The organism is Halalkalibacter krulwichiae, from assembly GCF_002109385.1.
GTDB lineage: Bacteria > Bacillota > Bacilli > Bacillales > Bacillaceae_D > Halalkalibacter > Halalkalibacter krulwichiae.
Map to the genome: position 1 here is coordinate 3,287,224 of NZ_CP020814.1, position 115,343 is coordinate 3,402,566.

Consider the following 115,343-nt stretch of genomic DNA (forward strand, 5'->3'; position numbering starts at 1 on the left):
AATCAATACTAATGTTCACAACTATCGCTCCAATCTACAACCCGTCTCATTTATTTTCCTTTTCGATTCTTATCTGGTTTGTCATTCGCTCTAAGGGCAAGCCCAATTGCTACACTGCACGAATCGAGCAGCTGTTGGTTTTGCTCGGCTGTTACAATCGAACTATAATCAATTGTGCTAATCTCCATGCGCATTCTCTCAGATAACGGATCAATAAGAAGACTAGCAGACTCTCCCGTTACAATGATTTTACTAAACTCACTATCACGTTCCCCAAGTGAATACCTAAAGAAATTCTGCGCTCTTTGAATCTCGGTAATGACAGAAGAAACATACTCGTCTAGACGTTTCGTTGAACCTTCTCTTGCGGCTGCAACTTGTGTAACAGTCTCTTCTGCAACTTCATCCGAAAAAGCGAGGACGTCTTCATCTTGTCTAGGGCTCCTCTCATCAGGCTCCTCAAGCGCCATCGTTCTCGAGAAAACAATGAGATCGTGTTTGAAAATGTGGATATCGACCGTCTCTTCGGAAACATCGAGAATCATCGCTGTATCTTTTAACCAGCTAGGATGCAAATACATTAACAACCGTTGCAGTGACAACCCTCTTAGCTCAGCTGTAAGCGGCTTATAACCAGCCTCTTCACATGACTCCATTAAATCTTCTGAAATAGAACGCGACGTCGCAAAAAACAAAATCTCACTTCGCGGTCCCTGAATGTCCTTTTCAACATTGTTCGCTAGTTCCTCAAGGGTAAAATCATCATCTGTCCTTACCCCATTTCGTTCTGGGATGACCGACCCAATTTTGACAAAATCATAAATCGGATCCTCAAACGGAATATGAATCGATTCCCCAATCTGAAACCGAATCAGCTTCGCTAAATCTTTTTCCTCCAAATCAGGCAAAGTCGTAATTTTTCGTATGAGCGTATTTTGAGTAGGGATCGACAAATGAACCTTTTTTGAAGCTTTTTTATTCCCCTTTAGATAACTACGAACAGCCGTTGACAACAAGCCTTTCTCGACCACAACCCCATTTGCTACAATGTTTTCTTGGAGTGAATGCTCATAAACCTCCTCTAAAACAGGAGCTTGCTTATCTAGCTTAATCGTCGCAAATGTCACTTTGTTGTCACGAACGTCTATGCCTGTGTATTTGTTGTTGAATAACATGTAAGCACCTCAGTTAATTATTTATTACCGATTGTAGTTTTATAATCTTCAACTTTAATTGTTGAAGTGTTCGTAACATCCTCAGATGACCCTTTTTTGCAAAGCCCTGCGTTGGCAAGACCAATTAATGAACAATCAATTCCTTTTCCCTCTCCAGTAAAATCATTGTTGCCACTTGTTGAGAAGTTTTTAACAATGATACCCGAGTTTATTATTAGCTTTCCAGCACCATTATAGTTGCTTGTTACAACCAAAGCGCCATTTACAGTAATTGGGAAGTTCCCTCCATGGTTTAAATCATTCACAATTAAAACTCCATCCACTACTATATTACTAGTGTTCCCTTGACCAGTAACTTTCATTTCTTTTACCATTACTATTGCGTCTGGTCCAATATACAATTGATTATCGTTTCCACTATAATCTAAAACCTCAAAAAAATGAGTACCTGACATGTAATTTTTGGAACTACTAACTTTTTCATGCCCGAAATTACTAGCATCGTTAGGAATTTCTAAGTGTGCCTTAACAGTATTAAAATCTGTATTAGACATTTTTAATTTATTATCATAAAGTTTAAGCGTATCATGATTATTACTTCCGTTATAATTGAAATTTTCCACAAAGTATAAAGGGGATTTCAGATATCCACTTACAATTGTCTCTTCTTGTATATTTAAAAGTAAATTTCTATTCACTTTGGATTCAGAGGCATAACGTGCTCCAATTTCATAAGTATTCGTTTCCTTATCATATGACTCGAGTGATACTTTAATTGGAATATCGTTTTTAGCTCCAATTGAAAATTGTTTAGGTAATTCTTCTTGTAGATAAGCAATTGCACCTTTTTCATAGATCTCCATCTCTTTTAAAGCTACCTCTATTGCACCTTCCGCACGATAAAACTCCCCTTGAACTTCTGCATTGCTAACAATTGTTTGTTTGCTATAGCTCGTCGAAAACAACATAGCAGAACCAACAGAAGCCAATAAAACAACAACAAATAAAACAAGTATTAATGCGGCACCTGATTCTGATTGAACCAATTTATCTTTCACCACTATCACCGCCTTCTCAAAAACGAGAATACATTATGGTAGATGCTAGTTTAGTATCCCCGATTTCTAGTATTATTCGAACTTCATTAGCATCTTCTTCATTCTCAAAAACAAGAATAGAAGCTGATTCAGAAACAACTTGATTACTTCCATTTATTAAAAGGATGGTGGTCATCTTCTCTTTATAAATCAGGAGAGTTTTATCATTTTTTCTTAGTTCCAATGTTCCCAAATCTTTATTTTCAATCCATCTTGCGCCATCACGCATTTCCCTCGTCATATATTCCATTAGAAAACGAGCTTGCCTTTGTGTATCATTTTTATGAAATACAACTTGTTCAGACTTTAATGAATAACTTACGAGACTTACTGCAACCATCGTAATAACAGTCATTAAGGCAATTACGACTAAAAGTTCTACAAGTGTAACTCCTTTTTGATTATTCATCCGGTCGAAACACCACCGTAACAAGTTCAATTTTATTTTCTTTTTCATGTAATCCAGCTTTCCCACTACTAATAAAACTATTTTTCTCAACCCTAACTGTTATTTGGTAAAAATTATCCACTTCATGCTCATAAGGATCGACTTTAACAAATACAGTTACGGGCTCATCTATCACCAAATTGCTATAAGGAGCAGGGAGGTTAGCATGCGATTCACATTGTTCGTTAATATTACTCCAACAATATGTATCAACACTCAATGTACCTGTTGTTGAGTACCTAACCTTCTCCATCACCTCTTGAGCAATATACGCAATTTGCGTTTCTTTTTCTTGACTAACCGTGCGCGTAAAAGTGCCAGTCATAATCGTCAATAATGGAACAATAATAATCCCGACAATGACAATCGCTACTAACAATTCAACAAGCGTCAGCCCTTTCTCATTTTTCAAACTACTCACCCCTGCCACAAGCTGACATACCAATTCCAAACGTCATATCCGAACAAATAAGCAATCAAAGTTCCGATAAAAATAAACGGCCCAAACGCGATCGGTTGTTTTCTCTTTACTACTCCAGTAACGATTAAGAGTAAGCCAACAACAGCCCCCAAAAAAGAGGCAACCATGAAACTTAAGAGCGTCATCCATGGTCCGAGCACAAGTCCAATTGCTGCATAAAGCTTTATATCACCACCACCCATTCCGCCACGGCTGACGATCGCTATGAGAAGGAGCAATACAAAACCAACAGCCCCGCCAACTACATAAAACCAGAACGGTTCAGAACCAATAAACAGCCGAGTTATTAACAAGATCGCTATTGCTGGAAGCGTAATCACATCCAAAATTAACTTTTCTCGAATGTCTGTCAAAACAGCTAACACAAGAACAGTCGTTAAAATAATCGCTGGAAGCAATTCAAGCTGCACACCAACAACTTTATAGACGAGGAAAAGAGAAGAAGCTGTTACAAGCTCACCAACAGGATAGAGAGGAGAGATCTTCGCCTTGCAATAACGGCACTTCCCCTTTAAGAAGAGATAACTAAAGACAGGCACTAAATCTAGTACCGATAAACGATGATGGCAGTTTGGACAATTTGAAGGAGGGAAGGCGATTGATTCTTTTTTGAGTAGACGGATGGCGACTACGTTGAGAAAGCTTCCTAAAAGTAACCCTATTAACCAAAAATAAGAATCGCAAATCAATATCTTTTTCTCCTTTTAACATTAATTATTTTTTAAAAGCTGTCACTATGAACTAGCGACAGCTTTTTAAAGAAAATAAACACATTAATCAGTAGATGGGGAAGGTAGGGAATTTGGTTCACAGACCTCAGTAATTGATCCCGTATCATTATCTATGGTAAAAGCCGGAGTTGAGTTATCCGCACACTTAGGAGCTTCTCTTAGGTAATCGGCAGCTACTAAAGCAGCTGCGTTGGCAGCATAGCTTCCTGTCATTGCATAATACCTTTCAGATGCATCCTGAACAACCTTATTTACCTGAGCATTCGCATTTGCTTCAGCACTGTCTCTATTCCCCATAACCATGGGTACAACAATCGCCGCAATAATCCCCAAAATAACAATTACCACCAATAACTCAATCAACGTTAAACCTTTTTGATTCTTTAAACGCTTTTGAATAAACTTTCTCATTCTTACTCATCTCCCAATATAAGTTTTTTTATATCTAAGGTGTAACTAAAGTCACAGTCCTTAAGTACTGAAATTAACAAAAATGCCATAAAAAATAGCCTTTCAATTTTTCTACTACAATCTATAAGTAGAACATAAAAGGCCGGTTGCACCAATCGCTCAATACGACTAAGGTGCCCAAATAAAAGTCGTATTTCTATGCTTTCCAAACTATTCTTTTGATACTTTGATTGTATTCTGAGAGATTGCTAAAGTCAATACTTTTTCCTTAGTAATCACCATTTATTCACATAAAAGGACAAATTAAACTAAATTCAACCAGGTCTTTTGATGGGTATCTCATCGAGTCAAAAAGACAAACACCACCACCAATAGACCTAGCAATGTCCTTTATGCATTTATTATATAACCCTTTATCCCTACATGACAGAGATCAAATTTTTCCATTTTTCTCTTACTCTAGCGATAAAATATAAAGAACCACAAATGATTAATACTTCATCCATTTTGGTTTGTTCGATTTCTTCATGCAAAGCTTGCGTCCAGTTCTCGTGATAACGTTTCGTTTGAACAGGAGCTTGTGTCGATAAGCTTTCTGCCTTTGCTGCTCGATCAAAGTCAAAAGTTGTAAACGTAAAGCTTGCTTGAAAATCTAAAAATGGCTGTAGTAAGCTGTTCATGTCTTTTTCTTTCGTTGCAGCTATTAAAAAGCGAACATTTTTATTCGGATAGTGTAGTTTTAATGTTTCAGCCAATGCTTGCATTCCTTCTTTGTTATGTGCACCATCCACTATAACCGTCGGGCTTTCTTGTAACACTTCAAAACGCCCTGGCCATGTTGTCAAAAGGAGTCCTTTTTGAATGTGTGTATCATCAATAACCAACTGATTATTCGTTCTTAATAATTCTAGTGCTTGTATGGCAATAGCAGCATTTTGACGTTGATGAGGTCCAGACATTTGAATTGTGACATCCAAAGGCTCTCTTCCTATTTGAGTATAAGTAAAAACTTGTCTCTCTTCATTAACAGCGACAACCTCTTCATCAAAATGTTTTCCTAACACATAAAGAGGAGATTTGTTTTGATTTGAGACAGCTTGGATCACTCTTTTCGCATCTTCTTGCGACACACCGGATACAATGGGTACGTGTTCTTTAATAATGCCTGCTTTTTCTGAAGCAATTTCTTTTAGCGATTCTCCTAAGATTTGCATATGATCAAAACCAATAGACGTAATAATCGATAGAATCGGCGTAATCACATTTGTCGAATCTAAGCGGCCGCCTAAGCCTACTTCTACTAAAACAATATCTGGCTTGGCGATCGTTCCGAAGTAGTCAAAAGCGATCGTTGTCAGGACTTCAAATTCTGTTGGACTGCCATATTCCGTTTTGCTTAATTGTTCTACTAATGGTTGAATGCGCTTGGCACATGTAAGAAGAGCTTCCTCATTAATGGGTGTGCCGTTTAATGAAATTCGATCTTCAAAACATTCCATTGAAGGAGATGTAAATGTACCAACCGAGTAGCCCGCCTCCACTAATGTGTGACGTAAAAAGCTAACTGTTGAACCTTTTCCATTCGTTCCTCCAATATGAATCGCTTTAAGCATTTGATCAGGACGGTCTAATCGATCAAGCATCCAATTCATCCGTTCAAGTCCGGGCTTTATGCCAAATGAAAGTAACCCTTCAATCCAGTTAATCACATCTGCTCTATTTTTCATCGCACATTCCTCCGATTCTCCCAAGTTGCTAGTTCAAGTTTATCTTAGAATGGTAGGGAATGAAATAGTAGATGTTTGGTATGAGCTGAATAAGAAAGAGCTAATTCTCATCTCCACCGTGTTGCTCATACATTTCCATCCACTCTCTAAACGCCTCGTCATCTCCTTCCTTCTCTGCTTTTTCCATCATCATTTCTGCATAGAAAGGTTTCTCTGTCAACTCAGATAGCTTGGCGATATAGTGATACATTTCCTCTCGTAACAGCGGGGAGTTATCTTTTGTTTGCTGACGGACGATATTTAGGACTTTAACGGCCATTCTAAGAGCGAGATCGTCGTCATTGTTTTCTTTTATTAAGGATCGGTATGCATCAAGTGCTTGTTGATGCTTCCCATCAAGCAATAGTTGGTCAGCTTCAGTTATAGACCGGTTTCTAACCGTGAAAAAAGGAAGTTTCTCTGTGAGTGATTCGTCTAAACGGTAACCATTGCTGCGGCGTAGTTCTTTGTCATTTTCATCATAGGCAACGACCGACCATGAAAACAACCCTTTTGGATGCAAGTAGTCAAAAAGTTGAGCAGGATCGAGTCCGCCTTCATAAACGTCTTGATTACTAATTTCATAGTCTACAAAAAACGGACTGTGATATAGTTCCGTAATTGCCACACTCCATTTATCATCTGTGATTGGACCACTTACTAAACTAGACATTGATCCATTTTCAAAATGATAGGCCGTATATACTTGATAATAAGCTGCATCGGTTTCCTCCCACTGAAACGTAATCGTCTCGCCTTCTATCACTTCGGAATTCACAGGCGATGTAACATTCATAAGTCGACGTAACTCTATGTCATACTGAATATCTTGATCTGTTACACGGAGGATTTCTTCCTGGTCTACTGGCCATGAATACCCATCGATTTGTTCAAAAAATAATCGGATGCCGATTTGATAATCTCCTGGTAAGACAGTGAGAGTGAACTTACCTTGTTCATCTGTTTTCGTTTCATTTTCTTCTCCGATTGGACTAATGGATCGATAGGATTCCTCTTCGTCACGCATTACAACAGCTGCTCCGACAACCGGTGTACCATCCTCTTTTTTCACATAGCCTGTAACGGTTCGAAATTCGATGTCACCCTTCATTTGTTGTAGCTGCTTTTTCAACTGACTGACTCGTTCTGATTCGTCGGCATACCAGTCCTCTTCCATCGTAGCTGCTTTCTTCCTTTGTTGTTCCCATTCCTTAATTGCAGACAGCGCCTCTGAAAGGAGATTTTCTTCTAGTAACAATTTCACTTTTAAAACAATCCATTTCTCTGAAGGAACGTATACAAATGCATGTTGCAGTCGCTTCTCTTCCTGAGCTCGATAAGCCTCAAGAAACTCTAATGCTTCCTCTTTTTTTCCTAACTGCCTTAAATATTCTGGCTGTAAGAGCAGCAATTCTTCATCAACAAATTCACGTTTCGATAAAATGACTTGCTTCTGTTCTTCTATATAAGCAATCGCTTCTTCCTTCGATTTCTCTGTTGCAATCGTCTTTGCTTTTAACGCCTGCGCATAATCAAAGTAAATTCGGTCTGCACTTCCTCGCTCTATATACTCATCAATATAGGATTGAACGTCCTCTGTCTTAAACCCTCTACTGAAACCCCTATCTGACCAAGAAGATGATGTCGGTGTCACATAGACGTCATATCGTTGTCCAAGCTCAGGTTCAAGAATGTATCTCTCGATTAAAGTTAACTTTCTCGATATTGTCCATGATTGATCTATTAAAGCCTTCATCATTTCAAAGGCTTCTGGATCACCAGCCTGAAACGCTGCCTCTACTTGTTTCTCTTTCCATATAGGGATCACTAAAGCTTGAATTGTCAGGAATGACATACTTAAAGCAACAACGACTATAAGCAAATGCTTAATCTTTATTCTCATTGTCCCCTCACCCTTTCCTGAAATAAGTCACTCCAAACAATATTACCTTGGACTTCGATTAACTCATTTGTTTCAATTTGATAAAAGCTTATCAAATCAATTGAGGCTCCAACGAAGAAGCATGCCATAATGGCCATTACCGGAAGCACTGGAAGCGTGATCTCTTTATTTAAAAAGCGCTTAACCTTTTCTTGCTTTGAACGAGAATTCAACTGACGTAATATAGACTCATGTTGTGTAAAAACGATTCCAGTCAATTCTTCATCTAGTTGTTGTTTCATTTGTTTTCGTTCAGTCATTTTGCTCACCTTCTAAACGGTCTTTTAATTGCTTACGTGCCCTGGCCAGCCGACTCTTCACCGTACTTTCTTTTTCATCGATCATCGATACAATCTCCTTCACACTAAACTCCTGAAAATAATACAAGGCAATGATTTCTCGATATTTTTGATCAAGGGTTTGAACTGCTTTTACTAAAGATTGACCATCAAGTAAGCGAAGAATTTCCGTTTCTGGTGTGTCTTCGACGGTCCCCTCTTCTATATGATCATCAGCATGCCTTAAGAAAACATGCTTAAAGCTCCAACGCCTTGTTCTTTTTCGGCACTCATTGATCACAATCGATACGAGCCATTGTTTAAACTTCTTTGAATCCTGTAACTGATGAATCCGATCAAATGCAGCTACAAACGCATCTTGAACGACATCTTCTGCCTCATAGCGATCTTTCAACACTAGAGAAGCTAACCTGAGGCATTCGTTACTGAACAGTTCGAGGCATTGCTTAAATGCCGCTTCATCCTTCTCTTTTAATCGCTGTACTAGCTCCTCCATTTACTATTCTCCTCGGGTAAAATTCGTCTCAATTAAACGTACTTACTTAATAGAGTCATCATAGCAGATTTTGGTTGCAACATTTCAGAATTTTTTTCCTATTACATTCGGATAATGTAATCGATTAGACGGATACTACCTTTGTAGCTTACATATCGGAGGTGCTATGACATATAAAATTTGAGATGGTTGTGATGATGAAAAAGAACTAAAAGGGAAACAAAAAGGAGGATTTTGAAATGGAAAAGAAAAGAATTGGGTTGCTGTTCATTGTCTTTATGCTACTTATCTCGTTTGCAACAGGAGCTTTAGCAGCTGAGAAACCTAGAGCTGATAAAGACATTGTAGATACAGCCGTTGACGCTGGTGATTTTAGTATTTTAGCAGGTGCTTTAGAAAAGGCAAATTTAGTCGAGGCACTTAAAGGGGAAGGACCCTTTACTGTGTTCGCTCCTACTGATCAAGCATTTAAACAGTTGTTAGCTGAATTAGGAATCACTATCGATGAGTTGTTAGCAAGAGAAGACTTAGCAACGATTTTACAATACCATGTCGTCCCTGGAAAAATGATGTCTGGTGATTTAAAAGACGGTATGAAAGTGAAAACATTAGCTGAAAAAGAAGTAATGATATCGTTAGATCCTGTTCGAATAAACGATGCAAAAGTAGCAAAACCAGATATTGAAGCTTCAAATGGAGTCATCCATGTGATTGACAAAGTGTTATTGCCTAACTAAACAATGTTTAAAAAGGGGCTTATCAAAGGTCTGGTTTGACCTTTTGACACGCCCCTTTTTCAAGTCTTTATTAAGCCTTCAATTCAGCAATACGTGCTTGAACCGCTTCACGTTTCGCTTTGTAATCTGCTTGCTTCGCTTTCTCTTCTTCAATAACCTTTTCCGGTGCTTTTCGAATGAAGCCTTCATTCGAAAGCTTCTTGTCAACACGCTCGACTTCTTTCGTAAGCTTCTCAAGCTCTTTTTCAAGGCGAGCAATTTCTGCATCTAAATCGAGTAATCCAGCTAAAGGCAAGTATAGGTCAACACCTGATAATACTTGAGACATCGACTTTTCTGGAGCGGTAACATCTGTACCGATTGTTAATTTGCTTGGGTTACAGAGTTTCTCGATGTAACTTTGACCACGAGTTAGCTGAGCATTTACTTTGTCACTCTTCGCATGAATGAGTAATTCGATTTGTTTGCTCATTGGTACATTTAATTCCGCTCTCGTATTACGAACAGAGCGAATAATGTCCTTTAATAATTCCATATCTTCAACAGCATCTTCAAAGATTAATGCTTCTTCACGCTCAGGCCATGCTGCAACCGTAATCGATTCGCCTTTGTGCGGCAAATGTTGCCAAATTTCCTCGGTAATAAACGGCATCATCGGATGAAGCAATCTCATCGTTTGATCAAGAACATAAGCTAACACCGATCTCGTTGTTTTCTTTGCCGCTTCGTCTTCACCATAAAGTGGAAGTTTCGCCATTTCAATATACCAATCACAGAAATCATCCCAAATGAAGTTATATAACAGGCGACCAACTTCACCAAATTCATATGCATCAATAAGACGAGTGACATCTGTGATCGTCTCTTGTAGACGAGTTAAGATCCACTTATCTGCGATTGTCTTCTCACCAGTTAAATCAATTTCGTCATAAGTTAAACCTTCCATATTCATGAGAGCAAAGCGCGATGCATTCCAAATCTTATTCCCGAAATTCCACGTTGATTCGACTTTCTCCCAATAGAAACGAAGGTCATTTCCCGGGGAACTTCCTGTCGATAAGAAGAAACGTAGCGAATCCGCTCCGTATTTGTCGATTACGTCCATCGGGTCTACACCATTACCTAGTGACTTACTCATCTTACGGCCTTCTGAATCACGTACAAGTCCATGAATAAGTACATCATCAAATGGACGTTTTCCTGTAAACTCAAGCCCTTGGAAGATCATTCGAGATACCCAGAAGAAAATGATATCATAACCAGTTACAAGAACATTCGTTGAATAGAAGCGCTCGTAATCAGGCGACTGTTCATCTGGCCAACCCATCGTTGAAAATGGCCATAAAGCTGAGCTAAACCATGTATCTAGTACGTCATTATCTTGATTCCAGTTTTCCTCATCTTCAGGCGCTTCATGACCTACATACACTTCTCCTGTTTCCTTGTGATACCAAGCAGGAATACGGTGGCCCCACCAAAGTTGTCTTGATATACACCAGTCACGAATGTTTTCCATCCAGCGTAAATACGTTTTCTCAAATCGATCTGGAACGAAATTCACTTTTTCGTCTGACTTTTGTAGGTCAATTGCCTGATCTGCTAATGGCTGCATTTTTACAAACCATTGAGTTGATAAGTATGGTTCTACGACTGCTCCACTACGCTCAGAGTGTCCAACTGAATGCATATGCTCTTCAATTTTGAATAATACTCCGGTTTCTTGTAGATCTTTAACGATTTGTTTGCGGCATTCAAAGCGATCCATTCCTTGATACTTTCCTGCCTTAGCATTCATCGTTCCATCTTCATTCATGACAAGAATTCGCTCAAGATTATGACGATTTCCAATTTCAAAATCATTCGGGTCATGAGCTGGTGTGATTTTCACCGCACCTGAACCAAATTCCATATCAACATAGTCATCGGTAACAATCGGAATTTCTCGTCCCGTAATCGGTAATGTAACTGTTTTTCCAATTAAGTGCTTATAACGGTCATCCTCTGGGTGTACGGCTACCGCTGTATCACCAAGCATCGTTTCTGGGCGAGTTGTTGCAACTTCAATCTGGCCACTACCATCTGAAAGCGGGTAATTCATATGATAGAACGCCCTTGAACATCTTGATAGATAACTTCAATATCTGATAGGGCTGTTTTCGTTTGTGGATCCCAGTTGATTATATATTCGCCGCGATAGATTAACCCTTTTTCATATAGCTTAACGAATACTTCTCTTACCGCTTTTGATAAACCCTCGTCTAATGTAAAACGCTCACGTGAATAGTCAAGAGACAAACCCATTTTTGACCACTGATTACGGATGAAAGATGCATATTCTTCTTTCCATTCCCATGACTTTTCTAAGAACTTTTCACGCCCTAGGTCATAGCGGCTTAATCCTTCTTCTTTTAATTTTGCTTCTACTTTTGCTTGAGTTGCGATACCGGCATGGTCCATTCCTGGAAGCCATAACGTATCATAGCCCTGCATTCGCTTAACACGAGCTAAAATATCTTGAAGAGTTGTATCCCAAGCATGGCCTAGGTGTAGTTTCCCCGTTACATTAGGGGGTGGAATGACAATCGAATACGGCTGTTTAGACTCATCGCTCGTCGCTTCGAAAAATTTCCCTTCTAGCCAGTAGGAATACCATTTTGCTTCGGTTTCCTGCGGGTTGTATTTCGTTGGCATCGTTAGTTGCTCTTTTTCACTCATTAGTTATCCTCCCTTTGCATATAAAAAAACCCCCTCCATCCAAAGGACGAAGAGAGTTACTTTCGCGGTACCACCTTTGTTTGCAACAAAAAGAAATAGACCTTCTCGCTCCTTGTTGCACACTTAAACTGATAACGGCCAGTCTCCGGCTAAGCTTACTTTGATAACAAAATTAATTTTCAGCAAAGCTGCTCCTAGGCGACATTCAAATCGTACATCTTAAGAAATCTCTCAGCAACTGATTTCTCTCTCTGAAAGGTTCCGATCCTACTCTTCCTATTCAACGCAATCATATTATTGTGGTTATATTCTATCCGAATCGAGTTCATTCGTCAATAAGAGCATTACCCATTTTTTTCTTTCTTATACTTCTTTCTTTATTGTACACATTAGACTATGGTTTCGCATACCGTGTAGAAGAATGTTGCAGAGGAGGTACTGTAATGAAGCGTCGTTTTGGTCGTTTTCATCATCACTTTCATCCTAAACGTCCAGGAATCTGGTTTCAAATTAAAGCAATTTGTATCCAAATCTTCTTGCCGCTTATTTGTTTTCAATTGCTGAGAACCTTGCTGTTGCCAACTACTTTTGATATTGTTCTCCTTACGCTCATGATCGCCTTTTATTTATCGTTAAAATTACGCATCATTTAAATCATACAAATCAAAAATAAAAAGCTCTCTTTCAAGTAGAAAGAGAACTTTATTCTGTCGGTGTTTGTTGAGCTGCTTCTATGACAATTAGCTTTTGCGTCAGTCGCTGTACTCTGCGCATTGACGTTAAGCGTTTTTCAAGGCGTTGGACATGCTCGAATTCTCGTTGTCCTTTATTTGCTAAATAGGCATCAACCGCAAAGGCAATCGGTTCTGGGAAGTTTAAATAAGCGCATAGTAAATGCTTCTCTTCTTCTAAAAGTGGCAAGTGCCGCTCATATTGATAGAACCATTGCAAGATTTCTTCTTCAACCCAAAAGGCATGGCGGAAGCTATAACGACAAAAGCTTGCTATATCCCTTGAAGGCGTATCAATGCTTGAACGTTCAAAATTAATAAGGTAAGGTTCATTTTCTCGATTAAAGAAGGCATGAGAACGATTCATTCTCCCGTGACAAAGTACAGTACGATATTTTTCTTTTTCAAGACAAGTTTCATACCATTTTTGTAAATGACCTTTTGCTGCTTCGGCCATTTGATCAAGCATATGGGCATGTGTGAGAAACGTTAATTCAAACGGAGACATATATGTCTTCCGTTCCGCTTCATCAGCAAAACGGTTTAACTCTAGTCTCCTCATTTCCCAGCGTCTTAGAAGCTGTTGATAAGACTCATCAACATTTTCTTTTACAAATGGCTGTGTTTTCACAGTTAAACGATGAATTATACCAAGCTGAGAAGCAAGCTTCTGCTCCTGTGATTCCCTTGCTGTATATTCTAACGGCTCCATCCACGGCATGAGATAATACGTATGAGTTCCGTTAAAAAGTGTGTATTCCCCGTACTTCGTTGGATAAACCGGTACCGCATGGGTATAACCTAGCTTCGTTAGTTTCCGTAAAGCATGGATAAATCCATCCGCTTGTGCAGGGGTCATCGTTGTTTCTTTTAACGCAAAAGTTCCGTGGTTGGTTGTTACTTTTTTAACTTTACCAAAATCCTCGATTGCTTGTGGATATAAGTCATAATAAAAGAGTACAGAATCATAAGGAGATCGTGCTTGCATCATGTTTGAAACACCTTCTTTTTCTGATCAATCAATGTACTTAATACTTCAACAAGTGTCTTTGAATGTTCCCATTCCTTTGTCACGTCATTGATTGTCGATCTAATCTTGCGGTCAGTCGATTGACTCGCTAGTTCCTTCACAAGAAGGTCTAATTCGTAAGGCTTTAAACATTCAGCTAGAAGCAGTATTGCTTGTTCTCTTGTGAAGCTTTCATTTTCCAACATTTCAGCGGTTAATTTGTTCAATGATTCTTTGCCATTCTCTTTCAACCAATTAAGCAGATAACAGCGAATGGAGTAATATCCTCGTTCAGGCTCGATCGTCGATCCAAACCAAATAAAGACATCATAGATCATTTTTGACGACTTCGCTTCTGTCAGTGGATCAATGATTGGCCGTGGTTCTTCCTTCAGGCTGCTCAGCAACATCTCAGCCTTTTTCATTCGGAAAGCTGATTCTTTAAGTAACGACTCAACAACAATACGGTTATCCTCCTGCAAGGTTGCTACGCTTTCTTCAAGCTGTTTAAAAAGCGGCTGCTTCCTGCTTGTTGGAGTAACTTCTGGATTTGCTTCAAGGCCATATTTCACCATTGTGGCAATCATCCGCCCCACTTTTTCTCCCGATTGATGATTTCGAAAACTTACATCAACTTCATCATGAACAGTTAACCATCCATCTTTCCATTCAATAGCCGCCTTTTGATCTTTGTTTCGGATCATTCGGTCTGCCAGCATATAAGGCGAGACACTGCAGGCATCTCGCCACCCAATATGCCAATCAAGGAGCGCTCTGTCGGACCAGTAGCGCAACCTTTTTCGACCATGTTCTGTTTCTATTAATGCTTCATTAACCAGTCTCACCTCTTGCCAGAGGTAGTGCTCCTTGAGCCGATCCAACAATTCCATGAGCGTTCTCCTTTATTTAAATTCTAATAACACAAATGAACGATTCTATACAGTTCGCTGCTCATGTAGCCACGGTCTCAAGTTGTCTTGCAGCGTCTAACAACAATCATTGAGACTCCATTTTAACTGGGATATAGAGAATCTGTCCTTCTTCGACTTGTTCGCCTTGTAGGCGATTTAGTCTCATAAGCTGACTAGTACTGATTTCATATCGATCTGCAATCGTGTCCAACGATTCATTCTCTTGAATAATGCACATTCTCCATTTAGAAAAACGTTCTTCTCCTTTTGAGAGCATCTTCGTTAAATAAAGGGCATTTTCTTCACGAGGCGGAGCCGGCTTTGTCTCTGAATCGCCACTTGCCTCTCCCTCTGCAGAAGATTGTACTTCCGCTAGCGGCTTTGCCATTTCCTTTAAAGGCGCTAAATTTATTTTCGTTTCAGGCTCAGGTTGACGTTCTTCTCTAGCTTCTAATACGTGTTCAACCTCTTCTTCTGCTATTGTATCTACTTCCTCCGTTTCAGCAATCGCTTCGACTTCTTCTACCTCATCTTCTAATTCTACCGCCGCTTCCTCTCTTACAACCTCTTCTTCTAGTTCCAATTGATTATCATCATATTGTGAATCAGTTGCCTTCAAAGTTGGTTCCTCCTCTTCTTGATGTTGTTCTCTAGCAGAAGGAGTTTCCTCGAATTCAACTTGCTTTTCTACCGGCTCGACTTTTGAGTGTTGGAACGCTGGTGGTTGTTGTGGTGAATGATTAGGATTATAGGACTGATAAGTCGGCATAGGTCTTTGATATGGCGTAGACAATGGTGTTGGGTATGGCTTTGGTTGTTCTGGATATTCTAATTCAGGTCTTCTTCTCGCTTCAAATGAAAAAGCTGTAGGAATAGGCTGCGACTGTTCTAGCTCTGGCGTTTCATCAACCGGTTGACTTGGTTCTTCAACCTCTTCTACTCGATCTGGTGATTCAAGCGATTGTGTCATTCCACTTATACTAATGTCAGCTGTTAATTGGATGCAGCTTTTTTCTGGTAAGTCATAGTCAAATGAATCTACTTGAACGTAGACATCATCTAAATTCTGAATACGGGCAATTGGAATGGTTACATCAATTGGAAAGAAATGCTTGATTTCACCTGTACCATTTGATGAGACTGTCACATCTCCTGCAGAGCGGAATGATACTTGATCTGATAATGATGCACTATTAACATCAATCGCATCATCTGAACTTTGCGAACGATATTCGCCAACGAGACGTAAACCACCCTTAATATATACATGATGATCTCTTTCTTCTATCACAATCTCTGGTTCTAACGACATTCCTAAGATTTCTTCTACTTCTTGACCTTTATTTAACCATACCGATTCCTCAATCGAAAATGATAATTTAGATGGGTGTTCAAGTGTCACGCTGCATTCCTCCTCATAATAATCTCATGCTTTTGCTACGGTCATAGTCAGTACAATATCACTCTATGACAAGTTGTTCTTCAATATGCTAGAGAATGTAAGATTGCTTCCAACTATTTTTATGATTATGGACAAGAAGACTATGACACATATTCCTCTAGTCAAAGGAATGACTATAAATCATTTTTTGAAACTCCATCTATCACAAACGAAGAAAAGCCTGCTATGATTTCTTCATAACAGGCATAAGGTCTATTTATTTTAATTTAGAGAAGGCAACTTCAGCTGCTGCAATCGTTTGATCAATGTCTTCTTCTGTATGCTTTGTTGAAAGGAACATTCCTTCAAATTGTGAAGGAGGAAGTGAGATTCCTTGATTTAACATTTCTTTAAAATAACGAGCGAAGAAATCTAGGTTAGACGTTTGAGCTTTTTCGAAATTGGTTACTTTTTCATCTGTGAAGAAAAAGCCAACCATTGAACCAGCACGATTAATGGAATGTGGAATCTCATATTTCTCAGCTGCTTTTGCAAGTCCTGTTGCTAGACGCTCCGCTAACACTTCAAAACGATCATAGTCAGCCGGAGTTAATTGAGACAACGTTTCATATCCAGCCGTCATTGCTAGTGGATTTCCAGACAGTGTCCCAGCTTGATAGATCGGACCAGCCGGAGCGATTTGCTCCATGATTTCACGCTTTCCGCCATAAGCGCCGACAGGTAATCCTCCACCAATTACTTTCCCAAGACATGTAAGATCAGGTGTAACACCTAATTTTCCTTGTGCACAATGATATCCTACACGGAAACCAGTCATGACTTCATCAAAAATTAATAGAGTTCCATTTTCTTCTGTTAACTTTCTTAACTCTTCAAGGAACCCTGGCTCAGGAGGAACGACACCCATATTTCCAGCTACAGGTTCTACAATAACACCGGCAAGGTCATCACCAAAATGTTCAAACACATAGCGAACACTTTCTAGATCATTATAATTCACCGTCAACGTGTTTTGAGCAACCGATTCTGGTACACCAGGGCTATCTGGAAGTCCTAATGTTGCAACACCTGAACCTGCTTTAATAAGAAGTGAATCACCGTGACCGTGATAACAACCGACAAATTTCAAAATTTTATTCCGGCCTGTATAGCCACGTGCTAATCGGAGCGCACTCATTGTCGCTTCCGTTCCTGAATTTACCATACGGACAACTTCAATCGAAGGGACACGCTCAATGACTAATTCCGCTAACTTTGTTTCTAGTTCACTAGGAGCTCCAAAGCTTGTCCCTTTTTCAGCCGCTTCCTTTAAAGCCGCGATGACCTTTTCATCAGCATGACCTAAAATAAGCGGTCCCCAAGAAAGGACATAATCAATATACTCGTTGCCATCAATATCATAGATTTTCACACCTTCTCCACGCTCCATGAAAACAGGGTCCATTTGCACGGATTTAAAAGCACGAACAGGGCTATTTACCCCACCCGGCATAAGTGGCTTAGCTTTTCCAAATGCTTCTTGTGATTTTGTATATGAACGCATTGTATTGCCCCCTTCTTATTCGCTTTCGTTTAACCAACGTACAGCATCTTTGGCATGATACGTTAATATTAAGTCTGCTCCTGCACGCTTCATGCTTGTTAACGTTTCAAGGACAACTTCTTTTTCGTTGATCCATCCGTTTTGACTTGCTGCTTTGACCATTGAGTATTCTCCACTTACATTGTAAGCGACAACCGGGAATCCTGAGAAATCTTTTACTTCACGGATTACATCTAAGTAAGAAAGAGCTGGTTTAACAATTAAGAAATCTGCACCCTCTTCCATATCAGATTCTGCCTCGCGTAAAGCTTCTAAGCGATTAGCCGGATCCATTTGGTACGTTTTACGATCGCCGAATTTCGGTGAACTATGTGCGGCATCGCGAAACGGTCCATAATAAGCAGAAGCAAATTTAACAGCGTAAGACATAATCGGAACATCTGTAAAACCAGCTTCATCCAATCCAAAACGAATTGCAGCAACGAAGCCATCCATCATATTAGAAGGAGCAATAATATCTGCCCCCGCTTCGGCTTGTGATACAGCCGTTTTTGCAAGCAAGTCTAATGTTGGATCATTTAAAATTTTCCCATCTTCAATAACTCCGCAGTGTCCATGGTCTGTAAACTGGCATAGGCATGTATCTGCAATTACAGTTAGTTCTGGGTGCTTCTCTTTAATTTGACGAATCGCTTTTTGAACAATTCCATTCGCATCGTAAGCAGAAGAACCAACGTCGTCCTTTGAATTTGGTACACCAAAGACAATGATCGATGGAATGCCTAGTGAGACGATTTCATCTACTTCAGCATCTAATAAATCTAGTGACAAATGAAAAACATCAGGCATTGATGGGACTTCATTTGTCACGTTTGTTCCTTCTACAACAAAGATTGGATAAATGAAATCCTCTGGGTGCAAGTGTGTTTCTCGAACCATTTTTCGAATACTAGCACTTCCACGTAGTCTGCGATGACGACGAAATTGTAAGTCTTTCATATTTTACACTCCTTTTGCATCATTGATAATTTGTTCTACTAAATGGTCAATCGTATATGTATGTGGGGTAAGATCAACTGTTAAGCCATTTTTCATAGCCGTTCGAGTAGCGATTGGTCCGATGCAAGCAACTTTAAAATCGGTCTTACATTGACTTCCGCGGACAATCTCACTAAAGTGATCGACGGTCGATGAACTTGTAAATGTAACATAATCCACTTGCCTCGTATTAAGCACGCTTATGAGCTCATCTTGTGCATCCTCTGGTACAACGGTTTCGTAGACAGGTAAATCATGGACGTATGCACCCAATTCAGTTAATTGTTCTACTAATATTTTGCGACCGAGATTGCCTCTAGCTATCAGGATTCTATCCCCTCTTTTAATTTGTCCTGCTAGTGCTTGTATTAGCCCTTCTGCGACAAAATCTTCAGGGATCAAATCAGCCTCCAGATGGTAGTGTTTTAGCACTTCGTTCGTCTTTGTTCCCACAACCGCAATTTTTATCGAATGTGGCGGAATCGATTTTTCTAACCGCTTAACTTCTTCCATAAAAAAGCGAACTCCGTTTGCACTAGTAAAAACGAGCCACTGATAATCTTCTAAAGTATGTATTACTGATTTCATCTCATTAGAAGAAACAGGCTTAAAAGCAATAAGCGGAACTTCGATAACCGTTCCGCCTTGCTCTTTTAGCAAATGTGTTAATTGTTGCGCTTGCTCCTTCGCTCGCGTAACAAGAATCGTTTTGCCTTCTAATGGCTTGCTTGTCATCCTTGATCAAGTTCTTTCTTTACTTGATCAAGAATCTCTTTTGCACCGCGATCGAGCAATAACTGTGAAGCCATTTCCCCGATGTCTACCGGATCCTCTCCTGTTACCGTTTCTTTAAGCAATACTTTTCCATCTGGTGATCCTACAAGAGCGGTTAATTCAATTTTATTCTCTTCAGTGATAGTAGCATACCCAGCAATCGGAACTTGGCAACCACCTTCCATGCGGTTTAAGAAAGTACGTTCAGCCGTTACCGCTCGTGCTGTCACATCATCATTTAAGTGTTGTAATAACTCAATTAACTCTTGATCATTAGCACGACATTCTAGACCAAGTGCACCTTGACCTACAGCAGGTACACACATACTAGGGTCTAAATACTCTGTTACGAGATCTTCAGGGAATCCTAAGCGACGAATACCAGCCGTTGCTAAAATGATAGCATCAAAGCCTTCTTCCTTTAGCTTTCTAAGTCTTGTTTCAACGTTTCCACGAATCCACTTCACTTCAAGATCAGGACGTTCTGCAAGAAGCTGAGCCGAACGTCTTAAGCTGCTCGTTCCAACGACAGATCCAGCCGGTAAATCTGCTAGCTTGACATGATTGTTAGAAATAAGGGCATCACGTGGATCTTCACGTTCCGTTACAGCAGCAAGTGTGAAGTTCTCTTGTAAAACCGATGGCACGTCCTTCATACTATGAACCGCAAGATCAATTTCACCATCGATCAATGCTTGCTCAATCTCTTTTACAAACAACCCTTTTCCGCCAACCTTTGACAGGGTAACATCAAGGATTTTATCTCCTTTTGTAACAATTTTCTTCACTTCAAATTCATAAGGAAGTCCTGTTTTCTTTAATTGCTCAATGACCCAATCCGTTTGAACGAGGGCAAGATTACTTTTTCTAGAACCAATGACTATTTTACGCATAACTTCCTCCAATTTAAAATCACTTTTCTTCTTTGCATTTCGTAAACAAATTCATTATACCTTTGACAAATCATTAGTACCAAATATGAAAAGAAGAGTATTGACCTGACAAGAAATAATTAATTAATAGGACAAGAAAGCCTGCAATTCCAAGCAAGGCCATATTATATCCCTAGCAAGTTTAACAACTCTTTGATAAATATAAAACGCATAAATTCCTAATACAACTAATGAACTGATCACTTTCGTATCCAAGATTGGAACAAATGTAAGCTGACTATGGGCCCATATAAAACCGAGTATAAGCCCAATTAATAAGAAAGGCCATGCGACTGTTATTGCTCCAAATGAGAGCGAGTCCAATTTTGCGAGCGCACCGAACCGAAGCAACCTTTTCCCCCACAGTTTCCTTTTTAACATTTGATGCTGAATCACATACATCATTTGACATGCAAACGATAACGTGAAGGCTGCATATGAAAGCATAATAAAGGAAATGTGAATAACGAGGAGCTCAGAAGCAAGCAAGGCAGAGAGCGATTCAGGTATGTCTCCATCAGGTGTGAACAAGCTAAACGCCATCATACTAAAACCAATGACATTTGTAAAAAGAACAAGAAAGTCTACTCGTAAGAACCAGTTTATCGCTAGCGACAACGTAACGACTAGCCACGCATAGAAGAATAACCCTTCAAATGGTGTTAGCAACGGCAAACGATCAAGTTCGGATGCTCGAACAATAAAAAAAACAGTTTGAAGGACCCAAACAATAGAAAGCAACCAGAAAGCCATCCGATTGGCCTTCCGGTTGTTCTGTAAGAAATCAATAAAGTATCCGAGCAAACTCAAACTGTAAAGCACAATTGTAATAGGATAAATCCAATTCATCTTCGCTCGTCCTTCTTTCTAAGAACGGACAACTGCTTCATGCCTTTTCGCTACCGCTACGTATTCTTGCTTCTTCGATTCCCACTGCTTCTCAACCTGTTCAATACGAACTCGCTCTTCTTGAGCTGTCAGCTCATCTTCTAAAGCAAAGATTTTTGTAAATAACTCAAGGGTCGCATCAGCCTCAGACTCACCTGCAAGTTCTTTCACTTTCGTAATCGGATCACGTAGAAGTTGATTTACAATGCTCTTCGTATGCTTATTTAATACTTTTCTCTCGCGTTCCGTTAAATTAGGAAGCTTACGCTCAATGCTTTCCATCGTCTCAGCTTGTACTGCAAGAGCTTTTGTCCGTAAAGCTGTAATAATCGGAACAACTCCAAGAGTATTTAACCACTGCTTAAACTCATCGATTTCAGCTTCAATCATGATTTCGATTTTTTCTGCTTCGCGCTTTCGTTCAGCTAGATTCGCCTCAACAATATTTTGTAAATCATCAATGTCATATAAATAAACATCATCAAATTCAGCTAGAGCTGGATCTAAATCACGTGGCACAGCAATATCCACCATAAATAGCGGACGTCCTTTTCTTTGTTTCATTGTTCCCGTTAGCATGTCTTTTGTAATGACAAAATCACGCGCACCCGTTGAACTAATTAACACATCTGCCTCTCTTAATGTCTGTTGCAAGTCTTCCATCGGTCTTGCTTGTCCTAAGAAGCGTTTTGCTAATTCAGCAGCTTTTGCTTCTGTACGGTTAATGACCGTAATCTGATCAGCACCGTTAGCATGTAGATGCTTTGCTGTTAACTCACTCATTTTTCCTGCGCCTAAAATCACCACATGCTTATTAGAGAAGTCTCCAAAAATATTTTTACCTAACTCAACCGCTGCATAGCTCACAGAAACGGCATTAGCACCAATCTCTGTTCCTGTATGAGCTTTCTTCGCAACTGTCACAGCTTGCTTAAATAGTTGATTAAAAATTGTTCCTGTTGCTTTTTGCTCTTGTGCAAGTAGAAAACTATCTTTTACTTGTCCAAGTATTTGAGTTTCACCTAAGATCATTGAATCTAGTCCACAGGACACACGGAATAAATGCTCAATTGCGTGTTGGTCCTCGCGAATATCTAAGTATCCGATGAATTCTTCTTTCGGAAGATCAAACCATTCTGCTAAGAAAGTTTTTGTAAAGTGACGGCCAGTGTGCAATTGGTCAGCAACTACATAAACTTCTGTGCGGTTACAGGTTGATATGATTGTACACTCCAAGATACTTTTCATATTACGTAATTTATTTAAAGCATTAGGAAGTTCAACTTCTTCAAAGGCAAACTTCTCTCTTAATTCGACAGGAGCTGTTTTATAGTTAAATCCGACAACAAGAATATGCACCTGACGTTCACCCCCAACTTTTATATCCGTTCAAATTTTCTTTATCTATATGCTAAAACATTAACGGTCAACAATAAAATCCTTATACTAGACTGCTTGCTACCAGTATAACATAGCTACATTATAACATGTCTAATCTAGCACACAAAAAAAATTTGTGAACAGATCATGAAGCTATGCTATCATGTTGATATCGCTTTATCAAATTGGTTTTCAAGGCAATTGCTTCCTTGAATGTTATTGTTCCCAACTATTAGTATTTGTATAAAACATTAACAGGAGGATTTGGATGAAATCACAACGAATCTTTCCAGGCGCCTTACTAATCGGTATTGGCATTTATTTCTTTCTACAGCAGTATTCTTTTCCTGTTCTTGATCCCTTTTTAAGTTGGCCATCCCTCCTATTCGTCATTGGAGCGGCAATGATTTTACAAGCATATATCGGAAGAGAGAATTCGATGATTCTCCCAGGTGTAATTTTGACTGGATTATCCATTCATTTCCATCTCGATTCTCTTATTATGTGGTGGCCTAATCACTGGGGTATGTACACATTGATTGCAGGGATTGCCTTTTTGATTGTCTATGTAAAAGTTAGAAAAGAAGGGTTAATCCCCGCAATCGTTTTGCTTACCATTTCGTTCTTCAGCTTTACAGCAACAAACCCATTTTTATGGTTTGAACAAGGATTTTCTTCTTTGTTTTCACTTTGGCCGATTTTATTAATTGGTTTTGGGTTGTTCTTGCTTATAAGGAAGAAATAATACAATTAGAAGGCTTCGTGCACACGAAGCCTTCTAATTGTATAAAAAAACTGGTTAAATCAGCCATCAAGGCTAATTTAACCAGTTTTACTTATTTTGAAATATAATACAAAATGGTTTTCCATATTTGCTCTTTTCCTTGAGCAGTTTCTGAAGAGAAAAGCAACAATGGATCCGATTCGATCTTTTCTAAATCATTCGATATTACTTTTAAGTGTTTCTGCCATTTCCCTTTAGGAATCTTATCACTTTTTGTTGCGACGACGATAACTGGAATTTCAAAATGTTTGAGCCAGTTATACATCATTTTATCGTCGGCTGAAGGTGGATGTCGCAAATCAACAATTAAAACAACCGCTTTTAATTGCTCTCTGTTTTGCAAATACGTTTCAATCATCCTGCCCCATGCTTCACGTTCTGGCTTTGGTACTTTTGCAAAACCATAACCTGGTACATCGACGAAATAAATACTTTCGTTAATTTCATAAAAATTAAGCGTTTGTGTTTTACCAGGTCTTTGGGAAGTTCGTGCGAGCCCTTTCCTGTTAATCATTTTATTAATGAATGAACTCTTTCCAACATTTGAACGACCCGACAAGGCAATTTCTGGTAAACCTGAAGTTGGGTATTGTTCTCGCTTTACAGCGACATGTGCTAAATCGGCTTTTGTTACTTTCATTCTTTACTCTCCTAACGCATTCTTTAGAACTTCATCTAAATGAGATACGAGAATGAATGTCAAGTCGCTTCGCACGCTTTCTGGTACATCCTCTAAATCTTTCTCATTGTCTTTTGGAATGATGATTGTCGTTAAACCAGCTCGATGAGCACTCATCGACTTCTCTTTCAATCCTCCAATAGGAAGAACGCGGCCTCGCAACGTAATCTCCCCTGTCATTCCAACTTCTTTCTTAACTTTACGGCCTGTTAAAGCAGAAACCAACGCTGTCGCCATCGTGATTCCAGCAGAAGGTCCGTCCTTAGGTGTTGCGCCTTCTGGAACATGAATATGAATATCTAACTTCTCATGAAAATCAGGATCAATATTCAATTCTTCTGAACGAGATCTAATGTAACTAAAGGCCGCTTGAGCAGACTCCTTCATTACATCTCCTAATTTTCCAGTCAACGTTAACTTTCCTTTACCAGCAGCGGCAGACACCTCAATTGAAAGTGTATCTCCCCGACCGTTGTGTAGGCAAGTCCCGTCGCAGCACCAATCTGGTCTTCTACTTCAGCTAAGCCGTAACGAAATCTCGGTTTACCTAGCATTTCTTCCACCGTTTTCGCCGTTAAGATCACTTTCTTCTTTTCATTGGAAACAATGATCTTAGCAGCCTTTCGACAGAGTGTAGCCATTTGTCTTTCAAGATTACGTACCCCTGCTTCACGTGTGTAATAGCGAACAACTTTCTGAATCGCTTCATCCTTCATTTGTAGCATACCCTTTGTCAATCCGTGGTCTTTCATTTGTTTTGGTATCAGATAATTTTTGGCGATTTGAATTTTCTCCACTTCCGTATAACCTGCAATGGAGATGATCTCCATTCGGTCTAAAAGTGGCCCTGGAATCGTTCCAATATTATTGGCTGTTGTAACAAACATAACCTTAGAGAGATCATAGGCCTCTTCAATATAATGATCACTAAATGTATTATTTTGCTCTGGATCTAGTACTTCAAGAAGAGCTGCTGATGGATCACCGCGGAAATCATGAGCCATTTTATCAATTTCATCAAGTAAGAAGACTGGGTTAATAGAACCTGCCTTCTTCATCCCTTGGATAATTCGCCCAGGCATTGCACCAACATACGTACGACGATGTCCTCTTATTTCTGCTTCATCTCGTACGCCACCTAATGAGATTCGTACAAATTTCCGGTTCAATGAACGTGCTATTGAGCGAGCAAGAGATGTTTTCCCTACTCCCGGAGGACCTGCTAAGCAAAGAATCGGACCTTTTAATTCACGTGTCAGTTGTTGAACTGCTAAGTATTCCAAAACTCGTTCTTTTACTTTCTCTAGACCATAATGATCTTCATTTAAGATTTCCTCTGCTCTAATAACATCAAGCTGATCTTCTGTTTCAAACGTCCACGGTAATTGAATCAACCAGTCAAGATAATTTCTGAGCACAGAGCTTTCTGCAGAGTTAGCAGGCATCTTTTCATAACGATCAAGCTCTTTTAATGCCTTTTCTTTTACTGCAGGAGGCATATCAGCTTCTTCAATCTTCTCACGTAATGTCGAAACCTCACCAGTTCGGCCTTCTTTATCGCCTAATTCTTTTTGAATCGCCTTCATTTGTTCACGCAAATAATATTCTTTTTGCGTCTTTTCCATTGATTTCTTCACTCGTTGGCCAATTTTTTTCTCAAGGCCTAACACTTCTTGCTCATTGTTCAAGACCTCAATTAATTTTAGAAGGCGTTCTCTTACCGAATAAAGTTCTAGTAGCTCTTGCTTCTGAGTTAGTTTGAGCGGAAGGTTTGCTGCTATAACATCAGCCATTTGCCCAGGTTCAGAAATATCTTTCACACTTGCTAACGTTTCTGCTGAAATCTTTTTTGATACTTTCGTATACTGCTCAAACATCGTTAGAAGATTTCTCATTAGAGCTTGTATTTCTGTCGTCAAAAAGGCATCTTCTTCCTCAATCATAGACGCTTCAACTTCGACAAAATCATCAAACTGAATAAATTGTTCAATACGTGCTCGCTTTAGCCCTTCAACATGAATCCGTACCGTTCCATTTGGAAGCTTTAAGAGACTTTTGACCTTTGCCAATGTCCCAACATGAAAAATCTCTTCCTCGCTTGGATCATCTATTGAAATTTCTTTTTGAGTTGCTAATAAAATCTGATGGTCCGTTTCCATCACCTGTTCTAATGCCTGAACGGATTTAGGTCTTCCTACATCTAGATGAAGCACCATAGCAGGAAAAACCAGCAATCCGCGTAACGGCAGAAGCGGAATTTGTCGTCTTTCATTTGTATCGACCATCCGCACACACCTCCATACATCCATTTTCCGAATCTAGTTCCGATTGACTAAATTCTTTTGGTGACTTTTTCCGAAAGAAACAATCTTTTTCAATTTTATCTTATCACCATATGTTTGTCTAATTTAAACAGGTGCGATGGAGGTATTCAATTCAGTATTTGCAGGAATAATTTCTTCTTCCGCTTGTTCAATGGCAAGGTCAAGAACCTCATCTAAATGTTCAACAGCAACTACGTCCACTCCCGTTACATTTTGTAGAAGGGCTTGCTCATTGTCTTTCGGAATAATGACAGTCTTAGCTCCTGCTAGTTTAGCCGCCTCAACCTTTGCAACTACTCCGCCAATCGGTTTTACTTTCCCATGAATACCTAGTTCCCCTGTCATCGCAATTGTATTCTTTACTTTTTCACCACGGATTGCCGAATAGATCCCTGTTGCGATCGCAATTCCGGCAGAAGGTCCATCAACTGGACCACCCCCAGGGAAATTCACATGAATATCATAGTCTTGTGTTGGAATCCCCATTCGTCTTAACACCGTAACGACATTTTCAACTGAGCCTTTAGCCATACTCTTTCGGCGAATCGAGCGCATCTGATTTCCAGTACTTTCTTCCTCTGCAATTCCAGTAATATTAACAGAACCCTTCCCAGGATTATCAATAACATTTACTTCGATTTCAAGCAAAGCTCCTAAGTTAGGACCATACACAGCTAAACCATTAACCAATCCGATCGCTGAATCGTGATGAATTTTCCTTTCTGGTCTAGGGGCGATTTGACTAGCATGAAGGACCCATTCTACATCGGCTAATGTAATTTGTTCACGTCCTTCTGCCGTAGCAATTCCTGCAGCAATTTGAACGATGTTAACCGCCTCACGTCCGTTCGTTGCATACTTTGCGATTTGTTCAATCGCACCTTCTTCTGTTGCGAAGTTAATTTTCTTCGCTGCTTTTTCAGCAATGGATATAATTTCTTTTGGCTTGAGCGCTCGGAAGTATACTTCCAAACAACGCGAACGAATGGCAGGCGGTAATTCATCCGGTGTTCTCGTCGTTGCCCCTATTAGTCTAAAATCAGCAGGTAACCCCTTTTGAAAAATTTCATGGATGTGTCGTGGAATTTGCTGATTTTCTTCACTATAATAAGCACTTTCTAAGAAAACTTTTCGATCCTCAAGTACTTTCAACAACTTATTTAATTGAATTGAATGCAATTCACCTATTTCATCGATAAACAAAACACCACCATGCGCTTTTGTTACGGCACCATGTTTGGGTTGTGGAATCCCAGCTTGTCCCATTGCTCCTGCTCCTTGATAAATTGGATCATGAACAGAGCCGATTAATGGATCTGCAATGCCTCTTTCATCAAATCGAGCTGTCGTTCCATCTAACTCAACAAAGACAGCATCTTGCGAAAAAGGTGATTGTGCATTTTTCTTTGCTTCTTCTAATACTAGGCGCGCCGCTGCTGTCTTCCCTACACCAGGCGGTCCATAAATAATTACATGTTGCGGGTTCGGACCACAAAGGGCCGCACGTAATGACTTTATCCCTTCTTCCTGTCCTACAATATCTGAAAAGCTAATCGGCCTCACTTTTTCCGAAAGCGGTTCACTTAACGAAATTGACCTCATCTTTCTTAACTCTTCCATTTCTTTTCTTGATTCTCGATCAATTGATACCTTTTGATTTCGTTGACTTTTCAATAAATTCCAAAAGTATACACCAATGATGACTCCAAAAAACAGCTGTACCACTAGTGCAATCCCAGTCCAGTTCATGATGATGAAACCTCCCTGAAGTAGTCGTTTGTTTCTTTTAGTATGACCGGGAAAAACAACACTAATCAAAGAAAGTTTTGAGAATGATTGGAGAAAAAAAGAAGATCGTTCGATGACATTCTATAATACTAAAAAGGGCGTCTGAAATGGTCTGATTTTGACCTTTTCAGACGCCCCAAAACAATGAGCGGTATCACTTCAATAATTCTTGTGAGAAGCTAAAGCGCTTGTTTCTCCTCATAAAATAAGTAACAAACAAAGGCATTACATCACCGATCAGAGACTATTAGTCCGTCTCAAAAGTTGTGCCCTTATGCACTTTCCTTCGGCTCTGTTTTGGTCAATGTCATTTCTTGACCATCAGCTGTTAGCAATGTCGGTGGTTCATTATCCGTTACACACTTCTCATGAATGACACATTTGACAATATCTTCACGTGAAGGCAGGTCAAACATAACATCAAGCATTAGTGTCTCAATAATCGAACGTAAACCACGTGCGCCCGTCTTACGCTCAATAGCTTTATTTGCTATTTCACGAAGAGCTTCTTCTGTAAATTCAAGTTCCACATCATCTAGCTCAAGTAATTTCTTATACTGCTTAACAAGCGCATTTTTTGGAGCAGTTAAAATTTCAACAAGCGCATCAACATCAAGCGGCTCTAAACTTGAAATAACTGGCAAACGACCGATGAACTCAGGAATTAATCCGAAACGAAGTAAATCCTCTGGTAAAACTTTCCCTAAATATTCGCCTGGTTTTAAATCGTCTTGCTTCACTTCCGAACCAAACCCAATTACTTTTTTACCAAGACGACGTTTAATGATTTGCTCAATTCCATCAAATGCTCCACCACAAATAAATAGTACGTTTGTCGTGTCAATTTGAATGAACTCTTGATGAGGGTGTTTACGTCCACCTTGTGGCGGAACACTTGCACTTGTACCTTCTAATATCTTCAGTAAGGCTTGCTGTACCCCTTCACCAGATACATCACGTGTAATAGAAGGATTCTCAGATTTACGAGCAACTTTATCAATCTCATCAATATATATAATTCCTTTTTCCGCTTTTTCTACATCATAATCAGCTGCTTGTATTAGTTTTAGAAGGATATTTTCAACGTCCTCTCCTACATAACCAGCTTCTGTAAGTGATGTTGCATCAGCAATTGCAAATGGAACATTTAAAATTCGAGCTAAAGTCTGAGCAAGTAACGTCTTACCACTACCTGTTGGTCCAATCATACAAATATTACTTTTTGCCAATTCAACTTCGTCAGAACGAGAAAGAGAATTGATTCGTTTGTAATGGTTGTATACCGCTACTGACAATGACTTCTTAGCACGGTCCTGTCCAATTACATAATCATCTAGAATTTGTCTGATTTCATTAGGCTTTGGTACTTCTTGAAACTCAACTTCTTCTTCAGTTCCTAATTCCTCTTCTACAATTTCTGTACAGAGTTCAATACACTCATCACATATATACACACCTGGTCCGGCAACCAGCTTACGAACTTGGTCTTGTGTTTTTCCACAAAAAGAACATTTTAATTGTCCTTTTTCTTCATTAAATTTAAACATTCCATCTTCACCCCTCAGAAAATATTGTATCATCCTCATACGACTTGAATGGACACGACAATACAATCGTAATGAACTTTGACGTTTCCTAAATAAAGATTGAGAAAACAATCATTTGTCCCAATATTGTACCATATAAGCCGGCTGAACCCCTAAAGATAACCCTTTTCAAGAAAAAACAGAATTGGCTATGTTCCAAACGCACACAAGAGAGAACTCCCTCTTGCAAGTATTGCCCCTCCATGCTTTCGAAATAAAACCTTATGTAATGATCGATATACGAACATAGAAGGCGAGCAATCGATGACTGATTACTTCATTTTATGTATGGATTGATTATACATTCAAGATTCATTGAGAAAAATCCTTTTTTCTTCGATAAAATCATTTTCTCAGCTTTATATATGTACGTCCACTCTTCTTAAGCTTGTTCAATATATGCCAAGTCCATACATGGCTGTATTTTTGAGTAAGGAAAAACAAGGCACGGTATTTCGCGCCTTGTTTTTAGTTTCCTCTACAATATCAATCAAATACTTACGCTTTTTTGCTGTTTTCGACAAGGAATTCAACTGCTTTTTGAACCTTAAGATCACCTTTAAGACCTTCAAGACCACCTTGTGCAGCAAAAATATTTTTAATTTCATCTGCTGAACGTTGGTACATTTCAGCCATTTTTTCGATTTCTTTTTCTACATCTTCATCAGAAGCTTCAAGGTTTTCAGCAACAGCGATAGCTTCTAGCGTAAGATTTACGCGTACACGTTTCTCTGCGTCTGTCTTGAATTGCTCGCGCATTGCTTCCTCATCTTGACCAGAGAATTGGAAATATAATTCAAGGTTCATACCTTGAGCTTGTAAACGTTGCTCGAATTCTTGAAGCATACGATCAACTTCTGTGTTTACCATTGCTTCAGGAATATCGATTGTTGCATTTTCAGCAGCTTTTTCAACAAGAGTATCACGAACAGCATGCTCTGCTTGATGCTCTTTGTCTTTTGTAAGCTTATCTTTTAATTGAGTCTTTAACTCATCTAAAGTTTCAACTTCTTCGTTTACATCTTTAGCAAATTCATCATCAAGTGCAGGTAATTCTTTGCGTTTAATGTCGTGAAGTTTCACTTTAAATGTAGCAGCTTTACCAGCTAAATTCTCAGCGTGATACTCTTCTGGGAATGTAACTTCAACTTCTTTTTCTTCGCCAGCTTTTAAACCAACCATTTGCTCTTCAAATCCTGGGATGAATTGACCTGAACCAATTTCAAGTGAATAGTTCTCAGCTTGTCCACCTTCGAAAGCTTCACCATCAACAAAGCCTTCGAAATCAAATACAGCAGTATCACCGTTTTCGATTGTACCCTCTTCAACAACAACTAGTTCAGCTTGACGCTCTTGAAGTGTTTTTAATTCAGCTTCTACATCTTCGTCAGTAACAGTTGTGTCTTGCTCTTCAACTTCAAGACCTTTATAATCGCCAAGTTGTACTTCAGGCTTCACAACTACTTTCGCAGTGAATACAAGATTAGAACCTTTTTCCATTGTTTCGATATCAATTTCAGGGCGATCTACAGGCTCAATTCCTGATTCTGTTACAGCAGCCGCATACGCTTCTGGTAATAGAATATCAAGAGCATCTTGATAAAGAGATTCAACACCGAATTGCTTTTCAAATAATGAACGAGGTACTTTTCCTTTACGGAATCCAGGTACATTTACTTTCTTTGATACTTTCTTGAACGCTTGATCTAAAGCTGCATCCACTTTCTCAGCTTCAACATCAACTGTAAGGACACCTTCGTTCCCTTCTAACTTTTCCCATTTTGTAGTCATTTACTTTCCCTCCAACTATACACATCTTCGTTTCCGAACGATAGATTTCTTCTATGATCTTTGACAACCACTCTAGTATACCATAACGTTGTTTCATTTCAAATAGTCCTACTAGGTTTGTTATAAGTCACTAGTAAATTCTGTTGAATCTACTTGATATGTTGTCGCTTCAATTGTTTTCACTTCATTAATTTTCTCGTTAAAAATCGCTAATTGATCGGCATAATTCTCATTCATTCTTTCTAACTCATCTTCAAGCCCAATCCGCTCAGCCGCGCAAAACTGAAAAACATCGCTCCAAAAATGAACGTTAGAAGGTTCTGGTATAAAAGGATATAAAGCCCATAAGTACGTAGAGCTTAGTTGTTTAGTGATCTCGTATAATAATGGATCAATATGTTCCAACTCATCGCTTACTAAGTCTAGTAATTGTTGATGAAAATGATGTTGATAGGAAGATGCAAGTTCGCTCGGAATCACTTCTGCCGCTCTCCCTAACTTGCTAATATGTATTTTTTCTTTGTAGCCTTTTTCTTGTAATACATGCAAGGCCATGCTTTGTAAAACATAATCTCGCTTTTCGCCTTCAAGAAACTTCACAAGTAATTCAGTTGCTTCGGGATTTTCTATTTCCTTCAATTGTTGTATCGCCTTTGACTGAAGGATCAAAGAATCCGATTGTAGCATCGAAGTCAAATCGGTTGGAATTGGCTCGTCTTTGCTATCATAATGATTCAACCAGTCTTGATCTCCTACCATTTGGCGACTAAAATGCAGAAGTTGATATAACGATTCAGCGTATTGTGATGGAAACTGATTTTCAGATAAAACAGCATCCAGGATGTTCACAACTTCTTGATATCTTCCTAGTTGCACAAGTAGTGATATATGTACTTGCAAATTCTCATAATAATCCCCAATTCCTTCTCGAAGAAGACTATCGGTATGCTCTACCGCTTCATGAAGCCTCCCTAGTTCAACAAGACTCAACATCTTACCGAACAGAACTTGAGGATTTTCCGGTTCATGCTCTTCTGCTGATAAGAAAAACTGATAAGCAGTGTTACCATCTTTATCCTTTAGAGCATCCATTCCTTTTTCAATTAAGCGCTTAACAAGCCCGGGATATAAAATTACTTTATTCTCTTTTTTGTCTCTATGTTTATCCACCAGAACCGCTCCACTCTTTATTGAGTCTTTATGCGTGTTCAAAAAGTGGTGACAGTACGTACCCCAAGATGAGAAACTTTTTGAACATCTTTATCTCATAAGTTTATCAGTTCATTCCTGTCATTACAATGAAGGGATAAACCAAAAAGGGAAAAACCACCCTTTTTGGTTGTAGGTTGCAATGGCTTCTCTCGATGCGCGCCTCTTTGAGAAAACCGCTCAAAGTGGCTTAAAACCTTGCATCGGTTCCACTCATTGCTTCGGGATAAACCAAAAAGGGAAAAACCACCCTTTTTGGTTTATCCCTCGTATGCTTTGATTTTATCTTCATATTTTAGGGTTAGGCCGATTTCGTCCCAGCCGTTTAGGAGCATTTCTTTCCAGTATGGATCGATGGCAAATGAAGCTTCGAATCCCTCTCCGCTGATTGTTTGATTTTCTAAGCTCACACTCAACTCATACGTATCGTTAGCTCCGTTTTGTAGGAGTTGATACACTTTTTTCTCATCTAATCGAATCGGAAGCATGCCATTTTTAACACAGTTATTATAGAAAATGTCCGCAAAGCTTGGTGCAATAATAACTTTAAATCCATAGTCATGCAAAGCCCACGGTGCATGTTCTCGTGAAGATCCACAGCCGAAGTTATGCCCAGCTACTAAAATCGATGCTCCTTGGTTATGTTCTTGGTTTAATTCAAAATTAGGATCTGGAGTTCCGTCTTTTTGAAAACGCCAATCATAAAAAAGGAATTGTCCGAAGCCAGTACGCTCTACTCTCTTTAAAAATTGTTTTGGAATGATTTGATCAGTATCAACATTCACTCGATCTAGTGTTGCAATCTTTCCTGTATGATTTACAATTGGTTCCATTATTCTTCCCTCCTACTGCGTAACCTTTTGAGTCTTCCACTCACGAATATCGACAAAATGTCCAGCAATCGCTGCTGCTGCTGCCATTTGCGGACTAACTAAGTGCGTACGAGCCCCTTTACCTTGACGACCTTCAAAGTTACGATTGGAAGTCGATGCACAACGCTCTCCTTCTGGAACAACATCAGGATTCATACTTAAACACATGCTACAGCCTGAGCTGCGCCATTCAAATCCAGCATCGATAAAGATTTTATCAAGTCCTTCTGCTTCTGCACGTTGTTTAACCTTTTGTGATCCTGGTACAACAAGAGCTCGAACATGATCGGCAACCTTTTGTCCTTGAATCATATTTGCGGCTGCACGCAGATCACTTAAACGAGAATTCGTACAAGATCCGATGAATACGTGTTGAATCTCAATCTCTGAAACAGGAGTACCAGGAGTTAGTTCCATATAATCTAAAGCTTGTTGGATTGCTCGTTGATCTGTGTCTGTTTCACCATCAGCTGCAGAAGGAACTGCTTTTGAAATTCCAACTCCTTGAGATGGGTTTGTTCCCCATGTAACCATCGGCTCAATTTCAACTGCATCTATCGTTACAACGCGGTCATAGCTAGCACCCTCATCTGTAGCTAGTGCTTTCCACTCCTCAACGACTTGATCAAAAGCCTCACCTGACGGGACATATTGTCTTCCCTCTAAGTAATCAAATGTCACTTGGTCTGGACTGATTAAACCAGCTTTTGCTCCAGCTTCAATAGACATATTACAGATCGTCATTCTCTCTTCCATTGTCATGCCACGGATCGCTTCCCCTGTAAATTCAATAACAGAACCAGTTCCAACATCGACTCCAAATTTAGCGATAATTGCTAAAATAACATCTTTTGCAGAAATGCCAGAAGCTAATTTACCTGTTACACGAACTTCAAGCGTTTTAGGACGAGATTGCCAGATTGTTTGAGTTGCTAAAACGTGCTCAACCTCACTCGTTCCAATTCCAAACGCTAATGCTCCAAAAGCTCCATGTGTTGATGTATGACTATCCCCACATACAATTGTTTTGCCTGGCTGTGTTAACCCTAACTCAGGACCAATGACATGAACAATTCCGTTTTCTGGATGTTCTAGATCAGCTAATTCAATTCCAAACTCTTTACAGTTATCTTCTAGAGTATCAATTTGCTTTCTTGCAATTTGATCAGAAATATCGTAACGATTTACGGTAGGTACGTTGTGGTCCATTGTTGCAAAAGTTAAGTCCGGACGACGTACTTTACGATTCGCTAATCTTAATCCTTCAAACGCTTGTGGGGAAGTTACCTCATGTACCATGTGCAAATCAATGTAGAGGAGACTAGGCTTCCCTTCTTCTGCGATTACCTCATGCTTTTCCCAAATTTTCTCAATTATCGTTTTAGGTGCCATTTTCGCTCCTCCTCTTCATTCTTAATCTATTCCTATTATCTACATCTAGTAAATAGATGACTTCACTGAAATCAGTTAAGAAGTCATCTATCTTTCACTTTACGCTGTTACTGTTTTTTCATTAAGAGCTTCAATAACTCTTTGTGTCATTTCATTAGTAGAAAGGGCGTCTGTAGCATCTTTTGTCAAATCTGCTGTACGATAGCCTTTTTCTAACACCGTATTAATCGCTTCTTGCAGTGCCTGAGCTTCGTTTGGCAGTTTAAACGCGAACGTTAGCATCATTGTAAGTGATGATAGTGTTGCTAATGGGTTCGCAATGCCTTTTCCAGCAATATCTGGTGCTGATCCGTGAATCGGCTCAAATAACCCTGGTCCATTCGCACTCATACTCGCAGATGGGAGCATACCTAATGAACCAGTAATCATAGATGCTTCGTCGCTTAGAATATCTCCAAACATATTTTCTGTCACTACAACATCAAACTGTCTTGGATTACGGATCAACTGCATCGCAGCATTATCAACAAGCATATGGCTGTATGTTACTTCAGGATAATCTTTTGCCACTTCGTCAACAATCTCTCTCCAAAGGCGACTTGATTCTAATACATTAGCTTTGTCAACAGACGTTAAATGACCTCGACGTTCTTGCGCAAATTCAAAGCCTTTTCTTACGATTCGCTCAACTTCTTGGCGAGAGTACACCAGTGTGTCGACTGCCGTTTCTTGTTCGCCCTCTCCTCTACGCTCACGCGGCTCTCCAAAATAGATTCCACCAGTTAATTCTCTAACAATTAAAAGGTCTACCCCTTCAATTATTTCATCTTTCAATGGAGAAGCTTCTGCTAGTGAATCATAAATGGTAACAGGGCGTAGATTCGCAAAAAGTTCAAGTTGCTTACGCAAACCTAGAAGTCCTTGTTCAGGTCGCTGATGTCCAGGAAGGGTATCCCATTTTGGACCACCAACAGCACCTAAAAGAACTGCATCACTACTTTTACAAATTGATAATGTTTCTTCCGGTAAAGGTGAACCTGTTTTATCAATCGCTACGCCACCAAGATCTCCATATACAAAATCAAATTCATGATTATACAAGCGGCCAATCTCGTTTAACACTTTAGTTGCTGATTCACAAACTTCTGGTCCAATTCCATCACCTGGGAGAATCGCAATTCGCTTTTTCATCAAATTCCCCTCCCTTACACCTTAGCAGGATTCTTTCGCTGCTCATTAAAGATTTTACGATTAATTGTACGGTTAACAGCATTAATGTAAGCTTTTGCCGAAGCCTCTAAGACGTCATGAGCAGTCCCACGACCAGATGATTCTGCTCCATCATACTTCACAGTTACATAAACTTCAGCTAGTGAGTCACGTCCAGCAGTCGTTGATTGAATGCGATAATCCATTAGCATAATTGGCTCATTAATGACGCGCTCTAATGTATTGTAAATCGCTTCAACACTACCAGAGCCCGTTGCCGCTTCTTGAATTACTTCTCCATCTGGCTTCTTAATCGTGATCGTCGCTGTAGGAATATTAGTCGTTCCATAGTTCACTTGTAATGCTTCTAGTTCATAATGAGCAATAGCCGAACCAACAGTTGCTTCTGTCATCAACGCGAAGAGATCTTCTTCGGTAATATCTTTCTTCTTAGCAGTTAGATCTTTGAATGCTTCAAAAGTCTTTTGCATCTGCTCATCTGTGCCATTGAAACCTAATTCAATTAGTTTCTCTTTAAACGCATGTCGTCCAGAATGCTTTCCTAATACCATTCTGTTAGATGAAACCCCTACTAATTCCGGAGTAATAATTTCGTATGTTTCTTTGTTTTTTAAGACCCCATCTTGGTGAATGCCTGATTCATGAGCAAATGCATTTGCACCAACAACAGCTTTATTACTAGGAATAACCATCCCTGTTAATTTACTTACTAGAGAACTAGTTCGTTTGATTTCTTTTAGTGTTAAATCTGTGTTCGCTTGATAATGATCTTGACGAATTTGAAGAGCTACAGCTATTTCTTCAAGTGAAGCATTTCCTGCACGTTCTCCAATTCCATTTACTGTACATTCCACTTGACCTGCTCCATTTTGAATCGCAGCAAGTGAATTTGCTACCGCCATCCCAAGATCATCATGATTATGAGTTGATAGAATTGCTTTATCAATGTTTGGTACATTTTCTGATACATACCTAAACATTTGACCAATTTCATACGGTGTTGTATATCCAACCGTATCCGGTAAATTAATAACGGTCGCTCCTGCATCTATTACCTCACGGATAATTCTTGCTAAAAACGGTAAATCAGAGCGGCTCGCATCTTCAGCTGACCATTGCACTTGTGGGAATTTAGCAGCTGCATATTTAACTGCAGCTACCGCATTTTCCACAACTTGATCTGGTGTCATTCTAAGCTTATATTCCATATGAATGGGTGAAGTGGCGATAAAAACATGGATTCTCGGTTCTGCACTTGCTTTCAGTGCCTCCCAAGTCGTTTCAATCTCACGCTCGAGCGAACGGGAAAGACCTGTGATTGAACTTCCTTTTACCGTTTCAGCAATTGCTTTAACAGAAGCAAAATCACCTTGAGAAGATGCTGGAAAACCAGCCTCAATAATATCTACACCTAAGCGCTCAAGCTGCTTAGCAATCTCAAGTTTCTCTTGAAAGTTTAAATTCACACCTGCTGACTGTTCGCCGTCTCTTAGCGTGGTATCGAAAACATTAATCTTACGCACTACAACCCACTCCTTAGATTTTTGATTTTGACTTTACAAATGGCATCATTTCACGTAGTTCACGACCAACTACTTCAATTGGGTGTTGGCTCTCCGCTCTTGTAATCGCTGTGAACTCAGGACGGTTAGCTTGGTTCTCAAGGATCCATCCTTTAGCAAATTTACCTGTTTGGATATCTGTTAGAACTTTCTTCATAGCTTTCTTAGTTTCATCTGTAACGATTTGAGGACCTGCTACATAGTCTCCCCATTGTGCTGTATCAGAGATTGAATAACGCATTGTCTCTAATCCACCTTCATACATAAGGTCAACAATTAGCTTTAATTCATGCAAACATTCAAAGTAAGCAACTTCTGGCTGGTAACCAGCTTCAACAAGTGTTTCAAAACCAGCTTTTACAAGAGCTGATGCTCCACCACAAAGAACTGCTTGCTCACCGAATAGATCTGTTTCTGTTTCTTCTTGGAATGTTGTTTCAAGAACACCTGCACGAGCAGAACCAATTTGCTTTGCATAAGCTAAAGCTGTTTCTTTTGCGTTACCTGTAGCATCTTGATATACAGCGATTAATCCAGGTACACCGCCACCTTCTTCAAATACACGACGTACTAAATGACCAGGTCCTTTTGGAGCTGCTAAAAATACATCAACATTACTTGGTGGTACAATTTGGTTGAAGTGAACATTAAAACCGTGGGCAAATGCTAACGTTTTTCCTTCTGTTAATTCAGGCTCAATTTCGTTTTTATATACAGTTGGTTGAAGCTCATCCGGTAAAAGGATCATGATTACATCAGCTTGAGCTGCTGCTTCACGAACTGTAACTACTTCAAATCCATCTTCTACTGCTTTATCCCAAGACTTCCCTGGGCGAAGACCTACGATAACATCTTGGCCGCTTTCACGCATGTTTAATGAGTGTGCGTGTCCTTGTGAACCGTATCCGATTACTGCAACTTTTTTCCCCTTTAAAGTTGCTTCGTTAATGTCTGAATTGTAATAAACCTTTGCCATGATAAAATCTCTCCTCTTAAGTAAAATGTATATTTTTTATATAGGGGTTTCTCAAGTAAATAGTACGTAAGAAACCTTGAAGCAATTAGTACAGCCACTGCTCTAAAAACTAGTACGTTTTGTAAGTAGCAGAACCATTGCATTACCTCTGTTGATCATTTCTAACAACATCCATTGCTAGATTAATTAATTAGTGTTAAACGATAAGGATCTGTTACAGGCTTCTTCGTGCTACGGTTAAAGGCAGTAATACCTGTACGAGCAATTTCCTTAATTCCATAAGGACGAAGCAGGTCAATAAACGCCTCGACTTTTGGATGATCACCTGTAATTTGAATTGTCATTGATTCTCGACCGACATCAATAATGGTCGCTCGGAACGGATTAACAAGTGCAGCTACTTCACCACGTTGTTGCGGGGAAGCTACTATTTTTACGAGAGCTAACTCTCTAGCAACAATAGATTCATCTGTTATATCTTTTACTTTTAATACATCCACTTGCTTATTAAGTTGCTTAATAACTTGTTCTACATTTTGCATACTGTCAACAGCAACCACGAAAGTCATCCTTGAAACAGATGGATTTTCGGTTACCCCAACTGTAATGCTTTCAATGTTGTAATGACGTCTAGCAAATAACCCTGTAATTCGGTTTAGTACACCTGAAGTATTATTAACTAGTGCCGTGATGGTTCGTTTCATTGTGGTTTAACCCCCTCCATTTGATGTTGACCTTTTCCTGGCGAGATCATTGGATACACATTTTCTTCTTTTGCAACGCGAACATCTAGTAAAACCGGACCTGGGTGAGCAATCATCTCTTCCAATGCACCTTTTAACTCTGACACCTTCTCTACCTTCATTCCTTTAATGTCGTAAGCATCTGCTAGTTTGACAAAGTTAGGTTGGATTGGGAATAAAGAGTTTGAATAGCGCTCTCCATGAAATAATTGTTGCCATTGTCTAACCATTCCTAGCGAAGCGTTGTTCACAATGACAATTTTCACCGGTAAATGTAATTCTTGTAAAAGTGATAGCTCTTGAGCCGTCATTTGGAAACCAGCATCCCCAATAACAGCTACAACCGGTGACTTCGGTTCTGCAAATTGTGCTCCAATCGCAGCCGGGAAACCAAATCCCATTGTTCCAAGTCCTCCAGATGTAACCCAACGGTTCGGCTTATTAAATCGGTAGAATTGAGCAGACCACATTTGATGCTGGCCTACATCAGTCGTAACAATCGCCTCACCATTCGTCACTTCATGAATGATCTCAATTAAATGCTGTGGTTTAATCGTTTCACCATCTTCTTGATACCAAAGTGGATATTCCTCTTTTAGTCCTTGTAACTTCTCAACCCATGCTTTCGTATCTCCACTCTCAGATTGCTCATCAAGCAACATTTGAACAGCATGTTTCGCATCCCCAACAACCGGAATTTCTGTTTCAATGATTTTGCCAATTTCTGCAGGATCAATGTCGATATGAACCACTCTTGCATTTGGAGCAAAGTGATCTAAGTTTCCAGTTAATCGGTCATCAAATCTAGCTCCAATATTAATTAACAGATCTGATTCATGGATAGCCATATTCGCTGTATAAGTACCATGCATTCCCGCCATTCCTAAGAACAGTTCATGATCTCCTGGGAAGCTCCCTAATCCTAGTAATGTGTTAACAACTGGGATCTTTGTTTCTTCTACATAAGCTAGTAACTCATCTGTTGCTTTTCCATGTAGCACTCCAGCCCCAGCTAAAATTACAGGCTTTTTCGCTGCCATTACTGCTTCGACAACCTTGCGAACTTGCAGGCGATTTGGAATTGTTGTCGGTTGATAACCTGGTAAGTTAACTTCCTTTGTATAATCAAATAAACCAGTTGCTAAGGATACATCTTTTGGTAAATCAATTAATACAGGACCCGGACGACCGGTTGTAGCAATATGGAATGCTTCTTTTAGGATTCTCGGAAACTCATCTACAGAACGAACCTGATAATTGTGCTTCGTAATCGGCATTGTAATTCCGATGATATCCGCCTCTTGGAACGCATCTGTTCCAATAACCGTCGTTGCAACCTGACCTGTAATAACAACTAGAGGAAGTGAGTCTATCATCGCATCAGCAATTCCCGTAATTACATTTGTTGCACCTGGGCCGGATGTTACGACACAAACCCCCGGTTTCCCTGAAACTCTCGCATAACCTTCTGCCGCGTGAATGGCTCCTTGTTCATGTCTGGCTAACACATGGTGAATACCTGTTTTATAAATTTCATCATATGTCGGTAAGATCGCTCCACCTGGATAACCAAAAATGACTTCAACACCTTCTTTAGCAAGTGCTTCAATTAACATACTTGAACCAGAAAGTTCTTTTGGTTCTTCCACTGTTTCAAGTTCTTTATTTTCCAATTTTGTACTCATTCCCTAGTACCTCCTAACATGGTTTTGATTTATTGAATATTGCGTTTTTTAAAAATAAAAATAACTTTACCTCAATTAATCTTGTCAGCCTCTTATAAGGATCTACTTAATAGTTCCAATAAAAAAAATCCTTCCACCCCATATAAGCCGCTTGCTAGCAGCAGAAGGGGCGAAAAGATTTTCACTTTCCACGGTACCACCCTTATTCATTGAACATAATTGTTCAATCTTAACGGATAAGTTTCCACTTATCACATTTTAATAACGAGTGCTGTGAACACCCGGCCACTCCTACTAAACAAACATCGTTCAGAATGACACTCAGAGGCGAGCTTCATCAAAGTTGACAACACCGCATTTCAGCATCACGGCTCTCTGTAGAAGTCAAACATTGATTACTTTTCCTCTTCTTCGTTTTAACTTATTAAATTTTCATTACTCCACCTGTGTTTGCAGATGTTACTAACTTTGCATATCTAGCGAGATAGCCTTTTTTCACTTTCGGCTCTGGCTCTACCCAACCTTCTTTGCGCGAAGCGTGTACTTCGTCAGAAACGAGCCACTCAATTGTTCTATTTGTTAAATCAATACGGATTTTATCTCCGTTTTCTACAAATGCGATCGGTCCACCATCAGCTGCTTCCGGTGAAATATGCCCTATCGAAATTCCTCTCGATGCACCCGAGAATCTTCCGTCTGTAATCAATGCAACTTTTGTACTTAAGCCACGACCTGCAATGGCTGATGTAGGTGCTAACATTTCAGGCATTCCAGGACCTCCTTTAGGTCCTTCATAACGAATGACTACAACATGACCTTCACGTACAGTTCCTTCGTTGATTGCATCTTGTGCTTCTTCTTGAGAGTTAAAGACAATCGCTTCCCCTTCAAATACCTTTATTGAAGGATCAACAGCTCCTACTTTTATAACTCCCCCATTTGGTGCAATGTTACCGTATAAGATGGACAATCCACCGACAGGACTATATGGGTTATCTTTACGACGGATAACATCATCATTTGTAATTTCAGCGTCTTTTACATTTTCGTATAAGCTTTTTCCAGTGATCGTAATTCGTTCAGGGTGAATAGCTCCTTCAATCGAGCAAAGCTCTTTAATGATGGCACTCACTCCACCTGCATGATGTACATCGTCCATAGAATAATCAGATGCTGGACTAATTTTACTTAAATACGGAACTCTTTCAGCCACTTCATTGATTCTGTTTAAGTCATAATCAATTTCAGCTTCATTTGCAATCGCTAATGTATGGAGAACTGTATTTGTAGAACCACCCATTGCCATATCAAGTGCGAAAGCATCATCGATTGTCTCTTTCGTAACAATATCACGAGGTCTAATGTCTTTTTCAATTAATTTCATGAGATGCTTAGCAGCGTCTTTGATTAATTTGTGACGCTCATTTGATGTTGCAACAATTGTTCCATTCCCTGGTAGAGCAAGACCTAACATCTCCATCAATGAGTTCATTGAATTGGCTGTAAACATCCCTGAGCAAGAACCACACGTCGGACAAGCTGTTTGTTCGATTTCAAGCAATTCTTCCCTTGACATTTTACCTGACGAGAATGCGCCTACCCCTTCAAATACTGAAGTTAAAGAAAGGTTCTTACCATCTTGCGTTTTTCCCGCTTCCATCGGACCACCTGATACAAATACAGCTGGTACATTCGTTCTAACTGCTGCCATTAGCATTCCTGGTGTGATTTTGTCACAGTTTGGAATATAGAACACTCCATCAAACCAGTGAGCATTAATGACTGTTTCTGCAGCGTCACAGATGATTTCACGACTCGGAAGAGAATAACGCATTCCGATATGTCCCATTGCTATTCCATCGTCAACACCGATTGTGTTGAATTCAAATGGAATTCCACCAGCTTCACGAATCGCTTCTTTAGCCACTTCCGCAAATTTATTTAAATGCATATGACCAGGGATAATATCAATATAAGAGTTACAAACACCAATAAATGGCTTATCCATATCCTCATCTTTTACACCAGCTGCTCGAAGCAAGCTACGATGTGGCGCTCGATCAATCCCTTTTTTAATCATGTTACTTCTCATTGCTACCCGCTCCCTATTTCAATGCTTCTCTCTCAACTCTTCTCGTCTCCATTACAAGGCTTTTGTATAAACCTTTTCTCCCTCTTCTACAACTCTTTCTCTAAATGCTTTCAGTAAAGAGTTTGTTTCTTTTCCTGGTTTGCCTTCTCCAATGATCCGGCCATCTACTTTCACTACTGCAATTACTTCTGCAGCTGTACCAGTTAAGAACACCTCATCTGCTGTATAGACATCATGTCTTGTAAAAGGTTCTTCTTTTACTGTATATTTAAGGTCTTTTGCTATTTCAATAATGGCATTTCTAGTAATCCCTTCTAAAGCTCCAATGTAACCTGGAGGAGTAATTACTTGCTTTCCTCTTACGATAAAGACATTATCTGCTGATCCTTCAGCAACATATCCTTGATCATTTAACATTAGCGCTTCACTAACACCTGCAAGACTAGCTTCTATTTTCACTAGAATATTATTCAAATAATTCAGTGATTTCACTTTAGGACTAAGTACATCAGGTCGATTTCTACGTGTTGCCACAGTGATTATTTCTAAACCTGATTCATATAATTCCTTAGGAAAGATAGCTAATTCCTCAGCGATAATGATTACTTGTGGCTTAGGACATGATGCAGGATCTAAGCCAAGGTTTCCTACTCCTCTCGATACAATAAGGCGAATGTACGCATTATTGAGCGCGTTTTTCTGAAGAGTTTGGATTACTAATTCTTTCATTTCATCTTTGGTGTGTGGAATAGTCAGCATGATCGATTTCGCTGAATTGTACAGCCTATCTAAATGCTCTTGTAAACGAAAGACATTTCCATCATATACACGAATTCCTTCAAACACTCCATCACCATATAGGAAACCGTGATCATATACGGAAATTTTCGCGTCCTCTTTTAGGACATATTCTCCACTTAAATAAATCCACTGTTCACTCATGACGTTACTCCCCTCATGTACGATACACTTGTTGTTCCTTCCTGAGGACAACCCCACTAAACATTTATCTTTCTTGAGCGGACATTTGTTTTTTTAAAATACTGTTGTTGAGATTTATCTTACGCTCATTCAGGTGCATGGTCAACCATTTTTTTAAAAATAATGCGACTATTTTGATTAGTCGTTGTAATTGAATGCGCTTACACCCTTGATAGTAATATGATTCAAAAAAATAATTCCACATATTCCTATTTTGTGGATATTCCAAGAACATTCGGACACCCTATAAACGGGTGATAATAAATGTTAAAAAAATACAGAAAATACGTTAAGGTTTCAAAAAGATTTCCATTTATTCATTTCAGCAAAAAAAACCGAGCATCCTTAGTCGTCGTGGAAGATCTTTGGACAAAATGCCAAACAGAAGCTGAGAAAATTCTCTACCTTCAGTTGCGTGAAAATATGTATTATCCTACTCCTCACTATTGGATTGAACATATTCGTGCCAATTTAGCACTAGTACCTTATCGTCTAGCTTTAATTGAGCATAGACCAGGTATGAATGAGAAAAGGATCATTCGTCAATTAAAAAAGCGCCAATGGCGAGTTATCTTCTACGAAAGTGACCAACTGCTTAACAACCACAACAAGTATGTCAATCTTATTTTACAGCAAGCACCAACAAAAAACGTCTCCACCTCATCATAAGGTGAAGACGTTGCTTTTTTATGTAATAATTAAATGGCGTCCCAGGAGAGATTCGAACTCCCGACCGACGGCTTAGAAGGCCGTTGCTCTATCCTGCTGAGCTACTGGGACATAAGAGCGGGTGATGAGAATCGAACTCACGACATCAGCTTGGAAGGCTGAGGTTTTACCACTAAACTACACCCGCATGAATATTATACTAATATCTCTTCAACAAGATTTATAATAACATAATCTCTTATTGATTTCAAACACTTTTTAACTTCGCAAAACATTTAATGTTTCAGCGACATTTATAAATGTATCAGAAGATCGTTTTTGGGTCAACCTTTTCCGGAAACTTTTTTAAAAAATCTCTAGGGAGATGATTAAATTCTAAAAATCCCCCTAGTCTTTTTTATTTCCGCTTAAACGCCACTGTCAATTCAGGAATATTTTCGCCATGAGTATTAAAAAATGTTACCGAAATTTCTTTCTCATCATACTCACAAATACAATAAGTTCCTTGCGGGTGTTGACGAGGTAAACGAATGCTCCCAGGATTAATGTAGAGAACTTCATTTTCCATAAATGCCGTAGCAACATGCGAGTGCCCAAAACAAGTCACATTCGCTTGATGCTCTTCCGCACGATAGCTTAGCGGCACATATGTCATTTTCACATTGTAATGATGACCATGTGCAACAAAAAAGGTGACTCCACCAACTGACTCTATAAGTTCTTCTGGAAAGTCATCACCAAAATCACAATTACCTCTAACTACATTTACACCTTTCAGCGCTTCATCATTTTCTGATAGTTCTGAGTCTCCACAATGAAAAATAACATCAACTTGATTTCGGTGACGATCAATTATCGTTTTTAACTCGTGTGTCCAACCATGGCTATCGCTGATTATTAATGCTTTCATTTTCTCACCTGCCCTAGCGCCACTCGTCTTTGTTATCTAATAAACGGTTTAAGGCATTGCCACGATGACTAATTTTATTTTTTTGTTCAGAGGACAATTGGGCCATTGTTTTTTCAAAAGAAGGTACATAAAAGATCGGGTCATATCCAAAGCCGTTCGTTCCAACAGCTTCTAATGAGATCGTCCCTTCACAAACTCCTTCATAAAACTTTGTTGTCTCGTTTGGTTTCGCAACAGCCATTACACATACAAAACGTGCCGAGCGATCCTCAGCAGGTATATCAACCATTTCCTTTAAGACTTTATCCATATTCGCAACATCACTTTTTTCCTCACCTGCATATCTTGCTGAATAAACACCTGGTCGGCCGTTTAAAGCATCTATGACTAATCCAGAATCATCAGCTATAACCATCTGATTCAAATAGTTAGCTAACGTTTCTGCTTTTTTTGCAGCATTCTCTGCAAACGTTTGTCCATCTTCATTAATCTCTGGTAATTCCGGATAGTCGATTAATGACTTCACCTCAAAACCTTCCACCCCAAACATTTGTTCAAATTCGGCTAACTTCCCTTTGTTTTGTGTGGCGATTACCAATTCTATTTTCATGCTTGCGCCCCTTCTTTTTTTCCTTGAATCCGTTCAGCTATTGATCCTAACGCCTTTTGTTGGATCGAAATTAACGAATCAATACCACCCTCAGCTAAATCAAGTAATGCATTCAGTTGCGCTCGTGAAAAAGTCGCTTCTTCCCCCGTACCTTGAAGTTCAACAAATTGATGTTGACCTGTCATCACAACATTCATATCTACTTCCGCAGCCGCATCTTCAAGATAACAAAGATCCAATAATTCTCCTTTTTCTGAGTCAACCCCTACTGAAACCGCTGCTAAATAGTCGTTAATAGGCCACTCTTTTATTTTGCCAGCCTTTAGTGCTTTCTCCATTGCTAATGTTAATGCGACAAAAGCTCCGGTTATAGCAGCTGTGCGAGTGCCCCCATCAGCTTGAATAACATCACAATCTATCCAAACCGTTTTCTCGCCTATTTTATCTAAATCGATAATTGTACGTAGCGCCCTTCCGATCAGTCTTTGGATTTCCATAGTCCGACCCGAAACTTTTCCCTTTGATGACTCACGAATGTTTCTTTGTTCCGTTGCCCTTGGAAGCATTGAATATTCAGCCGTTATCCATCCTTTTCCTTGCCCTCTCAAAAAAGGCGGCACACGATCTTCTACTGTCGCCGCACAAATTACCTTCGTATCTCCCATAGAGATTAGCACAGATCCTTCAGGATGCTTTATATAATCAGTTTCAATTGTCACTTGTCTGAGTTCAGTAGCAACGCGTCCATCTACTCTCATTTAAATCCCCTTAATTACTTCTTTATGTAAGAGTAAAAAGGAGGAAGCTTTTATGCTCCTCCTTTTTACAGCGATATAATTAGTATAAAGAATTATAAGTCTACAGTCCAATTTAGTGATTAAAATTCTCCAGTATTAACAAGTTCTGGTCTTGAAACAGGCTCAGCTTGTTCCCCAGATTCAGTTAGAACATCCGCCTCTCCATTCACTTCAATCGCAATCTTCTCAATCCCCTCTTGTTCCGTCAGTGTCAAAGCTAACATATCTAATGCTTCTTGAGACACAGCCGTCGCCTGAAGTTGCGTTAAGATTGATTCATTGAAATTCAAAGTGACAAGACCATTTTCATATTTCGGCTCTTCTAGGAGCGCAACCCCTTGTCTAAAGTCTGTTAGCAGTTCCGATTGGTGAGATGGACCTTTTAGCAATTCATTAACGGCTACTGTTAGAGCCTCTTCACCAAGAGGAACACGGCGAGTAACTGGAACATAGTACGTGTTGTCCCCATTTTCAGCGAGGAAGTAAAGGGTAACTCCTTTACTGTTTACAACATCGGTAATGTCGCCTGTTTCAATATTAATCCCGTCAGCTCTACTAACCCCTTCTCCAATCGGAGTTCCACCTACAGGCATCATATCTTGTTTATGTCCATTAATACGAATTTGTACACTATCGACATTCTCAAATTGTGTCAGCGTAAACGTGATCGCTTCTAATATTTGTTTCTCTTGATTAGGATCATAGTTTTTAAACTCATTCGAGAAATCAGCTACAGCAATACCATCTTCTTTTAAATCAACACTAATTTCTGTCCCTGCAGGCAACACTGCACGGAAACCGTTTGGAAGCATCTCTGTAACAGGTCCACCTTCTACTAAATATTCTAGTGATTGCTGTAGAACACTTTGTGTTCTAGGCAACTCTAACGTCTGTGGAACGACTAGTCCATTTGAATCAATTAAGTATAACTCACGCTTTGTTGATTCTTCTACAGCCTCTTCTCCCTCTGACGATTCAACATCTTCTCCTTCTTCTACATCCTCATCCAACTCCAAAGATTCACTTTCTTCAAGATAATTCGTCGGTGGTGTATCCATCTCATTCGTCGCCTCATTCGACCCAAACGAACAAGCTGTCATCGTTAATACTGTAGCCATTGCAAGAACGGGAACACCTTTTCGGAATACTTTACGCATTGTTTTCCCTCCTAAGATAGTTTGTACTACATGTATACGAGCTATCTTAAAGATTAGACCACCTTTTTAGATTTTTTCTTGAAAGGCCGCTCTTGTCTTTCAAGAAAAAATCTACGCAATGAGCGAAGCCGATGCCTTCTTTTAAGTAAATTAGGAGTGCCCTTCTCCTAATTTACGCGCATCGTGCGGAGCCATTGCCTTCTTCGATTAACCCCCATCTCACCTTTCAGACAATATCTACACACCGAGCGAAGCCGATGCCTTCTTTTAAGTAAATTAGGAGAGCCCTTCTCCTAATTTACGCGCATCGTGCGGAGCCATTGCCTTCTTCGATTAACCAACATCTCATCTTTCAAATAATATCTACACACCGAGCGAAGCCGATGCCTTCTTCGATTAAGCTAACACCCATCCAATAAAAGAATATACAAAAAAAGCTCAGATCATAGACTTCCATCCATAATCTGGGCTATCATATCGTATTACGTTCTAACGCAATCGTTTCTACATGTTCTACTTCAATCTCTAGCCAAGCATCAGCCAATGTTTTAAAACGCGCGGCATCACCCGTTGTAAAAAATCGATGACGAGGCTTTCTCTCATCTGTATACAGCAAGTTTTTATGGTATAAAAGACTACTTACCTCGCGAGCTGTTTCATCACCGGAAGAAATGATCTCTATCGAAGGACCAACTCTTTTGGAAATAACATCTTTCAGTAAAGGATAATGTGTACAACCTAAAATAAGGGTATCATATCCAATGCCATCTAACGGTTTTAATACTCGATCAACCGTTCCTTGCGCCTCTTCTCCAGTAAAAAGTCCGTTCTCCACTAATGGAACGAATGGAGGGCAGGCTAAACTTGTCACTTTAACATCACTTTTAATGCTCTTTAATGCTTTTTCATACGCTTTGCTATCTATCGTTCCTGTTGTTCCTATAATCGCAACATGGTCTCTTTTCGTAACTTTAAGAGCACTAATGGCACCAGGATGGACAACTCCCACGACAGGAATCGCTAACTCTTTTTTTACTTCTTCTAGAACAACTGCTGTAGCCGTGTTACAAGCAATTACAAGCATTTTCATGTTCTCATCAAGTAAATAATCAATCATTTCCCAAGTAAACTTTCTAACTTCCTCAGCAGAACGCGGACCATATGGACAACGCGCAGAATCTCCAATATAAACAATTTCCTCTTTCGGCAATTGTCTCATAATTTCCTTCGCTACTGTTAGTCCACCTAATCCGGAATCAATAACTCCAATCGGTCTATCCAACACTTACCCCTCAATTTCTATTACTCTAATCTATTAATTTACACGCGTTGCTTTCATTTCCTCATGAAGGACATGTAAACTTTTCTCAAGAAAATCTACTTCATCTGAAGAAAAGTTCTGTAATATATTCTCTAAATAGTCTTGACGTTCCTTAATTACTTCTTCAATGATCGTCTGACCTTTTTCTAAAAGGTGTATACGAACAACACGTCGGTCATTCTTATCTTTTACTCTTTCAACAAGCTCATTTTTTTCCATTCTATCTACTAGGTCTGTCGTCGTGCTGCATGCTAAGTACATCTTTGTAGATAATTCACCGATCGTCATATCACCATATTCATTCAGCCATTGCAATGCTACAAACTGTGGTGGAGTTATCGGAAATTGCGTCAGGATTTCTCGGCCCTTTTGCTTAACCATTTCAGCCACTCGTCTTAATGAACGTTCAATTTGCTCTATTTGGCGATGATCCACTTTACGCACCTCCTTGACACATATACTGTCTATTTTCATTATTGTCGCTTGTTTCTAAATGAAAAGCAAGCAAAGAATGTGACAATTTCAGCACCTTTACAATCACTTAAAAAAGTTGGCTTTATGATTAAGCAATCATAAAGCCAACTTTTCATTACTCATTCATAAATGTTGCTCTAACACGCTGTTCAACTTCATCAGCCGTGTCTAAGTAGAGCATATCATTTGCAAAAACAGCTAATTCTTCTTTTGAAAGAGAAAGCAATTGACTGCGAGCAGGTAAAATTGAAGTAGCACTCATACTAAACTCGTCTAATCCCAGACCTAATAAAAGTGGGATCGCTACCTCATCTCCAGCCATTTCACCACACATCCCTGCCCATTTGCCTTCCTTATGGGCAGCATCTACTACCATTTTAACTAGACGTAAGATTGCTGGGTGATACGGTTGGTATAAATAAGATACACGCTCGTTCATTCTGTCAGCAGCCATCGTATATTGAATTAAATCATTTGTTCCAATGCTAAAGAAATCAACTTCTTTAGCGAATAAGTCCGCAGCAACAGCTGTCGAAGGAATTTCAACCATCATTCCGATTTCAATTTCATCTGAAACGGTAACACCAGAATCCACAAGCTTGCTCTTTTCTTCTAAAAGAATTGCTTTTGCTTGACGGAATTCATCAAGTGTTGCAATCATCGGGAACATGATTTTAAGATTTCCATATGCACTTGCACGTAATAAAGCACGTAACTGCGTGCGGAAAATCTCTTGTTCCTCTAAACATAATCTAATTGCGCGGAATCCAAGAAATGGATTCATCTCTTTCGGTAAATCTAAATATGGTAATTCTTTATCTCCACCAATATCTAGTGTACGAATAACTACCGGCTTGCCTTCCATACGTTCAACTACTTCTTTATAAGCGTCAAACTGCTCATCTTCTGTAGGAAGTTCTGTTCTACCCATATAAAGAAATTCTGTACGATAAAGTCCAATGCCTTCAGCGCCATTATTAATTACACCTTCAAGATCCTTTGGTGTACCAATGTTTGCAGCAAGCTCAACATGCTGACCATCTTTCGTCGTCGTTTGCTCTCCGACAAGCTTTGCCCACTCAGCTTTTTGCTTCATAAAATCATCACGCTTCTTTGTATACGTAACAATTTCATCTTCTGTAGGTTCAACGATTACGGTTCCATCTAAACCATCAACAATGACAGTCATACCCGTTTTGATTTTAGCAGTGACCTCTTTTGCTCCTACTACTGCCGGAATTTCTAACGATCTTGACATGATCGCCGAATGAGATGTGCGCCCACCAATATCGGTTGCAAACCCTTTGATAAAAACAGGGTTTAATTGCGCCGTGTCAGATGGCGTTAAATCTTCCGCAATAATAACCGTCTCTTCAGAGATCGTTGCTAGCGACTGTACTTCAATGTCTAGTAAGTGACCAAGCACACGCTTTGATACGTCACGAATATCGGCTGCACGTTCTTTCATATATTCATTATCCATGTTTTCAAACATCGTAATAAACATAGAAGAAACTTCATTCATTGCATATTCGGCATTTTGCTTATCGTCTGTGATTTTAGCTTTCACAGCATCAACTAACTCCGGATCGCTTAGAACGAGTAAATGGGCAGCAAAGATCTCTGCCTTATCAGGTCCTAATTCTTTTTCTGTTTTGTCTTTAATAACAGAAAGTTCTTCTTTTGATTTCGTTAATGCATCATCAAGACGTTGTACTTCTGTTGCCGGATCTTGAATTTCTTTTAATTCAATTGTCATATCCGGCTCTTCATGTACAAAGGCCTTTGCAATCGCTACACCAGAAGAAGCAGCGATACCAGTAAGTTTAAGCATTATTCTCCTAATCCTTCCTTAATAACATCTTCAATTGCTTGTAACGCGTCATCTGCATCTGATCCTTCAGCTTTTACCGTTACTTCTGCACCTTTACCTACTCCTAAAGACATTACACCCATAATTGACTTTAAGTTTACAGACTTACCATTGTACTCAAGAGTAATATCAGAAGAGAATTGACCTGCCTTGTTTACTAATTGAGTTGCTGGACGTGCGTGGATACCAGTATCTGCTGTAATTTTGAACGTTTTTTCTGCCATTGTAAATCTACCTCTTTCTTTATTTTAAATATTTTACTTACCATTTTCTTCGCACTACACTTGTATCTAGACATAAATACACCAAAGAGGCACAAGTAAAGAGATGTATACGAAGAACAAACAGGTTGTACTTATAGAGTACCCTATCTTCCTTCCATATACACTTCAATCCTTATGCCTGATCGTATCAGTAACACGTATTTCAGTGTAAATACATATTATATTTTAGAGTGTAGTGACTATGTGTAAATTCAAGAACAGTATAGCATAACAAAAAATATATTTTCAATAGATATGCATAGAAATTATTTCATTTATGCTCTTTTTTATTATAGATTTATGTATTTAACCATTTTCATTTTATTTTCAAGAATACTACACGCAGGCTGCTATTAGCACATATACTATCGAGACTAAAACCCTTCATTTTCTGGGAATCATCCCAACATTCGCTCTCAGCCCGAGCAAGAAGGAGTGAACTCATTGAAAGGAGCAGAATTCGGACCTAAACCCTTACTTACAAAAAGGGAACGCGAAGTATTTGAACTTCTTGTCCAAGACATGACAACGCGCGAAATCGCTCAAGAACTTTTTATAAGTGAGAAAACCGTACGAAATCACATCTCAAATACGATGCAGAAGCTGGGGGTAAAGGGGCGCTCTCAAGCGGTTATCGAATTGATACGACTAGGAGAACTTGAAATCTAGCCTAGCTAAAAATCAAGTGTTAAATCATACTTTTATTCACATTGTTTTAGTCGTCTTTTAGAGTGGAGGGCTTATATTTTAGCCCTCCTACTCTCATTGCAGAAATTTCATAGGCTAAGTTGATGTTTATTTTTTATGCTTGTTTAAAAAGCATCTTGAAGTCATCATCCCAAGCTAAAGAAAGACCAGTTTCTTTATTAATTTGAACTACAGTTCCTCTTCCAATTAAACAAATATCATTCTGAGCATTTAAGGCAACATAGTGTAAATCAAGAGAAGAGCGACCAATGTCATTTACTTTCACTGAAACGGTTAAACGCTCATCAAAGTGCACTTGCTTTATGTAATCACATTGTAAATCCGCTACAACGATCATTGCTTCATATTCAAGGCTTGTCCACTTCTGCATAAAACCAAGATGCTTAAAAAAGTCAGTTCTTACTTCTTCAAAATACACAAATGCATTTGTGTTATTCAAATGACCAAATCCATCCGTTTCAGAAAATCTTACTTTTATCTCGCCCGAAAATTTAAATCCTTCTAACCATTCTTCGACACTCGTCTTAATATAAGCAGGAATCCTCATTACGTACACCTCATTTGTAATTTTCATAAAATTTCATTAACTGAGTTTAATAAAAAGGGCCTAATCTCTCAGGAGAGAGACCAGACCCAGTGGTATTACGCACCAAAGAAGTTCTTAAATGATTGTAATGTTGTTGCACGGTTTAGTGCTGCAATAGATGTTGTTAATGGGATCCCTTTAGGGCAAGACTGAACACAGTTTTGCGAGTTACCACAATTAGCTAGTCCACCTTCACCCATAATCGTTTCTAGACGTTCTTCTTTATTCATTTCACCCGTTGGATGAGCATTAAATAAACGAACTTGAGAAAGTGGTGCTGGCCCGATAAATTCTGATTTACTATTTACATTCGGACAAGACTCTAAACAAACCCCACAAGTCATACATTTTGAAAGCTCATAAGCCCACTGACGCTTCGTTTCAGCCATACGCGGTCCAGGACCAAGGTCGTACGTACCATCAATTGGAATCCAGGCTTTCACTTTTTTAAGTGAATCGAACATACGACTACGGTCAACCATTAAGTCACGTACTACTGGGAATGTCTTCATAGGCTCTAATCGAATTGGTTGTTCCAATTGATCAACTAGCGCTGTACAAGATTGACGTGGCTTTCCATTAATAACCATTGAACATGCTCCACAAACCTCTTCTAGACAGTTCATATCCCAAGCAATCGGCGTAGTTTCTTCCCCTTTAGTGTTAACAGGGTTACGACGAAATTCCATAAGCGCTGAAATAACATTCATATTTGGGCGGTACGGTACCTCAAATTCCTCTTCGTAAGGAGCACTGTTTGGGTCACTTTGTCTTAACACTTTAAATTTGATTGTTTTTTCACTCATGATTTAACAGCTCCTTGCTTTTTTTGTGAATAGTCACGCTTACGTGGCTCAATAAGCGATGTATCTACTTCTTCATACTCAAAGTCAGGACTATTTGTAGTAGGGTTAAACTTCGCTTTCGTTGTTTTTAAGAATTCTTCATCGTTACGCTCTGGGAAATCTGGCTTGTAGTGAGCTCCACGACTTTCGTTACGATTGTAAGCACCAAGAGTGATTACACGAGCTAAACTTAACATTCCATCTAATTGACGTGTAAACGATGCCCCTTGGTTGCTCCATTTAGCTGTATCGTTAATGTTAATGTTTTTATATCGTTCCATTAACTCTTGAATCTTCTCATCCGTTTTTAGCAGCTTATCATTATAACGAACCACTGTTACGTTATCTGTCATCCACTCACCAAGTTCTTTATGAAGGATGTATGCATTCTCTTTTCCATCCATTTTTAAGATACTATCGTATGCATCTTGTTCTTTCTTCACTTCATTTTCATATAAAGAAGATGGCATTGAATCAGCTGATTTTTCTAAGCCATTCATATACTCAACTGCTTTTGGTCCAGCAACCATACCACCGTAAATCGCCGAAAGAAGTGAATTCGCACCAAGTCTGTTTGCACCGTGCTGTGAATAATCACACTCACCAGCTGCAAATAGCCCAGGGATATTTGTCATTTGATCATAATCAATCCACATTCCACCCATAGAATAGTGAACAGCTGGGAAGATCTTCATTGGAACTTTACGAGGATCATCACCCATAAATTTCTCATAGATTTCAATGATTCCACCAAGTTTGATATCAAGCTCTTTTGGATCCTTATGGGAAAGATCAAGATAAACCATGTTCTCGCCATTAATTCCAAGCTTTTGCTCAACACATACATCGAAAATTTCACGTGTTGCAATATCACGAGGTACTAGGTTTCCGTATGCCGGATACTTTTCTTCTAAGAAATACCAAGGCTTTCCGTCCTTATACGTCCATACACGGCCACCCTCTCCACGCGCTGATTCACTCATTAGACGTAATTTGTCGTCTCCAGGGATCGCCGTTGGATGGATTTGAATGAATTCACCATTTGCATAGTAAACTCCTTGTTGATAAAGTTTTGCAGCCGCATATCCAGTATTAATTACAGAGTTCGTTGACTTACCGAAGATAATTCCAGGACCACCAGTTGCCATAATAACAGCATCAGATTGGAAACTACGAATCTCTGAAGATTTTAAATCTTGAGCTGTAACCCCACGACAGACGCCCTCATCATCTACGATAGCAGATAAGAACTCCCACCCTTCATATTTCGTTACTAGTCCACTAACTTCATGGCGACGTACTTGCTCATCAAGCGCGTATAATAACTGTTGACCAGTTGTAGCACCCGCAAATGCAGTACGGTGATGCTGTGTTCCACCAAAACGACGGAAATCTAGTAAACCTTCTGGTGTACGGTTAAACATAACACCCATACGGTCCATTAAGTGGATGATTCCAGGCGCCGCCTCTGTCATCGCTTTAACTGGAGGTTGGTTTGCTAAGAAGTCCCCTCCGTAAACTGTATCATCAAAGTGCTCCCAAGGAGAGTCACCTTCACCTTTTGTGTTAACAGCTCCATTAATCCCACCTTGCGCACATACTGAGTGTGAACGTTTTACTGGAACTAAAGAGAAGAGATCAACAGGTACTCCCTTTTCTGCCGCTTTAATTGTTGCCATCAGACCAGCTAGTCCGCCTCCGACAACAATAATTCTACCTTTACTCATATGATTCACTCCTTAAATGTTTGCTAAGTCTGGATTGATGAATGCTAGAATTGCTCTAATACCGATAAATGTTAATACGAAGAAAACCCCAAGTGTTACATATGTTGCAATTTGTTGCGAACGTGGTGTTACTGTAATCCCCCATGAAACGGCAAATGACCAAAGACCGTTTGCAAAGTGGAATGTAGCTGAAACAACACCCAAAATGTAAAATGCGATCATCCAAGGATTACTAAAGATGTTTGCCATCATATCAAAGTTTACATCAGCACCTAATGCAGCTTGTACTCTCGTTTCCCACACGTGCCAAGTAATCCAGATTACTAGAAACACACCTGTCCAACGTTGGATTTTAAACATCCAGTTACGGAAGAACCCGTATCTTGCAGTGTTGTTTTTCGCTTGAAAAGCAATATATATACCGTAGATTGCATGATAAAGCAAAGGAATAAAAATAACAAAGATTTCAAGTGCATAACGGAAAGGTAGATTTTCCATGAAATGAGATGCTTGGTTAAAAGCACTCGCTCCCCGCGTTGCAAAATGATTGACTACTAAGTGTTGAATTAAGAAAACCCCAACAGGAATAACACCTAGTAATGAATGTAACTTACGATTAAAAAACTCTCGATTACCAGCCATACCTTTTTCCCCCCACAAGTAATTTTAACCCTACCAAACTAGTACTATAATTCCCCTCTCTCTTTATTCGTATAGTATGTACCTCCCTACGAAACACGTAATATTGTATAAACCAGAAAAATGAAATATTATTCAAATTTCTGTGAATAAAATCCGACAAATTTATTGTACTCCCATCTTTTTGACTCGTCAAGAAAACGTATACAACCTTTTTAAAAGAAAATTTAGTAAATTACTATAAAAAAGACTTTGCTACACCTAGATATTCACTAGGATTACAAAGTCTTTCTGCCTATTCAAAGATTTAGCCAATAATAATTCTCTCTGTCGGGTATTTAAAATGCGTTTTCGTCTCTCTTTTTCGAACAGAGAATAAGAAGGCAATAAGTCCAACCCTCCCAACAAACATTAGTGCCATTAAAACAACTTGACTCGGAAAAGATAAATCGGACGTTATTCCCATTGATAGTCCACAGGTTCCGAAGGCCGATGCTGTTTCAAAAATAATCGCAATTAACGGTATATCGTTTCTGCCCTCGAAGGCGACAATTAACGTGACAGCAGCAAACAGCATCACAAGAAACACAGATAGGACAATAAAGGCCTTTTGTCGATCTTCTGGATGAATCTCTCGTCCGAACACCTTCACATCCTCTTTCCCTAAAGCAAAGCTCCGTATCGTTAAGAACATAACCGCAACGGTCGTTGTTCGAATACCGCCACCCACACTTGATGGACTTGCCCCTATAATCATTAAAGCGGAAACAAACAATAAAGTGGCTAAACTTAATTCAGATACGTCCATTGTCGATAACCCGCCACTTCTTGAAGTCGCCGAATTAAAAATAGAATAAAATAATTGCTGATGCCATTCTAATCCTACATAATAGTGACCATATTCCAAGGCCCAAATTCCTATAACTCCAATAATAAAAACAGCAAAATAAGTTGTAGTTGTAATTTTCGTAAATAAACTAAAACGAAAATTAGAATTCTTTCTCAAAAAATACTCTCTTAGCTCCAACAATACAGGAAAACCAATTGCCCCAGCCATAATCAACAAGATTACAACAAATTGCACGTAATAATCGTTCGCGAATGGAATAAGTGACTGTCCTGTTACGTCAAAACCAGCATTGGTGAAAGCACTTAACGAAGCAAAGGCTCCTTGATAATAAGCCTCTCCCACTGTATCAAAATAACGAATAAAGTATGTACCTAATATAAGGGCTCCGATCAACTCAATGATGAGAGCGACAATTAAGATTCCTCGCATTAAGTTAACTAAACCAGAAAATGTATTTTGATTTTGGTCAACCATAATCAACATTCGTTGAGCAAAGTTAATTTTTCGTCCAAATAACATCCATACAAAGGTTCCCATTGTCATTATGCCAATGCCACCTAATTGAATCGCTAATGCCAGGAAGAAGATCCCTAAATAGCTATATGTATCTGGCACATTCACAACGGTCAGCCCAGTTACACTCACCGCACTTACCGAAGTAAACAAAGCATCCTTGTAAGAGACATCAACACCTGGTTGATGAGAGATTGGCAAATACAATAAAAAACTAAATAATACCATTGCCACAACATATGAAATGATAATGATTCGAAATGGAGAAAGAAATTGATTAAGTCCTGATTTCATTCAAATTGTACCTCCAAGTTAGTTCGCGCTTAAGTATATCATTTAAAAAAATGAAAGAAAAGACGGCATTCAGTAAAGGCTGTCACTTGCTTCAAATCCCTTTTATTTATTAACTCAAGCTATTCACTGTCTGATTAGCAAATATTAGTTATTATGATTGTGGAAATGTTACAAAAACTAACTTTGAAATTGACTCTTCTTGCGCAGTTCTTTTTTCGCTTGTACGCCATCCCAACTTCGTTTATGATCAAAAGTAGCTATTTGCCTTCATCTGTAAAAAGAAGGAACGGTTTTACAAGGGAGAGATGTGAGTCCATGGACCAACTTAAAGAAAACTTCGGTTATGAATTGCTGCGAAACGACGTACTCAAAGATATTCTTGGTAAAGAGCATGATTCCATCCTTTATTGGATCGGAAAATCTTTAGCACGAAAATACCCAATAAATACAATAGAAGAACTAATCTTATTTTTCGACCATGCCAATTGGGGAACTTTAGTTAGAGAGAAAGAGAAAAAAAACATTCAAATTTTCCAACTAACTGGACCTTGGATGAACAAGAAAGACAGTCGATGCTACCAGCTAGAGGCTGGCTTCTTAGCCCAACAGCTTGAAAGCTGGCACAATTGCATTACAGGAGCTACATATACATTTAAAAAGGATACAGTAACTATAACGGTTGAACTTGATGTAAAAGACTCTCTAAAATAAAACAAGACTTATCGGCTACTTCAAGTAAGTAGCTCGATAAGTCTTGTTTTGTTTAATTATGAAAGTGTTGCAACCTCTTCTGCCTCTTCAACCTCTTCAGCAAGTTGGAATGCAGCATGAAGCATTTCAACTGCTAATACCATATCTGCTTCGTCCACAACAACCGACACCTTGATCTCAGATGTGCTCACCATCTTAACAAAGACTTCATTTTCCGCTAAAACTTCAAACATTTTCGCTGCTACCCCTGGGTTTGAAACCATCCCCGAACCAACAATAGAAACTTTTGCTAACTCTTCTTCAAAATAAATATCAGTAAACTGCAGTTCTTCTTGAGCTTCTTGGAGAATTGCTAGCGTTTCTTTTAATGAGCTTTGCGTAATAGAAAACGAAATATTAACATGGTCTGCATCATATTGGTTTTGAATAATAATATCTACGTTTACTTTATGCTCTGATAATGTTGAAAATAATCTAGATAATGTATTTAGACGGTTGGGCAAACCTTTAACCGTTACCTTTGTTACATCATTTTCAAAAGCGATACCACGTACAATTAAATTTTGTTCCATCGTTACTTCCTCCTCGATCATTGTTCCTTCTACTTCTTCCATACTAGATGCAACCATTAATGGAACATCATAATTTTTGGCAAATTCAACCGCACGCGGATGTAAGACACCAGCTCCTAAATTAGCCATTTCAAGCATTTCATCATAAGAAATTGAATGTAATTTACGTGCTTGCTTGACATAACGAGGGTCCGTTGTAAATACACCTGTTACATCTGTATAAATATCACAACGCTCCGCCTTCAAAGCAGCTGCTAACGCAACCGCTGTCGTATCAGAACCTCCACGACCTAATGTTGTAATCTCCGTTCCACAAATCCCTTGGAAACCAGCAACAATAACGACCTTTCCTTTTGAAAGCTCTTCTTCGATCCGATCAGTATTAATATGGGAAATTCGTGCATTCCCATGGCTTGCTTCTGTCTCCATTCCAGCTTGCCATCCTGTTAAAGATGTAGCCTCTAATCCTAATTCATGAAGTGCCATTGTTAAAAGAGAAATCGTTACTTGCTCACCTGTTGTTAACAGCATATCCATTTCTCGCTTGCTTGGAGAAGCTGTAATTTCGCCAGCCAATCTAACAAGTCCATCCGTTGATTTCCCCATCGCTGAAACGACGACAACTAATTCATTTCCTTCAACTTGAGCTTTTTGAATTCTACTCGCTACATGCTTAATCCGTTCTACTGAACCTACTGATGTTCCTCCATACTTCTGTACAATTCTTGCCATTATATCTTCATCCTCTCCATACACTCACGGCGATGATGGAACGCAAAAAAGCAACAATAAGGAAAACCCCTCACTGTTGCTTGTCATACCAGTCCGGTACCACACTGCTCCCTGTTTCTCACGTGAGATAGTTCTCCACATACTCCTTGGGTTGAGCATGTGACAGCCCTATGCTTATTCAACATAGGTCCAGCATAAGAAAGATGAGTCTTTCTTCCACTTCGGCGAATTCCCCTTTTCATGAACTTCAACGGTTCTCATTACCCTCAGAACATGTACTAATGGTTTTCGCTCCTCTACCAATCACTTCATTTGAAGTGCGGCATATTTAATTGTTTTCAATTCTAGCAAACGTTCGTGATCATTGCAAGAAAAAAATGATTTTCTTTTTAAACGAATCTAAGAATCACTATTTTTTTGTAACGTTTCAACGATTGCCTCTGCCACTTTAGTCGGGATTGATAATTGTCTCAAGTCTTCAACCGTTGCTTCTTTCATTTTCTTTAAAGAGCCGAAATGTTTGAGCAATTGACGCTTTCGTTTTTCTCCCACTCCTGCTATGTCATCAAGTGCTGATTTAAAAAACGTTTTTGAACGAGTTTGTCGATGAAACGTAATCGCAAAGCGGTGAACTTCATCTTGAATTCTTTGCAGTAGATAAAATTCATGACTATCTCTTTTAAGAGGAACCATTATTGGTGGATCTCCCATTAACAATTGAGATGTTCTATGCTTTTCATCTTTTGCAAGTCCACATACTGGTATTGTTAGTCCAAGTTCATCAACAATGACTTCCTGAGCAACAGCAATTTGACCTTTTCCACCATCAATGACAATTAAATCTGGTAATGGTAGTGATTCTTTTAACAACCTCACATATCTTCTACGAATGACTTCCCGCATGGAGCCATAGTCATCAGGTCCTTCAACCGTTTTGATTTTATATTTCCGATAATCTTTCCTGCTAGGCTTACCATCAACAAACGATACCATAGCCGACACAGGATCCGTTCCTTGAATATTGGAGTTATCAAATGCCTCAATTCGGTATGGCGTTGAAATCCCCATTGCTTCTCCAAGTCGCTCAATTGCTTTTATCGTTCGTTCTTCATCCCGTTCAATTAATGAGAACTTTTCCTTTAGTGCGACTTGTGCATTTTGATTAGCAAGGTCAACTAACTCCTTTTTCTTTCCTCGTTTAGGATGGTGAGTTTTCACTTTGATCAATTGTTCGACTAACTCTTTATCAACCTCTTCAGGCAACAGGATTTCAGCTGGTTTTAAATGTTCTTTCTTCATGTAAAACTGGCCGATAAATGTTAATAAATCTTCAGGTGCTTCTTGATAAAAAGGAAAGATTGATACATCTCTTTCAATCAGTTTACCTTGGCGAATAAAGAAGACTTGTACACACATCCATCCTTTATCATAAGAAAAACCGAAAACATCACGATCGACAAAGTCGCTGATCATCATCTTTTGCTTTTGCATAACGGTATCCATATGCTGCAATGTATCTCTAATTTCTTTTGCTCGTTCAAAGTCCATTTCTTCAGCAGCTTTCATCATTTTCTCTGTTAACTGCTCTTTGATTTCATCTTGACCAGAGCGTAGAAATTTGGTGATTTCCTGAACGAGAGCTTGATTTTCTTCTTTGGTTACTTCCTTCACACAAGGAGCAAGACATTGACCAATATGGTAATAAAGGCACACCTTATCAGGTAAAGTCCTACACTTCCGTAAAGGGTAAATACGATCTAGCAGCTTCTTTGTTTCATTTGCCGCACCCGCATTCGGATATGGACCAAAATATTTTCCACCATCTGTTTTTACTTGCCGTGTTGTAATTAATCTTGGATGTTCTTCATTTGTAATTTTTAAATAAGGATACGACTTATCATCCTTTAACATGACATTGTATTTAGGGTCGTACTTTTTAATTAAATTCATCTCCAATATGAGCGCTTCAATATTAGAAGATGTGACAATATATTCAAAATCAGTAATCTCACTGACGAGACGCTGTGTTTTCCCGTCATGAGAACCTGTAAAATAAGACCGAACACGATTTTTTAACACTTTTGCTTTTCCGACATATATCACTGTCCCTTGACGATCCTTCATCAAGTAACAGCCTGGTTGATCTGGCAGAAACATAAGTTTTTCTTTCAATTGACTCATTTTACTCCACCTCATTTACTATTGTTGGTGAGAACTTAAAGAAATGCAAGTAATAAGGGATTAGTAAAACTTAGAAATGGAGCAACTGACTAAAAAAACGTCCACTCTCATTAGAGAGTAGACGTTTAAACAATTCTTATAGATGCTTATTTAATAATTCTGCTAAAGCTTCTTTTGGTTGAAAACCAACTACTTGATCAACAACATTTCCATCTTTAAATACAAGAAGTGTTGGAATACTCATTACACTGTATTTTCCTGCTGTCTCTTGGTTTTCATCAACATCGATTTTAGCAATTTTTACTTTATCGCCCATCTCAGCGTCAAGTTCTTCAAGAACTGGTGCAATCATTTTACAAGGTCCACACCAAGGTGCCCAAAAGTCTGCTAAAACAACTCCTTCGCTTGTTTCAGAAGCGAATGTTTGATCTGTTACATTTACAATTGCCATGTTAAAAAACCTCCTCGTTTCATTCAAAACTATTTCAAATCGATTATACCAAACACTTCCACTGCTGGCGAACTAATTGCTCGTAAATAGTTTATCCTTTTTTTATAGGGCTACACGAAAAAAACTCGGTCACCAATAAAAAGAGGCCATTCCGAGGTCGTAATGGCTTTTTTTGTATGTTCAATTTAGCGACTCCATAAGCTTTTGGGACGTCCTTCAGTTCAATACCTATGGACGTCCCCATCAAACAAGGAACTAATTAGACACGAGCACATTTCTTAATTCTTCTGTTAAAAGTGGGACAATTTCAAAAAGATCGCCGACAATTCCGTAATCAGCCACTTCAAAAATTGGCGCTTCTGGATCTTTGTTAATGGCAACGATCACTTTAGAATTCGACATCCCTGCTAAGTGCTGAATGGCTCCAGAAATTCCAATTGCAAAATAAAGATCAGGAGTTACCACTTTACCCGTTTGACCGATTTGAAGTCCATAATCGCAATACTCAGCGTCACACGCTCCACGGGAAGCACCTACTGCGCCACCAAGTAAATCAGCAAGGTCTTGTAATGGCTTAAAGCCATCCGCACTTTTCACGCCCCGGCCTCCAGCTACAATTACATTTGCTTCAGAAAGGTCAACTCCACCGGTCGCTTTTTTAACAACATCGCGGATTGTTGTACGTAAGTCTTTGATATCTACCGTAATGGTTGATACATCTCCTGTTCTCTTTGTATCTTGTTCAAATGCTGCAATGTTATTAGGACGAATAGTAGCGAATACTACACCTTCATTAATTTTCTTTTTCTCAAATGCTTTCCCTGAATAAATTGGACGAGTAAAAACCGGTTCTCCCCCGTCCATTTCAACCGCTACTGCATCTGAGACTAGGCCTGCATTTAATTTCATTGCAAGGCGCGGAGAAACATCTTTCCCCATGGCTGTATGACCTAGCACAACACCTTCAGGGCTTTCTACATCAAACACTTGTAACAACGCTTGTTGATAGGCATCTGTTGTATATGTTTTTAAATCAGCGTGGTTGACTGTTACGACTCGATCAGCCCCATATTGGATTAGCGACTCTGCTAAACCGCTTACATTTTCACCTAACAGAACACCCACGACTTCTCCACCATTGGCAACCATTTTACCTGCAGCGACCGCTTCAAATGATACATTTCGTAATTCACCATCTCGTACTTCCCCGATAACTAGAACTTTCTTCGCCATAATATCCCTCCTAATTAAATGACTTTCGCTTCAGATTTTAGTAATGAAACAAGCTCTTTTACTTGCGTAGAGGAATCTCCTTCAAGCACCTTACCCGCTTGCTTCTCAGCTGGCAAGAAAATCTCTACTGTTGTTGTTTTCGCTTCTACATCCTCTTCATCTAAATCAAGGTCATCTAAATCCAGCTTTTCTAATGGCTTTTTCTTTGCTTTCATAATCCCAGGCAAAGACGGATACCTTGGCTCATTTAGGCCTTGTTGCGCCGTAACTAGAACTGGAAGGCTTACTTCAACTGTTTCTTCGTCACCTTCAACATCTCGCACAATCGTCGCTTTGCCATCTTTAACAGTTAGTTTCGTAATCGTTGTTACTTGAGGGATATTTAAAAGTTCTGCAACACGCGGACCGACCTGACCTGATCCTCCATCCACTGCGACATTCCCACCTAAAATGATATCTACCTCCACACCTTTTAAATAGGCAGCAAGCAATGTTGCAGTCGAATACTGGTCTACCTCATCAATGTCTTCACTATCAATCAATACTGCTTTATCAGCTCCCATCGCAAGAGCTGTACGCAGTTCTTTTTCTGCCTCTTCTTCTCCTACTGTTACAACCGTTACTTCACCACCGTGTGTATCACGTAATACAATTGCCTCTTCAATCGCGTATTCATCGTATGGATTAATAATGAACTCAGCCCCACTATCATCAATACGGTCACCACTAATTGAGATTTTTTCTTCTGTATCAAACGTACGTTTCATAATGACAAAAATATTCATCCGGATTCCCTCCTGATTTTGAATTATTATTTATTTTGAAACTTTGGTGATCGCTTCTCAATGAACGCTTGAATGCCTTCTTTTCCATCCGCTGAATCAAACACTTCTCCAAAAAACCTTGCTTCTTTCAGAGATCCTTCTTCCTGTTTAGAAGATCGTGTGTAGCTTAACAGTTCAAGCGTTCTTGTCACTGATACTCTACTTTTTGCGGCAATTTTCAAAGCTAGTTTACGAGATTCTTTTAGCAATTGTTCTTCGGTAGCGAAAGTTGCATTCACAAGTCCTAACGCTTGTGCTTCTTCTCCTGTTATTGGATCACTCGTTAATAACATTTCACATGCTTTGGCTGTCCCAACAAATCTTGGCAACCTTTGACTACCAGCAAATCCAGGAATCAAGCCAAGGGAAAGCTCTGGTAATCCTAATTTAGCATCAGATGTTGCTAATCGGATATGACAAGCCATTGCTAGTTCTAATCCGCCACCTAACGCAGCTCCATGAATGGCTGAAATAACCGGTTTGTTCAAATTCTCAATTCGATTAAACAACCGTTGTCCACTTCTTGCATTTTGCGAAAATTCAGCACCATCTTTCGCTTCAGTGAATTCCTTGATATCAGCACCAGCTGCGAAGAAGCGCCCTTCTCCATGAAGAAGAAGGACATGAACTTCCTCATTGTTTTCAAGCACTGTTAACAATTCATCAAGTTCTGCTAACACTTTTTTTGATAAAGCATTCGCTGGAGGGCGATTCAGAGTAATGGTTGCAACCTTTTCATTAACTGAAACCTTTAAGAACTTCAAAAAGCTCACTCCTTCTCTTAAAACTTAAGCTCGAAATGCACGTAGCAACAATCGATGTACTGGATCTGCAGAAGCTACTAAGTCATATTTACATTCTTTCATGACCCAATTCGTAACCACTTCATCAAGCGTACCAAATACCATCTGCCGAGCTAAACGATTATCTAAGTCAGAAAGAAATTGACCAGCTTCCTTTCCTTCTGTTAACAATTCATCTAGTAAGATTAAATAATTTTTGAAAATGCTATTAATTTTCAAACGCAGCTCTGTATTTGATTGTCTTAATTCTAACTGTGTCACGATTGCTAAATTTTGATCTGCCTGCAATTGTTCGAAGTGCATTTTGACTGCAATTAACAGCTTTTCTGCTGCTGATTTCTCTGAAGCAATTCGCTCACGAATCGTTTCAACAAAACTTCCCATCTTTTCTTCGAACAATGAAATGAGAATATCTTCCTTGTTCTCAAAATAAAGATAGATTGTACCATCGGCCACGCCTGCTTCTTTAGCAATTTTTGAAACTTGTGCTTGATGGTAGCCATGTTTAGCAATTACTCTCACAGCCGCTTCAATAATTTGGTTATACTTTGGTCCTTTTTTCTTTCCCACTATATGTCTCTCCTTCGGTGAATGACCATTCATTCATATTTCTTATTTTAGTGAAAAAGAACAGGTCTGTCAATTTTTTTCGTTATTTCTTTGAATTAACTCGTTTTTTTATCAAGTTGCTTCTGCTTTTCCTTTTCTTCTTCAATTAAAACGCGCTTCAGTATTTTTCCTACGAGCGTTTTTGGAAGTTCTTCACGGAATTCATATTTTTTAGGGACTTTATAAGCAGCTAAATGTTTGCGGCAATAGATATTTAATTCTTCTTCTGTTACTGTTGCTCCTTCTTTTTTGACGACAAATACTTTGACTGTTTCACCTCTATACTCGTCTGGAACCCCTATAGCGACAGCCTCTTGTATTTCTTCATGGTTATAAAGAACTTCCTCTATCTCACGAGGGTATATATTAAAACCTCCAGCAATGATCATATCTTTTTTACGATCAACAATATAGAAATAGCCTTCTTCATCCATGTAACCCATATCACCCGTTAACAACCAATCATCCTTAAGAGTCGCAGCCGTTTCTTCTGGCCGATTCCAGTAACCCTTCATTACTTGTGGACCACGAACCGCCAACTCTCCTACTTCTTTTGGCTTAACAGGTTCTCCTGTTTCCATCGACAAAATCACAGCTTCTGTATCTGGCCACGGTAGGCCAATACTTGCTTTTCTTCTTTCCCCATAAATTAAGTTACAATGTGTAACTGGAGCAGCTTCTGTTAGGCCGAACCCCTCAACTAATCTCCCTCCTGTTAATTTCTCAAAACGCTCTTGAATATCAACTGGTAATGAAGCTGAACCACTTATACAAGCTTCTATGGAAGAAAGATCATACTTCTTTATATCTGGATGATTCACTAAGCCAATATACATTGTAGGGGCGCCTGGAAAGATGGTAATCTTTTTCTTATCAATTATCTTCAATACTTGCTTCACATCAAACTTCGGTAAGATATGCAAAGTATTCCCGGTTAGTAACGTTAAATTCATTGATACTGTCATCCCATATACATGAAAAAACGGTAGGACAGCCAATGTTCTTTCTTCCCCTTCTCTTAGCTTATACATCCAATGACGGCATTGAATGGTATTGGCTACTAAATTTTTATGAGTTAGCATGACACCTTTTGCAAATCCCGTTGTCCCTCCCGTATATTGCAGGAGAGCTACATCCATTTCAGTAGCACCCTTTAATTGAAGTTGTTGATCTGATGCAATTCTTATACAAGAAACAAACTGGTGAGTCCATTTGTTGTAAACAATGTCAACGGATAAGCCGGTATTCTTCTTCTGGATAAATGGATAAATAACATTCTTCGGAAATGGAAGATAATCTTTGATAGCGGTTACAATAATTTGTTCAATAGATGTTGAATGCTTCACTTTCATTACTTTCGGATAAAACAAATCTAGACAGACAATCATCTTAGCCTCTGAATCAACTAACTGATGCTGTAATTCTCTTTCAACGTAAAGTGGATTCGTTTGGACAACTATCCCTCCGGCCATTAAAGTTCCATAATAAGCGATGACACTTTGTGGGCAATTGGGTAGCATAATGGCTACTCGATCTCCTCTTTCAAGACCTAATGTTTGTAAATGATTGGCAAACCTTCTTGCAGATTGAACAAATACCTTATATGTAAGCGACTTCCCTAAAAACTCAAGTGCTACATGATTTGGGTAACGTTCAGCAACTTCTTCGACTAGTTCGTGTAAAGCTTTTTTTGGATAATTAATTGAAGCTGGTATTTCTTTTTCATAACGATCAACCCAATTTTTTGCAGTTTCAGTTACCAAGTAAACAGCCTCCTCTAGTCCTCTCCTTTCAAAGCTTTCATCCTCTCTCTACCTATTGTAATGAATGTTCATTCATTTTTAAATAGTTAATTGAAATTTTTTATAATGTTTTTTGTTTGTTTGCCCTAAGACAAATCGGGCAATAGTAGATTTGAGGTGATTTATGTGAAACGATTGTTATTCTTTTTGTCGATAATATTTTTACTTACAAGTTGTCAAGGAAATGTAGCCCCTAATACAGAAACTGACATTCCTAGTACGGAAACAGGCGAAGATGAAGGAGAAAGCAGTCCATCCGCATTTGCTACTAGTTTAAATTTATACAATCCGTTAACAGATTATGATATGTATCATGAAGGAACTGGGTTAGGAGAAGGAATGAATTTTCTATTTCAATCAGAAGAATTTGTTTTGGCACAGGGGCACCAAGGACAAGCTGTTAGCTTTTATCGAATCTTACAAATAAACGAAGAAGCAGGTACGATTGTGATTACACATGAATTTATGGAAGCAACAGAGGAATTTGAAGCCATTCAAAAGGCGATAGACGAAGGTGATGACCTTCAGTCCTTACTTGAGCAGTATAAACAATTAGAACCAAATAAAGAACAACTCTATTTTACTGCCACAGAAGTAGCTGAAGAAATTACTTTACAGACTGGGGAAGAACTAACTGTTTTACCTGTACACATAAAAGATACTGTTTATTACTTTGCTGAAGAAAGAGGCCTCGTTCGCATTAAATACACAGGTGATAGTGTCATTGAGTTGTTCGGCGAGGAACAGATCGCAGAAGCAAATCCTCATCAATAATTGAATGTGCGTTTTCAAGATGAAAAGGTTGTCTGAGAAGCCCTTTGGCCTTTTACAGACAACCTTGCTTGCTACCACCCCTAACTATTATGAATCATTGCTCACTTTTTCAGCTTCAGCTATTTTTTGCTTTTCTTCTTCTAGCAGCACACGACGCAATATTTTCCCTACAAGTGTCTTAGGCAATTCATCACGAAACTCGTAAAGTCTCGGAACTTTGTAAGCAGCTAAATGTTTACGACAATACTGATCGAGCTCTTTTTCTGTTAAGCTCTTCCCTTCTTTTAAAACGAGAAATGCTTTAACCGTTTCACCGCGATACTCATCAGGCGCACCAATAACTACGGCTTCTTGTATCGCATCGTGCTCATAAAGGACCTCTTCTATTTCCCTTGGATAAATATTAAAACCACCCGCAATAATCAAATCTTTTTTACGATCAACAATATAAAAGTACCCTTCTTCATCCATGTAACCCATGTCCCCTGTTAAAAACCAATCACCGAGAAATACTTTTGCTGTCTCTTCTGGACGATTCCAGTAGCCTTTCATTACTTGAGGACCTCTAATCGCCATTTCTCCAACTTCACCAATTTCAGCTTGTTCTCCTGTCTCAGGAGAAATAATCGCTGCTTCCGTATCAGGCCATGGAACACCAACACTTCCCACTTTACGTTTTCCCCAAATAGGTGTTGCAATCGCAACTGGAGACGTTTCTGTTAAACCATATCCTTCAACGAGCTTTCCTCCTGTTAATTTCTCAAATTTACTTTGCACTTCTTGCGGAAGCGGAGCTGCCCCACTTAAACAAGCTTTAATAGATGACAAATCATGATCCGTTATATTAGGGTCATTGACTAAAGCAACATACATCGTTGGAGCTCCGGGAAAGAGGGTTATTTTATGTTTTTCAATTGTCTTTAATACTTCCTTTGGCTCAAATTTAGGTAGAATTACGGTTGTATAACCATTCATCACACCTAGGTTCATGCTTACCGTCATCCCATACACATGGAAGAAAGGTAGCACTGCCAAACCTTTTTCTTGTCCAGGCGTCGTTTTATATGTCCAATGGATACATTGAGCAGTATTCACAACTAAGTTTTGATGTGTTAGCATAACGCCTTTAGCTGGACCAGTTGTTCCTCCTGTATATTGAAGGAGCGCTAAATCTTCGACCGGATCCATTCCAACCTGTACTTCATCTGTTTTACCAGCTTTTAAGAAAGGTTTAAATGCAAGGGTTCTATCACTGTATACAATATCAATTTTCATTCCAGACGTCTTCTTTTGAACAAAAGGATAGAGCAAATTTTTAGGGAATGGTAGATAGTCTTTAATACTTGTTACAATCACGTGTTCTAAACTGGTTTTTGATCGAACTTTTTCTACTCGTGGAAACACGAGGTCAAGACAAACAATCACCTTTGCACCTGAGTCAACTAATTGATGTTCTAATTCTCTTTCGACGTAAAGTGGGTTTGTTTGGACCACTATTGCCCCTATCATTAATGCACCGTAATAACTAATGACTCCTTGTGGACAGTTAGCTAGCATGATTGCGACTCGATCACCTTTTTTAACACCTAGTGTTTGCAATTGGTTAGCAAATTGTTTCGCTTCTGTGTACAACTCTTTGTATGTGATATCTTTGCCTAGAAAATGAAGCGCGTTGTTATTTGGATATTTATCCGTTGATAGCTTCAAATAATCGTGTAAGCACCTCTCATCATAGTCAATCGAATGTGGTACTTCCTCGGGATAATTGTCTAGCCAAATCTTATCAACAGTTGTCAACACTATCTCCTCCTTGCCAATTTGTCTTACTCCTTTCTCATAATTCAATCTCCTCTCTTCTATTGTATTGTAATCGCTTTCATATTTGAATCTTTTTTTGACTATTTTGTGAACTTTTTTAAAAGGACTTGCTGTTTTCCTAAAAGAAGAGCTGTTCGGCAAGATGCCAAACAGCTCTTTAATCTATATTAAGGCGCATAAAAAAGCATAAAAATGATTCCGGCCAAAACAAACAAACCGCTCGCTACATAAAGGATTTTCATCAATCGTTCCACGTAAGAAGTCACCCCTTCTTTATCTAGCAATAATACTAGCTCCAATAACGTACGATAAACCAACTGAAATAACCATTGAAATAAAGCCGACTGCACGATTGTCTTTTCCAATTTCCTCATCGACCTTAAAACTAGGCGTTAAAAACTCAAAAATAAAGTAACTAGCTAACAATAAACAAAAGCCAAGTACTCCCCATCCTAACATCGTTAATAAAGAATCCGAATGTTCAATGGAATGTCTAAATATATTGGCAACACCAAATATTTTCCCACCAGTTGCAAGGGCAACTGCTATATTACCTTGTTTAATTTCATGCCAATTTCGATAACTTGTTACTAGTTCAAAAATGGTTAAAAATAAAATAAGGGCTAAGAGTGAGACGCTGTAGTAAGCGGCTGTTCGAATCCATTCATATTCTAAAAATGCTTCCATTTCCTTCGCCTCACTTATTTTAATTCTACGACTGTATTCCCAAGTCCACCTTCATTCATGCCACCGTCCCTTTCTGATTTGACATGAGGATGTTTTTTCAATAGTTGTTTAACGCCTTTGCGAAGAGCACCGCTTCCTTTACCATGAATAATTGAGACTTGATGATAACCAGCAAGCAGTGCATCATCAATGTACTTTTCAACAAGAAGCATCGCATCTTCAAAACGTTGTCCACGTAAATCAAGTTCTGATTTAACATGAGACTCATTACCTCTTACCATCGCCAGAGGCTTTGTTTCAACTTGTTTTGGTCGATCTAATAATTCTAAGTCATCTTTTTTCACCTTCATTTTCATTACACCCATTTGCACTTGGAACTCTTTATCGTTGATTTTCTCCACAATAAAGCCTTTCTGGCCAAAACTTAACACTCGAACTTCATCACCTAGCTGTATATTCTGCTTCTTAGCCGCTTCCTTTTTGATTTTTTTCTGCTTCGGTGTTAACTTTGGTGCAGCCTTCTCAAGATGCTTTTTTGCGTCAATGATTTGATGTTCTTTAACAGCAATGCCTTCTTTTTGCATTTCCCTTAATTCTTCAATAATAACTTCAGCTTCTTCTTTCGCTTCTTGAACGGCTTTTTCTGCATGTTCTTCTGCTTCTTTTAAAATTCGTTCTTTTTCCTTTTCAAGAGCCTCAAGCTGATTTTCTAGATCTTTTCGTAAATGCTCTGCTTCATGTCGGATAGCTTCTGCTTTTTCCCATTCTGACTCTGCTGATTTCTGACTCGTTTCTAAGGAGGCAATCATTGATTCAATTTGATTCGTTTCACTATCAATTTGTTCTTTCGCCTTTTCAATAATCCGTTCATCAAGTCCAAGTCTTCTTGAAATCGCAAACGCATTGCTTCGTCCCGGAACACCAATTAACAAGCGATACGTTGGTCGAAGTGTTTCAACATTGAATTCAACACTCGCGTTAATAGCCCCTTCACGGTTGTAGGCGTAGCCTTTTAATTCACTATAATGAGTCGTTGCTACAACACAGGCACCACGATTATATACATCATCAAGAATCGAAATCGCTAAAGCTGCTCCTTCTGTTGGATCAGTACCTGCCCCAAGCTCATCAAATAAAACAAGACTTTGAAAGTCCACTTTATCTAATATATCGACAATATTTGTCATATGAGAAGAGAAGGTACTTAGACTTTGTTCAATTGATTGTTCATCACCAATATCAGCAAAGACTTGCTTAAATACAGCTACTTCAGATTCCTCTTCAACAGGAACATGTAGTCCAGATTGAGCCATCAACGTTAGTAGTCCGACTGTTTTCAATGTGACCGTTTTTCCTCCGGTATTTGGACCGGTAATAATGAGTGAACGATACGAATCTCCTAATTCTACATCAATCGGTACGACCTCACTTTGGTCTAAAAGCGGATGTCGGGCTCTTTTTAAATAGAGAAACCCTTTCTCGTTAAGCTTTGGTTCTGTTGCTTTAATAAGTTTTGCATAGCGAGCTTTGGCAAAAATAAAATCAAGAACAGCCAAAATAGTTAAGTTAGACAGAAGTTCTTCGGCCACTTCAGCCACTTGTGTTGATAAATGGGCAAGAATTCTTTCAATCTCTTTCTTTTCTTTCACCTTTGCTTCTCGTAATTGATTATTTAGTTGCACAATGGCTTGAGGTTCAATGAAAAGTGTCGCACCCGAAGCTGATTGATCGTGAACAATTCCGCCGAATGAGCTTCGATACTCTTGCTTAACAGGAATGACAAAGCGATCATTTCGAATCGTTACAATCGCATCTGAAAGCATTTTCTGTGAGCTTGATGAACGTGTTATACTCTCAAGTTTTGACCTGACAGAGGACTCATAACTTCTTACTTGTGAGCGTATCGTTCTAAGCTCTGGACTTGCTGAATCCATAACATGACCATTATCATCAATACATTGTTTAATTTCTCGTTCGACATCAGTTAATGGCTCTAACTTATTGGCATATTCATATAAAAGAGGCAATTCAATCTCTTCTTCTTCAACCATTGTTATGATGAATTTTCTTAGTCTACGTCCCCCATAGATCGTACTTGCTACTTCCACTAACTCATGCGAAGCAAGTGCTCCACCGATTTGGGCGCGTTTCGCATGAGCTTTAACATCTGAAATGCCACCAAGGGGCGCTTGCCCTTTTAAACGTAATATTTTTGCTCCTTCTGACGTTTCATACTGCCATTTCTGTACCTCTTCTAATTGTGTAGAGGGTTGTAACTCTTCAACCTTTTGTCTACCTAGAGAAGATGACACATGTTCGAGCAATTGCTTTTTCATTTTTTCAAATTCCAACACTCGTAAAACTCGTTGCATATGGTTAAACTCCTTCTCTATCGTCCTTATTCATGACGTTTTAAAAATGATTGCAAACGCTCTAACGTCCATGTATTCATGACCGTATCTGGCTTAAGCAACGCTTTTCTTGCTACACCCGTTCCATAAGACATTAACTCTAAAGATTCCTTATTATGAGCATCTGTATTAATCGCAATTTTCACTCCCGCTTCTTCTGCTTTTTTCAACCAATGTGCAGCCAAATCCAAGCGGTGAGGATTAGCATTGAGCTCCAGCGCTGTATTGGTTTTGGCGGCTAGCTCAATTAATAACTCCACGTCCACATCATAGCCATCACGACGACCAAGTATTCGACCTGTTGGATGGGCAATTAAGTCAACATGTTTGCTTTCTAGCGCAGTTGTTAATCGCTTCATAATCGTTTCACGATCTTGTTGAAATGATGAGTGAATGGCAGCAATGACAAAGTCAACCTCTTGTAGCAAGTCATCATCATAGTCAAGCGTACCATCAGGAAGAATGTCCATTTCAATCCCTGTTAAAATCGTAAAATCATCATACTTTTTATTTAACTCTCGAATCTTGGCATGTTGTTGTTTTAAGCGTTCAACACTTAATCCATTGGCTACTCGCAAGTACTTCGAATGATCAGTAATTGCAATATATTGATACCGTCTTTCGCGAGCTGCTTCAACCATCTCTTCAATCGAATGAGCTCCGTCACTCCAAGTCGTATGCATATGCAGATCACTTTTTATACATTCGTTAGTCACATAAGTAAATGATTTCTCCACTTCTCCTTGATCCTCTCGAGCCTCAGGAGGAATCCATTCGAGATTAAAGTGCGCGAAAAATTCTTCTTCTGTTGCAAACGTTTTGATTTCACCTGTTTCAACATTTTCAACGCCGTACTCACTTATTTTTTCACCGCGCTTTTTTGCAAGCTGTCTCATTTTCACATTGTGATTCTTTGATCCAGTAAAATGATGTAAAGTTGTTGCGAACTCATTCGGTTTTACAAGGCGAAAGTCGACTGATATCGGAAAGTCAATTGCGATTTCTACAGATACTTTTGTATCGCCACTAGCTATGACCTTACTAATAGAATCGAGCTCTAATAATTGATTCCTTACTTTTTCTGGTTCAGTAGTCGCAATAATAAAATCAAGGTCCTTTACCGTTTCACGCATTCTTCGTAAGCTTCCTGCTTTTGAAAAGCGTTCGACTCCGTCCATTTTAGCTAACGCCTCTTCAATCGCATCTGCCAGTGGAAGGACAACTGGCAGAGCTAATCGCTCAGGCCTTTCGCTCGCTTCTTTAATTGCGATAAGAATCTTTTCTTCTGTCTTCTTGCCAAACCCTGCTAGCTTTTGAACTTCTTTCGCTTCACAAGCTTGTTTCAAGCTTTCAATATCAACAACCTGTAATTCCTGATATAACTTGCCAATCTTCTTGCCCCTAAACTAGGGAGTTTTAATAAAGGAAGGAGACCAGCTGGCACTTCAGCTGCTAATTCTCCTAACAAAGTCGATTTACCCGATTGTTTTAACTCCATTATGACTTCCGCTGTTCCTTTGCCAATTCCTTTTAATGTAGCTGGGTTCTCGATTTCGTCTAATGTTCTTTCATCTGCTTCAAGCGCAAGGGCTGCCTTTCGATAGGCAGATATTTTAAAGGGATTATCTCCTTTAATCTCTAAATAAGTGGCAATCATCTCAAGTTGCTTAATCACATCTTTTTTGTTCATTATAATCCGTCCTTTCTTCTTTCCCCATCATACCGATACTTACTGTCTAAAATCAATTAATAAGAAAAACACAGGTATAGGAAGACGTTGAGATATTCTCAAATGTTTCTCACACTCATTCCGTTCAGTTTTCTCATTGAAAAACTTCTAGAAGCGTTAAAAAAGTCTGACCCAAATCATGTAGCTTGTTCGCACATGTTGATCAGACTTCATGTATTCACTCATTCTGTTTCCTATAGTTGATTACTAACCCATAATTGTTTCAACCACTCAGATAAAAATGGAGTATGGTTTAACATTACTTGGACGACTATAGAGCCTTGCATTGCATTTTGAACTAGATCAATTGGTAAGAGCGCCGCGACAAAAAGCAAAACAAAAATAATTAAATATGCTTCAATAAAACAAAGGATTCCTCCGAACAATTGATTGATAGATCTTAAGATTGGTAAGTGTGCAAGAAAGTCCAGCATCGATCCTAATAAATGTAGAACAATTTTTGTTCCAAAAAATAGAATAGCGAATGCAATACCTGAGTAATACACACTTTCAGCATTAAACGTATTAATAATCATCCCTACTGTACTATCCGACGAGAACTGTGGATATGGAACCCAGAGCCTAATATAGGTAGCTAATTCTCCAAAGTAGGTATATGCAACTAAAATGGCAACAACAAAACTAATGAGATGAATGACTTGGAGAATAAAACCTCTTCTTCTACCAATAAAGAAACTTGAAAATAAGATAAATAGAATGAGAAAGCTTAACATATTACTCGTCTCCTGTCGTTCTTTGTTGCTTCACTTTTTCTTTCAACTCTTCGTTTTCTTTGACTACTTTTATATAATCATCAACAATATTTACAGCTGTCAATACAGCTAAACGTGTAGTATCAAGATAAGGATTTCGTTTGCGTATTTCTCTCATCTTTTGATCAACTGTTTGAGCCACTTCCCTTACATGGGAGGGAGACTCTTGACCGACAACTGTATATTGTTGACCATATATAGAAACCGTGACCCGCTGCTTTTCGCTTCGTTTTGACACGGAGAAGCCTCCTATCTACAAGCCAAATTCTTAGCTGACATGATCTTTTAAAATTCTACATTTTATCATACCATGAAGGAAGTTTTAAGGAAACAATCGTTTAGAAGAATTTTTGGAAATGTCTTGATCGTAATCTCCATATTCTCCTACGAACACTGTATAATGAGAGAAATTCATTGTGTTAAGAAAAAAAGAAGGAATCAGTAAAGATCCCTTCTTTTTCTATTTAACATTATCCTCTTAAAGTAGCATCTACATGCTCTTCCACTGCTTTTAACACTTCGTTATGAACTTTCGTTACTTCCTCGTCCGTTAACGTTCTCTCTGGATCTAAATACGTTAGAGAGAAGGCAAGTGATTTCTTTCCTTCCTCCATATGTTCGCCTTGATATAAATCAAACAGATGAACATTCTTTAGTAGATCTCCACCAGCCCAGCGAATGACTGCCTCTACTTCTCCAGCAGAGCGATGACTGTCTACCACAAGAGCGATGTCACGAACCATCGCAGGGAACCTTGGAAGGGTTTGATATACAACCGGTGTCGCTTCATGCTTAAGTAATGTTTCTAATTGAAGCTCGTATACATAAGTCTCTTTTAAATCTAGTTCCTTTTGTTTAGATGGGTGAACTTGACCGATAAAGCCTATCTCTTCACCATTTAATTTAATAAGAGCAGTTCTTCCAGGATGTAAATCAGGTAGCGTCGCTTGTTCAAATAAAATCTCATTATCAATTCCTAGTTCACGGAATAAGTTTTCAAGGATTCCTTTTACTAAGAAGAAATCAACTTGCTTCTTCTCTCCTTGCCAGCCGTGTTCAAGCCACATCCCCGTTAAAGCACCTGCAACCATTTCTTTTTCAGTTGGTTGATTCGTTAACTTCTCTTCATCGCTTAAGAAGATTGAACCAACCTCATATACATGCACATCCTGATTTTTACGATTAACATTGTAGCTTAACACATCAAATAAGTGTGGGATCAAACTCGTACGCATCGTGCTTCGGTCTTCACTCATTGGCATCGCCAATGTTACAGGCGTATGAGTCAATTCAAAAGCAAACCCTTTTGCTTTTTCAGGATTAGTTAGAGAGTACGTAATTACTTGTGATAGACCTGAACGCTCTAGTACTCTTCGCACATGACGTCTTTTCTTTTGGTAATCCGTTAAAGCTCCTTGAATGGTTGCTCCAACTGGTAAGGTTGTCGGTATGTTGTCATAACCAAATAATCTTGCTACTTCTTCCATTAAATCTTCTTCAATTTGTATATCCCCACGACGTGATGGAATCGTAACATGTAATACCTCGTCTTCTTTTTCATACGTGAAGCCTAAACGATCCATATATGACATAGCGTCTTCTATTGAAATCGTTGTTCCAAGACGACTGTTGACACGCGTGACATCAAGGTCGACTGTAGCTAACTCATAGGAGAAGATGTCTTGTTCGACAACCCCAGAAACCACGGTTCCACCAGCTAATTCCGCGATTAACTCTGCAGCCCTTCTACCTGCTGCTAATACACGATCTTGTGCTACACCTTTTTCATATCTTGTACTCGCATCACTGCGAAGCCCTAGATCACGTGAAGCTTTACGAATGGTTGAACCTTTGAAATAGGCTGCTTCAAGTAACACAGTCGTTGTTTCCGAATGGACTTCAGAAGTCGCTCCACCCATTACACCAGCAATCGCAACAGGCTCTTTTCCATTCGTAATAACAAGGTGATCGTCTGTTAACGTGCGCTCTTGATCATCAAGAGTGACAATCGTTTCTCCATTCTTCGCTCGACGAACGACCACTTCTTTTGACCCAAAACGATCATAGTCAAAAGCATGCAATGGTTGACCATACTCAAGCAAGACATAATTAGTAATATCTACAACATTACTTATCGGACGAATTCCCGCAGCCATTAAACGATTTTGCAACCAAAGCGGAGATGGACCGACTTTTACATCTTTAATAATGATTGCGCCGTAATACGGATTGTCTTCTGTTGCTTCTACTTTTACATCAATGTAATCTGAAGCTTTTTCCTCATTTGTATGTAATTCAATCGTTGGAAGCGTAACTTCTTTTTCGTACAATGCTGCAACTTCGTACGCAACTCCTAACATATTTAAACAATCGGCACGGTTTGGAGTTAAATCAAGTTCCAATACTTCATCGTCTAAATTTAAAGCAGCAAGTGCGTCACTTCCCACTTCCACTTCATCTTGAAACACATAAATGCCTTCTGAGTACTCTTTTTGTACTAATTTGCTATCAATGCCAAGCTCTTGTAAGGAACAGATCATTCCGTGAGAAGCTTCCCCGCGTAACTTTGCTTTTTTAATTTTGAAATTGCCAGGGAGAACAGCTCCAACTTTTGCAACAGCGACATGCTGACCAGCGGCAACATTTTTAGCTCCACAAACAATTTGAACAAGCTCTTCTTCACCAATATCTACTTGGCACACATTCAATTTATCTGCATTTGGATGTTGCTGGCATTCCTTAACAAAACCAACCACAACACCAGAAATGCCTTGATTTAATTGATGGACGAAATCAATTTCAATTCCGCCTCGAGTCATCTTCTCAGCAATCTCACGAGCTGAGTGTTCTTTTACATCTACATAATCTTGTAACCACTTATATGAAACTAACATCGTAACTCCTCCTTTACACCCGTTTAAACTGTGTTAGAAAACGTACATCATTCGTATAGAAATGACGAATATCATCAATGTCATACTTTAACATTGCCAGTCGCTCAACCCCCATACCAAAAGCAAAGCCACTGTATTTAGTTGAATCAAATCCACTCATCTCTAATACTCGTGGATGAACCATTCCAGCTCCAAGCACTTCAATCCACCCAGACTGTTTACAAATGCGACAACCTTTGCCATTACACATTCCACACGAAACGTCTACTTCAACAGAAGGCTCTGTGAATGGGAAAAAGCTAGGGCGTAATCGGATCGAACGATCTTCTCCAAAGAAAGATTTGGCGAATTGTTCAAGCACCCCTTTTAAATCACTCATACGAACATGCTCATCAACATACAGCCCTTCAATTTGCATGAATTGATGAGAATGGGTTGCATCATCATCATCACGTCTGAATACTTTCCCTGGACAGATAACCTTCACAGGTCCTTTTCCTTTATGCAACTCCATCGTTCTCGCTTGTACAGGAGATGTATGCGTTCTAAGCAACAACTCTTCCGTAAAGTAAAAGGAATCTTGCATATCACGGGCAGGATGGTCTTTAGGTAAATTAAGTGCCTCAAAGTTATAGTAGTCAACTTCTACCTCAGGACCTTCTGCAACTGAGAAACCTAACCCTAAAAATGCCTCTTCTACTTCTTCGACAACAGCCGTTAATGGATGAGTAGATCCACTTGCTACAGGGCGACCTGGCAGTGTGACATCAATGCTTTCATTCGCTAATTGCTTTTCAATCGCAGCCTGCTCTAATTGCTGTTCTTTTTGTTCTACTTCTGCTTTAATCGCATCTCGAACCTCATTAGCCATTTGACCGATAAGTGGACGCTCTTCTGCTGAAAGCTTCCCCATTCCACGAAGTACTTCTGTAATTGGGCCTTTCTTTCCTAAATAAGCAACTCTAACTTCTTGTAATGCTTTTACATCTTCAGCGACAGCGACTTTTGCTAACGCTTCATCTCGCAACGCTTCTAATCGTTCACGCATTTGAATGCCTCCTTATGTAAACAAAATAAAAAAGAGCCTTCGCTCCCGCAAAAGGGACGAAGACTCGTGGTACCACCCTTAGTTAATAATGTACATAAAAATACACTTATACACTATTATCTTCATTGCTGTAACGGCTAAAACCGGAACACCTTCACAAGTCTCACTTGTGGTCCAGTGTCTGCTCCAGAGTGAATTCAGTTTCCCCTTCCATAAAAATGCTTCCAGTCTAAGGCATTTTCTCCCTGCATGGTGGCTAAAAACGTACTACTCTCTTTCGTTGCATTTGTAAAATATACATTTGATTGTTTTATTATAGAGAATGTTGGAAACAGATGCAACTCTCTTTCACCTTAACTCTTTAAATAATAGAGCAAAATCCCAGCCGCTACCGCTACGTTAAGTGATTCTGCTTCGCCATGGATCGGGATGTAAATGTTTTGATCAGTAAGCTCTAATAGGGATGGGGCAAGTCCTTCTCCTTCATTTCCCATTATTAAGGCAAATTGCTCCAGTGGCTCAACAGCTGTATAAGAACTCGCTTCTTTTAAGGCTGTTCCAAATACTGGAATCATTGCATTTTTCATTCGATTTACCCATTCTTCTAAATTGCCTTTTATAACCGGCAAATGAAAAATAGAGCCTTGAGACGCACGAATGACTTTGCTATTGAATACATCAACACTTCCCTCACCTAATATAATCCCGGTCATTCCCGCTGCATCGGCTGTTCGAATCATCGTCCCTAAATTCCCAGGATCTTGAACTCGATCTAGTAGCAAGTATTGCCCTTCTAATCTCTCTACGTCTGGCTCATTCGGTAAAATGCAAACCGCTGCAATTCCTTGTGGTGTTTCTGTTTCAGAGAGCTCTTTAAGCACTTGCTCACTTACTATAATGATATCTTCATCTTTTAATGACTGTTGATCGGCCTCCTCAGTCACAAGGACATATTCAACCATCTTTGCTTTCATTGCTTCTTCAACTAGATGATACCCTTCGACTAAGAAACGTCCAGTCGTTTCTCTACCTTTTTTCGTTTTTAATTTCTTCCAACGTTTGACATGTTCATTTTTCACTGAATCAATTCGTTTCATTCTCTACTCCTTTAATTCCTCTTTCTCATTTTATCCATCATACCCATTTTTTTCGTCATAATCCAGTCCATGCTGATGCATACTACAAATAGAAATAATTATTTCACTCACAACAAGGAGGATGACAAGATGAGTTTTAATTTACGTGGTGCGATTATGTCTAATATTAAAGGGAGCTCTGAACAAGAAGTTGAGGCAACAATTGTTGATGCGATTCAGCGAGGAGAAGAAAAAATGCTTCCAGGTTTAGGTGTACTATTCGAAGTTTATTGGAAAAACGCAAACGAGCAAGACAAAGATGCTATTTGCCAACAAATTAGTCAAGGATTGCAATAAGTAAGAGGCTGTTTCATAGTCGCTACGCGCCTTGAGATAAGGCAACGACTTCTTTTAAGGCTAAAGCTCAAAATTTCGGGGGCGTTTTAAAAGGTTAAAACTAGACCTTTTGAAACGCCCCCTTTTTTTAGTTAAAAGTTATTTTTTCAACCGTTTCTGTATCAAGCTTCTTAATTACTTCAACGATTAGTCTCACCGTGTTTTCATAATCATCACGATGCAGCATAGCTGCATGTGTATGAATATAACGAGTTGGCACTGTGATTGACAGCGCCGGAACACCGTTTGCAGTTAAATGAATGGCACCTGAATCGGTTCCTCCACCCGCCATTGCGTCAAATTGGTAAGGAATATTATGTTCATCTGCTGTATCTGTCACAAAATCACGCAAACCTTTATGAGAGACCATAGAAGCATCATATAACACGATTTGCGGCCCGTCTCCCATCTTCGCAAGTGCCTCTTTTTCTGTGACTCCAGGTGTATCCCCAGCTATTCCAACATCAACACCAAAGCCGATATCAGGTTGAATGAAATGAGCAGACGTACGCGCTCCTCTTAAACCTACTTCTTCCTGAACAGTCCCTACTCCATAAACCGTATTCGGGTGGTCTACTCCTTGAAGCTCTCTTAACACATCAATCGCAATCGCACACCCGATCCGATTATCCCATGCTTTTGCCATTAAATATTTTTCGTTTTTCATAACAGTAAATTCACAAACTGGAACGACAGAGTCACCAGGACGCACACCAAATTCCTCAGCCTCTTCTCGACTAGAAGCACCGATGTCAATAAACATATCTTTTTTATCAACTGGCTTCTTTCTTGCTTCCGGCGCTAGAATATGAGGCGGCTTCGACCCAACTACTCCAGGGATATTCCCGTTTTTCGTCATGATTGTTACACGTTGCGCTAGCATGACTTGCTCCCACCAGCCGCCAACTGTTTGAAAACGCAAAAATCCTTTATCATCAATGCTTGTCACCATAAATCCAATTTCGTCTAAGTGACCAGCAACCATAATCTTTGGTCCGTCTGCCTTTCCTGTTTTCTTGGCAACGAGGCTTCCTAAATTGTCTGTTGTGACTTCATCAGCAAATGGAGTTATGTATTTTGTCATCACATCTCGAGCTTCACGTTCATTTCCAGGAATGCCATTTGCATCTGTTAAATCTTTTAACATTTGAAGTTTTTCATCAAGTTTTGCCATCCTAATACCTCCTTAATTGTCCTTACTCATTAAGTATACAAAAAACTATTTCGTTGCTCAAATTAATCATTAATATCCTTGGTCTTGCCGTTGATGATTCACTTTATTTTTTTCTAAATACGCTTGCTCCATTTCATCATAACTAAAGCCTAGCTTAAAACCTAACGCAAAGAATGTATCCATAAATAATTGAAAATTCACGTCCGTTTGCTGTTGTTTCAGAGTATTAGCTAAGCTCAAAACTTGTAAGAAGTGCTCAGTTAATGATTCATGTTGTTCAAAAGTCTCTTTTACAGTTACCGATGTAAAACCAAGTGTCAGTCCTAAAGTTAATACAAAATGCAACCCATCGACATACTCTTCTAAAATAATCGAACGTTCAGAAGATGGTTTTCGGCTCCAATATTTAAAGCATCGGGTTTCATTGGCTAGTTCCCCTATCTCCACAATAAAAGCGAGCAATTGTTCTTGAAACATATCTCGCCCAGTCAATTCATGTTCAACCATTATTCGCTCATTCAATTGTTTTTGAATTTTAAACAGTGTTTGAATATCCATGTAAACAACCTCCTCTACCTCGTTATTATAGCGTGTTTTTCTTTAAAGTTGTCGCAAACAAAAGACACTTTTTTAAAAAAAAGTTGCAACCAACTAACTAGTTATTCGTATTACTTAATAGAAGACTTTACTTCTTTAAAGAAAATATGTCAAAATCAATATACATTCATGAAAAGTCCCTCATAAGGAGGTTATCGTATGGTGATCTTATTTAGGTTATTATTATTGATTGCTTTGTTCGTGCTTGCTTATTCTGCTTTTAAATACTTGTTTCATCCAAAAAGAAAATTAGAGCAAGCTCATGAGCGCAAGCAATTTTTTGTATTTGATGATGAAAAAGATGTTCGAAAGAATTTCCTGATTACGTACAAAGGCATCATGTTCGAGGGAGAAAAATATTTAGGAACAACCGATCAATCATTTGAAATTGTATCTATCTACTTATGGGCCAAGCACATCGATCAATTAACCGGTCTTAGCAAAGAAGATTTCCAGTTTATTACAGACGACATCCACTTACGCTATCCCAATGCTAAGATCGAGTGGAAAAGTCCAATAAAAGAATTGCTGAAAAAATAGAACGTTCAATTTAACATAACGAACTCTTGCTTCCTCCGTTTATTTCACCTTAGCTAATGGCTAGCAAAAAAGGTGTGTACCACAGGTCTATTTTGACCCATTGGTACACACCTTTTTTATTTATATCAGTCATTCTAATTCCTATAATATTTCTAAACCGCATTTATGTTTTCTTCACTGCAAAAAAATCATTCCACCTAATATTCGTACGCTTTTTTCTAAAAAAGAGAAATAGAATCGCTAGAAGAATGGCTAATAGTAACGTTCCAACTAAGGGAAGTTCGTGAATCATATCCCCTAAAGCTGTGTATACAATAGCTGGCGGAATGCTGACAAAAAAAGAATATTTTGAATAAGTTTTTATATCTTTTGTTTTTTCAATTAAATACAAGGAAACAATATGAAAATGAACAAATGGCATCAATCTCATAATCATCATTTGCGGAATTGTAAGCTGCCTAGTTTTTAATATTCGTTGTTTTACTTTTGATAGTTTCTCTCTCATGCTTGGAAAAATAAATATTAATCCGTAAAAAACAACACTTACAGCAGTGAGGCCTATGACAGAGTATATGGCTCCATAAAGCGTTCCAAATAAATAGCCGCCTAAAAGACAAATGACCAAAACAGGGATAAAAAACACTTGTCTAAAAACATGGAGCATGACAAAAAAGAACGGAGCCAACCAACCACTTTGTTCAATGAACTGCATTGAACTCTCTATAAATCCCTCCTCCATGCTCTTGCCTCCCCTCTCTCTTATTAATCTATGCTGAGACAACCTGTAAGATGAAGATGAGTACCGCTATTTGGGCAAAAAGGATAATTGGGATTCCTATTGTAAAGCTTTTATGCTTTGTTTTGTGACGAAAAGCTCTCATTCCTACATAAATCCCGAGACTTCCTCCAAAAAATGCTAATAAGAACAACGTTTTCTCTCTTATCCTTCTTTGCCTTTTTTTCGCTCGGGCCTTGTCCATTCCCATTATCACGTATGCTAGTAAATTAACTGCAAACAAATAGACAGTTAGAATCATGATAGAATCCCCCAATTATCCTTTTTAGTAAGGACCTAAACCTATATAAAAAAGCGCGACAAATGCCGCGCTTTTATTATTTATGCATTAAGGCTTGCTTTTGCTTTTTCAGCAAGTTGTGCAAATGACTTTTCGTCAGTTACGGCAAGTTCAGCAAGCATTTTACGGTTAACATTGATTTCAGCAAGCTTTAATCCGTGCATGAAACGGCTGTAAGAAAGACCATTTACACGAGCAGCTGCGTTGATACGTGTGATCCATAATTTACGGAAGTCACGTTTTTTGTTGCGACGATCACGGTAAGCATAAAGTAATGACTTCATTACCTGACCTTGTGCAGATTTAAATAATGTATGTTTTGAACCGTAATAACCTTTAGCTAACTTTAGAACTTTTTTACGACGACGACGAGCGACATAACCGCCTTTTACTCTTGGCATCGAAGTTCCCTCCTTCTATCAAACGATCAATTATTTTTTGTACGTTAACATTGAGCGGATACGCTTGAAATCACCAGAATGAACCATTCCAGCTTTGCGTAGCTTACGCTTTTGCTTTTGTGATTTGTTACCGAATAAGTGACTAGTGAATGCGTGTGCGCGCTTTAGCTTCCCAGAACCAGTCTTTTTGAAACGCTTAGCAGCACCACGGTGAGTTTTCATTTTTGGCATAACTCAGGTCCTCCTTTAATCTTGTTACATAGCTTAAGATATTACTTTTCAGCAGCTTTAGGTGCGAGCATTAAGAACATGCTGCGCCCTTCCATCTTAGGCATTGATTCAACAACTGCAATATCTTCACATTCTTTTGCAAGACGCTCAAGTACTTTCCGTCCAATTTGAGAGTGAGTAATAGCACGTCCACGGAAGCGGATCGCAACTTTTACTTTATCTCCTTTTTCAAGAAACTTACGAGCGTTGCGAAGCTTTGTATTAAAATCATTGTCTTCAATCGTTGGGCTTAAACGAACCTCTTTAACATTGATGACTTTTTGATTTTTACGAGCTTCTTTTTCTTTCTTTTGTTGTTCATAACGGAATTTTCCGTAGTCCATAATACGACACACAGGTGGTTTCGCATTTGGAGCAACACATACTAAATCAAGGTTTACATTACTCGCCATCTCAAGAGCTTCTTGCTTTGACTTAACGCCGATTTGATCACCGTTTGCTCCAATAAGACGTACTTCGCGTGCACGAATCCCTTCATTGACCAACATGTCTTTACTAATAGTGAGCCACCTCCAAAGGATTTTAACGAACCAAAGCAATTTTTCCGCATCGCCAATGTATTACACTAGCATATTGCACCTCATTTAAGTACAAAAAAAGTGCGGGCGCAATACGCCCACACTAATTCCATTTATCCAAAAATGAAACGTTTTTACCTGTAAACTGCATATAGCGTCATCAGGTGAGAAGCGGGCGCTTCTTCTTGCTTTGTTTCTAATGTTTAATTGTTTACTAAACGACTATAACATACCCACTGAAAGGTGTCAAATCCTTTTTAGTGCTCGACCTATATTATTTTAACTCCTAACCTTCTAGAAAGCAATGACTTATTTTCATAAAGTTAGATAGAGGTTTTTCCAAATACGGAAAAAACCGATATTCTCGAGATTTTCCCCACCAGGTAAAGATCGACCTGGCGGTAGCATTTTCAATGAAGCGACGATGGCTTCTCTCGCTGCGCGTCTTTTTGAGAAGTTCGCTCAAAAAGACTTAAAACCTTGCAGCGGCTCCGTTCATCGCTTCGAGATTTTCCCCACCAGGTAAAGATCGACCTGGCGGTAGCATTTTCAATGAAGCGACGATGGCTTCTCTCGCTGCGCGTCTTTTTGAGAAGTTCGCTCAAAAAGACTTAAAACCTTGCAGCGGCTCCGCTCATCGCTTCGAGATTTTCCCCACCAGGTAAAGATCGACCTGGTGGGGAAAATCTCTTTTACTTTCTAGCTTCTGTACTCATTTGGGTTACAAAGTCTTTAAGTGGGACAGATGTTGAGTCTTGTTCGCCGTATTTGCGGATGTTGACTGCTTCTGCTTCCATTTCTTTGTCTCCTAGGACAAGCATGTATGGGATTTTTTGCATTTGTGCTTCTCGGATTTTGTAGCCTAGCTTTTCGTCTCTTTCATCGATTTCAACACGTACTCCTACAGCTTGTAAGCTTTCTTGTACCTTTTTTGCGTACTCAAGATGTACATCGTTTGATACAGGGATGATTTGTGTTTGAATTGGAGCTAACCAAGTTGGGAATGCTCCTTTATACTCTTCAAGTAAGAAGGCAACGAAACGTTCCATCGTTGAAACAACACCGCGGTGTACAACGACTGGACGATGCTGTTGACCATCTTCCCCAACATACGTTAAATCAAAGCGCTCTGGAAGCAAGAAATCTAATTGCACCGTTGATAACGTCTCTTCTTTTCCAAGAGCTGTTTTCACTTGAACATCAAGTTTCGGACCATAGAATGCTGCTTCTCCCTCAGCTTCGTAATACTCAATATCACCAAGCTCATTCATCGCTTCACGTAGCATGCCTTGCGCCTTTTCCCACATGGCATCATCATCAAAATATTTTTCTTTGTCTTCAGGATCACGGTAAGAGAGACGTAATTTATAATCTTCAATGCCAAAGTCTTTGTAAACTTCTTGAATCAAATGAACGACTCGTATAAACTCTTCCTTAATTTGATCAGGACGACAGAAAATGTGAGCATCATTTAAAGTCATTCCGCGCACTCGTTGTAAACCAGAAACAGCACCAGACATCTCATAACGATGCATCATTCCAAGTTCAGCAATACGAAGCGGTAATTGACGATAACTTCTCATATCCTGCTTATATACCATCATATGATGCGGACAGTTCATTGGACGTAAAACGAATTCTTCATTGTCACGTTCCATTACAGGGAACATATCATCTTTATAGTGCTCCCAATGTCCAGATGTTTTATAAAGTTCAGAGCTTCCTAAAATCGGTGTATAAACATGTTGATATCCTAGTCTTTCCTCTTTATCTACAATGTAACGCTCGATAATACGGCGAACTGTAGCACCTTTTGGAAGCCACAATGGCAAACCTTGCCCAACTTTTTGTGATAAAGCGAAGATCCCTAATTCTTTCCCTAACTTACGATGATCACGCTCTTTCGCCTCTTCTAATAGACGAAGGTGCTCTTTTAGATCCTCTTTGTTGAAAAACGCCGTTCCATAAATACGTTGAAGCATCTTGTTCTTACTATCTCCACGCCAATAAGCACCGGCTAGGCTCAACAATTTAAATTCTTTAATTTTATTTGTTGACGGAATATGAACACCACGACACAAGTCAAAGAATTCCCCTTGCTCATAAATCGTCAGCATTTCCCCTTCTGGTATAGCTTCGATCAGTTCAAGTTTGTATTCGTCACCTATTTCTTTGTATTTCGCAATCGCATCTTCACGTGAAACTTCAATCCGTTTCACTTCAAGATTTTCAGAAATGATTTTCTTCATTTCTTTCTCGATTTTCGGTAAGTCTTCAGGCGTTAACGACTCTTCAGAATCGATATCGTAGTAAAAACCGCCTTCAATGACTGGTCCTACCCTAACTTCACATCTTTATAAAGTCGTTTAATCGCTTGTGCCATTACGTGAGCTGTGCTATGACGTACAATTTCTAATGCTTCTTCTGAGTCAGGTGTCACAATTGCAATTGATCCATCCTCTGTAATTGGTGTACGTAGATCAATTACTGTATCATTTAATTTTCCAGCGATTGCCTTTTTCTTTAATCCAGGGCTAATCGATGCAGCGATGTCTTCTGTCGTCGTTCCACTTGGAAACTCCTTTACAGCACCATCTGGAAACGTAATTTTTACATCGGCCATACTGTCCACTCCTTCAAAAAATATAATAAAAAACACCCATCCCTCCATATAGAAGGGACGAGTGTAATTCGTGGTTCCACCCTTGTTCAAGACTGCTCAGGCTGAGTAGTCTCCTCAAGATACAAATATAACGGCTGCATACCGGCGTCAGATATTCCACTAATGTGTTTCCCAAACGCAGTTCAGAGGTGGTAAGAACGTTACTCAAGTTAGGAAGCTCCCAGCCATACTTCCCTCTCTGTAAACTGATGTATACGTCTCATGTCCTCGTCAAGACTCTTAGTTCTATTCACTATGATATGTAGTATTATATTGAGCCTCGTAAAGAAATGCAAGTGGAATTGAAAAGTTTAATTAGATTCTTGCTCATATGCTTTTAGCGGGTAAAGTTTCATTCTCTCTTGAAAAATGGCTTGTATCGATAACACCACACCATGATCTGGATCATCTGTAAAGACATGAACAATTTGCGGAACCATACTCACTAATGGACTAATGACCATTTCGTCAATATCAACCTCTTGTTCAAAAACAAGGTCGTCTTGCAAATAAAACAATAGTTCCTCCCTCGTCAGTCTTCGAAAATGTTCATCATAAAATGTGAATTGACCATCATGAACAACATATACAACATTAAGATTAGCCGGTGAATACTGAACATACTGTCTGAAATCTTCAATCATATTTTGATATTCTTGTTCAAGCATATACTCATCAATTGCCATCTCTACACAGTCAATTAAAATCTCACCATAATCTTTTAATCTAAATGTTAGAAACGGTTCATAGTAAAACGTTGTTTCTTCTTCTAAATGCTTTGCAAATGCATCATAGATATAGGCCCTTCTGTTAAAGAACGGCTTCATTTGTGGTAAATCATTACGGTCTCCCTCTAAAATGGATTTAGCAATCGTTAAGATCTGTTGTTGTTCATCTTCATCTGTAAAATAAAACATCGTCTCAATAATATCTAACAACCATAAATCTTCCTTAGTACTTATCACATAATCAGTTAAAACAGATGCGAGCAAAGGATGAAAGGAATCATAAAAATCGATATGCTTATGTTCATAGTTGAGGATTATCGTGTCTTCCCCTTCAGCTTTTACTGCTCCACCTAAGCCATAGGCAGCGTACTTTTGGATATACGCCGTTAGCTGACGAAACAGCTGCTTGCAATCTTGTTCCGTTTCAAAATGGATTGCTATCAACGCTAACTCCCCTTACATATACAAACACCTCTATAGGTACATATGGATGAATTTGATTCGTCTTAGACAGGCTCTACTTCCATCCTATGATTTGCTTTGGAAAACATGATAAGAAAATCAGTCGTTTTTGCTTTTATGCTTCAAGCTTGACCGTTTTCAATGTTCTTCTCCCTCTATTTTTATACAATATGCCATCTTGGATTAGCGATAAACGGTCCAAAAGATTAAAGCAACAACCTTTGAAAATTGAAAATAAGAACAAAAAAAAGACCTGCCACTGGCAAGTCTCTTATCATTCTATTAATTTTGCATAACGAAGTCTTTCGCTGCCGTTTCCTTATCGTCAAATACACGGAGAGTTTCGTACTTCGTATTACGTTGAGCTGGAATCTTGCCAGCTTCACGGATCAAACGAAGGATTTCATTCGTGTTCACTTTATGAGTTGTTCCAGCTGCTGAGACAACATTTTCTTCCATCATTGTACTTCCGAAATCATTACATCCATATTCAAGAGATAACTTACCGACTTCAGGACCCATCGTTACCCAAGAAGATTGAAAGTTTTCAATATTATCTAAGAAAAGACGAGAGATCGCAACATTTTTTAAATAATCGCGCGGTGTTAACTTTTTCGTTTTGTACATACCCGTATTCTCCGGCTGGAATAACCATGAGATAAAAGCAGTAAAACAATTTGTTTCATCTTGAGCATCACGAATGCGCTGTAAATGAAGAGCACGTTCTTCAAAAGACTCTCCAAATCCAATAACCATCGTTGCCGAACCAAACATACCTACTCTTTTAGATGCCTTCATCGCTTCAATCCATTGCTCCCAAGTAATTTTCAAGCGACTCACACGCAATCTTGTTTCCTCCGTTAATATTTCAGCTCCGCCTCCAGGCATACTATCAAGTCCAGCTTCATGTAATGAACGTAGAACTTCTTCTACTGACAACCCAGAAACTTCAGCAATCTTCCAGACTTCAGCAGGGGAGAACGAGTGCATCCAAATATCCGGATAACGCTTTTTAATGTTTGCGAGCAAATCTGTATAATAACTTAAAGGCAGATCCGGGTTCGTACCACCTTGCATTAAGATTTCCGTTCCATTAACATCAAGCGTCTCTTCAATCTTCTTATAAATAACATCGTCACTAAGTACATACCCTTCTTTATGGCCAGGCTTTCGATAAAATGCACAAAAACGACAATACGTATCACAAAAGTTCGTATAATTCACATTACGACCAATGACAAAAGTTGTAATGGGTTCTGGGTGCCACTTTTTCATTACTTCATTTGCAGCTGCGCCCATTTTTTCAACTTCATCACTTTCATAAAGAGCAATTGCATCTTCCATTTGCAGGCGTTCACCGTTTAGCGCACGTTCTAATATCGCATCAATGCTCATGTTGTAACCCTCCGCAATCTATCAAAATTCAATACTCTCATCCTATCATAGTTGCTTCAATCCGCAAAGCAAAGACATTCCAATTGGAAAAAAGTTCAATTTACCGTATTCGACGATTTGCACCTTCCACTGTTACAAAAGTAGTAAAGTGTTTGATACGCTCCATTATTCTCTTTGCTTTTAGCTCTTCAATTCCCCCACGTTCTGAATAAGCTAAATGTTCTTCTAATTCTTCATAATCATAGTTTGATGTAAACAAGGTTGGTAATTTCTCTAGCATTCGATGTTGTAATATAGCCCCAAGTACATCATCTCTTATCCAACCTGAAATAGTCTCTGCACCAATGTCATCAAGAATCAACACTTCAGCTCGCTTGACCGTGTCTAACTTTTCTTGAAAAGTGCCGTTAGAGATAGATGATTTCATCTCTCTGAAAAAGTCAGGTGTATACACAATGTACGTTTCAATTCCTCGATCTCTTAACTCATTAGCTACCGCACCCATTAAATACGTTTTTCCAACACCAAATTTCCCGTAAAAATATAAACCTTGACCGTCTTCTCCTGGATTCGCTTGAAGAGCAAAAGCTAAAGCTTTCCTGCTTGCCTCTTCCCGTTCATGATCCCGATCAAGCTGATCAAATGTTGCTCCCAAAATGTCTTTAGGAACATAAAACGATTGAATGAGTTGACGCTTTTTCTGATCATGATCTTGTTGCTTCTTTAAGTCACATGGCTGATAGCTGAGGTCAAGTGCTTTACCAGCGATTATTAACTCTGGTTGATATCCCTTCATCATATTGGGGCAACGAGATAAGCCAGGACAATTTTGACAGTTATGAAGCTCCTTTTGCAGCTCGTAAAGCTTAATCAAGCCTTTCTCAAAGGTTTCTTCCGTTACAGGAACATTCTTAAGTGCCTTTTGCACAATTGGATCTGCAAGGAGCGATGCCTTGGCATCGTTTAACCTCTGTTGGAATGTATCATTATCTTGTGTCCATTGTTTCAACGATGATTGGATTGACTCCATTCATTACACCTCTCCTCTTTGTTCCTTATTTTTTCTCCGCTTTTCAAGCATTTCTTCAAAGCTCATTTCCCCAGGCGTCACAGCATCGTTATTCTTTTTATCTATTGGAGGGGTCTCATTATTAGGTTGATTTTGATTATCTTTTTCTTTCTCAGCCAGAAGCCACTTAGGTAGTTTATCACGCTTAGGCTGATGATTGCTTCTGGTCGTTTTTTTATTATAGGCTACATTTGTTTTCTTCGATTGTTGATTTGCTTTTCCTTGTTCATGTAGAGCAAGCTGCATCGCTTCTTGCACTGTCTTAACCTTTTTTCGCGACCAATGTCCAGCAACTTTATCAATCAATGCCTTAGACAATTTCATATCTTGACTCCATAACATAAAGTCAAGTAACACATTCACAACACCAGGTAACAATTGATGATCAACTAATAAAGATTCAACAATCTTCGCATCAGCGGCCGCTACTTTTCCACCCCCTGAACGAATTTCAAGCAAAGTTAAGGGCGGGGTTGTCTCATAAAATTTAATAGCACGTTCTTCCTCTGTTGCAGGCTCTTGATTTTGCATGGTTTGATAAGCGGCAGGATGCTGCTGTAATCCTAAGCTAGGTGGTTCATTTCCATGTTCAATCTTATACCACTCTTGAACCTTCCTTCTTAGTTCATCTGCATCTAATTTGTCATCATGTATAAGTGCTTGCTGGACTACACTGGCCATTTCCAATGGTTCAATCCGGTACACAAAAGCCAATCTTCCAATTAATGTTTTAACCTCTGCTGTAAATACCTCTGTTGGCACAATAAAAGACGATACACTTTTTTCAAGCAGATCAAAATCAAAAGATTGATTTTCAAATGAAAACGATTCATGTTCACTATTAAGCAGTTGCTTTCCAGATTCAACACGAAGTGCACTTCCTGTCTCCGACTTTAAATTTGAAACCATCTCTGAGTGATGCAAGGATGCAAACACTTCATCAAAACCATAAGTGAGTTCAGTAAACTCCTCTGTCTCTATTTGATCTAATGTAAATCGATCACGTAACTGACGATATTGATTTTTTCCTAGTCTGTTAAATAAATACACACTCAGGACATCATTTTCAAAAAACTGCTTTGGTGTCATAGGAGGCTGTATTTCATATAAATAAATGGTTTCGCCATCTTCTTCCTTACGTTTAAACGTTCGAAGCAATCCGATACCCTCTAACTTCTTCCGTTCCTCAAAGATCACTTCGAGAGGAGCACCTAGCAACAACATCAATTGCCTATGCGTCTGCTCGTCACTCCAATATTCGTCTTTCTCCAACTGTGCTACTAATGTTAAGTAAAGGCTATGTGCAACTGCTCCAATTAGAGGTTGATATAATAATGTTAACGTTAGACGATCTATATCTGTTATATAATGGCTTGTCCTAATTGTAAATCGATCAACGGGCAGCAGTTCTTTCCAATGCCATGTCATCTCTAAGTCCTCCTCTCTTCACAGACTTTCAGCGTAAAAAGAGCTTGCAGCGATCTCACGCCTTAAGCTCTTTTCTCAACTCTTATTCATTAATTCTGTCAATTCCTTTATAAATACATTAATGTCTTTAAACTGACGGTAAACTGATGCAAAACGTACATAAGCCACATCATCTATATTGGCTAAACGTTCCATAACTAGCTCACCGACATCATGACTCATTACTTCATTTTTCCCTAAACCGCGAAGTTCACGCTCAACATCATTTACAATTTTCTCAAGAGTTTCCAATGATACTGGTCTTTTCTCACAGGCACGAATTAATCCTCGAAGGATTTTATCTTGACTAAACTCTTGTCGTGTTCCATCTTTTTTCACAACGATTAAAGGTATTTCTTCAACCATCTCAAACGTTGTAAAACGATGACTACACTCTTCACATTCTCTCCTTCTACGAATCGAACGTCCTTCATGACTTGGTCTTGAATCAAGTACTCGAGTTCCATTATGATGACAGGCTGGACATAGCATTCGATCATCTCCACTTTCCGTAACGTACTCAGGATCCCTTTTATTTTATCATATAGAAAAATAAAAGGTCTGACAAGATAACGATATTTGTCAATGTTTAGCGAATACTCACTACCTATATCATATCATATTGAGCCTTACTTAAGGGAGTAAAAAACAAATCGCAAAAAGAGGTTAACTCTATATGCTTATATTCTCCTTCTCATTAACATGGGTAAGAGTAAGCACACTTATTAGAGTCAACCTCTTCTATCTCACTTATAATGCTTGTACTTTTGATTTTCCAACTTTAACCGGTCCCATTCCTCTAGGCACTTCAATCACTTCACTATTTGTTGCACCTAATGACTCGGTAATATGGTTTGCTGCTATATTCGGGTCAAGATCTCCACAAGTATAGACATCAATACTTGCATATCCATGTTCCGGGAAACTATGAATCGTTAGATGTGATTCAGAAATGATTACAACTCCACTTACTCCATGAGGAGCAAACTTGTGAAATGCAACCTCTCTTACTTCTGCTCCCGATTTCAAAGCAGCATCAACAAATACTTGTTCAATATAGCTCATATTATTCAACTTTTCCACGTTACATCCCCAAAGTTCTGCAATTACGTGACGACCCATTGTGTCCATAAGTTGAATCCCCCTTTACAAAAAGTATCATGCCTTCTCAAGCATGTAGGAAAGTTCAATTACACGGGGGAAAGTTAGTCCAGAGAGGTCCTAACCCTTTCTGTAAAGAAACAATTCCTGGTTTGCTTTAATTGAAGTTCACGAAAATCAGTATACTTAATTTGCTATTTGATTGCAACAGTTAGTAAAAAACTTTTTCTCCCGTTAAATGAAACAGTCATCCAAGGTAATAACCCCCTTCCCTGGATGACTTGCAATCAAACATGTTATGAGAACAACAATTACTAATAGGGTTTAACAACTTAGTGGACACTATACTCCCTAACGTTTACTAATCTTGGATTAATGTACCTCACTTGGTTCTTTTAAATGTTCCGCAACAAGAGTAACGAGATCAGCAACTCGACAAGAATAACCCCACTCATTGTCGTACCAAGCAAGCACCTTAACTTGACGATCACTCATCACCATTGTTGATAAACCATCAATAATGGAAGAGTTTTCATCCCCATTAAAATCAATTGAAACAAGCGGTTCATTCGTGAAACCAAGAATACCTTGTAATGAGCCTTTTGAAGCATTCTCTAAAACTTGGTTGACCTCTTCAACCGTTACATCCTTTTTAACATTCACAACTAAATCAACTAATGAAACGTTAGGTGTCGGAACACGAAGAGCCATCCCGTTCAATTTTCCCGCTAATTGAGGTAGCACTTTCGCAATTGCTTTAGCGGCACCTGTTGAAGTAGGAATGATCGACTGTCCACAAGCTCTTGCTCTTCTTAAATCCTTATGTGGGTTATCGATGTTTTTCTGATCATTCGTATAAGCATGGACCGTTGTCATCATTCCACTTTCAATTCCAAATTCTTGATCGAGAACTTTTGCTACTGGAGCTAAGCAATTCGTTGTGCAAGAAGCATTTGAAATGATGTGATGATCTTCTGCACTGTAATCGCCTTCATTTACACCCATAACAATCGTAATATCTTCATCTTTACCTGGAGCAGTAATGACAACTTTCTTTGCTCCTGCCTCTATATGATACCCTGCAGTCTCTTTTGATTTGAACTTTCCTGTTGCCTCGATTACAATCTCAACCCCTAATTCCTTCCAAGGCAATTCTCTAGGATCTCTTGACTGCAATAATTTAATTTCTTTTCCATCAACAAGAAGTGAATCTTGTTTTGCCACAACCTCTAGATCATATTTCCCATGTATGCTGTCATATTTAATTAAATGAGCTAATGTTTCCGCTGGATAACTCGCATTAATTGCTACGATATCTACTTTAGCATCCTTCATTGCTTTTCTAAATACCATACGACCAATACGTCCAAATCCATTAATTGCAACCTTTGATTTCATTAGAATAACTCCTCCCGGAATATAAGTTATACTTTATAATCTATTTGATATTAATAGTATAACACATTAAAACGATAATGACATTATTTTCAACGTATTTCTTTAAAAATAAAAAAAGCGCCTAAATGAGGTTGCGCTAGTGCTTGCATAGCGAGCGACAACCTTCATTCAGTCACTTTTTACGTGTGCATTCCTTTAAAATGCCTTCCAATTGTTTCTTTGTTTCCTCAAGGGAATAAGAGTTATCAATAATGTAATCCGCTTGTTCCCTTTTTTCTGCTAGTGGCATTTGAGAAGCAATCCGTTGTATCGCGTCTTGTTCTCCAGCCTGATCACGTTCCATTAATCGTTTGAGCTGTGTCTCATAATCAACATAAACTACAATTACTTTATCAACTAGGTGAAACAGATTGCTCTCAAATAAAAGTGGGATGTCATAAACAATCGTTTGATGTCCTTCGTTTAAGTAATGTTGTTTCCACTCTTCCATCCGTTTTCGAACAGCGGGATGTACAATTCCATTTAGTACTTGCCTTTCTTTTGGATCTTGAAAGATAATTGCTCCAAGCTTCTTCCTTGCAAGTGTTCCATCCTCATTCAATATAGTTGATCCGAAGTGATTACGTATCTTCTCTAAAGCCTCACTGCCTGGCTCTACAACTTCTCGGGCAACTTTATCTGCATCAATAACAGGTACTCCCATATCCTCGACCATTTTACTAACTGTCGATTTTCCACTGGCAATACCGCCCGTTAAACCAATGAACATGTTTACCTCCTAATTAATAAAAACCACTTATTATAAACTAAAAATTCCAATTACAATGAGTAAAAGCCCTGGGATAAAAGAAAATTTTTGCATCCATGCGGAATCAGAGAATCGATTCCCGCTCTTCATACCTAACGTAACAAACAAAGCACTCATCGTTGCCACACTGATAGCCATTCCAATAGGTGAGAAACCAATCAAGGCAGCACCAATCCCTGCACCAAATGCATCTAACGATAGGGCTACACCTAACAAAAAGGCTTCACGCCCAGTAATTGTTCCTGAATTATCAAAGTCAGCAACCATCGGTTTTCGAAGAATCCTAATGACTACTCCTAACACTTTAATCTCGAAATTAAGTATAACTTCGTCTCCTTTTGTTTTCATCTCATTTTTAGCAGGGCGATAAACTTGATACAATGCCCAAGCGCCAATCATAATTAAAATTACCCCACCAATCGACTCAGCAACAGCCGGTGACAAATAAGTCTGAATAACCGCCCCAAAGAACATTGCAATCAAAATAGACGTCGCCGAACAACCTGCGATAAAAAGCAATGACTTTAACGGTAACTTCATTTTTCTTAACCCATATGTTAAACCTACCCCGAAGCTGTCAAGACTAACAGCGAGGGCGATCGCCAATAAGGAGAAAATCTCAACCATCTTGATAAGCTCCTTCCATTTCAAACATACGATAGTATATGGCAGGAGCCTATCCAATGTACTTTAATTTTGGCAATTCTCGCAAAAGTGTGTTCCTCTACCACCTACAACAGTCTTTTGAATTTCATCTCCGCATGTAAGACAAGGTTCTCCCTTACGACCATAGACGCGCAGCTGCTGTTGAAACATTCCCATTTCACCTTGACCATTTACATATGACTTAACAGAACTACCTCCTAAGTCAACCGCTTCTTGTAATGTAGTAATAATTTCTTGATGAAGACGCTCGTACTCTTTAGCGGTCAAAGAGGACGCCATACGCTCAGGACGGATTCCAGCTCTAAAAAGAGCTTCATCGACGTAAATATTGCCGAGTCCTACAACTGTTTTTTGATCTAAAAGGACTACTTTAATGGTCCTTGACGTTGACTGAAAAGCTTTTTGTAATAAATCTATTGTAAAAGCTTCAGAGAAAGGTTCTACACCAAGTTGAGAAAGTGGTAAGGACGCTTCTTCTGTCCCCTTTTTAAATAAATGCATCGTTCCAAACTTTCGAACATCCTGATAACGAAGTTCGCTTCCATCCGTAAAACGAAAAATCACATGAGTATGTGGGGTCAGATCTTCTTCTTTTTGAAAAAGACCGTAACGCCCTTCCATCCTTAGGTGAGACACCATTGTAAGATCATCTAGGATAAAAAGAAGAAACTTGCCACGCCTATTCACTTCATGAATGGTTTGGCCAATCAATTCAAGTTTAAATTGCTCGGTATCATCTGGCTTCTTTATGATGTTTGCCCATCTTACATCAACATCCGCAATTGTTTTTCCAATGACGAGTTGACGTAATGTTCGGCTAACTGTTTCCACTTCAGGTAGTTCAGGCACAGTACACTCTCTCCTTACTTCGCATCATACCATGTTTCACCGTAGGAGACGTCTGCTTTAAGAGGCACGTTCAATTCCACCGCTTTCTCCATTACTTCTGGTACGAGCTTCATCATTTTTTCTACTTCTTCTTCAGGCACTTCAAAAATCAACTCATCATGTACTTGTAAGAGCATACGGCTTTGCATTTGCTCTTGTTCAATTCTTTCAGCCATTTCAATCATTGCTTTCTTAATAATATCAGCTGCCGTTCCTTGAATTGGCGTATTCATCGCCGTTCGCTCCGCAAAGCTACGCTTGTTAAAATTACGGCTAGTTAAATCAGGGAGATATCTTCTACGATGCAACAGCGTTGAGACATACCCTTTCTCTCGTGCCTCTTCAATGATAGAGTCCATATACTCTTTTACTTTAGGATAGCTTGCGAAATAACGCTCAATAAATTGTCCCGCTTCTTTTCTCGTAATCCCAAGACTCTGCGACAAGCCAAAATCACTAATTCCGTAAACAATCCCAAAGTTAACCGCTTTGGCACTACGACGCATATTTGACGTTACTTCCTCTTCAGCGACATGAAAAACATCCATCGCAGTTTTCGTATGAACATCCATCCCTAATTGGAATGCCTCCATTAATTTCTCATCTTCAGCAATATGAGCTAACACACGTAGTTCAATTTGAGAATAGTCAGCTGCAAGCATCTTCCAACCTTTTTCTGAAGGAATGAAAGCCTTCCGAATTCTTCTTCCTTCTTCTAAACGAATTGGAATGTTTTGTAGATTCGGATCGGTTGAGCTTAGACGACCAGTTTGCGTGAGTGCTTGGTTGTATCTAGTATGAATTTTGTTCGTTTCTTTTCTTGTAACTTTTAACAACCCTTCAATATAGGTTGAATTTAGTTTACCTAATTGCCTGTAGTGCAATATGTGTTCAACAATTTCATGGTCAGCTGCTAATTTTTCTAAAACATCCGCAGAAGTGGAATACCCTGTTTTTGTTTTCTTGATAGATGGTAAACCAAGCTTTTCAAACAAAATTTCTCCGAGTTGTTTTGGTGAATTAATATTAAACGATGTTCCAGCAATTTCATGAATCTTCTTTTCTAAATTATCTAAGCGCAATTCAAGGTCTTCTCCCATTTGTTCCAATTGCTCTTTATCAACTTGCACTCCTGTTGTTTCCATACGTCCAAGTACAATGGAGAGTGGCATTTCAAGCTCACGAAACAACTCTTCTTGTTCATTCTCTTTTAATTCCGCTTCTAATACCGGCTTTAGTTTGAAAAGCGCTTCGGCCTTTCGAACTAAATGTTCCGCTAATTGATCTTGATCTGGAATTTTACGCTTAGCTCCTTTTCCATAAACAACCTCATCATCTTGAAGCTGACTAATTCCTTTCCGGCTAGCGACGTCACTAATTCCATGCGAGGACAAAGACGAGTCTAATAAATAAGAAGCTAGTTGCATGTCAAATTCCACACCATTTAATAAAATCCCTTGCCAACCTAACGACACAACCGCTTGCTTTGCATCAAATACCGATATTTGAGTGGAGTCATCTTTTAACCAATTAACAAAGGCTTCTGAATCAAGAGCTTTCTCAGTCGTAATGAAAAAACGCCCCTTTTCATTAACCATGGCAAAGCCTTCAATTGGAACTTGATGATAATTCTCTCCAAGTACCTCTACAATTAAAGCTGCCTCTTTTGTTAAGTGGTCCTCTTCAATTTTCTCTAATGTTTCATACGTAATTTCTTCTAATTCAACTTCCTCGGCATCTACATCAAACTTGGACACAAGAGAAGTAAACTCAAGTTCTTTCATAAAGTCAACGACTTTCTTTTGATCATAATCCCCAAAGCTTAAATCTTCTAATTCTGTTTCAAATGGCACCTCAAGGAAAATGGTTGCTAACTCTTTACTCATTAACGCTTGTTCGCGGTTTTCCTCAAGCTTCTCCTTCATCTTCTTCCCAGATATTTGATCAATGGAATCCAATACTTTCTCAACTGTACCGAATTCTTTTAGAAGTTTAAGCGCTGTTTTCTCTCCAACCCCAGGGACACCTGGAATATTATCCGAGCTGTCTCCCATTAGTCCTTTCATGTCAATAATTTGTTTCGGACTTAAACCATATTTGTCTGCAATTAAAGCTTCATCGTAGGCTTCAACATTCGTGATTCCTTTTTTCGTTAAAATGACTGTCACCTTATCTGATACGAGCTGGAGCAAATCCTTGTCCCAGAATACACTTTCACTTCGAAGTCTTCCTCTGATGCATTTTTTGCTAATGTTCCAATAATATCATCAGCCTCATAATTTTCTGCTTCATACCGAGAAATATTAAAGGCATCAAGAAGTTCACGGACTAATGGAAATTGCTCTGATAATTCAGGCGGTGTCTTCTGACGTCCCCCTTTATAATCATCATACGTTTTATGGCGAAACGTTGTTTTTCCCGCATCAAAAGCAACGAGCATATGCGTCGGCTTTTCTTCTTCAATTATTTTTAATAACATTGTTGTAAATCCATAAACTGCATTTGTGTAAACACCCTTCTCATTATTTAGCAAAGGAAGTGCAAAAAATGCACGATAGGCAATACTATTTCCATCTATTAATATGAGCTTTTTCACTTGAAAGGCTCCTTCCTTGTCCATATTTTTCTATATGTCATTGTAGCATAATGAAACATAAATGAGAAAAAGTAGCATTCACGCAATCATATACGCAATCATATAACAAAGGGCGTCCCAAAAGGTCTTGTTTTCACCCTTTGAGACGCCCCTTACTATATTTGTTATTAGTCCGTGTATCCCATTAAAAGCCGAGCATATGGAGAGTTAGATGGAAGAACAATTACAGTTTCATCACCAATTGTCTTCTCATATGATTCAAGAGTACGATACAACTGATAGAATTCTTGATCTTGCCCGAATGATTCATTGTAAATACGAGCAGCTTCCGCTTCACCTTCCCCGACAATTTCATTAGCATCAGCATTAGCTGTAGCAATCATTTCCGTTACTTCACGATCTGTAGCAGACTGAATTCGGTTTGCCTCAGCATCCCCTTGCGATAAATATTCCTGTGCAGTTGCATGTCGCTCAGAAATCATCCGGCTATAAACAGCTTCTTCGTTTTCATCAGGTAAATCGGTCCGTTTCATCCGAACATCTGATAATAATATTCCGTAATTATTACGTTCAAGCGCTTCATTCACTCGGTCACGAACAAGCTCGTTAAAGCTTCCTCTTGATGACTTTTCTTCATTAATAATTTCATCAAAATCAAGTTGACCTAATTCCGCTCGAATAGCTGAAAAGATCAATTCACCTAAAATTGCCTCAGCTCTTTCCAAAGTTACCGTGTTGGAAATCATTAATTGTGGACTCTCAATTCGCCAAATAGCGTAATGGTCTGCAAGCAATCGTTTTTTATCTCTTGTATTAATCTCAGCTGGAGGAATATCATAAATCATTTGATACTTAGGTAGTGTAGAAACTGATTGAATAAAAGGGATTTTATAACTTAATCCTGGCTCATCTTCAATGCGCACCACTTCTCCAAATTGTCTTACAACCTTGAACTCGCCTTGTTCAACAATAAAGAGGTTACTAATGATTGTTGCTAACAATACAATTAGAATGATGATAAGTGCGCCTAGTTTCATAAATTTCTTCCATTCATCACTTGGACGTCTTTCATTAATATCTACAATGTTCTCATCGCTCATTAGTTGTTCCCTCCTTCAGCAGCCTGATTTTGCCCTCTCTCTAACGGCCTAATTGGCAAGTAGCTCACTGTGTCGCTATTGCTATCCATGATGTAAATCTCTGTATCTGGCAACACATTCTCTAGAGTCTCTAAAATTAAACGTTGACGTGTTACATCAGGATTGACTAAGTACTCATCATATAAAGCATTAAATCTAGCGATATCCCCTCGAGCTCTCTCAATTCGCTCTGCCCTAGTTCCCTCTGCTCGAGAAATAATTGCGTCTTTTTCCCCTTCAGCCTCATTAATTTGCTGATTACGGTATCTAGTTGCTTCATTCACTTTTGTTAATCGCTCTTCACGTGCATCCGTTACTTCCATGAAGGCACTACGAACTTCATCTGTCGGTAATTCCACGTCTTGGAGCTTAACATCTTGGATACTTACTCCGATTTGGTAGACTTCTAACAATTCTACTAGATTCTCAAAAACTTTTGCCTCTACTTCTGGTCTTTGATCCGTTAATACATCATCAATGCTTGTGCTTCCAATTACTCCACGTAATGCTGCGGATGTCGCATTGTATAACACTTCTCGTGCATCAACTGTACTGTACAAATATAACTCTGGATCTGTAATTCTCCATTGTACAGCTAAGTCTGCAAAAAGAATATTTTCATCTCCTGTAATCATCTTCGCTTCTCTCGTAAATTCCACGACTTCGCCATCTTCCTCCTGATAACCAACTTGCAAGTTGTATGTTCCACGAGAAAGAATTTCTACTCGTTGAATGGGCCATGGCATTTTAAACTTTAATCCCGGTTCTGTAATCGTATCTTCAACTTTACCAAATGTAATGAGTGCTGCTTGCTCAGATTCATCGACTATGTACCATCCAGTGATCAAAAATAGTGCGAGAATGGCTACCCCAATTAAGGAAACAAAGCCGACGAGCAATTGCTTAATTGTCATCGTATCATCCCTTCTCCTTGTAATGTCTTCTTTTCTACGAGTAGAATCATAGAATGGTTTCATAAAATCCTATAAAATTTCACTCTTTTTCATTATAGTACAAATTGGGAAGACTATGTGTGTAATTAGGAGAAGTATTACTTTTATAACCAAAAGGAAAGGCGCCTTTTTTTGATTTAAATGGCAATGGCTCCTCTCGCTGCGCGATCTCTGAGAAGGTTGCTCAGAGATCTTAAAACCTTGCAGCGGCTCCGCACATTGCTTACTTTTATAACCAAAAGGAAAGGCGCCTTTTGGTTATAAAAGTAAAAAGGATGTGAGCTAAGGGGTAGCTCACATCTTGAAAAAGGGGATGTACTATTGCAAATAGCCATTGGCTATTTGCTCGGCAGTGATGAAACCGTTCTATTACATTGTAAGGGGAATACATTAAGGATGTTTAAACACATTGTAAATTAATTGTAAATATGCAAGCTATTCTGTCTCATTTTGCTGTTGCTTCTTAAATTTTAATAAAAACGTTGTTCCTTTATCCATTTCGCTTTCAACATTTATTTGCCCAGAATGCGCTTCAACGAGGTGCTTCACTATAGCTAATCCTAATCCTGTACCACCGGAATTCCGACTTCTTGCCCGATCCACACGATAGAAACGCTCAAAGATCCTTGGTAATTCGCTTTCCTTAATCCCTACACCTGTATCAATCACTGCTAATTCAACTGATTCGCCGTTTTCTTTTAAAACGACAGATACGTGACCACCATCTGATGTATACATAATTGCATTGTTTACTAGATTAATCACAATTTGTTTCAGCCGCGATGGATCTCCCTCTAGCCTCGTATCTCCCTCTCTCTCCAATTTGAGACTGATGTTTTTCTTAGCTGCTTTCTCTTTTAATAAATCATAAACCTCTAGAAGAATGTTATTTAAATCTGTGTTTTGCCAATGCAATTTGAAATATGATTGTTCAATTCGTGATAATTCAAGTAATTCTTCAATTAATGCTTGTAGCCTCTCGCTTTCCTTAGCAATGATATTTAGGAAGTTCTCTCTCAATGGCTCTGAATTCATCGCACCATCTAACAACGTTTCCGTAAACCCTTTTATTGAGGTAACCGGTGTTTTCAATTCATGAGATACATTTGCCACAAAATCGGTTCGAACTTGCTCTAGCTTTTTCAACTCCGTTATATCATGTAAAACTATAACAATCCCTTTTAACTTGCCACGATTGCTCATTACTGGTGCTCCATACACTTCAAAATGGCGTACCTCTAGATTAACGGGGAAATGAATCTGCTTTCGTTGCTTTTCTTCTGTCATAAGGATCGTTTGAACAATTCGAATGACCTCTTTATGTTTGATGACATCATGATAAAGCTGATTAATCCAAAGGTCTGTATCCTCTTGAAAAATGGAACGACATGTTCGATTGATAAGCGTGATATCACCTTTAGTATTAATTAAGATTAATCCACTTCCCATATTTTCTATTAATGTTTGCATTCTCTCTTTTTGAGCTTCATGCCTCTTAGTCAATTGACCTAAGTTATACGCCAAAATATTAATAGATCTAGAAAGCTGACCAATCTCATCGCGTTTTCCTTCTTGTGTTCTCGCTTTGAAGTTTCCTTCAGCAAGCTCATTCGCTACTACCGTTGCATCCTCTATCGGACGTATCATCTCATTGGCCACTCGATAAATGATAATAAAAATGACGAAAAACGCAATCGAAAAGCAAATGGCCAAAATTCGCCACATGAACGCATTCATCTCAGCTAATGTTTCTGTCGATATGCCTAATCTTATATAACCAATATCTTCGCCTGCGGAATTTGTTATCGTAACAGCATAATAAAGCAATTCGTCATTAACTGTTTCGCTATAGCGGATTTCAGCTTCTTCGTTCCCTTTTTTCAATTCAACGATCTCAGGTCTTACTAGATGATTATCCATTTGAGTCGGGTCAGCGGCTGAATCTGCGATGACCGTTCCATCAACTAAAATAATCGTTACTCTCGCATCTAGTGTGCTGGCGAACGTATCGGCTAAACGCTCTGCTGTATCCGGATCGACTCCTTCTTCTCCAACGACAAAAGATGCCATTTTTGCCTCTTTGGCAATCCGATCAGTTAAATGATCTATAAAAAAATTCTGATAAAACTGACCGATAACCAAGCCAAGTCCAGCCATCACAAAGAAAGTAATTGATAATACGGCAAAGACAAGTTTAAAGCGTAACTTATACATTCACGCTTGGCTCCTCTAATTTATAACCTAGACCTCTAATCGTTTTAATATAAGTAGGTTTTTTCGTATTCGCTTCGATTTTTTCTCTTAGATGACTAATATGTACATCTACAATTCTTGTATCTCCAACAAATTCATAGTTCCAAACAGCATTTAAAAGCTGATCTCTCGTTAAAACTCTCCCCTTATGGTTGGCTAAATATAAAAGCAATTCAAATTCTTTAGGTGTTAGTTCAATTGGTTGTTTTTTGAAGTACACCTCATAGTTTTCAGGATATATTTCTACCTCTCCAAACTTAATAATTTGATTGATCGTCTTTTCAACTGATTCTTCTTTCGAAACAGGTACTACACGTCTCAAAATAGCGCGGACACGAGCAACTACTTCTCTGGGACTAAATGGTTTTGTCATATAGTCGTCTGCCCCTAATTCCAATCCGAGAACCTTATCAAATTCATCATCTTTAGCAGTGAGCATCAAAATAGGTGTCATCACCTTATTTTGTCTTAATTGCTTACATATATCTAATCCATCAATCTCCGGAAGCATTAGATCAAGAATTAATAAATCAAATTGTTCATTCATCGCAGTGCTCAAAGCTGTAGCACCGTCCGTTGCCGTCGTCACATCAAACCCTGACTGCTCCAAATTAAATTTTAGCAAAGTAACTATTGATTCTTCATCATCCACAATTAATAAACGTTGTGACATATTTCATCCTCCAAACAGGTTGTATTACGGTTCTGCCTGCCAAGTACATATTTTCATTTTTCTCTCTTTTTATAGTTTTAGTATAGCAAACATTACTGACACTAGTATTAAAAAATATAAAAACAAGGCTTAGCTTTATCGCTAGCCTTGTTTTTTCTTATTCTGCAGGTAATGCACTCATAACATTGCGGACCGATTGAACTGACTTTTCTAGTGCCGCTTTTTCTTCTTCCGTTAAATCAAGCTCAATGATCTTTTCTATCCCGTCTCCACCGAGGATGGTTGGAACTCCGACATAAAGATCACTATAGCCATACTCACCTTCAAGGTAAGCTATTGTAGGAAGGACACGCTTCTTATCTTTAACGATCGCTTCAACCATTTGAGTTAATGATGCAGCCGGAGCATAATAAGCACTTCCATTCCCGAGCAGACCAACAATCTCTCCTCCACCTTTACGTGTACGTTCAACGATCGCCTCTAAACGATCTTGTGGAATAAGCTTTTCAAGCGGAACTCCACCAGCAGCAGAATAACGAATAAGTGGAACCATGTCATCACCATGACCACCTAGAACGAAACCAGTAATGTCTTCAACAGATAAGTTTAGCTCCTCAGCAACAAACGTACGAAAACGCGCTGTATCTAGTACACCTGATTGTCCGATGACGCGATTTTTCGGGAATCCCGATTCTTTAAATACCGTATATGTCATCGCATCCGCAGGGTTTGTTAAAACGATAATGTAGCAATTTGGTGAATGCTTTACTACTTCTTTCGTTACTGCTTTCATAATCCCAGCATTTGTGTTCACTAAATCGTCACGACTCATACCAGGCTTACGAGCAATACCAGCCGTTATAACAACGACATCAGAGTCTTTCGTATCTTCATAATTTGAAGTACCAATGATAGAAGAATCAATACCCATTACTGGAGTTGCCTCTAACATATCTAACGCCTTCCCTTTTGTTGGACCTTCCATTTGTGGAATATCGACTAGAACTACATCTCCAAGTTCTTTTTGAGCGACCATGAGAGCTGTTGTAGCACCGGTAAATCCTCCGCCTATAACAGAAATCTTTCTACGTTTAATTGCCATCACATACTCACTCCCTGTTCTGATTAGTCATTTAGACTTTTCTTCATTACTATGCACGTAAAGGTGTGAGAATAGTCTCACACCTGTTACGAAAAGGAAAAGGTATCCTTACATTATTAACTTATAGGTTTTTGATTAATTCTTCAGCAAAGCCAGAGCAAGATACTTCAGTAGCACCTTCCATTAGGCGTGCAAAATCGTATGTTACTACTTTGCTAGCAATTGTTTTATCCATAGAAGCCATGATAAGGTCAGCAGCTTCATTCCAACCAAGGTGACGAAGCATTAATTCTCCTGAAAGAAGAACAGAAGATGGATTTACTTTATCAAGACCAGCATATTTTGGAGCTGTTCCGTGTGTAGCTTCAAAAATAGCATGACCAGTATCATAGTTGATGTTTGCTCCTGGAGCAATTCCGATTCCACCAACTTGAGCAGCAAGTGCATCAGAGATATAGTCACCGTTTAGGTTCATTGTTGCAACTACATCAAATTCTTTTGGACGAGTTAAAATTTGTTGTAAGAAGATATCAGCAATTGAATCTTTTACGATGATTTTCCCTTCAGCTTCAGCGTCAGCTTGAGCTTTGTTCGCAGCTTCCTTACCTTCAGCTTCAACAATCTTATCATATTGAGCCCAAGTGAATACTTTATCACCAAACTCACGCTCAGCCACTTCATAACCCCAGTTTTTGAACGCCCCTTCAGTAAACTTCATGATATTACCTTTGTGTACTAATGTAACACTCTTACGTCCTTCATCAATTGCATATTGAATTGCGGCACGAACTAGTCGGTCTGTTCCTTCTTGTGATACAGGTTTGATACCAATACCAGAAGTTTCAGGGAAACGGATTTTACTTACACCCATTTCATTTTGTAAGAAAGCAATAAGCTTTTTCACTTCATCAGAACCTTCTTTATACTCAATACCAGCATAGATATCTTCAGAGTTTTCGCGGAAGATTACCATGTCTGTATCTTCAGGACGTTTTACAGGTGAAGGTACACCATCAAAGTAACGAACTGGACGTAAACAAACATAAAGATCTAACTCTTGACGAAGAGCAACGTTTAAAGAACGAATACCTCCACCAATTGGAGTTGTTAAAGGACCTTTAATTGCAATTAAATATTCGCGAACTGCATCTAATGTTTCTGCTGGTAACCATTCGCCAGTTTGGTTATAAGCTTTTTCCCCAGCAAGAATTTCTTTCCACTCGATTTTCTTTTCGCCATTATAAGCTTTTTCAACTGCAGCATCTATTACACGTGAAGCAGCAGCCCAAATATCAGGACCAATTCCGTCACCTTCGATAAAAGGAACGACTGGGTTATTTGGTACATCTAGTACACCATTGTTTACTTTAATTACTTGTCCGTTTGCCATGAAAAAAACCTCCTACTAAAATATCACTTTAAAATAAGACTACACAGTCTAATTTAGCCAAAAATTCGCTCAATTGTCAATCTATGTATAGGGAGGATAACTCCCCATCTACTATACTAGCGTTGCTCAATTGGTGTATACGTTTGTTTGTTAGGTCCAACATATTCAGCACGTGGACGGATCAAACGGTTATTGCTGTATTGTTCTAGAATGTGTGCTAACCAGCCTGATGTACGACTCACCGCGAAAATTGGTGTGAAAAGGTCGTGTTTAATACCAAGACTGTGATACACACTAGCAGAATAGAAATCAACGTTTGGAAGTAGACCTTTTTCTCTTGTTACCATTTCGTTGACTTTAATAGACATTTCGTACCATTTTGTTTCACCAGTAATTTCTGTTAAACGTTTAGACATTTCTTTCAGATGCTTCGCACGAGGGTCTCCATCCTTATAAACACGGTGACCAAAGCCCATGATTTTCTCCTTATTATCAAGCGCTTTACGGATATACGGCTCAACGTTCTCTACTTCACCGATCTCATTAAGCATTTTCATTACAGCTTCATTCGCCCCACCATGTAATGGGCCCTTAAGAGCACCGATTGCTGCTGTAATACCAGAGTATACATCAGATAAAGTCGCCACACAGACACGAGCTGTAAACGTTGATGCATTCAACTCATGGTCAGCATGTAGTACAAGCGCCTTATTAAATGCATTGACTGCAATTTCATCTGGGTCCTTACCAGTTAGCATGTATAAGAAGTTTGCAGCGAATCCTAAATCACTACGTGGAGATACTGGCTCTAATCCTTCACGAATACGTGAAAACGCTGTCACGATTGTTGGAATTTGTGCCTGAATTTTTAGTGCTTTAAGTTGGTTAGCTTCCTCTTCCATTACATCTGCTGTTTCATCAAATAATGCCAAACTTGAAATAGCTGAGCGAAGAGCTGCCATAGGATGTACTTTATCAATTGGATAAGCTTTCATTTGGTCAATAATCTCGTTCGGTATTTGTGCTTGAGCTGCTAGATCTTGTGTGAATTGACTCAATTCAGCTGAATTTGGTAATCGACCATTCCAAAGTAAGTAAATAACCTCTTCAAAGCTCGCATTATCCGCTAAATCATCAATATCATATCCTTGATAAGTAAGAACACTTTCAATAATGGAACTAACGCTTGATGTCGTTGCTACAATACCTTCTAGACCACGAGTTGTACTCACGTTAACCTCTCCTTTTCTATAAATCTTAGTTTCCCTAAATAGTAAATGCTTACATTCCCACCTTAATGAACGCAGCGATTCTATGTAGTAGGACTTCACAACTTCTATTATAACGATTTATTAAGCTTTTGTGAACGTTTTCTCGAAAAGTTATTAGCAAATTTTAAAAATTTTTGCTTATTTGCGATGAGAAAGCTGCAAAACTCGACGTTTTTCATCCATTCAGATTCGAAAAAAATGTAACGATCTTCATAGCAAAATAGGCAATCCCCGCTCCGATTAAAGGTCCGACAGCTACTCCTTTAAATAAAGCAACTGATAAGATGGTACCAAAAACTAACGCAGTCGTAATATGGGGATCATTTTTTAACAAATCGATTCCATTAGCAGCAATCAGAGCGACTAGAATTCCCGAACCTAACGCTACCCATGCATAGGAAGACTTTACCGCTTCACCCAATTGTTTAAAACCGATTTCTCCAGTCACAATCGGTGTTAATACGGCTATAGTAATAACAGTCACCCCGATATTTATTCCTTTCTGTTGAAAAAGGGGAAACAGTTTTTCTCCTAATCCAATCCATTTAATAATCAGCAAAAATCCAACAGCTACCATTAAAGATTGATTCTTCGCTATGACTGCTACCGCTAGTAGAATCAACATAAATATAGATGCTTGTGACAATAGTTATCCCCCTGTTCTTTCCTGTTGCCTTTCAACGACCAATGATCTAACTTACCAACCTTTTATTTTTTTGTCATGATTACAAATCGTCCATTCTTTATCATGCTGTGAAAAAGCTTTAGTAATAGAGCTTTAGCAAACGTACGTGTCTTAGGAATTAATAAGAAAAAACCAATCGCATCAGTAATAAAACCTGGTGTTAGTAGAACAACCCCACCAATTAAAATACAAATGCCATCTAAAATAACCCCACTAGGCAATTGCCCTTGTTGTGTCTGTAACTGAGCAAGCCTCAGTGCCTGTAGACCTTCTTTTTTTGCTAGCCATGCTCCAAGTATACCAGTAGCAATGATAAGAAAAATCGTTGGCCAAACGCCAATAAGATTGCCTGAAAGAATTAATACGGCAATTTCAATAGCTGGTACAATAATAATTAATAACAACAATATTCGAAACATTGATTGCTCCTTTCAAATAATGAAAATAAAAACTCCATTCCGCACATTTAAAAAAGAAGACTCAAAAGAGCACGGATAGCTTTTGAATCTTCCTTTTTTAGTACACAATCGGAAGCCCGCTATGAGTTAAACTCATACCAGGCTTACATAACTCTTATAAATTATAGTACACTTGCGTGGCCTCTGTAAATGTCACCTCGAGCACTGTCAACAGTAATCTCTTCTCCATCTTTAAATAGATCGAGTGCACCTTGAACTCCAACAATAACTGGTGTGCTTAAATTAATTCCAACAACGGCTGCATGAGAAGTTAAACCACCTTCTTCTGTAATTACAGCTGCCGCTTTTTCAAACGCAGGAATCATGTCTTTATCGGTGCTATACGTCACTAGAATAGAACCTTCAGTTGTTTTTTCAAGAGCTTCAGCAGCATCTCTAGCTACAACTACACGACCAGCTGCTGAGCGTCGACCAATTCCTTGACCTTTGGCAATGACTTCACCAATTACATGTACTTTTAAAATATTTGTCGTACCTGTTTCACCGACTGGAACTCCAGCGGTTAGAACAACTAGATCACCTTGTTTAATCGTATTTGCTTCTAATGCAGTTGAAACAGTTGATTCAAACATTTCATCAGTTGAAGTCGCTTTTCTCCCTAATAAAGGATTAACGCCCCAAACAAGGTTTAATTTACGAATGACCTTTTCACAACTTGTAACAGCTACAATTGGTGACTGAGGACGATATTTAGAGACGATTCTCGCAGTATGACCGCTCTCTGTCGCTGTTAAAATAACGGCAGCATTAAGATTTGATGCTGTATGTGCAACTGATTGGCCAATTGCGCTCGTAATAGTAGTCGTTTCTTCTTTTGTTTTCTTACGTAACATTGCACTGTAATTTAATGCTTGCTCTGTACGTCTAGCAATGTTATTCATCGTTTGGACTGATTCAACAGGATAATCCCCTGCAGCCGTTTCTCCAGATAGCATGATAGCATCAGTGCCATCAAAGATTGCGTTAGCAACATCACTTGCTTCTGCTCTTGTTGGTCTTGGGTTACGTTGCATCGAATCAAGCATTTGAGTTGCTGTAATAACAGGCTTGGCAGCTTGATTACACTTTTTGATTAATTGTTTTTGAACCAAAGGAACTTCTTCCGCTGGAATTTCTACTCCCAAGTCGCCACGAGCAACCATCAAGCCATCAGAAACCTCTAAAATTTCGTCGATGTTATCGACACCTTCTTGGTTCTCAATTTTAGGGATAATGTGAATATCTCCACCATTATTGTTATCTAACAGCTCTCGGATCTCAAGCACATCTGCTGCACGACGTACGAAAGAGGCCGCGATAAAGTCAACACCTTGCTCGATTCCAAACTTAATGTCTGCTGCATCTTTTTCCGTTATAGCCGGCAAGTTTACACTTACGTTTGGTACGTTAACACCCTTTTTATTCTTTAGTGTTCCACTGTTTAATACCTTTGTTACAAGTTCTCCTTCTAGAACTTCCGTAACCTCAAGTCCAATTAAACCATCATCTAATAATAAGATAGACCCTGGCGCTACATCCTGAATCAAACCTGGATACGTAATAGAAATCTTCTTGTTGTTTCCTACAACTTCAGTCATTGATACAATTAATTCGTCACCAGCTTTAAGTTCAGCCACGCCACCTTCTAACGTTTGTGTACGAATTTCAGGCCCTTTCGTATCTAATAGAATAGCTACTGTTTGACCTGTTTTTTCAGCTGCTTCTCGAATATTTTTAATTCTAGCACCGTGCTCTTCAAAGTCACCATGTGAGAAGTTTAAACGTGCTACGTTCATCCCAGCTTCAATTAAGGCTGTTAACTTTTCTACTGATTCACTTGCTGGTCCAATTGTACATACGATTTTTGTTTTACGCATTGTCTTCCTCCTAATAAAATGGCTCTTGTTTATATTTTGATAAAATTAAATCGATAATTGTTGAGAAAGCTTGTACATGTCAAGATCAATTGAATGCTTTCTTGATAGAGCTTCTTTAATATCATGATAGACAAGTTCGTTCTTCTCAATCCCTACTGTTACTCCTGCTTTTCCATCTAACAATAAGTCCACCGCTTTTGCTCCAAGGCGACTTGCAAGAACGCGGTCGAATCCTGTAGGTGAACCACCACGTTGAATATGTCCTAAAACAGTTACACGTGTTTCAAGATTCATTTCCTCTTCAATACGATCTCCAAATTCAAAACCACTACCAATCCCTTCCGCAACGATAATGATACTGTGCTTCTTTCCACGCTCTTGTCCGCGCTTCAGTCGAGCAATAATGTCTTTCATATCATAATCAGCTTCTGGAATTAAAATAGTCTCTGCACCATCAGCTAGTCCTGACCATAATGCTAAGTCTCCAGCATGACGTCCCATAACTTCAATTACATATGTACGCTCATGAGATGTGGCTGTATCACGAATCTTATCAATCGCATCAATGACAGTGTTTAAAGCCGTATCAAAACCAATCGTGAAGTCTGTACCTGGAATGTCATTATCAATGGTACCCGGCACCCCTATTGTTGGAAAGCCGTGCTCTGTTAATTTAAGAGCCCCTTGGTAAGATCCATCTCCACCAATAACGACAAGCCCTTCAATTCCAAATTTATTTAATTGCTCAATAGCTTTTTGCTGACCTTCCAACGTCTTGAACTCTTCACAACGCGCAGTATAAAGCATTGTTCCTCCACGGTGAATAATATCACCAACAGAACCAAGCTCCATCTTAACAATATCCCCATTAATTAATCCTTGATAACCATAATAAACTCCATACACTTCTAAATCATGATAGATGGCCTTACGAACGACAGCACGAATGGCTGCATTCATTCCAGGTGAATCCCCACCACTAGTCAAAACTCCTATCCTTTTCATGAGACATCCTCCTCAAACTGAATCTTTATAAGAAAAAAATAATAAATAAAAACATCTTAAGCTTATCATGTGTACTTTTAAAATATTCATGTTGGTTTTGCTTAATCCAGTGCAACAAAAGGAGCGAAAAGTTTTTCATTCTCCACTGACACATTTATCTTTTCAAGCAAAATAAAACTGTCATTTCAAACAAACTATAACTCATCCTTTTCAAGTCTTTTCTTTTAAAACCAGTATATCCATTGTTTAAAATACCACTTTCCTTAAATGAATACAATCCAGTTACTACCAACAGAAAAAATGCTCCCCAAGGAACAGGAAGCATTTAGCCTTTATTAAC

General features: G+C 38.9%; 100 protein-coding genes, 2 tRNA genes, 6 pseudogenes, 2 riboswitches and 4 other annotated features (2 of these 114 only partly in view). Of the genes and pseudogenes, 9 read left to right on the forward strand and 99 right to left on the reverse strand.

Annotated elements, in window-relative coordinates; translation table 11 throughout:
- The 11 genes from BkAM31D_RS16610 to BkAM31D_RS16660 all read right to left on the reverse strand — a co-directional run.
- Positions 1 to 19: the start of a PilN family protein gene (locus BkAM31D_RS16610; RefSeq protein WP_066153132.1), read on the reverse strand. 545 nt of this gene lie to the left of the window's left edge; 19 of the gene's 564 nt are visible here — the first part of the coding sequence; its start codon is at positions 17 to 19; its stop codon lies beyond the left edge, outside the window.
- 31 nt (positions 20 to 50) lie between these two features.
- Positions 51 to 1,175: a type IV pilus biogenesis protein PilM gene (gene pilM / locus BkAM31D_RS16615; RefSeq protein ID WP_066153133.1), complete on the reverse strand. Its 1,125-nt coding sequence runs from the start codon at positions 1,173 to 1,175 to the stop codon at positions 51 to 53.
- A gap of 17 nt (positions 1,176 to 1,192) precedes the next feature.
- A complete protein-coding gene (locus BkAM31D_RS16620) occupies positions 1,193 to 2,233 on the reverse strand; it encodes a hypothetical protein (RefSeq protein ID WP_157076791.1) in 1,041 nt (346 codons plus the stop codon).
- Positions 2,234 to 2,249: 16 nt separating this feature from the next.
- Entirely contained in the window at positions 2,250 to 2,681 is a 432-nt protein-coding gene (locus BkAM31D_RS16625) for a PilW family protein (RefSeq protein WP_066153138.1), read from the reverse strand.
- Positions 2,674 to 3,132, reverse strand: coding sequence for a prepilin-type N-terminal cleavage/methylation domain-containing protein (locus BkAM31D_RS16630; RefSeq protein WP_066153142.1), 459 nt, complete (start codon positions 3,130 to 3,132; stop codon positions 2,674 to 2,676). The genes BkAM31D_RS16625 and BkAM31D_RS16630 overlap by 8 nt, the downstream gene beginning before the upstream one ends.
- A gap of 5 nt (positions 3,133 to 3,137) precedes the next feature.
- Positions 3,138 to 3,890 (reverse strand): prepilin peptidase, encoded by a 753-nt coding sequence (locus BkAM31D_RS16635; protein WP_235820380.1) that lies wholly within the window; start codon positions 3,888 to 3,890, stop codon positions 3,138 to 3,140.
- A gap of 84 nt (positions 3,891 to 3,974) precedes the next feature.
- Complete coding sequence (locus tag BkAM31D_RS24725; protein ID WP_066153147.1) at positions 3,975 to 4,343, reverse strand: competence type IV pilus major pilin ComGC; 369 nt, start codon at positions 4,341 to 4,343, stop codon at positions 3,975 to 3,977.
- A gap of 131 nt (positions 4,344 to 4,474) precedes the next feature.
- A riboswitch (cyclic di-GMP riboswitch) is annotated at positions 4,475 to 4,558 on the reverse strand.
- A gap of 204 nt (positions 4,559 to 4,762) precedes the next feature.
- Positions 4,763 to 6,070: a bifunctional folylpolyglutamate synthase/dihydrofolate synthase gene (locus BkAM31D_RS16645; protein WP_066153148.1), complete on the reverse strand. Its 1,308-nt coding sequence runs from the start codon at positions 6,068 to 6,070 to the stop codon at positions 4,763 to 4,765.
- Between the two features lie 100 nt (positions 6,071 to 6,170).
- Positions 6,171 to 8,012 (reverse strand): carboxypeptidase-like regulatory domain-containing protein, encoded by a 1,842-nt coding sequence (locus BkAM31D_RS16650; protein WP_066153151.1) that lies wholly within the window; start codon positions 8,010 to 8,012, stop codon positions 6,171 to 6,173.
- Positions 8,009 to 8,311 carry a hypothetical protein gene (locus BkAM31D_RS16655; RefSeq protein WP_066153154.1) on the reverse strand — a complete coding sequence of 101 codons (303 nt, stop codon included), beginning with the start codon at positions 8,309 to 8,311 and terminating at the stop codon, positions 8,009 to 8,011. The genes BkAM31D_RS16650 and BkAM31D_RS16655 overlap by 4 nt, the downstream gene beginning before the upstream one ends.
- A complete protein-coding gene (locus tag BkAM31D_RS16660) occupies positions 8,304 to 8,846 on the reverse strand; it encodes an RNA polymerase sigma factor (RefSeq protein WP_066153157.1) in 543 nt (180 codons plus the stop codon). The genes BkAM31D_RS16655 and BkAM31D_RS16660 overlap by 8 nt, the downstream gene beginning before the upstream one ends.
- A gap of 239 nt (positions 8,847 to 9,085) precedes the next feature.
- On the opposite strand from BkAM31D_RS16660, the gene BkAM31D_RS16665 reads away from it, so the two are divergent.
- The gene (locus tag BkAM31D_RS16665) at positions 9,086 to 9,583 is read left to right on the forward strand and encodes a fasciclin domain-containing protein (RefSeq protein ID WP_084372139.1); all 498 of its coding nucleotides are present in this window, start codon (positions 9,086 to 9,088) and stop codon (positions 9,581 to 9,583) included.
- 70 nt (positions 9,584 to 9,653) lie between these two features.
- Here the strand turns inward: BkAM31D_RS16665 and BkAM31D_RS16670 are convergent.
- A pseudogene (locus BkAM31D_RS16670) lies at positions 9,654 to 12,298 on the reverse strand (valine--tRNA ligase).
- Positions 12,299 to 12,337: 39 nt separating this feature from the next.
- Positions 12,338 to 12,591: a binding site (T-box leader), on the reverse strand.
- Between the two features lie 150 nt (positions 12,592 to 12,741).
- Here BkAM31D_RS16670 and BkAM31D_RS16675 point away from each other — a divergent pair.
- A complete protein-coding gene (locus tag BkAM31D_RS16675) occupies positions 12,742 to 12,951 on the forward strand; it encodes a YszA family small membrane protein (protein WP_066153164.1) in 210 nt (69 codons plus the stop codon).
- 49 nt (positions 12,952 to 13,000) lie between these two features.
- Here BkAM31D_RS16675 and ysxE read toward each other — a convergent pair whose 3' ends face one another.
- The 9 genes from ysxE to hemA form a co-directional block, all read right to left on the reverse strand.
- The gene (gene ysxE / locus BkAM31D_RS16680) at positions 13,001 to 14,020 is read right to left on the reverse strand and encodes a spore coat protein YsxE (RefSeq protein WP_066153167.1); all 1,020 of its coding nucleotides are present in this window, start codon (positions 14,018 to 14,020) and stop codon (positions 13,001 to 13,003) included.
- Entirely contained in the window at positions 14,017 to 14,928 is a 912-nt protein-coding gene (locus BkAM31D_RS16685) for a hypothetical protein (RefSeq protein ID WP_066153169.1), read from the reverse strand. Before BkAM31D_RS16685 ends, ysxE begins: the two co-directional genes overlap by 4 nt.
- A gap of 106 nt (positions 14,929 to 15,034) precedes the next feature.
- The gene (gene spoVID, locus BkAM31D_RS16690) at positions 15,035 to 16,351 is read right to left on the reverse strand and encodes a stage VI sporulation protein D (protein ID WP_066153172.1); all 1,317 of its coding nucleotides are present in this window, start codon (positions 16,349 to 16,351) and stop codon (positions 15,035 to 15,037) included.
- A gap of 256 nt (positions 16,352 to 16,607) precedes the next feature.
- Entirely contained in the window at positions 16,608 to 17,894 is a 1,287-nt protein-coding gene (hemL, locus tag BkAM31D_RS16695) for a glutamate-1-semialdehyde 2,1-aminomutase (protein ID WP_066153176.1), read from the reverse strand.
- 15 nt (positions 17,895 to 17,909) lie between these two features.
- Complete coding sequence (hemB, locus tag BkAM31D_RS16700; protein ID WP_066153178.1) at positions 17,910 to 18,893, reverse strand: porphobilinogen synthase; 984 nt, start codon at positions 18,891 to 18,893, stop codon at positions 17,910 to 17,912.
- Between the two features lie 3 nt (positions 18,894 to 18,896).
- Positions 18,897 to 19,667 carry a uroporphyrinogen-III synthase gene (locus BkAM31D_RS16705; protein WP_066153183.1) on the reverse strand — a complete coding sequence of 257 codons (771 nt, stop codon included), beginning with the start codon at positions 19,665 to 19,667 and terminating at the stop codon, positions 18,897 to 18,899.
- Complete coding sequence (hemC, locus tag BkAM31D_RS16710; protein ID WP_066153185.1) at positions 19,664 to 20,599, reverse strand: hydroxymethylbilane synthase; 936 nt, start codon at positions 20,597 to 20,599, stop codon at positions 19,664 to 19,666. Before hemC ends, BkAM31D_RS16705 begins: the two co-directional genes overlap by 4 nt.
- 123 nt (positions 20,600 to 20,722) lie before the next feature.
- Positions 20,723 to 21,487, reverse strand: coding sequence for a cytochrome C assembly family protein (locus BkAM31D_RS16715; protein WP_306807400.1), 765 nt, complete (start codon positions 21,485 to 21,487; stop codon positions 20,723 to 20,725).
- An 18-nt stretch (positions 21,488 to 21,505) separates the two neighbouring features.
- Positions 21,506 to 22,885: a glutamyl-tRNA reductase gene (gene hemA, locus BkAM31D_RS16720; RefSeq protein ID WP_066153190.1), complete on the reverse strand. Its 1,380-nt coding sequence runs from the start codon at positions 22,883 to 22,885 to the stop codon at positions 21,506 to 21,508.
- Between the two features lie 289 nt (positions 22,886 to 23,174).
- Between hemA and BkAM31D_RS16725 the strand changes: the two genes are divergently transcribed.
- The gene (locus BkAM31D_RS16725; RefSeq protein WP_066153195.1) at positions 23,175 to 23,651 is read left to right on the forward strand and encodes a LiaI-LiaF-like domain-containing protein; all 477 of its coding nucleotides are present in this window, start codon (positions 23,175 to 23,177) and stop codon (positions 23,649 to 23,651) included.
- Positions 23,652 to 23,742: 91 nt separating this feature from the next.
- Here BkAM31D_RS16725 and yihA read toward each other — a convergent pair whose 3' ends face one another.
- The 15 genes and pseudogenes from yihA to ilvE form a co-directional block, all read right to left on the reverse strand.
- The gene (gene yihA, locus BkAM31D_RS16730) at positions 23,743 to 24,330 is read right to left on the reverse strand and encodes a ribosome biogenesis GTP-binding protein YihA/YsxC (protein WP_066153198.1); all 588 of its coding nucleotides are present in this window, start codon (positions 24,328 to 24,330) and stop codon (positions 23,743 to 23,745) included.
- 3 nt (positions 24,331 to 24,333) lie between these two features.
- Positions 24,334 to 26,654: pseudogene (gene lon / locus BkAM31D_RS16735) on the reverse strand (endopeptidase La).
- Positions 26,655 to 26,777: 123 nt separating this feature from the next.
- Positions 26,778 to 28,442, reverse strand: coding sequence for an ATP-dependent protease LonB (gene lonB, locus BkAM31D_RS16740; RefSeq protein WP_066153201.1), 1,665 nt, complete (start codon positions 28,440 to 28,442; stop codon positions 26,778 to 26,780).
- A gap of 311 nt (positions 28,443 to 28,753) precedes the next feature.
- A complete protein-coding gene (clpX, locus tag BkAM31D_RS16745; RefSeq protein WP_066153202.1) occupies positions 28,754 to 30,028 on the reverse strand; it encodes an ATP-dependent protease ATP-binding subunit ClpX in 1,275 nt (424 codons plus the stop codon).
- Between the two features lie 537 nt (positions 30,029 to 30,565).
- The gene (tig, locus tag BkAM31D_RS16750; protein ID WP_066153205.1) at positions 30,566 to 31,858 is read right to left on the reverse strand and encodes a trigger factor; all 1,293 of its coding nucleotides are present in this window, start codon (positions 31,856 to 31,858) and stop codon (positions 30,566 to 30,568) included.
- Between the two features lie 120 nt (positions 31,859 to 31,978).
- On the reverse strand, positions 31,979 to 33,028 hold the full coding sequence (locus BkAM31D_RS16755) for a tetratricopeptide repeat protein (protein WP_066153208.1): 1,050 nt from the start codon (positions 33,026 to 33,028) through the stop codon (positions 31,979 to 31,981).
- A 299-nt stretch (positions 33,029 to 33,327) separates the two neighbouring features.
- Entirely contained in the window at positions 33,328 to 33,900 is a 573-nt protein-coding gene (gene leuD, locus BkAM31D_RS16760) for a 3-isopropylmalate dehydratase small subunit (protein WP_066153210.1), read from the reverse strand.
- Positions 33,901 to 33,912: 12 nt separating this feature from the next.
- Positions 33,913 to 35,331, reverse strand: a complete 1,419-nt coding sequence (leuC, locus tag BkAM31D_RS16765; RefSeq protein ID WP_066153212.1) for a 3-isopropylmalate dehydratase large subunit — start codon at positions 35,329 to 35,331, stop codon at positions 33,913 to 33,915.
- 99 nt (positions 35,332 to 35,430) lie between these two features.
- A complete protein-coding gene (leuB, locus tag BkAM31D_RS16770; protein ID WP_066153216.1) occupies positions 35,431 to 36,522 on the reverse strand; it encodes a 3-isopropylmalate dehydrogenase in 1,092 nt (363 codons plus the stop codon).
- Between the two features lie 14 nt (positions 36,523 to 36,536).
- Positions 36,537 to 38,084: a 2-isopropylmalate synthase gene (locus tag BkAM31D_RS16775; RefSeq protein WP_066153219.1), complete on the reverse strand. Its 1,548-nt coding sequence runs from the start codon at positions 38,082 to 38,084 to the stop codon at positions 36,537 to 36,539.
- 13 nt (positions 38,085 to 38,097) lie between these two features.
- Positions 38,098 to 39,099 carry a ketol-acid reductoisomerase gene (ilvC, locus tag BkAM31D_RS16780; RefSeq protein WP_066153225.1) on the reverse strand — a complete coding sequence of 334 codons (1,002 nt, stop codon included), beginning with the start codon at positions 39,097 to 39,099 and terminating at the stop codon, positions 38,098 to 38,100.
- A gap of 182 nt (positions 39,100 to 39,281) precedes the next feature.
- Positions 39,282 to 39,803, reverse strand: a complete 522-nt coding sequence (gene ilvN, locus BkAM31D_RS16785) for an acetolactate synthase small subunit (protein ID WP_066153228.1) — start codon at positions 39,801 to 39,803, stop codon at positions 39,282 to 39,284.
- A complete protein-coding gene (gene ilvB, locus BkAM31D_RS16790) occupies positions 39,800 to 41,527 on the reverse strand; it encodes an acetolactate synthase large subunit (protein WP_066153231.1) in 1,728 nt (575 codons plus the stop codon). The genes ilvN and ilvB overlap by 4 nt, the downstream gene beginning before the upstream one ends.
- Positions 41,528 to 41,689: 162 nt before the next feature.
- Positions 41,690 to 41,948, reverse strand: a binding site (T-box leader).
- Positions 41,949 to 41,951: 3 nt separating this feature from the next.
- Complete coding sequence (ilvD, locus tag BkAM31D_RS16795; RefSeq protein ID WP_066153234.1) at positions 41,952 to 43,619, reverse strand: dihydroxy-acid dehydratase; 1,668 nt, start codon at positions 43,617 to 43,619, stop codon at positions 41,952 to 41,954.
- 51 nt (positions 43,620 to 43,670) lie between these two features.
- Positions 43,671 to 44,561: a branched-chain-amino-acid transaminase gene (gene ilvE, locus BkAM31D_RS16800; protein ID WP_066153236.1), complete on the reverse strand. Its 891-nt coding sequence runs from the start codon at positions 44,559 to 44,561 to the stop codon at positions 43,671 to 43,673.
- 303 nt (positions 44,562 to 44,864) lie between these two features.
- Between ilvE and BkAM31D_RS16810 the strand changes: the two genes are divergently transcribed.
- Complete coding sequence (locus BkAM31D_RS16810) at positions 44,865 to 45,269, forward strand: hypothetical protein (protein WP_066153241.1); 405 nt, start codon at positions 44,865 to 44,867, stop codon at positions 45,267 to 45,269.
- Positions 45,270 to 45,303: 34 nt separating this feature from the next.
- Here BkAM31D_RS16810 and BkAM31D_RS16815 read toward each other — a convergent pair.
- From BkAM31D_RS16815 to BkAM31D_RS16860, 10 genes are all read right to left on the reverse strand, one after another.
- A tRNA-Arg gene (locus BkAM31D_RS16815) sits at positions 45,304 to 45,380 on the reverse strand.
- A gap of 5 nt (positions 45,381 to 45,385) precedes the next feature.
- Positions 45,386 to 45,456: transfer RNA gene (locus BkAM31D_RS16820), tRNA-Gly, on the reverse strand.
- Positions 45,457 to 45,666: 210 nt separating this feature from the next.
- Entirely contained in the window at positions 45,667 to 46,179 is a 513-nt protein-coding gene (locus BkAM31D_RS16825) for a metallophosphoesterase family protein (protein ID WP_066153244.1), read from the reverse strand.
- 13 nt (positions 46,180 to 46,192) lie between these two features.
- On the reverse strand, positions 46,193 to 46,789 hold the full coding sequence (locus BkAM31D_RS16830) for an XTP/dITP diphosphatase (protein ID WP_066153247.1): 597 nt from the start codon (positions 46,787 to 46,789) through the stop codon (positions 46,193 to 46,195).
- Complete coding sequence (gene rph, locus BkAM31D_RS16835; protein ID WP_066153249.1) at positions 46,786 to 47,547, reverse strand: ribonuclease PH; 762 nt, start codon at positions 47,545 to 47,547, stop codon at positions 46,786 to 46,788. The genes BkAM31D_RS16830 and rph overlap by 4 nt, the downstream gene beginning before the upstream one ends.
- Positions 47,548 to 47,666: 119 nt before the next feature.
- Entirely contained in the window at positions 47,667 to 48,743 is a 1,077-nt protein-coding gene (locus tag BkAM31D_RS16840) for a GerMN domain-containing protein (protein ID WP_066153252.1), read from the reverse strand.
- A 472-nt stretch (positions 48,744 to 49,215) separates the two neighbouring features.
- Positions 49,216 to 50,025: a glutamate racemase gene (gene racE / locus BkAM31D_RS16845; protein ID WP_066153255.1), complete on the reverse strand. Its 810-nt coding sequence runs from the start codon at positions 50,023 to 50,025 to the stop codon at positions 49,216 to 49,218.
- A 33-nt stretch (positions 50,026 to 50,058) separates the two neighbouring features.
- Positions 50,059 to 50,499: a MarR family winged helix-turn-helix transcriptional regulator gene (locus BkAM31D_RS16850; protein ID WP_084372141.1), complete on the reverse strand. Its 441-nt coding sequence runs from the start codon at positions 50,497 to 50,499 to the stop codon at positions 50,059 to 50,061.
- Positions 50,500 to 50,653: 154 nt separating this feature from the next.
- Positions 50,654 to 52,372 (reverse strand): phosphoenolpyruvate--protein phosphotransferase, encoded by a 1,719-nt coding sequence (gene ptsP, locus BkAM31D_RS16855; protein WP_066153260.1) that lies wholly within the window; start codon positions 52,370 to 52,372, stop codon positions 50,654 to 50,656.
- Positions 52,372 to 52,635 (reverse strand): phosphocarrier protein HPr, encoded by a 264-nt coding sequence (locus BkAM31D_RS16860; RefSeq protein ID WP_066153263.1) that lies wholly within the window; start codon positions 52,633 to 52,635, stop codon positions 52,372 to 52,374. Before BkAM31D_RS16860 ends, ptsP begins: the two co-directional genes overlap by 1 nt.
- Positions 52,636 to 53,118: 483 nt before the next feature.
- On the opposite strand from BkAM31D_RS16860, the gene BkAM31D_RS16865 reads away from it, so the two are divergent.
- Positions 53,119 to 53,343, forward strand: a complete 225-nt coding sequence (locus BkAM31D_RS16865; RefSeq protein WP_066153265.1) for a helix-turn-helix domain-containing protein — start codon at positions 53,119 to 53,121, stop codon at positions 53,341 to 53,343.
- A gap of 133 nt (positions 53,344 to 53,476) precedes the next feature.
- Here BkAM31D_RS16865 and BkAM31D_RS16870 read toward each other — a convergent pair whose 3' ends face one another.
- The 5 genes from BkAM31D_RS16870 to BkAM31D_RS16890 all read right to left on the reverse strand — a co-directional run bounded on the left by BkAM31D_RS16870 (position 53,477) and on the right by BkAM31D_RS16890 (position 58,836).
- Positions 53,477 to 53,929, reverse strand: a complete 453-nt coding sequence (locus BkAM31D_RS16870; protein ID WP_066153268.1) for an acyl-CoA thioesterase — start codon at positions 53,927 to 53,929, stop codon at positions 53,477 to 53,479.
- Positions 53,930 to 54,024: 95 nt separating this feature from the next.
- Entirely contained in the window at positions 54,025 to 54,774 is a 750-nt protein-coding gene (sdhB, locus tag BkAM31D_RS16875) for a succinate dehydrogenase iron-sulfur subunit (protein WP_066153271.1), read from the reverse strand.
- Entirely contained in the window at positions 54,771 to 56,540 is a 1,770-nt protein-coding gene (gene sdhA / locus BkAM31D_RS16880) for a succinate dehydrogenase flavoprotein subunit (protein ID WP_066153275.1), read from the reverse strand. The genes sdhB and sdhA overlap by 4 nt, the downstream gene beginning before the upstream one ends.
- A gap of 12 nt (positions 56,541 to 56,552) precedes the next feature.
- Positions 56,553 to 57,182 (reverse strand): succinate dehydrogenase cytochrome b558 subunit, encoded by a 630-nt coding sequence (locus tag BkAM31D_RS16885; RefSeq protein WP_066153278.1) that lies wholly within the window; start codon positions 57,180 to 57,182, stop codon positions 56,553 to 56,555.
- 304 nt (positions 57,183 to 57,486) lie between these two features.
- Positions 57,487 to 58,836, reverse strand: coding sequence for a TrkH family potassium uptake protein (locus BkAM31D_RS16890; protein WP_066153281.1), 1,350 nt, complete (start codon positions 58,834 to 58,836; stop codon positions 57,487 to 57,489).
- Positions 58,837 to 59,151: 315 nt separating this feature from the next.
- On the opposite strand from BkAM31D_RS16890, the gene BkAM31D_RS16895 reads away from it, so the two are divergent.
- On the forward strand, positions 59,152 to 59,547 hold the full coding sequence (locus BkAM31D_RS16895) for a YslB family protein (RefSeq protein ID WP_066153284.1): 396 nt from the start codon (positions 59,152 to 59,154) through the stop codon (positions 59,545 to 59,547).
- Between the two features lie 56 nt (positions 59,548 to 59,603).
- Here BkAM31D_RS16895 and BkAM31D_RS16900 read toward each other — a convergent pair whose 3' ends face one another.
- The 8 genes from BkAM31D_RS16900 to BkAM31D_RS16935 form a co-directional block, all read right to left on the reverse strand.
- Positions 59,604 to 60,851, reverse strand: a complete 1,248-nt coding sequence (locus tag BkAM31D_RS16900) for an aspartate kinase (protein WP_066153288.1) — start codon at positions 60,849 to 60,851, stop codon at positions 59,604 to 59,606.
- A gap of 120 nt (positions 60,852 to 60,971) precedes the next feature.
- Positions 60,972 to 61,158: riboswitch (Lysine riboswitch) on the reverse strand.
- Between the two features lie 92 nt (positions 61,159 to 61,250).
- Positions 61,251 to 63,032, reverse strand: coding sequence for an excinuclease ABC subunit UvrC (uvrC, locus tag BkAM31D_RS16905; RefSeq protein WP_066153292.1), 1,782 nt, complete (start codon positions 63,030 to 63,032; stop codon positions 61,251 to 61,253).
- 136 nt (positions 63,033 to 63,168) lie between these two features.
- Complete coding sequence (gene trxA, locus BkAM31D_RS16910) at positions 63,169 to 63,483, reverse strand: thioredoxin (RefSeq protein ID WP_066153295.1); 315 nt, start codon at positions 63,481 to 63,483, stop codon at positions 63,169 to 63,171.
- A gap of 255 nt (positions 63,484 to 63,738) precedes the next feature.
- Complete coding sequence (locus BkAM31D_RS16915) at positions 63,739 to 64,716, reverse strand: electron transfer flavoprotein subunit alpha/FixB family protein (protein ID WP_066153297.1); 978 nt, start codon at positions 64,714 to 64,716, stop codon at positions 63,739 to 63,741.
- 14 nt (positions 64,717 to 64,730) lie between these two features.
- Complete coding sequence (locus tag BkAM31D_RS16920; RefSeq protein WP_066153300.1) at positions 64,731 to 65,501, reverse strand: electron transfer flavoprotein subunit beta/FixA family protein; 771 nt, start codon at positions 65,499 to 65,501, stop codon at positions 64,731 to 64,733.
- 26 nt (positions 65,502 to 65,527) lie between these two features.
- Positions 65,528 to 66,304: an enoyl-CoA hydratase gene (locus BkAM31D_RS16925; RefSeq protein ID WP_066153303.1), complete on the reverse strand. Its 777-nt coding sequence runs from the start codon at positions 66,302 to 66,304 to the stop codon at positions 65,528 to 65,530.
- A 24-nt stretch (positions 66,305 to 66,328) separates the two neighbouring features.
- Positions 66,329 to 66,913 (reverse strand): fatty acid metabolism transcriptional regulator FadR, encoded by a 585-nt coding sequence (fadR, locus tag BkAM31D_RS16930; RefSeq protein WP_235820383.1) that lies wholly within the window; start codon positions 66,911 to 66,913, stop codon positions 66,329 to 66,331.
- A 95-nt stretch (positions 66,914 to 67,008) separates the two neighbouring features.
- Complete coding sequence (locus BkAM31D_RS16935; RefSeq protein WP_066153309.1) at positions 67,009 to 68,715, reverse strand: AMP-binding protein; 1,707 nt, start codon at positions 68,713 to 68,715, stop codon at positions 67,009 to 67,011.
- 165 nt (positions 68,716 to 68,880) lie between these two features.
- Here BkAM31D_RS16935 and BkAM31D_RS16940 point away from each other — a divergent pair, with 165 nt between their 5' ends.
- Complete coding sequence (locus BkAM31D_RS16940; RefSeq protein ID WP_066153313.1) at positions 68,881 to 69,528, forward strand: membrane lipoprotein lipid attachment site-containing protein; 648 nt, start codon at positions 68,881 to 68,883, stop codon at positions 69,526 to 69,528.
- An 87-nt stretch (positions 69,529 to 69,615) separates the two neighbouring features.
- Here the strand turns inward: BkAM31D_RS16940 and BkAM31D_RS16945 are convergent, their stop codons facing one another.
- From BkAM31D_RS16945 to BkAM31D_RS16985, 9 genes and pseudogenes are all read right to left on the reverse strand, one after another.
- The gene (locus tag BkAM31D_RS16945; RefSeq protein WP_066153316.1) at positions 69,616 to 71,325 is read right to left on the reverse strand and encodes a long-chain-fatty-acid--CoA ligase; all 1,710 of its coding nucleotides are present in this window, start codon (positions 71,323 to 71,325) and stop codon (positions 69,616 to 69,618) included.
- A gap of 294 nt (positions 71,326 to 71,619) precedes the next feature.
- Positions 71,620 to 72,033, reverse strand: coding sequence for a DUF350 domain-containing protein (locus BkAM31D_RS16950; protein WP_066153319.1), 414 nt, complete (start codon positions 72,031 to 72,033; stop codon positions 71,620 to 71,622).
- A gap of 14 nt (positions 72,034 to 72,047) precedes the next feature.
- A complete protein-coding gene (locus BkAM31D_RS16955; protein WP_066153322.1) occupies positions 72,048 to 74,405 on the reverse strand; it encodes an endonuclease MutS2 in 2,358 nt (785 codons plus the stop codon).
- Between the two features lie 26 nt (positions 74,406 to 74,431).
- Positions 74,432 to 76,140, reverse strand: a pseudogene (gene polX, locus BkAM31D_RS16960) (DNA polymerase/3'-5' exonuclease PolX).
- Between the two features lie 227 nt (positions 76,141 to 76,367).
- A complete protein-coding gene (locus tag BkAM31D_RS16965; RefSeq protein WP_066153329.1) occupies positions 76,368 to 76,907 on the reverse strand; it encodes a CvpA family protein in 540 nt (179 codons plus the stop codon).
- Position 76,908: 1 nt separating this feature from the next.
- Positions 76,909 to 77,199 carry a cell division protein ZapA gene (gene zapA, locus BkAM31D_RS16970; protein WP_371807208.1) on the reverse strand — a complete coding sequence of 97 codons (291 nt, stop codon included), beginning with the start codon at positions 77,197 to 77,199 and terminating at the stop codon, positions 76,909 to 76,911.
- A gap of 217 nt (positions 77,200 to 77,416) precedes the next feature.
- Complete coding sequence (pheT, locus tag BkAM31D_RS16975) at positions 77,417 to 79,840, reverse strand: phenylalanine--tRNA ligase subunit beta (RefSeq protein WP_066153335.1); 2,424 nt, start codon at positions 79,838 to 79,840, stop codon at positions 77,417 to 77,419.
- A gap of 13 nt (positions 79,841 to 79,853) precedes the next feature.
- Positions 79,854 to 80,888 (reverse strand): phenylalanine--tRNA ligase subunit alpha, encoded by a 1,035-nt coding sequence (pheS, locus tag BkAM31D_RS16980; protein ID WP_066153338.1) that lies wholly within the window; start codon positions 80,886 to 80,888, stop codon positions 79,854 to 79,856.
- A gap of 49 nt (positions 80,889 to 80,937) precedes the next feature.
- Positions 80,938 to 81,178 (reverse strand) — a binding site (T-box leader).
- 63 nt (positions 81,179 to 81,241) lie between these two features.
- The gene (locus BkAM31D_RS16985) at positions 81,242 to 81,985 is read right to left on the reverse strand and encodes a TrmH family RNA methyltransferase (RefSeq protein ID WP_066153341.1); all 744 of its coding nucleotides are present in this window, start codon (positions 81,983 to 81,985) and stop codon (positions 81,242 to 81,244) included.
- Between the two features lie 129 nt (positions 81,986 to 82,114).
- Between BkAM31D_RS16985 and sspI the strand changes: the two genes are divergently transcribed.
- Positions 82,115 to 82,321 (forward strand): small acid-soluble spore protein SspI, encoded by a 207-nt coding sequence (gene sspI, locus BkAM31D_RS16990; protein ID WP_066153344.1) that lies wholly within the window; start codon positions 82,115 to 82,117, stop codon positions 82,319 to 82,321.
- Positions 82,322 to 82,448: 127 nt separating this feature from the next.
- On the opposite strand, the gene BkAM31D_RS16995 is transcribed toward sspI, so the two are convergent.
- A complete protein-coding gene (locus tag BkAM31D_RS16995) occupies positions 82,449 to 83,534 on the reverse strand; it encodes a M42 family metallopeptidase (RefSeq protein ID WP_066153346.1) in 1,086 nt (361 codons plus the stop codon).
- A 69-nt stretch (positions 83,535 to 83,603) separates the two neighbouring features.
- Positions 83,604 to 84,092, reverse strand: coding sequence for a dUTP diphosphatase (locus BkAM31D_RS17000; RefSeq protein ID WP_066153349.1), 489 nt, complete (start codon positions 84,090 to 84,092; stop codon positions 83,604 to 83,606).
- A gap of 198 nt (positions 84,093 to 84,290) precedes the next feature.
- Between BkAM31D_RS17000 and BkAM31D_RS17005 the strand changes: the two genes are divergently transcribed.
- The gene (locus BkAM31D_RS17005) at positions 84,291 to 84,671 is read left to right on the forward strand and encodes a sigma-w pathway protein ysdB (RefSeq protein ID WP_066153352.1); all 381 of its coding nucleotides are present in this window, start codon (positions 84,291 to 84,293) and stop codon (positions 84,669 to 84,671) included.
- A 163-nt stretch (positions 84,672 to 84,834) separates the two neighbouring features.
- Here the strand turns inward: BkAM31D_RS17005 and BkAM31D_RS17010 are convergent, their stop codons facing one another.
- The 29 genes and pseudogenes from BkAM31D_RS17010 to accA form a co-directional block, all read right to left on the reverse strand.
- Positions 84,835 to 85,410 carry a TVP38/TMEM64 family protein gene (locus tag BkAM31D_RS17010; protein ID WP_066153355.1) on the reverse strand — a complete coding sequence of 192 codons (576 nt, stop codon included), beginning with the start codon at positions 85,408 to 85,410 and terminating at the stop codon, positions 84,835 to 84,837.
- A gap of 28 nt (positions 85,411 to 85,438) precedes the next feature.
- Entirely contained in the window at positions 85,439 to 85,708 is a 270-nt protein-coding gene (locus BkAM31D_RS17015) for a DUF1294 domain-containing protein (protein WP_066153357.1), read from the reverse strand.
- 80 nt (positions 85,709 to 85,788) lie between these two features.
- Positions 85,789 to 86,148 carry a 50S ribosomal protein L20 gene (gene rplT, locus BkAM31D_RS17020; protein ID WP_066153360.1) on the reverse strand — a complete coding sequence of 120 codons (360 nt, stop codon included), beginning with the start codon at positions 86,146 to 86,148 and terminating at the stop codon, positions 85,789 to 85,791.
- 30 nt (positions 86,149 to 86,178) lie between these two features.
- On the reverse strand, positions 86,179 to 86,379 hold the full coding sequence (gene rpmI, locus BkAM31D_RS17025; RefSeq protein WP_066153364.1) for a 50S ribosomal protein L35: 201 nt from the start codon (positions 86,377 to 86,379) through the stop codon (positions 86,179 to 86,181).
- A 41-nt stretch (positions 86,380 to 86,420) separates the two neighbouring features.
- Positions 86,421 to 86,927, reverse strand: coding sequence for a translation initiation factor IF-3 (infC, locus tag BkAM31D_RS17030; RefSeq protein ID WP_066153369.1), 507 nt, complete (start codon positions 86,925 to 86,927; stop codon positions 86,421 to 86,423).
- Positions 86,928 to 87,026: 99 nt separating this feature from the next.
- Positions 87,027 to 87,150, reverse strand: a sequence feature (ribosomal protein L20 leader region).
- 499 nt (positions 87,151 to 87,649) lie between these two features.
- Positions 87,650 to 89,580: pseudogene (gene thrS / locus BkAM31D_RS17035) on the reverse strand (threonine--tRNA ligase).
- 350 nt (positions 89,581 to 89,930) lie between these two features.
- Positions 89,931 to 90,791: a putative sporulation protein YtxC gene (ytxC, locus tag BkAM31D_RS17040; RefSeq protein WP_066153376.1), complete on the reverse strand. Its 861-nt coding sequence runs from the start codon at positions 90,789 to 90,791 to the stop codon at positions 89,931 to 89,933.
- 300 nt (positions 90,792 to 91,091) lie between these two features.
- Positions 91,092 to 92,204 carry a cyclic dehypoxanthinyl futalosine synthase gene (gene mqnC / locus BkAM31D_RS17045; RefSeq protein WP_066153379.1) on the reverse strand — a complete coding sequence of 371 codons (1,113 nt, stop codon included), beginning with the start codon at positions 92,202 to 92,204 and terminating at the stop codon, positions 91,092 to 91,094.
- A 100-nt stretch (positions 92,205 to 92,304) separates the two neighbouring features.
- Positions 92,305 to 93,234 (reverse strand): primosomal protein DnaI, encoded by a 930-nt coding sequence (dnaI, locus tag BkAM31D_RS17050; protein WP_066153383.1) that lies wholly within the window; start codon positions 93,232 to 93,234, stop codon positions 92,305 to 92,307.
- A 3-nt stretch (positions 93,235 to 93,237) separates the two neighbouring features.
- Positions 93,238 to 94,701, reverse strand: a complete 1,464-nt coding sequence (locus BkAM31D_RS17055; RefSeq protein WP_066153386.1) for a replication initiation and membrane attachment family protein — start codon at positions 94,699 to 94,701, stop codon at positions 93,238 to 93,240.
- Positions 94,702 to 94,776: 75 nt separating this feature from the next.
- Positions 94,777 to 95,232, reverse strand: coding sequence for a transcriptional regulator NrdR (gene nrdR, locus BkAM31D_RS17060; protein ID WP_066153388.1), 456 nt, complete (start codon positions 95,230 to 95,232; stop codon positions 94,777 to 94,779).
- Positions 95,233 to 95,490: 258 nt separating this feature from the next.
- Positions 95,491 to 95,871 carry an adenosylmethionine decarboxylase gene (gene speD / locus BkAM31D_RS17065; RefSeq protein WP_066153391.1) on the reverse strand — a complete coding sequence of 127 codons (381 nt, stop codon included), beginning with the start codon at positions 95,869 to 95,871 and terminating at the stop codon, positions 95,491 to 95,493.
- Between the two features lie 342 nt (positions 95,872 to 96,213).
- Positions 96,214 to 97,239 carry a glyceraldehyde-3-phosphate dehydrogenase gene (locus BkAM31D_RS17070; RefSeq protein WP_066153394.1) on the reverse strand — a complete coding sequence of 342 codons (1,026 nt, stop codon included), beginning with the start codon at positions 97,237 to 97,239 and terminating at the stop codon, positions 96,214 to 96,216.
- 172 nt (positions 97,240 to 97,411) lie between these two features.
- The gene (gene coaE / locus BkAM31D_RS17075) at positions 97,412 to 98,008 is read right to left on the reverse strand and encodes a dephospho-CoA kinase (protein WP_066153396.1); all 597 of its coding nucleotides are present in this window, start codon (positions 98,006 to 98,008) and stop codon (positions 97,412 to 97,414) included.
- Positions 98,009 to 98,038: 30 nt separating this feature from the next.
- The gene (gene ytaF / locus BkAM31D_RS17080; protein ID WP_066153399.1) at positions 98,039 to 98,674 is read right to left on the reverse strand and encodes a sporulation membrane protein YtaF; all 636 of its coding nucleotides are present in this window, start codon (positions 98,672 to 98,674) and stop codon (positions 98,039 to 98,041) included.
- Positions 98,675 to 98,737: 63 nt separating this feature from the next.
- Positions 98,738 to 99,562, reverse strand: a complete 825-nt coding sequence (mutM, locus tag BkAM31D_RS17085) for a DNA-formamidopyrimidine glycosylase (protein ID WP_066153402.1) — start codon at positions 99,560 to 99,562, stop codon at positions 98,738 to 98,740.
- A gap of 14 nt (positions 99,563 to 99,576) precedes the next feature.
- A pseudogene (gene polA / locus BkAM31D_RS17090) lies at positions 99,577 to 102,221 on the reverse strand (DNA polymerase I).
- Positions 102,222 to 102,364: 143 nt separating this feature from the next.
- Positions 102,365 to 103,297, reverse strand: a complete 933-nt coding sequence (hflC, locus tag BkAM31D_RS17095; protein WP_066153408.1) for a protease modulator HflC — start codon at positions 103,295 to 103,297, stop codon at positions 102,365 to 102,367.
- Positions 103,297 to 104,250 carry an FtsH protease activity modulator HflK gene (gene hflK, locus BkAM31D_RS17100; RefSeq protein WP_066153411.1) on the reverse strand — a complete coding sequence of 318 codons (954 nt, stop codon included), beginning with the start codon at positions 104,248 to 104,250 and terminating at the stop codon, positions 103,297 to 103,299. The genes hflC and hflK overlap by 1 nt, the downstream gene beginning before the upstream one ends.
- Positions 104,251 to 104,724: 474 nt before the next feature.
- Positions 104,725 to 106,503 carry a two-component system histidine kinase PnpS gene (gene pnpS, locus BkAM31D_RS17105; RefSeq protein ID WP_066153413.1) on the reverse strand — a complete coding sequence of 593 codons (1,779 nt, stop codon included), beginning with the start codon at positions 106,501 to 106,503 and terminating at the stop codon, positions 104,725 to 104,727.
- The gene (locus BkAM31D_RS17110; protein ID WP_066153416.1) at positions 106,496 to 107,215 is read right to left on the reverse strand and encodes a response regulator transcription factor; all 720 of its coding nucleotides are present in this window, start codon (positions 107,213 to 107,215) and stop codon (positions 106,496 to 106,498) included. The genes pnpS and BkAM31D_RS17110 overlap by 8 nt, the downstream gene beginning before the upstream one ends.
- Positions 107,216 to 107,372: 157 nt before the next feature.
- Positions 107,373 to 108,317 carry a malate dehydrogenase gene (gene mdh / locus BkAM31D_RS17115; protein ID WP_066153419.1) on the reverse strand — a complete coding sequence of 315 codons (945 nt, stop codon included), beginning with the start codon at positions 108,315 to 108,317 and terminating at the stop codon, positions 107,373 to 107,375.
- A 121-nt stretch (positions 108,318 to 108,438) separates the two neighbouring features.
- Positions 108,439 to 109,707: an NADP-dependent isocitrate dehydrogenase gene (icd, locus tag BkAM31D_RS17120; RefSeq protein WP_066153422.1), complete on the reverse strand. Its 1,269-nt coding sequence runs from the start codon at positions 109,705 to 109,707 to the stop codon at positions 108,439 to 108,441.
- Positions 109,708 to 109,823: 116 nt separating this feature from the next.
- Complete coding sequence (gene citZ, locus BkAM31D_RS17125) at positions 109,824 to 110,939, reverse strand: citrate synthase (RefSeq protein WP_066153425.1); 1,116 nt, start codon at positions 110,937 to 110,939, stop codon at positions 109,824 to 109,826.
- A 214-nt stretch (positions 110,940 to 111,153) separates the two neighbouring features.
- On the reverse strand, positions 111,154 to 111,603 hold the full coding sequence (locus BkAM31D_RS17130) for a DUF441 domain-containing protein (protein WP_066153632.1): 450 nt from the start codon (positions 111,601 to 111,603) through the stop codon (positions 111,154 to 111,156).
- An 83-nt stretch (positions 111,604 to 111,686) separates the two neighbouring features.
- Positions 111,687 to 112,082, reverse strand: a complete 396-nt coding sequence (locus BkAM31D_RS17135) for an FxsA family protein (RefSeq protein WP_066153428.1) — start codon at positions 112,080 to 112,082, stop codon at positions 111,687 to 111,689.
- 161 nt (positions 112,083 to 112,243) lie between these two features.
- A complete protein-coding gene (gene pyk, locus BkAM31D_RS17140; RefSeq protein ID WP_066153430.1) occupies positions 112,244 to 113,998 on the reverse strand; it encodes a pyruvate kinase in 1,755 nt (584 codons plus the stop codon).
- A 45-nt stretch (positions 113,999 to 114,043) separates the two neighbouring features.
- Positions 114,044 to 115,003 (reverse strand): 6-phosphofructokinase, encoded by a 960-nt coding sequence (gene pfkA, locus BkAM31D_RS17145; protein ID WP_066153434.1) that lies wholly within the window; start codon positions 115,001 to 115,003, stop codon positions 114,044 to 114,046.
- 325 nt (positions 115,004 to 115,328) lie between these two features.
- Positions 115,329 to 115,343 (reverse strand): annotated as a pseudogene (accA, locus tag BkAM31D_RS17150) (acetyl-CoA carboxylase carboxyl transferase subunit alpha) (it continues 968 nt past the right edge of the window).

Coding starts and splice junctions, on each gene's coding strand:
- pilM (WP_066153133.1), bottom strand. CDS start 1,175: ATGTTATTCAACAACAAATACACAGGCATAGACGTTCGTGACAACAAA.
- BkAM31D_RS16625 (WP_066153138.1), bottom strand. CDS start 2,681: ATGAATAATCAAAAAGGAGTTACACTTGTAGAACTTTTAGTCGTAATT.
- BkAM31D_RS24725 (WP_066153147.1), bottom strand. CDS start 4,343: ATGAGAAAGTTTATTCAAAAGCGTTTAAAGAATCAAAAAGGTTTAACG.
- BkAM31D_RS16645 (WP_066153148.1), bottom strand. CDS start 6,070: ATGAAAAATAGAGCAGATGTGATTAACTGGATTGAAGGGTTACTTTCA.
- BkAM31D_RS16650 (WP_066153151.1), bottom strand. CDS start 8,012: ATGAGAATAAAGATTAAGCATTTGCTTATAGTCGTTGTTGCTTTAAGT.
- BkAM31D_RS16655 (WP_066153154.1), bottom strand. CDS start 8,311: ATGACTGAACGAAAACAAATGAAACAACAACTAGATGAAGAATTGACT.
- BkAM31D_RS16660 (WP_066153157.1), bottom strand. CDS start 8,846: ATGGAGGAGCTAGTACAGCGATTAAAAGAGAAGGATGAAGCGGCATTT.
- BkAM31D_RS16665 (WP_084372139.1), top strand. CDS start 9,086: ATGGAAAAGAAAAGAATTGGGTTGCTGTTCATTGTCTTTATGCTACTT.
- BkAM31D_RS16675 (WP_066153164.1), top strand. CDS start 12,742: ATGAAGCGTCGTTTTGGTCGTTTTCATCATCACTTTCATCCTAAACGT.
- ysxE (WP_066153167.1), bottom strand. CDS start 14,020: ATGATGCAAGCACGATCTCCTTATGATTCTGTACTCTTTTATTATGAC.
- BkAM31D_RS16685 (WP_066153169.1), bottom strand. CDS start 14,928: ATGGAATTGTTGGATCGGCTCAAGGAGCACTACCTCTGGCAAGAGGTG.
- hemL (WP_066153176.1), bottom strand. CDS start 17,894: ATGCGTTCATATACAAAATCACAAGAAGCATTTGGAAAAGCTAAGCCA.
- hemB (WP_066153178.1), bottom strand. CDS start 18,893: ATGAAAGACTTACAATTTCGTCGTCATCGCAGACTACGTGGAAGTGCT.
- BkAM31D_RS16705 (WP_066153183.1), bottom strand. CDS start 19,667: ATGACAAGCAAGCCATTAGAAGGCAAAACGATTCTTGTTACGCGAGCG.
- hemC (WP_066153185.1), bottom strand. CDS start 20,599: ATGCGTAAAATAGTCATTGGTTCTAGAAAAAGTAATCTTGCCCTCGTT.
- BkAM31D_RS16715 (WP_306807400.1), bottom strand. CDS start 21,487: ATGAATTGGATTTATCCTATTACAATTGTGCTTTACAGTTTGAGTTTG.
- BkAM31D_RS16725 (WP_066153195.1), top strand. CDS start 23,175: ATGAAATCACAACGAATCTTTCCAGGCGCCTTACTAATCGGTATTGGC.
- yihA (WP_066153198.1), bottom strand. CDS start 24,330: ATGAAAGTAACAAAAGCCGATTTAGCACATGTCGCTGTAAAGCGAGAA.
- lonB (WP_066153201.1), bottom strand. CDS start 28,442: ATGAACTGGACTGGGATTGCACTAGTGGTACAGCTGTTTTTTGGAGTC.
- clpX (WP_066153202.1), bottom strand. CDS start 30,028: ATGTTTAAATTTAATGAAGAAAAAGGACAATTAAAATGTTCTTTTTGT.
- tig (WP_066153205.1), bottom strand. CDS start 31,858: ATGACTACAAAATGGGAAAAGTTAGAAGGGAACGAAGGTGTCCTTACA.
- leuD (WP_066153210.1), bottom strand. CDS start 33,900: ATGGAACCAATTGTAAATCATACAGGAAAGATTGCAACACTAGATCGA.
- leuC (WP_066153212.1), bottom strand. CDS start 35,331: ATGGCACCTAAAACGATAATTGAGAAAATTTGGGAAAAGCATGAGGTA.
- leuB (WP_066153216.1), bottom strand. CDS start 36,522: ATGAAAAAGCGAATTGCGATTCTCCCAGGTGATGGAATTGGACCAGAA.
- ilvC (WP_066153225.1), bottom strand. CDS start 39,099: ATGGCAAAGGTTTATTACAATTCAGACATTAACGAAGCAACTTTAAAG.
- ilvN (WP_066153228.1), bottom strand. CDS start 39,803: ATGAAACGAACCATCACGGCACTAGTTAATAATACTTCAGGTGTACTA.
- ilvB (WP_066153231.1), bottom strand. CDS start 41,527: ATGAGTACAAAATTGGAAAATAAAGAACTTGAAACAGTGGAAGAACCA.
- ilvD (WP_066153234.1), bottom strand. CDS start 43,619: ATGAGAAGTAACATGATTAAAAAAGGGATTGATCGAGCGCCACATCGT.
- ilvE (WP_066153236.1), bottom strand. CDS start 44,561: ATGAGTGAACAGTGGATTTATTTAAGTGGAGAATATGTCCTAAAAGAG.
- BkAM31D_RS16810 (WP_066153241.1), top strand. CDS start 44,865: ATGTTAAAAAAATACAGAAAATACGTTAAGGTTTCAAAAAGATTTCCA.
- BkAM31D_RS16825 (WP_066153244.1), bottom strand. CDS start 46,179: ATGAAAGCATTAATAATCAGCGATAGCCATGGTTGGACACACGAGTTA.
- BkAM31D_RS16830 (WP_066153247.1), bottom strand. CDS start 46,789: ATGAAAATAGAATTGGTAATCGCCACACAAAACAAAGGGAAGTTAGCC.
- rph (WP_066153249.1), bottom strand. CDS start 47,547: ATGAGAGTAGATGGACGCGTTGCTACTGAACTCAGACAAGTGACAATT.
- BkAM31D_RS16840 (WP_066153252.1), bottom strand. CDS start 48,743: ATGCGTAAAGTATTCCGAAAAGGTGTTCCCGTTCTTGCAATGGCTACA.
- ptsP (WP_066153260.1), bottom strand. CDS start 52,372: ATGCTTAAACTTACTGGTATCGCTGCTTCTTCTGGTGTAGCGATTGCA.
- BkAM31D_RS16860 (WP_066153263.1), bottom strand. CDS start 52,635: ATGGCAGAAAAAACGTTCAAAATTACAGCAGATACTGGTATCCACGCA.
- BkAM31D_RS16870 (WP_066153268.1), bottom strand. CDS start 53,929: ATGAGGATTCCTGCTTATATTAAGACGAGTGTCGAAGAATGGTTAGAA.
- sdhB (WP_066153271.1), bottom strand. CDS start 54,774: ATGAGTGAAAAAACAATCAAATTTAAAGTGTTAAGACAAAGTGACCCA.
- sdhA (WP_066153275.1), bottom strand. CDS start 56,540: ATGAGTAAAGGTAGAATTATTGTTGTCGGAGGCGGACTAGCTGGTCTG.
- BkAM31D_RS16885 (WP_066153278.1), bottom strand. CDS start 57,182: ATGGCTGGTAATCGAGAGTTTTTTAATCGTAAGTTACATTCATTACTA.
- BkAM31D_RS16890 (WP_066153281.1), bottom strand. CDS start 58,836: ATGAAATCAGGACTTAATCAATTTCTTTCTCCATTTCGAATCATTATC.
- BkAM31D_RS16895 (WP_066153284.1), top strand. CDS start 59,152: ATGGACCAACTTAAAGAAAACTTCGGTTATGAATTGCTGCGAAACGAC.
- BkAM31D_RS16900 (WP_066153288.1), bottom strand. CDS start 60,851: ATGGCAAGAATTGTACAGAAGTATGGAGGAACATCAGTAGGTTCAGTA.
- uvrC (WP_066153292.1), bottom strand. CDS start 63,032: ATGAGTCAATTGAAAGAAAAACTTATGTTTCTGCCAGATCAACCAGGC.
- trxA (WP_066153295.1), bottom strand. CDS start 63,483: ATGGCAATTGTAAATGTAACAGATCAAACATTCGCTTCTGAAACAAGC.
- BkAM31D_RS16915 (WP_066153297.1), bottom strand. CDS start 64,716: ATGGCGAAGAAAGTTCTAGTTATCGGGGAAGTACGAGATGGTGAATTA.
- BkAM31D_RS16920 (WP_066153300.1), bottom strand. CDS start 65,501: ATGAATATTTTTGTCATTATGAAACGTACGTTTGATACAGAAGAAAAA.
- BkAM31D_RS16950 (WP_066153319.1), bottom strand. CDS start 72,033: ATGGAAGCATTTTTAGAATATGAATGGATTCGAACAGCCGCTTACTAC.
- BkAM31D_RS16955 (WP_066153322.1), bottom strand. CDS start 74,405: ATGCAACGAGTTTTACGAGTGTTGGAATTTGAAAAAATGAAAAAGCAA.
- BkAM31D_RS16965 (WP_066153329.1), bottom strand. CDS start 76,907: ATGTTAAGCTTTCTCATTCTATTTATCTTATTTTCAAGTTTCTTTATT.
- pheT (WP_066153335.1), bottom strand. CDS start 79,840: ATGTTAGTTTCATATAAGTGGTTACAAGATTATGTAGATGTAAAAGAA.
- pheS (WP_066153338.1), bottom strand. CDS start 80,888: ATGCGTGAACGATTAGAAGCGTTGCGAGATGAAGCGTTAGCAAAAGTC.
- BkAM31D_RS16985 (WP_066153341.1), bottom strand. CDS start 81,985: ATGAAACGAATTGATTCAGTGAAAAATGAACATGTCAAACGTTGGAAG.
- sspI (WP_066153344.1), top strand. CDS start 82,115: ATGAGTTTTAATTTACGTGGTGCGATTATGTCTAATATTAAAGGGAGC.
- BkAM31D_RS16995 (WP_066153346.1), bottom strand. CDS start 83,534: ATGGCAAAACTTGATGAAAAACTTCAAATGTTAAAAGATTTAACAGAT.
- BkAM31D_RS17000 (WP_066153349.1), bottom strand. CDS start 84,092: ATGGATATTCAAACACTGTTTAAAATTCAAAAACAATTGAATGAGCGA.
- BkAM31D_RS17005 (WP_066153352.1), top strand. CDS start 84,291: ATGGTGATCTTATTTAGGTTATTATTATTGATTGCTTTGTTCGTGCTT.
- BkAM31D_RS17010 (WP_066153355.1), bottom strand. CDS start 85,410: ATGGAGGAGGGATTTATAGAGAGTTCAATGCAGTTCATTGAACAAAGT.
- BkAM31D_RS17015 (WP_066153357.1), bottom strand. CDS start 85,708: ATGATTCTAACTGTCTATTTGTTTGCAGTTAATTTACTAGCATACGTG.
- rplT (WP_066153360.1), bottom strand. CDS start 86,148: ATGCCAAGAGTAAAAGGCGGTTATGTCGCTCGTCGTCGTCGTAAAAAA.
- rpmI (WP_066153364.1), bottom strand. CDS start 86,379: ATGCCAAAAATGAAAACTCACCGTGGTGCTGCTAAGCGTTTCAAAAAG.
- infC (WP_066153369.1), bottom strand. CDS start 86,927: ATGTTGGTCAATGAAGGGATTCGTGCACGCGAAGTACGTCTTATTGGA.
- mqnC (WP_066153379.1), bottom strand. CDS start 92,204: ATGAGCATTGATGCGATATTAGAACGTGCGCTAAACGGTGAACGCCTG.
- dnaI (WP_066153383.1), bottom strand. CDS start 93,234: ATGGAGTCAATCCAATCATCGTTGAAACAATGGACACAAGATAATGAT.
- BkAM31D_RS17055 (WP_066153386.1), bottom strand. CDS start 94,701: ATGACATGGCATTGGAAAGAACTGCTGCCCGTTGATCGATTTACAATT.
- nrdR (WP_066153388.1), bottom strand. CDS start 95,232: ATGCTATGTCCAGCCTGTCATCATAATGGAACTCGAGTACTTGATTCA.
- speD (WP_066153391.1), bottom strand. CDS start 95,871: ATGGACACAATGGGTCGTCACGTAATTGCAGAACTTTGGGGATGTAAC.
- BkAM31D_RS17070 (WP_066153394.1), bottom strand. CDS start 97,239: ATGAAATCAAAGGTTGCAATTAATGGATTTGGACGTATTGGTCGTATG.
- coaE (WP_066153396.1), bottom strand. CDS start 98,008: ATGTTCATTGGTTTAACGGGCGGTATTGCCAGTGGAAAATCGACAGTT.
- ytaF (WP_066153399.1), bottom strand. CDS start 98,674: ATGGTTGAGATTTTCTCCTTATTGGCGATCGCCCTCGCTGTTAGTCTT.
- hflC (WP_066153408.1), bottom strand. CDS start 103,297: ATGAGCGATGAGAACATTGTAGATATTAATGAAAGACGTCCAAGTGAT.
- hflK (WP_066153411.1), bottom strand. CDS start 104,250: ATGACAATTAAGCAATTGCTCGTCGGCTTTGTTTCCTTAATTGGGGTA.
- pnpS (WP_066153413.1), bottom strand. CDS start 106,503: ATGTATAAGTTACGCTTTAAACTTGTCTTTGCCGTATTATCAATTACT.
- BkAM31D_RS17110 (WP_066153416.1), bottom strand. CDS start 107,215: ATGTCACAACGTTTATTAATTGTGGATGATGAAGAATCAATAGTTACT.
- mdh (WP_066153419.1), bottom strand. CDS start 108,317: ATGGCAATTAAACGTAGAAAGATTTCTGTTATAGGCGGAGGATTTACC.
- icd (WP_066153422.1), bottom strand. CDS start 109,707: ATGGCAAACGGACAAGTAATTAAAGTAAACAATGGTGTACTAGATGTA.
- BkAM31D_RS17130 (WP_066153632.1), bottom strand. CDS start 111,603: ATGTTGATTCTACTAGCGGTAGCAGTCATAGCGAAGAATCAATCTTTA.
- BkAM31D_RS17135 (WP_066153428.1), bottom strand. CDS start 112,082: ATGTTTCGAATATTGTTGTTATTAATTATTATTGTACCAGCTATTGAA.
- pyk (WP_066153430.1), bottom strand. CDS start 113,998: ATGCGTAAAACAAAAATCGTATGTACAATTGGACCAGCAAGTGAATCA.
- pfkA (WP_066153434.1), bottom strand. CDS start 115,003: ATGAAAAGGATAGGAGTTTTGACTAGTGGTGGGGATTCACCTGGAATG.